General features: G+C 72.0%; 84 protein-coding genes and 1 pseudogene. 52 read left to right on the plus strand and 33 right to left on the minus strand.

The window, feature by feature from the left end; translation table 11 throughout:
- Nucleotides 1-117: 117 nt before the first annotated feature.
- The 3 genes from ACWC5C_RS37020 to ACWC5C_RS37030 all read right to left on the minus strand — a co-directional run bounded on the left by ACWC5C_RS37020 (nucleotide 118) and on the right by ACWC5C_RS37030 (nucleotide 4,464).
- A complete protein-coding gene (locus ACWC5C_RS37020; protein WP_450882884.1) occupies nucleotides 118-3,234 on the minus strand; it encodes a glycoside hydrolase family 2 TIM barrel-domain containing protein in 3,117 nt (1,038 codons plus the stop codon).
- Between the two features lie 188 nt (nucleotides 3,235-3,422).
- Nucleotides 3,423-3,659 carry a hypothetical protein gene (locus ACWC5C_RS37025; protein WP_385441978.1) on the minus strand — a complete coding sequence of 79 codons (237 nt, stop codon included), beginning with the start codon at nucleotides 3,657-3,659 and terminating at the stop codon, nucleotides 3,423-3,425.
- A gap of 175 nt (nucleotides 3,660-3,834) precedes the next feature.
- Complete coding sequence (locus ACWC5C_RS37030; protein ID WP_450882886.1) at nucleotides 3,835-4,464, minus strand: hypothetical protein; 630 nt, start codon at nucleotides 4,462-4,464, stop codon at nucleotides 3,835-3,837.
- Nucleotides 4,465-4,709: 245 nt separating this feature from the next.
- Here ACWC5C_RS37030 and ACWC5C_RS37035 point away from each other — a divergent pair, with 245 nt between their 5' ends.
- Nucleotides 4,710-6,590, plus strand: a complete 1,881-nt coding sequence (locus tag ACWC5C_RS37035) for an APC family permease (RefSeq protein ID WP_385441994.1) — start codon at nucleotides 4,710-4,712, stop codon at nucleotides 6,588-6,590.
- Between the two features lie 9 nt (nucleotides 6,591-6,599).
- Here ACWC5C_RS37035 and ACWC5C_RS37040 read toward each other — a convergent pair whose 3' ends face one another.
- Both ACWC5C_RS37040 and ACWC5C_RS37045 read right to left on the minus strand, forming a co-directional pair.
- Nucleotides 6,600-7,112, minus strand: coding sequence for a GNAT family N-acetyltransferase (locus ACWC5C_RS37040; protein ID WP_450882888.1), 513 nt, complete (start codon nucleotides 7,110-7,112; stop codon nucleotides 6,600-6,602).
- Nucleotides 7,109-8,443, minus strand: a complete 1,335-nt coding sequence (locus ACWC5C_RS37045) for a radical SAM protein (RefSeq protein WP_450882890.1) — start codon at nucleotides 8,441-8,443, stop codon at nucleotides 7,109-7,111. Before ACWC5C_RS37045 ends, ACWC5C_RS37040 begins: the two co-directional genes overlap by 4 nt.
- 127 nt (nucleotides 8,444-8,570) lie before the next feature.
- Here ACWC5C_RS37045 and ACWC5C_RS37050 point away from each other — a divergent pair, with 127 nt between their 5' ends.
- Genes ACWC5C_RS37050 through ACWC5C_RS37065 form a run of 4 tightly spaced genes read left to right on the plus strand, consistent with a single transcriptional unit; the run spans nucleotide 8,571 to nucleotide 13,339 of the window.
- Nucleotides 8,571-9,626: an NAD(+)/NADH kinase gene (locus tag ACWC5C_RS37050; protein WP_450882892.1), complete on the plus strand. Its 1,056-nt coding sequence runs from the start codon at nucleotides 8,571-8,573 to the stop codon at nucleotides 9,624-9,626.
- Nucleotides 9,627-9,663: 37 nt separating this feature from the next.
- The gene (locus ACWC5C_RS37055; RefSeq protein ID WP_450882894.1) at nucleotides 9,664-10,251 is read left to right on the plus strand and encodes a 2Fe-2S iron-sulfur cluster-binding protein; all 588 of its coding nucleotides are present in this window, start codon (nucleotides 9,664-9,666) and stop codon (nucleotides 10,249-10,251) included.
- Entirely contained in the window at nucleotides 10,248-11,243 is a 996-nt protein-coding gene (locus tag ACWC5C_RS37060) for an FAD binding domain-containing protein (RefSeq protein WP_450882896.1), read from the plus strand. The genes ACWC5C_RS37055 and ACWC5C_RS37060 overlap by 4 nt, the downstream gene beginning before the upstream one ends.
- On the plus strand, nucleotides 11,240-13,339 hold the full coding sequence (locus ACWC5C_RS37065) for a xanthine dehydrogenase family protein molybdopterin-binding subunit (RefSeq protein WP_450882898.1): 2,100 nt from the start codon (nucleotides 11,240-11,242) through the stop codon (nucleotides 13,337-13,339). Before ACWC5C_RS37060 ends, ACWC5C_RS37065 begins: the two co-directional genes overlap by 4 nt.
- 141 nt (nucleotides 13,340-13,480) lie before the next feature.
- Here ACWC5C_RS37065 and ACWC5C_RS37070 read toward each other — a convergent pair whose 3' ends face one another.
- Nucleotides 13,481-14,632, minus strand: coding sequence for a S1 family peptidase (locus tag ACWC5C_RS37070; RefSeq protein WP_450882900.1), 1,152 nt, complete (start codon nucleotides 14,630-14,632; stop codon nucleotides 13,481-13,483).
- A 217-nt stretch (nucleotides 14,633-14,849) separates the two neighbouring features.
- On the opposite strand from ACWC5C_RS37070, the gene ACWC5C_RS37075 reads away from it, so the two are divergent.
- Nucleotides 14,850-15,098 carry a hypothetical protein gene (locus ACWC5C_RS37075; RefSeq protein ID WP_450882902.1) on the plus strand — a complete coding sequence of 83 codons (249 nt, stop codon included), beginning with the start codon at nucleotides 14,850-14,852 and terminating at the stop codon, nucleotides 15,096-15,098.
- 39 nt (nucleotides 15,099-15,137) lie between these two features.
- On the opposite strand, the gene ACWC5C_RS37080 is transcribed toward ACWC5C_RS37075, so the two are convergent.
- From ACWC5C_RS37080 to ACWC5C_RS37090, 3 genes are all read right to left on the minus strand, one after another.
- Entirely contained in the window at nucleotides 15,138-16,223 is a 1,086-nt protein-coding gene (locus tag ACWC5C_RS37080) for an acyltransferase family protein (RefSeq protein ID WP_450882904.1), read from the minus strand.
- A gap of 160 nt (nucleotides 16,224-16,383) precedes the next feature.
- Nucleotides 16,384-17,094: a dihydroxyacetone kinase subunit DhaL gene (gene dhaL, locus ACWC5C_RS37085; RefSeq protein ID WP_450882906.1), complete on the minus strand. Its 711-nt coding sequence runs from the start codon at nucleotides 17,092-17,094 to the stop codon at nucleotides 16,384-16,386.
- A gap of 41 nt (nucleotides 17,095-17,135) precedes the next feature.
- Nucleotides 17,136-18,134, minus strand: a complete 999-nt coding sequence (locus ACWC5C_RS37090; RefSeq protein ID WP_450882908.1) for a dihydroxyacetone kinase subunit DhaK — start codon at nucleotides 18,132-18,134, stop codon at nucleotides 17,136-17,138.
- A gap of 196 nt (nucleotides 18,135-18,330) precedes the next feature.
- On the opposite strand from ACWC5C_RS37090, the gene ACWC5C_RS37095 reads away from it, so the two are divergent.
- Both ACWC5C_RS37095 and ACWC5C_RS37100 read left to right on the plus strand, forming a co-directional pair.
- The gene (locus ACWC5C_RS37095) at nucleotides 18,331-19,335 is read left to right on the plus strand and encodes a 1-aminocyclopropane-1-carboxylate deaminase (protein ID WP_450882910.1); all 1,005 of its coding nucleotides are present in this window, start codon (nucleotides 18,331-18,333) and stop codon (nucleotides 19,333-19,335) included.
- A 106-nt stretch (nucleotides 19,336-19,441) separates the two neighbouring features.
- On the plus strand, nucleotides 19,442-19,984 hold the full coding sequence (locus ACWC5C_RS37100; protein ID WP_450882912.1) for an SDR family oxidoreductase: 543 nt from the start codon (nucleotides 19,442-19,444) through the stop codon (nucleotides 19,982-19,984).
- Between the two features lie 32 nt (nucleotides 19,985-20,016).
- Here the strand turns inward: ACWC5C_RS37100 and ACWC5C_RS37105 are convergent, their stop codons facing one another.
- The gene (locus ACWC5C_RS37105; RefSeq protein WP_450882914.1) at nucleotides 20,017-20,340 is read right to left on the minus strand and encodes a plasmid stabilization protein; all 324 of its coding nucleotides are present in this window, start codon (nucleotides 20,338-20,340) and stop codon (nucleotides 20,017-20,019) included.
- 201 nt (nucleotides 20,341-20,541) lie between these two features.
- Between ACWC5C_RS37105 and ACWC5C_RS37110 the strand changes: the two genes are divergently transcribed.
- On the plus strand, nucleotides 20,542-22,557 hold the full coding sequence (locus ACWC5C_RS37110; RefSeq protein WP_450882916.1) for a spermine/spermidine synthase domain-containing protein: 2,016 nt from the start codon (nucleotides 20,542-20,544) through the stop codon (nucleotides 22,555-22,557).
- Between the two features lie 75 nt (nucleotides 22,558-22,632).
- Here ACWC5C_RS37110 and ACWC5C_RS37115 read toward each other — a convergent pair whose 3' ends face one another.
- Both ACWC5C_RS37115 and ACWC5C_RS37120 read right to left on the minus strand, forming a co-directional pair.
- The gene (locus ACWC5C_RS37115; protein WP_450882918.1) at nucleotides 22,633-23,691 is read right to left on the minus strand and encodes a hypothetical protein; all 1,059 of its coding nucleotides are present in this window, start codon (nucleotides 23,689-23,691) and stop codon (nucleotides 22,633-22,635) included.
- A 108-nt stretch (nucleotides 23,692-23,799) separates the two neighbouring features.
- A complete protein-coding gene (locus ACWC5C_RS37120; protein ID WP_450882920.1) occupies nucleotides 23,800-24,765 on the minus strand; it encodes a D-2-hydroxyacid dehydrogenase in 966 nt (321 codons plus the stop codon).
- A 506-nt stretch (nucleotides 24,766-25,271) separates the two neighbouring features.
- Here ACWC5C_RS37120 and ACWC5C_RS37125 point away from each other — a divergent pair.
- From ACWC5C_RS37125 to ACWC5C_RS37140, 4 genes are all read left to right on the plus strand, one after another.
- The gene (locus tag ACWC5C_RS37125) at nucleotides 25,272-26,591 is read left to right on the plus strand and encodes an MFS transporter (protein WP_450882922.1); all 1,320 of its coding nucleotides are present in this window, start codon (nucleotides 25,272-25,274) and stop codon (nucleotides 26,589-26,591) included.
- A 35-nt stretch (nucleotides 26,592-26,626) separates the two neighbouring features.
- Nucleotides 26,627-27,292, plus strand: a complete 666-nt coding sequence (locus ACWC5C_RS37130) for an HAD-IA family hydrolase (RefSeq protein WP_450882924.1) — start codon at nucleotides 26,627-26,629, stop codon at nucleotides 27,290-27,292.
- Between the two features lie 40 nt (nucleotides 27,293-27,332).
- A complete protein-coding gene (locus tag ACWC5C_RS37135) occupies nucleotides 27,333-28,715 on the plus strand; it encodes an NAD(P)/FAD-dependent oxidoreductase (protein ID WP_450882926.1) in 1,383 nt (460 codons plus the stop codon).
- Between the two features lie 97 nt (nucleotides 28,716-28,812).
- Nucleotides 28,813-30,414, plus strand: coding sequence for a PucR family transcriptional regulator (locus tag ACWC5C_RS37140; RefSeq protein WP_450882928.1), 1,602 nt, complete (start codon nucleotides 28,813-28,815; stop codon nucleotides 30,412-30,414).
- Between the two features lie 6 nt (nucleotides 30,415-30,420).
- Here the strand turns inward: ACWC5C_RS37140 and ACWC5C_RS37145 are convergent, their stop codons facing one another.
- Nucleotides 30,421-31,386 (minus strand): D-2-hydroxyacid dehydrogenase family protein, encoded by a 966-nt coding sequence (locus ACWC5C_RS37145; RefSeq protein WP_450882930.1) that lies wholly within the window; start codon nucleotides 31,384-31,386, stop codon nucleotides 30,421-30,423.
- Nucleotides 31,387-31,459: 73 nt separating this feature from the next.
- Between ACWC5C_RS37145 and ACWC5C_RS37150 the strand changes: the two genes are divergently transcribed.
- Together ACWC5C_RS37150 and ACWC5C_RS37155 are read left to right on the plus strand one after the other, a co-directional pair.
- On the plus strand, nucleotides 31,460-32,479 hold the full coding sequence (locus ACWC5C_RS37150) for a ketopantoate reductase family protein (RefSeq protein WP_450882932.1): 1,020 nt from the start codon (nucleotides 31,460-31,462) through the stop codon (nucleotides 32,477-32,479).
- A gap of 269 nt (nucleotides 32,480-32,748) precedes the next feature.
- Complete coding sequence (locus ACWC5C_RS37155; RefSeq protein WP_450882934.1) at nucleotides 32,749-33,588, plus strand: prephenate dehydrogenase; 840 nt, start codon at nucleotides 32,749-32,751, stop codon at nucleotides 33,586-33,588.
- Nucleotides 33,589-33,727: 139 nt separating this feature from the next.
- On the opposite strand, the gene ACWC5C_RS37160 is transcribed toward ACWC5C_RS37155, so the two are convergent.
- Complete coding sequence (locus ACWC5C_RS37160; RefSeq protein WP_450883026.1) at nucleotides 33,728-34,882, minus strand: MGDG synthase family glycosyltransferase; 1,155 nt, start codon at nucleotides 34,880-34,882, stop codon at nucleotides 33,728-33,730.
- 133 nt (nucleotides 34,883-35,015) lie between these two features.
- Between ACWC5C_RS37160 and ACWC5C_RS37165 the strand changes: the two genes are divergently transcribed.
- From ACWC5C_RS37165 to ACWC5C_RS37175, 3 genes are read left to right on the plus strand one after another with little or no spacing between them, the layout of a single operon-like run.
- Nucleotides 35,016-35,849, plus strand: coding sequence for an SDR family NAD(P)-dependent oxidoreductase (locus ACWC5C_RS37165; RefSeq protein ID WP_450882936.1), 834 nt, complete (start codon nucleotides 35,016-35,018; stop codon nucleotides 35,847-35,849).
- A gap of 7 nt (nucleotides 35,850-35,856) precedes the next feature.
- Nucleotides 35,857-36,798 carry a DMT family transporter gene (locus ACWC5C_RS37170; RefSeq protein ID WP_450882938.1) on the plus strand — a complete coding sequence of 314 codons (942 nt, stop codon included), beginning with the start codon at nucleotides 35,857-35,859 and terminating at the stop codon, nucleotides 36,796-36,798.
- Nucleotides 36,795-37,559, plus strand: coding sequence for a polysaccharide deacetylase family protein (locus tag ACWC5C_RS37175; RefSeq protein WP_450882940.1), 765 nt, complete (start codon nucleotides 36,795-36,797; stop codon nucleotides 37,557-37,559). Before ACWC5C_RS37170 ends, ACWC5C_RS37175 begins: the two co-directional genes overlap by 4 nt.
- A gap of 8 nt (nucleotides 37,560-37,567) precedes the next feature.
- Here the strand turns inward: ACWC5C_RS37175 and ACWC5C_RS37180 are convergent, their stop codons facing one another.
- Nucleotides 37,568-38,518, minus strand: a complete 951-nt coding sequence (locus ACWC5C_RS37180) for an anti-sigma factor RsbA family regulatory protein (RefSeq protein ID WP_450882942.1) — start codon at nucleotides 38,516-38,518, stop codon at nucleotides 37,568-37,570.
- A gap of 187 nt (nucleotides 38,519-38,705) precedes the next feature.
- On the opposite strand from ACWC5C_RS37180, the gene ACWC5C_RS37185 reads away from it, so the two are divergent.
- The 3 genes from ACWC5C_RS37185 (at nucleotide 38,706) to ACWC5C_RS37195 (ending at nucleotide 40,934) form a co-directional block, all read left to right on the plus strand.
- On the plus strand, nucleotides 38,706-39,590 hold the full coding sequence (locus ACWC5C_RS37185; protein WP_450882944.1) for an alpha/beta fold hydrolase: 885 nt from the start codon (nucleotides 38,706-38,708) through the stop codon (nucleotides 39,588-39,590).
- A 127-nt stretch (nucleotides 39,591-39,717) separates the two neighbouring features.
- Nucleotides 39,718-40,044, plus strand: coding sequence for a hypothetical protein (locus tag ACWC5C_RS37190; protein ID WP_385441916.1), 327 nt, complete (start codon nucleotides 39,718-39,720; stop codon nucleotides 40,042-40,044).
- 53 nt (nucleotides 40,045-40,097) lie between these two features.
- Nucleotides 40,098-40,934 (plus strand): SAM-dependent methyltransferase, encoded by an 837-nt coding sequence (locus ACWC5C_RS37195; RefSeq protein ID WP_385441914.1) that lies wholly within the window; start codon nucleotides 40,098-40,100, stop codon nucleotides 40,932-40,934.
- 54 nt (nucleotides 40,935-40,988) lie between these two features.
- Here ACWC5C_RS37195 and ACWC5C_RS37200 read toward each other — a convergent pair whose 3' ends face one another.
- The 3 genes from ACWC5C_RS37200 to ACWC5C_RS37210 form a co-directional block, all read right to left on the minus strand.
- Complete coding sequence (locus tag ACWC5C_RS37200; protein WP_450882946.1) at nucleotides 40,989-43,802, minus strand: AfsR/SARP family transcriptional regulator; 2,814 nt, start codon at nucleotides 43,800-43,802, stop codon at nucleotides 40,989-40,991.
- A 146-nt stretch (nucleotides 43,803-43,948) separates the two neighbouring features.
- The gene (locus tag ACWC5C_RS37205) at nucleotides 43,949-44,890 is read right to left on the minus strand and encodes a TauD/TfdA dioxygenase family protein (RefSeq protein WP_450882948.1); all 942 of its coding nucleotides are present in this window, start codon (nucleotides 44,888-44,890) and stop codon (nucleotides 43,949-43,951) included.
- Nucleotides 44,891-45,264: 374 nt separating this feature from the next.
- A complete protein-coding gene (locus tag ACWC5C_RS37210; RefSeq protein ID WP_450882950.1) occupies nucleotides 45,265-46,185 on the minus strand; it encodes a LysR family transcriptional regulator in 921 nt (306 codons plus the stop codon).
- Between the two features lie 126 nt (nucleotides 46,186-46,311).
- Here ACWC5C_RS37210 and ACWC5C_RS37215 point away from each other — a divergent pair, with 126 nt between their 5' ends.
- The 6 genes from ACWC5C_RS37215 (at nucleotide 46,312) to ACWC5C_RS37240 (ending at nucleotide 51,578) form a co-directional block, all read left to right on the plus strand.
- Nucleotides 46,312-46,689 carry a YybH family protein gene (locus tag ACWC5C_RS37215; RefSeq protein ID WP_385441906.1) on the plus strand — a complete coding sequence of 126 codons (378 nt, stop codon included), beginning with the start codon at nucleotides 46,312-46,314 and terminating at the stop codon, nucleotides 46,687-46,689.
- Nucleotides 46,686-47,873, plus strand: a complete 1,188-nt coding sequence (locus tag ACWC5C_RS37220) for a flavin-dependent oxidoreductase (RefSeq protein ID WP_450882952.1) — start codon at nucleotides 46,686-46,688, stop codon at nucleotides 47,871-47,873. Before ACWC5C_RS37215 ends, ACWC5C_RS37220 begins: the two co-directional genes overlap by 4 nt.
- 132 nt (nucleotides 47,874-48,005) lie before the next feature.
- The gene (locus tag ACWC5C_RS37225; protein WP_450882954.1) at nucleotides 48,006-49,148 is read left to right on the plus strand and encodes an anion permease; all 1,143 of its coding nucleotides are present in this window, start codon (nucleotides 48,006-48,008) and stop codon (nucleotides 49,146-49,148) included.
- Between the two features lie 52 nt (nucleotides 49,149-49,200).
- Nucleotides 49,201-49,440, plus strand: a complete 240-nt coding sequence (locus tag ACWC5C_RS37230; protein ID WP_450882956.1) for a hypothetical protein — start codon at nucleotides 49,201-49,203, stop codon at nucleotides 49,438-49,440.
- Nucleotides 49,441-49,527: 87 nt separating this feature from the next.
- Nucleotides 49,528-50,373, plus strand: a complete 846-nt coding sequence (locus tag ACWC5C_RS37235; protein WP_450882958.1) for a pentapeptide repeat-containing protein — start codon at nucleotides 49,528-49,530, stop codon at nucleotides 50,371-50,373.
- Between the two features lie 35 nt (nucleotides 50,374-50,408).
- Nucleotides 50,409-51,578, plus strand: a complete 1,170-nt coding sequence (locus tag ACWC5C_RS37240; RefSeq protein ID WP_450882960.1) for a damage-control phosphatase ARMT1 family protein — start codon at nucleotides 50,409-50,411, stop codon at nucleotides 51,576-51,578.
- 28 nt (nucleotides 51,579-51,606) lie between these two features.
- On the opposite strand, the gene ACWC5C_RS37245 is transcribed toward ACWC5C_RS37240, so the two are convergent.
- The 4 genes from ACWC5C_RS37245 to ACWC5C_RS37260 are packed head-to-tail and all read right to left on the minus strand — an operon-like array spanning nucleotide 51,607 to nucleotide 58,111.
- Entirely contained in the window at nucleotides 51,607-52,875 is a 1,269-nt protein-coding gene (locus ACWC5C_RS37245) for an alpha-L-fucosidase (protein WP_450882962.1), read from the minus strand.
- 4 nt (nucleotides 52,876-52,879) lie between these two features.
- Nucleotides 52,880-55,990, minus strand: a complete 3,111-nt coding sequence (locus tag ACWC5C_RS37250; RefSeq protein WP_450882964.1) for an alpha-mannosidase — start codon at nucleotides 55,988-55,990, stop codon at nucleotides 52,880-52,882.
- Between the two features lie 11 nt (nucleotides 55,991-56,001).
- Nucleotides 56,002-57,348 (minus strand): 6-phospho-beta-glucosidase, encoded by a 1,347-nt coding sequence (locus tag ACWC5C_RS37255; RefSeq protein WP_450882966.1) that lies wholly within the window; start codon nucleotides 57,346-57,348, stop codon nucleotides 56,002-56,004.
- A 13-nt stretch (nucleotides 57,349-57,361) separates the two neighbouring features.
- Nucleotides 57,362-58,111 (minus strand): DeoR/GlpR family DNA-binding transcription regulator, encoded by a 750-nt coding sequence (locus ACWC5C_RS37260; protein ID WP_385441989.1) that lies wholly within the window; start codon nucleotides 58,109-58,111, stop codon nucleotides 57,362-57,364.
- A gap of 127 nt (nucleotides 58,112-58,238) precedes the next feature.
- On the opposite strand from ACWC5C_RS37260, the gene ACWC5C_RS37265 reads away from it, so the two are divergent.
- Genes ACWC5C_RS37265 through ACWC5C_RS37280 form a run of 4 tightly spaced genes read left to right on the plus strand, consistent with a single transcriptional unit; the run spans nucleotide 58,239 to nucleotide 64,351 of the window.
- On the plus strand, nucleotides 58,239-59,522 hold the full coding sequence (locus tag ACWC5C_RS37265) for an ABC transporter substrate-binding protein (RefSeq protein WP_385441880.1): 1,284 nt from the start codon (nucleotides 58,239-58,241) through the stop codon (nucleotides 59,520-59,522).
- A complete protein-coding gene (locus ACWC5C_RS37270) occupies nucleotides 59,519-60,487 on the plus strand; it encodes a carbohydrate ABC transporter permease (RefSeq protein WP_450882968.1) in 969 nt (322 codons plus the stop codon). Before ACWC5C_RS37265 ends, ACWC5C_RS37270 begins: the two co-directional genes overlap by 4 nt.
- Before the next feature lie 46 nt (nucleotides 60,488-60,533).
- Nucleotides 60,534-61,370 carry a carbohydrate ABC transporter permease gene (locus tag ACWC5C_RS37275; RefSeq protein ID WP_450883028.1) on the plus strand — a complete coding sequence of 279 codons (837 nt, stop codon included), beginning with the start codon at nucleotides 60,534-60,536 and terminating at the stop codon, nucleotides 61,368-61,370.
- Nucleotides 61,370-64,351: a glycoside hydrolase family 2 TIM barrel-domain containing protein gene (locus tag ACWC5C_RS37280; protein WP_450882970.1), complete on the plus strand. Its 2,982-nt coding sequence runs from the start codon at nucleotides 61,370-61,372 to the stop codon at nucleotides 64,349-64,351. The genes ACWC5C_RS37275 and ACWC5C_RS37280 overlap by 1 nt, the downstream gene beginning before the upstream one ends.
- 57 nt (nucleotides 64,352-64,408) lie before the next feature.
- Here the strand turns inward: ACWC5C_RS37280 and ACWC5C_RS37285 are convergent, their stop codons facing one another.
- From ACWC5C_RS37285 to ACWC5C_RS37305, 5 genes are all read right to left on the minus strand, one after another.
- The gene (locus ACWC5C_RS37285) at nucleotides 64,409-65,236 is read right to left on the minus strand and encodes a hypothetical protein (RefSeq protein ID WP_450882972.1); all 828 of its coding nucleotides are present in this window, start codon (nucleotides 65,234-65,236) and stop codon (nucleotides 64,409-64,411) included.
- Between the two features lie 289 nt (nucleotides 65,237-65,525).
- The gene (locus tag ACWC5C_RS37290) at nucleotides 65,526-66,353 is read right to left on the minus strand and encodes a carbohydrate ABC transporter permease (RefSeq protein ID WP_450882974.1); all 828 of its coding nucleotides are present in this window, start codon (nucleotides 66,351-66,353) and stop codon (nucleotides 65,526-65,528) included.
- Entirely contained in the window at nucleotides 66,350-67,252 is a 903-nt protein-coding gene (locus ACWC5C_RS37295; protein WP_450882976.1) for a carbohydrate ABC transporter permease, read from the minus strand. Before ACWC5C_RS37295 ends, ACWC5C_RS37290 begins: the two co-directional genes overlap by 4 nt.
- 10 nt (nucleotides 67,253-67,262) lie before the next feature.
- Nucleotides 67,263-68,564, minus strand: coding sequence for an ABC transporter substrate-binding protein (locus tag ACWC5C_RS37300; protein WP_450882978.1), 1,302 nt, complete (start codon nucleotides 68,562-68,564; stop codon nucleotides 67,263-67,265).
- Between the two features lie 41 nt (nucleotides 68,565-68,605).
- Complete coding sequence (locus ACWC5C_RS37305) at nucleotides 68,606-69,658, minus strand: LacI family DNA-binding transcriptional regulator (RefSeq protein WP_450882980.1); 1,053 nt, start codon at nucleotides 69,656-69,658, stop codon at nucleotides 68,606-68,608.
- Between the two features lie 202 nt (nucleotides 69,659-69,860).
- Between ACWC5C_RS37305 and ACWC5C_RS37310 the strand changes: the two genes are divergently transcribed.
- Together ACWC5C_RS37310 and ACWC5C_RS37315 are read left to right on the plus strand one after the other, a co-directional pair.
- Nucleotides 69,861-70,565 (plus strand): pentapeptide repeat-containing protein, encoded by a 705-nt coding sequence (locus ACWC5C_RS37310; RefSeq protein WP_450882982.1) that lies wholly within the window; start codon nucleotides 69,861-69,863, stop codon nucleotides 70,563-70,565.
- Nucleotides 70,562-71,839, plus strand: coding sequence for an MFS transporter (locus ACWC5C_RS37315; protein ID WP_450882984.1), 1,278 nt, complete (start codon nucleotides 70,562-70,564; stop codon nucleotides 71,837-71,839). Before ACWC5C_RS37310 ends, ACWC5C_RS37315 begins: the two co-directional genes overlap by 4 nt.
- Before the next feature lie 21 nt (nucleotides 71,840-71,860).
- Here ACWC5C_RS37315 and ACWC5C_RS37320 read toward each other — a convergent pair whose 3' ends face one another.
- Nucleotides 71,861-72,367, minus strand: coding sequence for a mycothiol transferase (locus tag ACWC5C_RS37320; protein WP_450882986.1), 507 nt, complete (start codon nucleotides 72,365-72,367; stop codon nucleotides 71,861-71,863).
- A 68-nt stretch (nucleotides 72,368-72,435) separates the two neighbouring features.
- Between ACWC5C_RS37320 and ACWC5C_RS37325 the strand changes: the two genes are divergently transcribed.
- The gene (locus ACWC5C_RS37325; RefSeq protein ID WP_385441862.1) at nucleotides 72,436-73,194 is read left to right on the plus strand and encodes a hypothetical protein; all 759 of its coding nucleotides are present in this window, start codon (nucleotides 72,436-72,438) and stop codon (nucleotides 73,192-73,194) included.
- Nucleotides 73,195-73,219: 25 nt separating this feature from the next.
- On the opposite strand, the gene ACWC5C_RS37330 is transcribed toward ACWC5C_RS37325, so the two are convergent.
- Together ACWC5C_RS37330 and ACWC5C_RS37335 are read right to left on the minus strand one after the other, a co-directional pair.
- Nucleotides 73,220-74,020 (minus strand): maleylpyruvate isomerase family mycothiol-dependent enzyme, encoded by an 801-nt coding sequence (locus tag ACWC5C_RS37330; protein WP_450882987.1) that lies wholly within the window; start codon nucleotides 74,018-74,020, stop codon nucleotides 73,220-73,222.
- 18 nt (nucleotides 74,021-74,038) lie between these two features.
- Nucleotides 74,039-74,674: pseudogene (locus tag ACWC5C_RS37335) on the minus strand (alpha/beta fold hydrolase).
- A gap of 128 nt (nucleotides 74,675-74,802) precedes the next feature.
- Here ACWC5C_RS37335 and ACWC5C_RS37340 point away from each other — a divergent pair.
- The gene (locus ACWC5C_RS37340; protein ID WP_450882989.1) at nucleotides 74,803-75,738 is read left to right on the plus strand and encodes a LysR family transcriptional regulator; all 936 of its coding nucleotides are present in this window, start codon (nucleotides 74,803-74,805) and stop codon (nucleotides 75,736-75,738) included.
- A gap of 36 nt (nucleotides 75,739-75,774) precedes the next feature.
- On the opposite strand, the gene ACWC5C_RS37345 is transcribed toward ACWC5C_RS37340, so the two are convergent.
- A complete protein-coding gene (locus ACWC5C_RS37345; RefSeq protein WP_450882991.1) occupies nucleotides 75,775-78,477 on the minus strand; it encodes a carbohydrate-binding protein in 2,703 nt (900 codons plus the stop codon).
- Between the two features lie 206 nt (nucleotides 78,478-78,683).
- The gene (locus tag ACWC5C_RS37350) at nucleotides 78,684-79,427 is read right to left on the minus strand and encodes an IclR family transcriptional regulator (RefSeq protein ID WP_450883030.1); all 744 of its coding nucleotides are present in this window, start codon (nucleotides 79,425-79,427) and stop codon (nucleotides 78,684-78,686) included.
- Between the two features lie 160 nt (nucleotides 79,428-79,587).
- On the opposite strand from ACWC5C_RS37350, the gene solA reads away from it, so the two are divergent.
- Genes solA through ACWC5C_RS37410 form a run of 12 tightly spaced genes read left to right on the plus strand, consistent with a single transcriptional unit; the run spans nucleotide 79,588 to nucleotide 92,676 of the window.
- Nucleotides 79,588-80,721 (plus strand): N-methyl-L-tryptophan oxidase, encoded by a 1,134-nt coding sequence (solA, locus tag ACWC5C_RS37355; RefSeq protein WP_450882993.1) that lies wholly within the window; start codon nucleotides 79,588-79,590, stop codon nucleotides 80,719-80,721.
- A gap of 31 nt (nucleotides 80,722-80,752) precedes the next feature.
- Nucleotides 80,753-81,766, plus strand: a complete 1,014-nt coding sequence (locus ACWC5C_RS37360; RefSeq protein ID WP_450882995.1) for a M14 family metallopeptidase — start codon at nucleotides 80,753-80,755, stop codon at nucleotides 81,764-81,766.
- On the plus strand, nucleotides 81,766-82,860 hold the full coding sequence (locus ACWC5C_RS37365; RefSeq protein ID WP_450882997.1) for an ABC transporter substrate-binding protein: 1,095 nt from the start codon (nucleotides 81,766-81,768) through the stop codon (nucleotides 82,858-82,860). The genes ACWC5C_RS37360 and ACWC5C_RS37365 overlap by 1 nt, the downstream gene beginning before the upstream one ends.
- A 28-nt stretch (nucleotides 82,861-82,888) precedes the next feature.
- Entirely contained in the window at nucleotides 82,889-83,989 is a 1,101-nt protein-coding gene (locus ACWC5C_RS37370; protein ID WP_450883032.1) for an ABC transporter ATP-binding protein, read from the plus strand.
- Between the two features lie 3 nt (nucleotides 83,990-83,992).
- Nucleotides 83,993-84,931, plus strand: a complete 939-nt coding sequence (locus ACWC5C_RS37375; protein ID WP_450882999.1) for an ABC transporter permease — start codon at nucleotides 83,993-83,995, stop codon at nucleotides 84,929-84,931.
- A gap of 22 nt (nucleotides 84,932-84,953) precedes the next feature.
- Nucleotides 84,954-85,817, plus strand: a complete 864-nt coding sequence (locus ACWC5C_RS37380) for an ABC transporter permease (protein WP_385441847.1) — start codon at nucleotides 84,954-84,956, stop codon at nucleotides 85,815-85,817.
- Nucleotides 85,814-87,208 (plus strand): aminotransferase class III-fold pyridoxal phosphate-dependent enzyme, encoded by a 1,395-nt coding sequence (locus tag ACWC5C_RS37385; protein ID WP_450883002.1) that lies wholly within the window; start codon nucleotides 85,814-85,816, stop codon nucleotides 87,206-87,208. Before ACWC5C_RS37380 ends, ACWC5C_RS37385 begins: the two co-directional genes overlap by 4 nt.
- Before the next feature lie 30 nt (nucleotides 87,209-87,238).
- Complete coding sequence (locus tag ACWC5C_RS37390) at nucleotides 87,239-88,213, plus strand: succinylglutamate desuccinylase/aspartoacylase family protein (protein WP_450883004.1); 975 nt, start codon at nucleotides 87,239-87,241, stop codon at nucleotides 88,211-88,213.
- Nucleotides 88,210-89,736, plus strand: a complete 1,527-nt coding sequence (locus ACWC5C_RS37395; protein WP_450883006.1) for an aldehyde dehydrogenase family protein — start codon at nucleotides 88,210-88,212, stop codon at nucleotides 89,734-89,736. Before ACWC5C_RS37390 ends, ACWC5C_RS37395 begins: the two co-directional genes overlap by 4 nt.
- Nucleotides 89,736-90,674: an aldo/keto reductase gene (locus ACWC5C_RS37400; RefSeq protein ID WP_450883008.1), complete on the plus strand. Its 939-nt coding sequence runs from the start codon at nucleotides 89,736-89,738 to the stop codon at nucleotides 90,672-90,674. The genes ACWC5C_RS37395 and ACWC5C_RS37400 overlap by 1 nt, the downstream gene beginning before the upstream one ends.
- A gap of 43 nt (nucleotides 90,675-90,717) precedes the next feature.
- Entirely contained in the window at nucleotides 90,718-91,383 is a 666-nt protein-coding gene (locus ACWC5C_RS37405) for a haloacid dehalogenase type II (RefSeq protein ID WP_450883010.1), read from the plus strand.
- Between the two features lie 9 nt (nucleotides 91,384-91,392).
- A complete protein-coding gene (locus tag ACWC5C_RS37410; protein WP_450883012.1) occupies nucleotides 91,393-92,676 on the plus strand; it encodes an NAD(P)/FAD-dependent oxidoreductase in 1,284 nt (427 codons plus the stop codon).
- A gap of 49 nt (nucleotides 92,677-92,725) precedes the next feature.
- Here the strand turns inward: ACWC5C_RS37410 and ACWC5C_RS37415 are convergent, their stop codons facing one another.
- The gene (locus ACWC5C_RS37415; protein WP_450883014.1) at nucleotides 92,726-93,538 is read right to left on the minus strand and encodes a DeoR/GlpR family DNA-binding transcription regulator; all 813 of its coding nucleotides are present in this window, start codon (nucleotides 93,536-93,538) and stop codon (nucleotides 92,726-92,728) included.
- Between the two features lie 213 nt (nucleotides 93,539-93,751).
- On the opposite strand from ACWC5C_RS37415, the gene ACWC5C_RS37420 reads away from it, so the two are divergent.
- Genes ACWC5C_RS37420 through ACWC5C_RS37440 form a run of 5 tightly spaced genes read left to right on the plus strand, consistent with a single transcriptional unit; the run spans nucleotide 93,752 to nucleotide 99,342 of the window.
- Nucleotides 93,752-95,092 carry an ABC transporter substrate-binding protein gene (locus ACWC5C_RS37420; protein WP_450883016.1) on the plus strand — a complete coding sequence of 447 codons (1,341 nt, stop codon included), beginning with the start codon at nucleotides 93,752-93,754 and terminating at the stop codon, nucleotides 95,090-95,092.
- Nucleotides 95,092-96,120: a carbohydrate ABC transporter permease gene (locus ACWC5C_RS37425; protein WP_450883018.1), complete on the plus strand. Its 1,029-nt coding sequence runs from the start codon at nucleotides 95,092-95,094 to the stop codon at nucleotides 96,118-96,120. Before ACWC5C_RS37420 ends, ACWC5C_RS37425 begins: the two co-directional genes overlap by 1 nt.
- A 3-nt stretch (nucleotides 96,121-96,123) precedes the next feature.
- A complete protein-coding gene (locus ACWC5C_RS37430) occupies nucleotides 96,124-97,005 on the plus strand; it encodes a carbohydrate ABC transporter permease (protein ID WP_450883020.1) in 882 nt (293 codons plus the stop codon).
- A complete protein-coding gene (locus tag ACWC5C_RS37435; RefSeq protein WP_450883022.1) occupies nucleotides 97,002-98,342 on the plus strand; it encodes an ADP-dependent glucokinase/phosphofructokinase in 1,341 nt (446 codons plus the stop codon). Before ACWC5C_RS37430 ends, ACWC5C_RS37435 begins: the two co-directional genes overlap by 4 nt.
- Nucleotides 98,329-99,342: a tagatose 1,6-diphosphate aldolase gene (locus ACWC5C_RS37440; RefSeq protein ID WP_450883024.1), complete on the plus strand. Its 1,014-nt coding sequence runs from the start codon at nucleotides 98,329-98,331 to the stop codon at nucleotides 99,340-99,342. The genes ACWC5C_RS37435 and ACWC5C_RS37440 overlap by 14 nt, the downstream gene beginning before the upstream one ends.
- Nucleotides 99,343-100,049 lie beyond the last annotated feature (707 nt).

Raw genomic sequence — 100,049 nt, forward strand, 5'->3', positions numbered from 1 at the left:
CCGGCGAGGACGCTCCGGCCATCCTGCGGCGCCAGTCGCTGCGGGAGTCGGCCGCCCGCACCTACGCCCGGGCGCTGCCCATCGTCCCGGTGCGCCGCACGGGCGAGGGGCGGTTCGTCAGGCTTCCGGGACGTCGAGCAGGACGATCCGCTGGGCGCCCTTGGCCTCCCCCGGGTACCGGCTGACCAACTCCAGGCGGAGTCGTGAGGTGCGGACGGGGGTGAAGGTGATGACGGTCGGGGTGTCGGATGCCTCGGCCCAGGTGATGTGTGCGTCGCGGACCGGGGTGTAGCGGTGGCCGTCCCAGGCGGAGACGGTGACCGAGGCGGGGAGTGAGTGCGTCGCGTCGAGGGTGAAGGACACTTCGGCGCGGCGCACTCGGCGTTTCTTGGCCCAGGTCACCGAGACCCAGTCGGTCTTCCTGGCCCCGTTGAAGGCGGGCAGCAGCGCGGTGGCGGGCTTGGTGAAGGCGTTGGACCAGCCGGTGGCGGGATCGCCGTCGAGCATGGCGGCGGGCAGTGTGGTGAGCGAGCCCGAGTAGCTGGCGTCGGCCAGTGGATACACCGGCGTGGCCGGGCCGGGGTCCGGGGTGAACGGCTGGGGCGGGGTGACCTTCGCGGATGTTCCGCCGGTGGCGCGGAGGGTGGCGGTGGCTTTACGCAGTCCCGTCGAGCGGGCGGTGATGGTGAGGTGTCCGGGCTTGGTGCCGGAGCGGACGATGGCCAGGGCCTTGCCGTGGAAGGCGGTGCGGGTGCTGGCCTGGTACCGCTCGGCGCTCTCCTGACGGCCGTTGTCGACGCCCGCCAGCGAGCCTCCGGACACGTCGAAGGCGATCAGGTGCTCGGCGTCGGGAACCACCGTGCCGTGTGCGTCGACCACTTCGGCGGTGATGAAGCACAGGGAGCGGCCGTCGGCGGTGATGGTCTTGCGGTCGGGGGTGAGCCGTACGGCGTGGGCGCGTCCGGCGGTGCGGAGCACATCGGTGGCCACCACCCGGCCACCTCGTCGGGCCACGGCCTTCAGCTCGCCGGGTGCGAACGGGACCTTCCAGGTGAGGTGGAGTTTGCCCGCGCTGCCGTTCGGGCTGGTGTAGCTGCCGGGGTAGGCGCCGGTGGTGACGGTCTTGTCGTCGCCGGTGGCCTCGGTGGTCTCCAGGTAGGTGCGGCCGTCGGTGGTCTTCTTGGTGTCGAAGCGGCGTATGCCGAGCGAGTCGCCGTTGAGGTACAGCTCCACGGTGTCCACGTTGGCGTACGCCCAGACCTCGACCGTCTCGCCCGGCCGGTGGCCGGTCCAGTCCATGGGCAGCAGATGGACCATGGGCTCGCTGGTCCACTGGCTCTTGAACAGGTGGTACATGTCCTTGGGGAACCCGGCGGTGTCCACCGCGCCGAAGAACGACGCCTTCACCGGGAACACGTCGTACGGGGTGGGCTCGCCGATGTAGTCGATGCCCGACCAGAGGAACTCACCGGTGAAGAACCTCCGGTCGCGGTCCTTCTTCAGCCCGTACTCACCGCTCATGGTCCACGAGGCGAGGTTGTTGTCATAGGAGGAGGGCTCGCGCTTGCCGGGGGTGTAGTTCTCCCCGGTGTTGAGGTGTTCGGGCTCCTGATAGGCCCCGCGCGAGGACGTTTCGGAGGAGGACTCGGACTCGAACAGGAACAGCTGCGGATAGCGGGCGTGCAGGGCGTCCACCGAGGCGGCGGTGTTGTAGTTGAGGCCCAGCCCGTCCAGCTTGGCGAGCATCAGGTCGGCGGCCGATCCCGGGGACGGCAGCGAGCGGTACTTGTCCGAGCCGATCACGACCGGCCGGGTGTCATCGGCCTTCCTGACGGCGTCGATCAGCCGCTCCGCCATGCCGAGTCCGGCGGTGCTGGTGGAGTCGGGGATCTCGTTGCCGATGGACCACATGATGACCGCGGGGGAGTTGCGGGCGGCCCGCACCATCTCGGTGATGTCCGCCTCGCTGTGCTCGTCGAAGAAGCGCCCGTAGTCGTACGGGTTCTTACCGGTGCGCCAGCAGTCGAACGCCTCCACCAGCATCACGACGCCGAGCCGCTCACAGATCTCGATCAGCTCCGGTGCGGGCGGATTGTGGGAGGTGCGCAGGGCGTTGACGCCCATGCTCTTCATGATGGTCATCTGGCGCAGCGCGGCATCGGCGTTGAACGCGGCGCCGAGCGCTCCGAGGTCGTGGTGGAGGTCGACGCCCCGGATCTTGGTGTACTCGCCGTTGAGGGTGAATCCCCGGTCGGGGTCGATGGCGAAGTGGCGGAAGCCGAAGGGGGTGCGGTAGCGGTCGGTGGTCCGGTCGCCGACCCGCAGCTCGGTCTCCAGGGTGTAGCGCACCGGGGTGTCGAAGGACCACAACTTGGGTCGGTCGACGGTGAGTTCCTGGGTGGCATCACGGGTGGTGTCCGCGCCGACGGTCAGCGTGGACCGGGTATGGGCGACCGTCTTCCCACCCGGATCCTTGAGGGTGGAGACGACGGTGACCGGTCTCTCCCGGTCCGACGCGTTGACCACGCTGGTGCGCACGCGCACGGTGGCGTGGCTTTCGTTCAGGGTGGGTGTGGTGACGTACGTACCCCACCGGGCCACGTGCACGGGGTCGGTGACCACGAGCCGGGCGTGGCGGTAGATGCCACTGCCCGAGTACCAGCGGCTGCTGGGCAGCTGGTTGCGCACTCTGACCGCGAGGACGTTGGGGGTGGTGCCGTCGGTGTGCACCACGTCGGTGAGGTCGAGGGCGAACCCGGTGTAGCCGTAGGGGTGGTTGCCGATGAGCTTGCCGTTGCAGTACACGTACGCGTCCATGTAGACCCCGTCGAACTCGACGGAGATCCGCTGGCCCGCGATCCCGGACGGCAGGGTGAAGGTCTTGCGGTACCAGCCGAGCCCGCCGGGCAGGAAGCCGGTGCCGCCTGTGGTGCCGTGCTCGGTGGTGGGGGTCTGCTCGATGCTCCAGTCGTGCGGCACCGCGACCGTACGCCACGCCGAGTCGTCGTAGCCGGGCTGCCGCGCGTCCTCGTGAGCGCTGTCCGGCTCCGCGTTCCCGTCCGGGGTGACGAGGGTGAACCGCCAGCCGTCGTCGAGCGGGATGCTCCGCCCGCCGGTCGCCCGGGGCGCCGCGGCCGCCGGGGTGGCCGCGTGTGCGGGGATGCCGGTGGCGAGCGTCCCCGCCATGGGCGCGGCGCTGCCGGCGATCAGCAACGATCTACGAGTGACCGCCATGGCGATCCCCTTCTCTTCGATTATGTTGCTTCTTGGGAGTGTCGAACGGCCTCAACTCCCCTTGGCTGAACAGATTCTGACAGTTTCGAACAGGTTGATGTCAAGGCCTCTACAAGAAAGAGAGGTGGCCCCCGCCCATGGCGGGGGCCACCTCGTGTGGCGGGGGGAGTCGGCGTCAGATGTCGGCCTCAGAGGTGCCGATGGTGGTGATGCGCGTCGGGGTCCTCCACCACCGGAGGCGTCGCGGTCGGCGGGACCACCCGGCGGCGCTTGTAGACACTGACGTACGCGGCCATGCCGATGAAGCCCACGACCATGAGGATCAGGCCCACCAAATGCACATTAAATCCACTGCTGTTCCAGTCCGTCGCGAAGGTGAGGATGCCTCCGATCGCGACCATGAGGATGCAACCGCCCAAGCCCATGAGTAACGCCTCCGAACATCAGTTAGCTCTTTTCCGGGCCGGTCCGCTCCCGAGTACCCATCAAAAGCCGGTCCATTCTCATGAGCTGGCGGCCTCGGAGAACGCGGCACGCCCCGGGGAGAACCACTCCCTCGGGGCGTGCCGTCTCGTCCGTCCGGTCGTCGGTCGGCGCGGGTCAGCCGGTGGGCGCGCCACCGGGGCTGGCCGGGACCTTGGGCATCGGGGTGAACACGTCGAGCCCCATCACGGCCGCGATCAGCAGGCCGATGACGCCGAGCGCCACCGCACCCCAGGCCACGGCCGAGACCCAGGTGGCGCGCGTGGTGCCCGAGGCCGACACGGCGGTGCGCTGCCGCAGCAGCACCACGGCGGCGATGACCACGGCCGCGAGGCCGAACAGCCCGTTGAGGAAGGCCGTGGTGTGCCACGGCGTGCCGTAGACCGCCTCGATCTGGTTGGCGGCGGACCCGGACTGGGCCTTGATCTGGCCGGTCAGCTGCGCACGCTCCTGCAGCATGGTGCCCAGCCAGGTGCCGGTGAGCGACGCGAGCCCCAGGCCCGCGGCGGCCACCGCGGCGGCGCCGGAGAACACCCCGGCAGAGGCCGCCGGGGCGGCGGCCGGAACGATCGCGGGCTCGTCGGCACGGTCCTCGGCACGGTCCGCTGCAGGCTCCTCGGCGGGAGCCTCGGTGTGCGATTCCTTGGTGTCGGAAACAGCGTTCGGGACACCCTCCGCCGTTGCTTCTTCGGCTTCTGCGGGCTGCGCTGTGCGGTCGGTCGGTTGATCCGTCTTGGTGGTGTCCATGGGGCGGACCGTAGGTGCCGAAAATGAGAGTCCGCTGAGAATGAGCCCCACACTCCGGCCGGGTGCGGCCGACCGGTGCGCTCGGGCCACTGCGCATACGCTGGCCAGGCAGTCTCACGATGGCTGAAACTCTTCGCCGCCACCGACAGGAGCACATCGTGACCGGCTCTCCTCACGGCCTCTCCGCCCCGCGGGGCGGACCGCGGCACCGGCTGCGCGCGTGGCTGCTGGAGGGCCTGACCGACATGGCCAAGCGGCAGCCAGGACCGCACGCAGAACCGGAGAGCGCGGACCGGGGCCGCCCGTGGTGGCGGGTGATGTGTCTCACCGGTCTCGACTACTTCTCGACCCTCGGCTACCAGCCCGGTATCGCCGCCCTGGCCGCCGGGCTGCTGTCCCCGCTGGCCACGGTCGTGCTGGTGGTGGTGACCCTGGCGGGCGCGCTGCCGGTCTACCGGCGGGTGGCCGCCGAGAGCCCGCACGGCCAGGGCTCGATCGCGATGCTGGAGCGGCTGCTGACGTTCTGGAAGGGCAAGCTCTTCGTCCTCACCCTGCTCGGCTTCGCCGCCACCGACTTCCTGATCACCATCACCCTCTCGGCCGCCGACGCCACCGCCCATGTGGTGGAGAACCCGCACGCCGATCTGCTGCACGGCCACGAGGTGGCCGTCACCCTCGTCCTCATCGGGCTGCTCGGCGCGGTCTTCCTCAAGGGCTTCACCGAGGCCATCGGGCTGGCCGTCGTGCTGGTGGCCGCCTACCTGCTGCTCAACGCCGTCGTGGTGGCGGTGGGGCTGTGGCACGTCTTCACCGCGCCGCAGGTGATCACCGACTGGACCGCCGCGCTCACCGCCCAGCGCGGCAACCCCCTGGTCATGGTGGCCGTGTCCCTGGTGATCTTCCCCAAGCTGGCGCTCGGTCTTTCCGGGTTCGAGACCGGGGTCGCCGTCATGCCGCACATCGAGGGCAAGCCCGGCGACACCGAGGAACGCCCCACCGGCCGTATCCAGGGCACCCGGAAGCTGCTCACCACCGCCGCGCTGATCATGAGCGTCTTCCTGATCACCTCCAGCCTGATCACGACCCTGCTGATCCCGCAGCACGCGTTCGAGCCGGGCGGCGCGGCCAACGGGCGCGCCCTGGCCTATCTCGCCCACGAGTACCTGGGCTCCGCCTTCGGCAGCGTCTACGACGCCGCCACCATCGCCATCCTCTGGTTCGCGGGCGCCTCCGCCATGGCCGGACTGCTCAACCTCATGCCCCGCTACCTCCCGCGCTACGGCATGGCACCCCACTGGGCGCGCGCGGTGCGCCCGATGGTGCTCGTCTTCACCCTCGTCGCGTTCCTGGTGACGTGGCTGTTCAAGGCCGATGTGGACGCCCAGGGCGGGGCGTACGCCACCGGTGTCCTCGTCCTCATCACCTCCGCCGCCATCGCCGTCACCATCGCCGCGCGGCGCGCCGGGCAGCGCGGCTGGACCCTGGGCTTCGGGGCCATCGCGCTCGTCTTCATCTACACCACCGCCGCGAACGTCATCGAGCGGCCCGACGGCGTCAAGATCGGCGCGTGTTTCATCGGCGGCATCATGGCCGTGTCCCTGCTGTCCCGGGCCGCCCGCGCCTTCGAGCTACGGGTCACCAGCGTCACCTTCGACGACATGGCCCAGCGCTTCATCCGCGACACCGCCCACCGCACGATCCGCTTCATCGCCAATAAGCCGCAGGCCTGTGACGTGGCCGAATACCGCGACAAACAGCAGGAGATCCGCGCCGACAACGACATCCCGCCCGAGGACGACGTCATCTTCGTCGAGGTCACCGTCGCCGACCCGTCCGAGTTCGAGAGCGAGCTGCGGGTGTGCGGAAAGGTGATGCACGGCCGCTACCGGGTGCTCACCATGGAGAGCGCCACCGTCGCCAACGCGCTCGCCGCGATGCTGCTGGCGGTGCGCGACGCATCCGGTCAGCGGCCGCACATCCACTTCGAGTGGACCGAGGGCAACCCCCTCGCCCACTTCCTCCGCTTCTTCCTCTTCGGCCAGGGCGAGGTGGCCCCCGTCACCCGCGAAGTGCTCCGCGAGGCCGAACCCGACCGCAACCGCCGCCCCCACATCCACGTCGGCTGAGCGGGCCTCTCACACCACGTCGGCCCGCCACCGGATCTCGCCGTCCTGGCGCTCCCCGGTGGGCGCGAGACCGGCGGCCCTGGCGACGGCCGCCGAGGCCTGGTGGCGGGGGTGGACGTGCGCGACGACCTCGGCCACGGAACGGGCCGTGAGCCACCCCACCAGGCCCCGGGCCGCCTCCGTGGCGTACCCACGCCCCTGCCACGGCGTGCCCACGACCCAGGCCACCTCGGCCGTGCGGGCGGTCGTGGGGCCGCTGAGGGTCGCCTGGACGGTGCCCACCAGACACCGTTCGGCAACGGCGTGGAGCACCCAGTTGCACCAGGCCACCTCGGGGTCGGGCGAGCCCGCGACCAGGCGTTCGTAACGGGTGCGCAGGGCCGTGGCGTCCAGCGGGGCGCCGCCGATGAAGGTGTGCAGGCCGGGGTCGGACAGCACCCCGGCCATCTCCGCCGCGTGCTCGATCCGCAGCGGCCGCAGCTCCAGCCGCGCGGTGGGGATGACCGCGGATAAGCCCGTCATTCCGACGCCGCCGCGACCGGCTCGTCGGCCGACAGGCTGTCCATGAACGAGCTGACCGAGAACACGGCCCGCCCCGGCCCGGCCGGGCCGTACCCCGGGGGCGAGGTCAGGCCGTACTCCTCCAGCGTCGCCCGGTAGGTCTCCAGCAGCCGGATGTGGTACTCCAGCGGCGCGCCCTGCGGGTTGGCCTTGCCGAGCGGCGTGGTCGGCTCCGGGCACCAGGTGGTGAACCGGGGCACGACACCGTTCGACATGAAGAACCGCAGCCCCTCGGCGGTCGAGTCGATGGCCTCGTCCACGCTGGTGAAGCCGAACGGCTCGGCCATCTCCACGCCCGCCACGAAGTTGGGGATCACATTGCGCGCCCCGAACACCTCGGTCGAGTCCAGGATCCGCCGGTGCCACTCGTCCCGGCCGACGTAGCGCTCCTTGCCCGGGCAGTACAGCTCGAACAGCCGCCGGTCCCACACCTCGAAGTTGGGGTGGTAGATGCTGATGCCGTAGTCGTGGAACCGCTGGACGTCGTCGCGCGGCAGCGCCTGCGCCACCACCTTGCCGATCCACCGGCCCGGGAAGCGCTCCTCGATGGCCTTCGCGTAGTGGCCGTAGAAGTCGGCCTCGTCGCGACCGCCGACGTGCGAGGTGATCGAGCCACCGGTGAGGGTGTACGCCTTCGAGGCACCGGCGGTGTCGTGGCGGTCGATGATGTCCAGCGCCTCCAGCACCTCCTCGACCGGCTTGACCCCGGTGTACGGGCGGCCCGCCGCCTTGTGCTGGCGCCAGTTGTGGTTGATGTCGCAGTACCCGCACTCTTCCTTGGCGCCGAAGTACTGGCACACCCGGAACACCGTCAGATAGACCAGATAGCCCCACTGGATGGTCGGGGCGACCTCCATCACCGACTTGCCGTTCGACAGCGTGTGCCGGTAGTAGTCCGGCATCGGCGGCAGCCCGACGTCCGCGATCCGGGTCCCGTCCAGATACAGCCCGAGCGACCCGTCCTCACCGGCCCGCACCACATACGGCGAGTCCGGGTTGACGCGCACCGACACCACCGTGCGCCGCAGCCCGTACGGCCCGCCGGTGAGCACGATCTCCTCCGGCGGCCGGTTGAGCGCGGCCGCCCCCAGCTCGGGCAGGGTGCGGTGGTCGAAGGAGAAGATGAAGTACGACTTCGGCTTGACGTCCCCGTCGTCGCCGCCGCTGAGCGCGGAGTCGTCGAAGGCCATGCCGCCGCGCAGCAGGTCCTCCTTGATCACCGCCTCCGGTGGCACCTGCGGGAAGCGCCCCATCAGCTCCTCGACCAGCGCGGTACGGTTCGGGCTCGTCATCTGCTGCACCCTCCCTGACTCGATCAGACTCGCCGCCACCCTAGAACACCCCCTGGAACAGCCGCGCCACCTGGATCGGCCCGCTGCCGGGCGCCGCGCGCCGGGGCGCTCTACGGTGGGGAGGAGGATGCCTGTCAACCGGCTCGGCCTGGTCGTCCACCAGGCCCGCCCCGCCGCCGTCGCGGCGGCCCGTGAGGCGCACTCCTGGGCCGCGGCGCGGGGCGTGTCCTGCACCGAGATCGACGTATGGCGCGGAGACCATCCGCGGCGCAGCGCGCAGGAGGAGTCCGCGGCGGCCGGGCACCCCGATCTCATCGTCACCTTCGGCGGCGACGGCACGTTCCTGCGCGGGGCCCGGATCGCCGTCACCGACGGTGCCCCCGCGCTGGGGGTGAACGTGGGCCGGGTGGGATTCCTCACCGAGATCACCCCTGGCGACCTGCGGCACGCCCTGGACGCCGTGCAGACGGGCCGCACCACGGTCGAGGAGCGGATGATGCTCACCCTGCGGGCGTCGCGGCCGCTGGACATGCCCGCCGGGATGGACGCGCTGCTGCGGTACGGACGCGGGCCGGTGCTGCCCCCGCCGAAGGTACGGCCCGGCAGCCCCGAGGAGGTCGGCTGGGGCGTGGCGCTGGACGTCACCGCCCTCAACGACGTGGTGTTCGAGAAGCTGGCCCGCGACCGCCAGGCCGGGCTCGCGGTGTATGTGGCGGGGCAGTTGCTCGCCTCGTACTCGGCCGACGCCATCATCGTGGCCACCCCCACCGGCTCCACGGCGTACAGCTTCGCCGCGGGCGGCCCGGTCATCTCCCCGCACATGGACGCGGTCGTCTTCACCCCCGTTGCCCCGCACATCGCCTTCGACCGCACCGTGGTGGCCGCGGTGGACGAGGCCGTGGCCATCCGGGTGCTGCCGCACTCCGGTCGGGTGGCCGTCTCCATCGACGGGCAGCTGCGCGGGGTGCTGGAGCCGGGCGACTGGGTGGCGGCGTACCGCGCCCCGGCCCGGCTGCGGCTGGTACGGCTGCGGCCCACCGAGTTCTACCACCGGCTGCGCGACCGCTTCCGGCTCGCCGACTCGCCCGCCGCCGACCAGGCCCCGCCGTTCTACCGGCCCCGCAGCCCGGTCCCCGGCGACCTCGCCCACCTGCGACTGCCCCCGCCACCGGAGGCGCGCTGAAGATGCGGGGCCCTGAACCCGGTGCCACGCTGATGGCGTGACAGCTCAGAGGTTTCACACCGATCTCACGCTGCGTGTCAACGGCGCCGACCGGCCCCTCACCCTCGACAATCGCGTGACCCTGCTGGACGCCCTGCGCGAACACCTCGCGCTGACCGGCACCAAGAAGGGCTGCGACCACGGCCAGTGCGGCGCCTGCACGGTCCTGGTCGACGGCGAACGGGTGAACAGCTGCCTGGTGTTCGCCGTGACGGCTGCCGGCCACGACATCACCACCATCGAGGGGGTCGCGGACCTCAGTGCCACCGGCGATCTGCACCCGCTCCAGCGGGCGTTCCTGGAACACGACGGCTTCCAGTGCGGCTACTGCACCCCGGGCCAGATCTGTTCGGCCATCGGCGCGCTCGCCGAGGCGTCCCGTGGCTGGCCCAGCCACGCCACCGAGGACGTGGCCGCAGGTGTCCGCGCGCCCGACACCCTGGACGACGACGAGATCCGGGAGCGGATGAGCGGCAACCTGTGCCGCTGCGGCGCCTACCGGGGCATCGTGGACGCCATCCGCGAGGCCGCCGGGTCCGACGGCCAGGGCGTGCCGGGCGCGCCGGTCCGGGGCGGTGTGCGATGAAGCCCTTCGCGTACGAGCGCGCCACCCGCCCCGAGGCCGCCGCCTCCCTCGTCGCGGACTCCACCGAGGCGGTGTACCTGGCCGGGGGCACCAATCTGGTCGACCTGATGAAGCTCGGCGTCACCGAGCCCGCCATGGTGGTCGACATCACCGGACTGCCGTACGACCGTATCGAGCACCGCGCGGACGGCGGGGTGCTCATCGGGGCGCTGGTGCCGGGCAGCGACCTCTCCGGCGACCGTGGCATCCGCGAGCGCTTCCCCGCCCTCGCGCAGGCACTGCTGGCCGGGGCCTCCGGACAGCTGCGGAACCGCGCGACCACCGGTGGCAATCTGCTGCAGCGCACCCGCTGCGTGTACTTCCAGGACGTCACCAAGCCCTGCAACAAGCGCTCCCCGGGCACGGGGTGTTCGGCCATCCAGGGCAGCCACCGCGACCTCGCGGTGATCGGCACCTCCGACTCCTGTGTGGCCACCAACCCCTCCGACATGGCGGTGGCGATGGCCGCGCTCGACGCCGTCGTCCATCTGCGGCGCGCCGACGGCAGCCCGCGCACCGTGCCGCTCGCCGACTTCTATCTGCTGCCCGGCGACACCCCGCACCGGGAGACGGTGCTGCAGGCCGGCGACCTCATCACCGGGGTCGAACTGCCCCCGCCGCCACCCGCCGCCACGCACTACCGCAAGGTGCGCGACCGCTGGTCCTACGCGTTCGCCGTGGTGTCGCTGGCCGCCGTGGCCGCCACCGACGGCGGGGGAGCGCTGCGGGAGATCCGGCTCGCGCTCGGCGGGGTGGCCCCCAAGCCGTGGCGCGCGCACAAGGCCGAACAGCTGCTCACCGGGCAGCGGCCGACCGAGGACGCGCTGCGGACCGCGGCCCTGGCCGAGTTCACCGCGGCCCGCCCGCTGCCGCACAACGCCTTCAAGGTCGGCCTCGCCGTGGACCTCATCACGGCCACCGTGCGCGACCTCGTGGAAGGGGAGGGGCGATGACCACACTGGAGCGGACCGTGGGCGCCGCGGTGACCCGGATCGAGGGGCGCGAGAAGGTCACCGGCACCGCGCTCTACGCGTACGAGTACCCCGTACCGGACGCCCTGTACGGCGTGGCGGTGCAGTCCACCATCGCCCGTGGCCGGGTGCGCTCCGTCGACTCCGGCGCCGCCCTGGCCCTCCCCGGGGTCGTCGCCGTGCTGGACAGCGGCAGTGTGCGGCGGCTGCGCCCGACCGACGACCCGGAGCTGTCCGTCCTGCAGTCCGCCGAGGTGGCCTACCGAGGGCAGATCGTGGCGGCCGTGGTCGCGGACACCTTCGAGACGGCCGCTCAGGCCGCGGCCGCCGTACGGGTCGTCTACGAGGAGGAGCCGCACGACGTCGGGCTGCGCGACGGCGATCCGGACATCTTCGTGCCCGACACGGTGAACGCCGGATACCCGGGCCGCACGGAGTCGGGTGACGTGGACACCGCGCTGGCGGCGGCTCCGGTCACCATCGACGCCACGTACACCACACCGCCCGAGCACACCAGCGCGATGGAGCCGCACGCCACCATCGCGGTCTGGGAGGGTGACACGCTGACCCTCTACAACGGCGACCAGGGGCCCTGGATGACGGCGAACACCCTCGCCGCCCTGTTCGGGCTCCCCGAGGGCGCCGTACGGATCGTGGCGGACCATGTGGGCGGCGGCTTCGGCTCCAAGGCGGTGCCCCGGCCGCCCACCGTGCTCGCCGCGCTGGCCGCGCGCGCCGTCGGCCGCCCGGTGAAGCTGGCCGCGACCCGGCAGCAGATGTTCACCATGGTCTCGTACCGCACCCCCACCCTGCAGCGGGTCCGGCTGGGGGCCGAGCGCGACGGCAAGCTCACCGCGATCTCCCACAACGCGCTCCAGCAGAGCTCCCGGCTCACCCCGTACTGCGAGCAGACGGTCGCCGCCACCCGCATGATGTACGCGGCGCCCCACCGCCGCACCATCCACCGCCTGGCGCAGTTGGATGTGCCCACCCCGTCGTGGATGCGGGCGCCGGGTGAGGCACCGGGGATGTTCGCGCTGGAGAGCGCGATGGACGAGCTGGCGTACGCGCTCGACATGGACCCCATCGAGCTGAGGGTGGTCAACGAGCCGTCCGTGGACCCCGAGACGGGGCACCCCTTCAGCAGCCGCAACCTGGTCGCCTGTCTGCGCGAGGGCGCGGCCCGGTTCGGCTGGGCGGGGCGCGACCCCCGCCCCGGCCGCCGCCGCGAGGGACGGTGGCTGGTGGGCACGGGTGTCGCGGCGGGCAACTACCCCGCCATCACCTGGCCCGCCACCGCGACCGCCCGCGCGGAGCCGGACGGGCGCTTCACCGTGATGATCGCCGCCGTCGACATCGGCACCGGGGCCCGCACCGCGCTGACCCAGGTGGCCGCGGACGAACTCGGCGTGGCCCTGGACCGGGTCACCCTGGACATCGGCCGCAGCTCTTACGGCTCGGCCCCCTTCGCGGGTGGCTCCATGGGCACCAGCTCATGGGGGTGGGCGGTGAGCAAGGTGTGCCGGGCGCTGGCCAAGCGGGTCGACGAGGTGTCGGGCCGGATCCCGCCCGGTGGCCTGGAGGCCCACGCGGACACCACCGACGACATCCGGGCCCGGAAGAACCTCTCGCGCCACGCCTTCGGCGCCCAGTTCGCACAGGTGCGGGTGGACACGGACACCGGGCAGGTACGGGTCGACCAGCTGCTGGGGATGTTCGCCGCCGGGCGCGTCATCAACGCCCGCACGGCCCGCTCGCAGCTGCGCGGCGGCATGTGCATGGGGCTGTCGATGGCGCTGTACGAGAACCTCGAACTCGACCCGAACTACGGCGACTTCGCCAACCACGACCTCGCCAGTTACCACGTGGCGGCACACGCCGATGTGCGTGATGTCGAGGCGCACTGGATCGAGGAGGAGGACGACCAGCTCAGCCCGATCGGCGCCAAGGGAGTCGGGGAGCTGGGCATCGTCGGGACGGCCGCGGCCATCGCCAACGCCGTCCATCATGCGACGGGAGTGCGGGTGCGCGACCTGCCGATCACCCTGGAGCGGGTGCGCACCGACCTGACACGCTGACCTGACGCCCTGACCTGGTGCGCTGACGTGGCACACTGAACGAGGCTTTTCGGTCAACCGTGTTGAAAGGCCCCGCCCGGGTGTCCCGCGGTAACGGCGCGGGACACCCGGGCGTGACGGTCAGCCGTGGGGCGGACCGTCCTACTGGGCGGCACCGCCACCGGCACCGCCGTCGCCGATGGTGGCGCCGACCGCCTCCAGCGCGGTGGTCACCGGCTGGAAGAACGTCTCACCGCCCGAGGTGCAGTCGCCACTGCCGCCCGAGGTCAGGCCGAGCGCGGACTCGCCCGCGAAGAGCGCGCCGCCGCTGTCGCCGGGCTCGGCGCAGACGTCGGTCTGGATGAGCCCGCTGACCGAGCCCTCCGCGTAGTTGACGGTCGCGTTGAGAGCGGTGACCGAGCCGCCGTTCAGCCCGGTGGTGGAACCCATGCGCTGCACCTCCTGGCCCACCGTGGCCTCGGCCGCCTCGGTGATGTTCACCTTGTTGCCGCCACCGGTGTTCACCGTGCTCGGGGCCTCGGTGGCGGGGTCGTCGTAGGTGGCGAGCGCGAAGTCACCGGTGCCCGGGAAGGTGGCGTCCTGGATCGTGGCGACCGGGGCGCCGTCCTGGGTCTCCGACCATGCCTCGGTCGCGACACCGCAGTGTCCGGCGGTCAGGAAGCCGGGGTCGCCGCTGTCGGTGGTGACGTTGAACCCCAGCGAGCAGCGCGAACCGCCACCGAAGATGGCGTCACCGCCCTCGGCGACGGTCTTGAACGTGCCCTTGGAGCGCGTGACGTCGGCCATGCCCGCGCCCAGCGACTTGACGGTCGACTCAACGGTGTCCCACTTCGCGCCCTTGACGGTGCTGTCCGCCGTGACCTGAAGCTTGTTGGTCTTGGGGTTGATGGCCCAGGCGGTGCCCGCCACAGAGGCCTTCTCCTTCAGCGTCGCCTCGGCCGCCTTCAGCGACTTCATGCTGTTCTTGGCTTCCTTGGCGACGGCCCCGGCGCTCTGGATCGCGGCGACCTCGACGTTGTTGTTATCGCCGATGACATTGACTATGACCTGCTGCTGCTCCTTGTCGTACCAGCCACCGCCGAACGCCTCGCCCAGGCTCGACGCGAGCTGCGCGATCACGTCCGAGGCGGACTCGGAGTTGAACGCCTTGGGCTTGGCGTCGATGGCCTCGGACTTCTTGTCCTGAGAGGCATTGGCGTTGGGCAGCACAATGGCGGCACCCACGACGGCGGCGGCCGCGGCAGCCCCAATAATGATCTTTGTCTTGGGGGCGCGCTTGTGACTCCGGCTCAACTTATGACCTCCTGTGGGGCGCACGGGGTCGTACGCAGGGGACGGGTTCGCTACGGCAGTGGGTACGCACGGGCCGCCGGTTGTGTTCAGATCAATTTTCCGGCTCGGCGGTGACAGGTCTCACATCTGGCGATGAGGAGCGGCAATGGCCGCATTGGTGCCCGTGTGCGGGGTACCGGCCGTCCATGTCCCCTTCCCGGCGAGTAAGGAGCGCATCGTGACCGGCGACAAGCGACCGGAAGCCCCCGGAGAGAACGGCCCCGCCATCCCCAGGGACCTGCCCGACCAGCAGGCGCAGGGCGGCCCGGACCCTCTGGACATCAACGGCGGCACACCGCACGCCACCCCGCCCCACCGCCCGCAGGACGTCCCCGACCTGGACGAACCCGGCACCCGCCGGCGCGGAAAGCCGCACAGCGGAGGCGTACACCCCGAACAGCCGGTACCCGACGAGCCCTCCGGGTGATTGCCCCGGAAGACGCCCCCGGAAGCCGGTGGAGCAGCCTTACTTCCCGCTCGTGGCCTTCCCGGTTCCCGCGCGCCGGAACGCCCACTCCATGCGCGGTTCCACCACTCCACGCAGGACCCGCCGCACCGGAGCCGTGCACAGCACCGTGATCATGGCGACGGCCGCGGCGGTCACCGCCACCTCGCCGAGCGGGGTGTGCAGCCACGAGTGCTCGTACCAGCCGCCGAAGCGGGATGCCTTGATGATGAAGCCGTGCAGCAGATAGCCGTACATCGTCCCCGCGCCGAGCGCCGTGAACCAGGTGCGCCGCCCCGGCACCCAGGCCAGGAAGCAGGCCGTCAGCACCAGCGCGCCGACGAAGAGGATGGGGGTGGACAGCAGCCCGGCCCACTCCGGTACGCCGTCCAGGGCCGCCACGCTCTTGCGGTGGTAGAACCACTCCGAGTTGAACCACGGCGCCACCGCGTACGCCGTGACCAGCGCCATGAGCCCGACCGGCAGCGCGATCCACCGCGCCCGCCAGGTGCGCAGCCAGGCGAAGTGCTGCGGGCGGAGGGTGAGCCCGAGCACGAAGAACGGCAGGAACGCCAAGGTGCGCTGGAGCGAGAGGTCGCCACCGGTCTCCGGCGACAGCGAGCCGAGCGCGGCCACGGCCAGCGCGATCGGCACCGGGTAGCGCAGCGCCAGCCACAGCGGGGTGGTGATCCGCCAGATGAACAGCGCGACCAGGAACCACATCACGTACCACGGGTCGAGCAGGCTGAACGGCTCGTCCGGGTTGTCCTGGGCCCAGCGGGAGAAGAGGGTGTACAGCACCTCGAAGACGACGTACGGCACGACCACACCGGTCACCAGGCGCTGCAGCCGCTTGGGGGCCATGTCGAAGCTGCGCGAGAAGTAGCCCGATATCAGCGCGAAGGCGGGCATGTGGAACGCGTACACCAGAAGGTAGATGGCCATGGAGGCCCGGCTGCCGTACGTCAGTGGTTCCCACGCGTGGCCACAGGCCACCAGCACGATGGTGAGGTACTTCGCGTTGTCGAAGTACGCGTCGCGGGGCTTGCCTTGAGCCGGGCCCTCGCCCCGTGCCGGTCGCTCCGCGGTGGACTGCGGCGTTGTCACACGGGTGGGGGTGTCTTGATGCACTACTTCTCCCGGTCGAGCCAGCGAGGTTTCCTGATTCGCCTGCCCGACGCGGCCCCGCTCATGACTGTCCACGCTAGTGGCAAATGACACCCGTCATGCGCGTAACCGCCCGAGTTCGAGGAACCTCACTAAAGGATCAGTATTCGGCACCCCGATGCTCGGGAAGTCTGCTAACAGTGGTGAGTTCGCCGTCGGCCGAGGCGAACAGCAGCGCCACGGCCAGGGCGCCCGGGTCGGGGACGCCGACCGCGTGGTCGCCGGTGTAGCTGGCCCGTCCGCGCCGGGCGCGCAGATAGGCGGTGGCCCGGGCGCCGCGGTGGGCCGCCACCGCCGCGAGCCGCAGCGAGCGGGCCGGTTCGGCGGTCGGCGGGCACTCGGCGAGCGCCTTCGCGGCCGGGATCAGGGCGTCGACCATGGTCTTGTCGCCGACCTCGGCCTCGCCGACCCGCTGGATCGCGGCCGTCCCGGCGGCGATCCCGGCGGCCAGCTCACCGGTGCCGGGCGGGGTGGGGGCGGCCTCGGCGACCGCGTCGGCCATCTCCTGGAAGAGCAGGCCGAACAGCGGGCCGCTGGTGCCGCCGACCTCGTCGAGGAAGACCCGGGCGGCGACGGCCAGCGGCGCCTCCGCGGTGTCCTCGCCGACCGCCGGGGTGGTGGACAGACGTTCCAGGTCGCGGCGCACCCCGTCCATCCCGGTGGCGATGTTGGCGCCGAAGTCACCGTCGCCCGCCTGCTGGTCGAGGGCGGTCAGCTCGGGTTCGACGGCCCGTACGGTGGCGGCGAAGCGCAGCAGCCAGGCGGTGACGGTGGCACGGGTCAGGGAGCGCGGGGCGGGGTTCACGGTCATGGGTGCTGGGCTCCTTGAAGTTTCGGGGACCGGCGGTCGGGTCACAGGGGCCAGGCCGCGGTGCGGGCGGGGGCGTCCCACAGCCGCAGCACCTCGTCGTCGGTGGCGACCAGGGTCAGTGAGAAGCCCCGCATGTCGAGGGCGCTGACGAAGGTGCCGGTCAGGGACCGGTCGAGGGCGGTGCCCCGGGCTTCGAGGGCCTTGGCGAGGACGTGGTGGATCCCGTACAGCTCCAGGGACGTGACCGACCCCAGACCGTTGACCAGCGCGAGCACCCGGGGCCGCGGGCCATGGGGGAGGGCGGCCAGCAGCCGGTCCGTCATCGTCTCGACCAGCTTGCTGAGCGGCGCGTGCGGCACGGTCTTGTCGGCGCGCTCACCATGGATGCCGACGCCGAACTCCAGCACGTCCTCGGGCAGGTAGAAGGCCGGGGAACCGGAGGCGGGGGTGGTGTGCGCGGCGGACGCGACGGCGAGGCTGCGGGAGCGGCGGGTCAGATCGACGCCGAGCGCCACGAGGTCGTCCAGGCCGCGCCCCTCGTCGGCGGCGGCGCCGAGGACCTTCTCCACGACCAGGGTGGCGCCGGTGCCGCGCCGGCCCACGGCGATCTCGTCGGAGTCGGTGGCCAGGTCGTCGTCGATCAGGACCCGCTCGCAGCGGATGCCCTCGTGGTGGAGGCGTTCGGCGGCGATACCGAAGTTGATGCGGTCGCCGGTGTAGTTCTTGACCAGGTGCAGCACGCCGTCGTCCCCGGCGACGGCGCGGCTGGCCTCGAAGATCTGCCGGTTGTGCGGCGAGGCGAAGATCCGGCCGGGGCAGGCGGCGTCCAGCATCCCGGCGCCGACGAATCCGGCGTGCAGCGGTTCATGACCGGACCCGCCGCCGGAGACGAGCGCGACCCGGCGGGCGGGCGAGGTGATACGGGACCGGAAGTACCCGTGACCGGGATGGTGCTCGACGAGGGCGGCGTGGGCGGTGGCGAAACCGGCGTGCGCGTCGGGAACCAGTGATTCCGACGAGTCGGCGAAATAGAGCGGCATGGTCGTGGCTTCCCTGGAGGAGTGGGACGGACAGGGACACTGGCTTCGATGGTCCGCCGCGATCCATGGGCCGGGCGCGCCGACCGACCCCAAACGGCCTACACGCATAGGCCGGTCGTGCGACGGGGTAGGGCTGCTCACCAACCGCGGCGAACACACCGCGGCGCACAAGCACACCGGCCCCAAGGAGCCCGTCATGCACCTCGACGACTTCGACCGCCATCCCCTGCTCTTCGGCCCCAGCCCCGTCCATCCCCTCGACCGGCTCAGCGACCATCTGGGCGGGCCCCGTATCTGGGCCAAGCGCGAGGACTGCAACAGCGGACTTGCCTACGGAGGCAACAAGACCCGCAAGCTCGAATACCTGGTCCCCGACGCGCTGCGGCAGGGCGCCGACACGCTGGTGACCATCGGCGGGGTGCAGTCCAACCACACCCGCCAGGTCGCCGCCGTGGCGGCCCGGCTGGGGCTGAAGGCCGTCCTGGTGCAGGAGAGCTGGGTGGACTGGCCCGACGCGGTCAACGACAAGGTCGGCAACATCCTGCTGTCCCGCGTCATGGGCGCGGACGTACGGCTGGTCGACGCCGGGTTCGGCATCGGGTTCAAGGACAGCTGGACCCATGCCCTGGACGAGGTGCGGGCCGCGGGCGGTACGCCGTACCCGATCCCGGCCGGTGCCTCCGACCACCCGCTGGGCGGCCTGGGCTTCGCCAACTGGGCGTACGAGGTCGAACGGCAGGAACGCGAGCTGGGCGTGTTCTTCGACACCATCGTGGTGTGCAGCGTCACCGGCTCCACCCAGGCGGGGATGATCGCGGGGTTCGCGGGCCAGGACCGCCCCCGCCGGGTGCTGGGCATCGACGGCTCCGCGAAGGCGGCCGAGACCCGGGCTCAGGTGGAGAAGATCGCGCGGAACACCGCCGAGCTGACCGGCCTCGGCCGGGGGCTGCGCGACGAGGAGATCACCGTGCTGGAGGGCTGGGCGGGCGACGCCTACGGCGTCCCGGTGGCCTCCACCCTCGACGCCATCCGGCTCACCGGCGGCCTGGAGGGCGTGATCCTCGACCCGGTCTACGAGGGCAAGTCCATGGCCGGGCTCATCGACCTCGTACGGAACGGCGACATCCCCAAGGACTCCACTGTGCTGTACGCACACCTCGGCGGCCAGCCCGCCCTGAACGCGTACAGCGGCGCCTTCTAGCGACCGCCAAAGGAGGTACGGGAGCGGCGGGCGGGCGATCATCGGCCGCCGAGCGGGTACCCCACCCCTTGGACGACGCGGACCACTCGCGGACCAGGGAGCACAGGTGACGGACCCGAACACCGGTGACGGCGGCGTGCTGGTCGCCCGCCGTACCGACCGGCTGGAGGAGCTGGCCTCCGGCATCCGGGACCTGGGCCGCGCCTGTGTGCCGCTGACCGCCGATCTGCGGGACGCGGCCCAGGCGCGGAGCTGCGTCGACGAGACGGCCGAGCGGTTCGGGCGGCTGGACGTGCTGGTGAACAGCGTGGGGTACGTGGCGGTCGCGGGCGTCGAGGAGGGCGATCCCGAGAACTGGGAGCGCATAGTCGACCTGAACCGCAAGGCCGTCCTGCACACCTCGCAGCAGGCGCTGCCGCATCTGCTGCGCGCGGCGGCGGACGGCCCGCGCGGCGTCGCCGACCTGGTGACCCTCAGCTCGGTGGCGGGCCGGGACAACCCCACGACCGGGACCGTCGCCGCCGGGATGCCACAGGAGGACTGGCTGCACGCCGAGGACATCGCCCGCTGCGTCGGCTTCATGGTGACCCAGCCCGCGCACGCCGCCGTCAACGAGATCCTGGTGCGCCCCACGGCCCAGGAACACTGAAGGGTCGGCGTTCCCGGGCCGGTGTTTTGGGGCTACTTCCCCAGGGCCTTCTTCAGCTGGGACTTGTTCATCTGGGACCGGCCCTCGATGTTCCGGCGCTTGGCCTCGGCGTACAGCTGGTCCCGCGTGGGGCCCTGCGAGCCGGTGTGCGACCGCTTGCCGCCACGCCGCGAAGACGACATGTCCTCGGTGGAGATACGGCTCGCCGTCCTGGCCTCTCCGGAGCGGGCGCGCTCCTTGTTCACCGTCCGGGCGGCCATCTCCTTGGCCCGGCGCTCGCTGGCGCCGCGCTTCTTCGCGCTGTCCTTGATGTGTTCGTACTGTCTCTCTCGCTTCGAGCTCGATCCCCTGGGCATGGTGCGCACCTTTCTCCAGAGACCAGCACAACGGAGACAAGCACCACTATTTTCGCTCCGGACACCCGGCCCGCGACAGCGATTGGGCCCATCAGGTGAGATGTGCTCCGGGGGCGGTCGGACCGCCCTGCTGGTGCTCGACCTGCCCCGCCTCTGATGACAGCGTGGGCCGACATGGAGCACAGCCCTGGACCGCAAAACGTGCGCGCGAGGCTGCTGCTGGCCAGCGCCACCATGCTCTTCGTCGAGCTGGCGCTGATCCGGTGGACCGGCGCCAATATCGTCCATCTGAGCTATTTCTCGAACTTCATCCTCCTGGGCTCGTTCCTCGGAATCGGCCTCGGATTCCTCCTTCCCGCCGGCCGCGGGCAGTGGCTCACCCGCTGGGCGCCCCTCCCGCTGGCCGTCCTCGTCGTCCTGGTCCGGGAGTTTCCCGTCCAGGTGCGGCAGAGCAGCGGCGAGGTCATCTACTTCACCGCCGTGAAGACCACCGGTCTGCCGCAGTGGGTCACCCTGCCCGTGCTGTTCGGGCTGACCGCGCTCATCATGATGGCGATCGGCAAGATGACGGCCGACCAGTTCCGGCGGCTGCCGTCGCTGGAGGCGTACCGCTTCGACCTGCTCGGCTCCCTCACCGGCTCGGTGTCCTTCGCGCTGCTGTCCTGGCTGCGTGCGCCGTCGGTGGTGTGGGGTGTGCTCGCGGCGCTGGCGATGCTGGTGCTGGTCGGGCGGCGCAACCTCATCCGGTCCGCGATTCCGCTGGCCGTGATGGTGGCGGTGCTGGCGCTGGAATCGGCGGCCACCGGTATCTCGTGGTCGCCGTACTACAAGATCGAGGTCAAGAAGTCGTCCTCGTCCGCCCGGGACTACAACATCGCCGCCAACGGTGTTCCGCATCAGTCCATCGCCCCGCTGAAGGCGCTGACGAAGCCCGGTTCACCGTATGAGCAGCCCTACCGCGAGACGCCGCGCAACTCCCACCGCCGGGTGCTGGTCATCGGCGCGGGCAACGGCAACGACGTGGCCCTCGCCCTCGCCCACGGGGCCCGGCGCGTGGACGCCGTGGAGATCGACCCGAGGCTTCAGGAGATCGGCGCCTCCCTGCACCCGGCCCGGCCGTACGACAACCCCCGGGTGCACGTCCACATCAACGACGGACGGGCCTTCCTGGAGCAGACCAAGACCCGCTACGACCTGATCGTCCTCGCGCTGCCGGACTCCCTGACCCTGGTGTCCGGGGCCAGCAACCTGCGCCTGGAGAGCTATCTGTTCACCCGCCAGGCGTTCGAGGCGGCCCATCGCCACCTGGCCCCCGGCGGCGCGTTCGCCATGTACAACTACTACCGGCAGAACTGGCTCATCGACCGCTTCGGCGGGACGCTCACCTCCGTCTTCGGACACGCCCCCTGCATCACCCACTACGGCAACCAGCGGGCCGCGGTCCTCGTCGCGGGCACCACCCCGGCCGCCCAGTCGTGCGGGGCCACGTGGAAGGCGTCCGGCCCGGTGCCGAAGGCCGCGAGCGACGACCACCCGTTCCCGTATCTGCTGCACCGCACCATTCCCACCCTCTACCTCGGGGTGCTGGGCGCGATCCTGCTGGTGACCCTGGCGTCGGTGCGGCTGACCGGCGTACGGCTGCGGCGGACCTTCGGTTACGCCGACATGTTCCTGCTCGGCGCCGCCTTCATGCTGCTCGAAACCAAGAACGTGATCGGCTTCGCGCTGTACTTCGGCACCACCTGGCTGGTCAATGCCATGGTGTTCGCCGGTGTGCTGCTGGCCGTACTGTCCGCGGTCGAGGTACGGCGGCGGATGGGCAAGCTCAACCAGCTGGCCCTGCAGCTCCTGCTCTTCGCCACGCTGGCCGTCTCCTGGCTCATCCCGGCCGATCTGGTGCTCGGACTGCCCTTCGCGGGGCGCCTGGCCGCCGCGATCGCGCTGGCCTTCGCCCCCATCTTCTGCGCCAACCTCATCTTCTCCGACCGGCTGTCCATGGCCTCCGACCCCACGGCGGCCTTCGGCGCCAACCTGCTCGGCTCGCTGGTCGGCGGCACCCTCGAATACCTCGCGCTGGTCACCGGCTACCAGGCCCTGCTGCTCGTGGTGGCGGTGCTGTACGCGGGTGCCTGCGTCCTGATGCGCTTTTCCCGGCCCGGTACGGGCGAGCGCGCCGAACACGAACCGGTCTCCGTGGCCACCGCGCCACGGACCTGACCCGGCGGATCCCATGAAGCCGCCCCCGGTCCCTTGGGCCGGGGGCGGCTTCACACGTGTCATTCGATCCGCGTGTCACTCGAACATGACGTAGTCCGGCCGGGGCCGCAGGGCCAGCACTTCCTTCGGGGTCATCAGCCGACTGACCTCGGCGTCCTCCTCGTAGAAGAGCTTGAAGCCGGTGCGCACGCCCTCCGGCTGGTCCTTCACGAGCTGCCGCCAGGTGTCCCGCTTCATGCCCGGCGAGCCGATGCCGTCCGCGCTCTTGATGACGACGACTCCGGGCTGCGGGCGCAGCGCGGACTGGTCGGGGACCACGGACACCGCCACCTGGTGGAAGACGAGCGGCTTCTCCGGCAGATCGTGTTCCTCGACTATCCCCGAGAGATAGCGCGCCACGTCGGTCAGCTCCTTCCCGCTGGTGCTGCCGTAGGTGTCGCCCGGCACCTCTCCCGGGCCCATGTCCCACTCGGGGTCCAGCGCTATGCCCACATCGGGCTTCACGAGCCAGTCGCGCAGCGCCTTGACCTCGTCCAGCATCGACGCCCGGCCGGGCTGGATGTTGAGCAGCAGCATCGCTTCATGGCGCCGGGCCGCGTCGTGGAAACGCTGGATGGTGTCGTCCGGGACCCGGGTGCGGTAGGTGCCGTCCGGTCCCGCGGAGCTGTTGGTGATGGTCGCGAGCAGTTCGAGGACCGGCAGTGGCTCCCGGTCCGCGGCGTAGTCGCGCGCGGTCTTCTCGATCTCCTTGACCCGCTGGTTCAGGTCACCGGTACCGAGCCGGCCGAGTGCGGCGGCGCCGGGCAGTCCGCAGTACCCCACCAGGCGGTACCGGGACAGATCGCGGCCGCCACGCGGGAGTTCGGGCCGTCGCTTCGTCGGCTTCGGCGACGGGGAGCGGCTGGCCTTGTTGTCGGAGCCCGCGGCGGAGGTCCCGCCGCTCTTGGCGGGCGTGGGGCTCCTGGAGGGACTGGACCAGTCGGTGTTCTGCTCGCCGCATCCGGCGAGCAGACCGAGACCGGCCGCCGCCGTTACCGAGAGCAGCCCCCGCCGGGTCGGCGGGGTGCTCTGCCCTGAGGTGTTCTCCCGGATCCGTTCGGCGCCGGTGCCCTGACCTGGTGTGGTGTGCGCCACGTTCCCCTCCGTCTGCGGGCCGATGTGTTTTTCCCCGTCCTCTGCGGCTTTCCGGCCGGAGGGAGGGTGAAACGGAGTGGTGGCCACCACTTACCTGACGTAACCCGCCTATCTGACGTAACCCAGCGCCTTGTCGACCACATTGCGCAGCGGGCGGCCCTCGGTCCTGCGGAGCAGGTTGTCCAGGAACAGCTCGGCCAGGTCGTCGCGCCAGCGGACCACCTCACCCGCGGTGTGCGGGGACACGATGACCCCCGGCAGCTCCCACAGCGGGGAGGTGGCGGGCAGTGGCTCCCGGGCGAACACGTCCAGCGCGGCACCGGCCAGCCTGCCGCCGGACAGGGCGTCGATCAGGGCCGCCTCGTCCACCAGCTGGCCGCGTCCTACGTTGACCAGCCGGGCGCCGGGCTTCATGGCCGCCAGCACCGAGGCGTCCACCATGCCGTGGGTGGCCGGGGTGAGCGGGGCGGCCAGCACCACGTAATCGGCCTCGCCCAGCCCGGTGTGCAGCGTCGCCGGACCGTGCACGGTGCCGAAGTCGGGGTCGGCGTCGCGCGGGGTGCGGCCCGCGCCGCACACCCGCATGCCGACCGCGCGCAGCAGCCGGGCGACGGCCCGGCCGATGGACCCGGTGCCCCAGACCAGCACGGTGCGGCCGCCGACGCGCTCGCTGTCGCGCGGCCGCCACTGACGGCCGCGCTGGTGGTCCCACATGCCGGGGAAGTCCTTGGCGAGGGACAGGATCAGCCCGAGGACGTATTCGGCGATGGGCTGGTCGTACACCCCGCGCGAGTTGGTGAGCACCACATCCGGGTTGCCGGTCAGCGCGGGAAACAGATACGGGTCCACGCCCGCGGCGGCCACATGCACCCAGCGGGGGGCCTTCGCGGGATCGTCCGGCCACGAGGCGGCGACGGCCGGGCTCAGCGGCCACCAGGCGAGCAGGGTGTCCGCGCCGGGGAGGAGGTCCGGCAGTTCCTCCTCGGTCGCGTACACGGTCCGCGCCAGGGACTCGACGCGCTCCCGGTTGTACGGCAGATGGTCGTTGTAGAGGACGACCAGCCGGTCACCCATGGCCGCCTCCCGGCGGGTCGCTCAGGTCCCCCGGGGGCTCACACCGGAGTGTCATGACGGTTCTCCCGAGGTCAGGAAGGGTGTGGATCGATTCCCACACCCTGACCGCAGCCGCGCTCCGGGGCAACGGGCACAGTGTCCGCCCCGGCGGGCCGTTGTGGACGCTGTGTCCCCGGCGGAACCGTGCCCCGGGACCAAAGTCCTGCGCAGCCCCGGTGCGGACCGGGCGTACAGAGTGTCCACCACCGAGTCGCCGATGGAACAGGATGGCCGTTGACGGTGCCGGACGGCTGAACCATGGTGATGGCCATCCAACCTCCCGTCACCTGCCCGTCCCCGGCAGCACACCCCGCGGCCCCTGCGGCGCCCCGCACGAATGCTTGACGCCCGATGCCCACCCCTTGTGCCGCATCGCCCAGCGCCCCGGCGCCACCTCCTCGTCCCCAGGAGTCTCAAGCATGTCTTTGTCCAGCCCGTCACCTTCGCAAGAAGCCACCACACGAACCGTGAGCCTCGACGAAGCCCCCGTCACCGGCTTTCACCGCAGGATGGTCGCCGTCGCCATGGGCGGTCCGTTCTGCGACGGCTATCTGCTCGGCATCATGGGCGTCGCCCTCACCCTGATCACCCCGGCGCTCAGCCTGAACACCATGTGGGAGGGGCTGATCGCCGCCTCCGTCCTGGTCGGCGTCTTCATCGGCGGCGCGGTCTTCGGTCCGATCACGGACCGGGTCGGCCGCCATCTGATGTATGTGCTCAACCTGCTGACCTTCGTGATCTTCTCGGCCCTCCAGTTCTTCGTCACCGAGGCGTGGCAGCTGCTGGTGCTCAGGCTGCTGATCGGCATCGCGATCGGCGCCGACTACCCGATCGCGTCCGCCCTGACCTCCGAGCTGGTGCCGCGCAAGATCCGTGGCCCGGCCCTGTCCGGCCTGGTCCTCGCCTGGTGGGTCGGCTACGGCGTCAGCTTCTGGGCCGGCTGGCTGCTGATGGGCACCGGCGACGACGCGTGGCGCTGGATGCTGGCCTCCGGCGCGGTGCCCGCCATCATCTTCATGTTCTTCCGGGCCGGAGTGCCCGAGTCGCCCCGCTGGCTGGCCTCCCGCGGCCGGGTGGACGAGGCCAAGGAGGTCGTACGCCGCCACCTCCACCAGGAGGTCAGCACCGAGGAACTGCTCGCCGAGAGCGGCACCCGGCGCGGCGGCTCGGGCCTGGGCAACCTGCTGGAGATCTTCCGCCGCGGCTACGCGATCCCCGTCCTCTTCTGTTCGGTGTTCTGGATCTGTCAGGTGGCGCCCGCCTTCGCCGTACGGTCCTTCCAGCCGCAGATGCTGGAGTCGTTCGGGGTGACCAGCACCTTCGGCGCCAGCGCGCTCATCACCACCATCGCGGTCGCGGGCACGGCGGTCGGGCTGCTCGTGGTCAACCGGATCGGCCGCCGGCCCCTGCTCATCTCCAGCTTCGCCTGCATCAACGTCTGCCTCATCGCCCTGATCGTGCTGCCGCTGCACTACGCGTTCCTGGTGGTCGCCCTCTTCGCCGGGTTCCAGTTCTTCGAGGCCGCGGGCAGTGGACTGCAGTTCGTGTATCCGAGCGAGCTGTTCCCCACCGACCTGCGCGCCACCGGCGTCGGCATCGCCACCGCCATGAGCCGGGTCGGCTCCGCCTCCAGCACCTTCCTGCTGCCCATGCTCACCGCCGACTTCGGCGTCCGCGGCACCCTCGCGATGGGCGCGGGCATCACCATCATCGGCCTCGTGGCCTCCATCATCCTCGCGCCCGAAACCAAGGACCTGGGCCTGGCGGAAGCCAGCCGCCGCGCCTGACCGCGCCCCGCCCCCTCATCCGAAAGGACCCCGCCATGCGCAAGCTCGTCTCCTTCGACTGCTACCGCACCCTCATCAACTTCGACACCCAGAGCGCCACCCACGAGATCGTCAAGGACCGGCTCGCCGAGTACGGCGTCGACCCCAAGCAGTTCCACCACGACGCGTACGTGATGCGGTTCCAGGGCGTCGTGGACCACTACCGCCCGTACCGGGAGACCGTCCGCCGCACCCTGAACAACGTCATGCTGCTGCACGGCCTGCCCTACCGCGACGAGGACGGCGAGGCGCTGATCGAGGCCATCAAGCGGTTCAAGCCGTTCCACGAGGTGCCCGACGCGCTGCGCCGCCTCAAGGGCGAATACGACATCGCCATCCTCTCCAACAGCGAGGACGACCTGATCTCCTACGCCGTCGACGAGCTGGGCGTGGAGTGGGACTACGTCCTCACCGCCGAGCAGGCGGGCGCGTTCAAGCCGCTGCCGCAGGCCTTCGAATACCTCATGAAGGCCACCGGCCGGGGCCCTGCGCACATCATCCACACCGCCCAGGGCTGGGAGTACGACATCATGCCGACCAAGCGGTACGAGGGCATGCGGCGGATCTGGGTCAACCGGTACGGCTTCCCCGGGTCGGCCGCCTACCAGCCGTACGAGGAGATCAAGGACCTGTCCGAGCTGCCCGGTCTGCTCGGCGTCTGATCCGGCTTCCCGGCCACCCCTCACACCGCGAGAGGACCCCATGTCCGCCACCACGGCACCGGTCAACGGGCGCGTCGCCCACTGGTTCGCCGAACTGCCCGCCCCCCGCCCGGCGCTGCCCGGCGACCGCGACGCCGATGTGTGCGTCGTCGGCGCCGGAATGACCGGCCTGTGGACCGCCTACTACCTCAAGCAGGCCGACCCGTCCCTGCGTATCACGGTCCTCGAAGCCGAGTTCGCGGGCTTCGGAGCCTCCGGCCGCAACGGCGGCTGGGCCTCCGGACTGATCCCCGGCGCCCGCGACCGGCTGGCCCGCATGTACGGCCGCGACGCCGTCCTCGACTGGCAGCGGGCCATGAACGAGGCCGTGGACGAGATCATCGCCGTCGCCGCCCGCGAGAACATCGACGCGGACATCGTCAAGGGCGGCACCCTGCGGGTCGCGCGCACCCCCGCCCAGGCCACCCGGCTGCGGCACAAGGTCGAGCAGGACCACGAGTGGGGTGTGGCGGAGTCCGTCCTGCTCACCCCCGCCGAGTCCGACCGGCACATCGCCATCGACGGGGTGACCGCGGGCGCGTACACCCCGCACTGCGCCCGGCTCCAGCCCGCCGCCCTGGTCCGGGGGCTCGCCGAGACAGTGGAACGGCTCGGCGTCACCATCTACGAGAAGTCACCCGTCACCGCCATCGAGCCGGGTCGCGCGCTCACCGCACACGGCACGGTCCGCGCCCCCGTGGTGCTCCGCGCGACCGAGGGGTTCACCTCGTCCCTCAAGGGGCTGCGGCGCGCCTGGCTCCCGATGAACAGCTCGATGATCGTCACCGAGCCGCTGCCCGCGGACGTGTGGAAGGAGATCGGCTGGGAGGGCCGGGAAACCCTCGGCGACACCGCACACGGCCATATGTACGCCCAGCGCACCCCGGACGACCGGATCGCCATCGGCGGGCGCGGTGTGCCGTACCGCTTCGGCTCCCGCACCGACGACTCGGGCCGGGTCAGCGACCGTACGATCGGCCAGCTCACCCAGACCCTCCAGCGCATGCTGCCGCAGACCACCGGCGTCCGGGTCGACCACGCCTGGTGCGGTGTCCTCGCCGTACCCCGCGACTGGTCGGCCACCGTCGGCCTGAACCGGGCCACCGGCACCGGCTGGGCGGGCGGCTACGTCGGCCACGGGGTGACCTCCACCAACCTGGCCGCCCGCACCCTCACCGACCTGGTGCTGAAGCGGGACACCCGGCTGACCCGGCTGCCGTGGACCGGGCACCGCCCGGGCACCTGGGAGCCGGAGCCGTTCCGCTGGCTCGGGGTGCGCGGACTGTACGTCGCCTACCGGCTCGCGGACCGGCACGAGGCGGGCGGCCGCACCCGTACCTCGCCCATCGCCACCGTCGCCGATCTCATTGCCCGGCGACCCTGAGATCCTGGAGTCCCGGCGCCCCGCCTCCCCGCGCGCCGCCGGGACTCCAGAGATCCGCCCGCCACGGCGGGCACCGTGCAGGGAGGAAGCGGGCCGGATGGCATTGCTCACCGTCGCCGACGTACTGCGGCTGCCCGTGATCGCCGCGGGACTGCCCCGGGTCATGGCCGGGGAGGACCGGCTGAACCGTCCCGTCCGCTGGGTCCACGTCACCGAACTGCTGGACCCGGCGTCGTTCCTGGAGGGCGGCGAACTCGTCCTCACCACCGGCATGCCCCAGCCCAACGACCCCACCCGGCTGCGCGGCTACGCCGACCAGCTCGCCGACGTCGGCGCGGCCGGTCTGGTCGTGGAGCTGGGCCGCCGGTACCAGCAGGTGCCGCCGGACCTGGTGGCCGCCTGTCGGGCCCGGGACCTCCCGCTGATCGTGCTCTCCCACGGCATCCGGTTCATCGAGGTCACCCAGACCGTCCACGCGCTGATCCTGGACGCCCAGGGCGAACTGCTGCGCCGCTCCCACCAGGTCCATGAACTCTTCACCGACCTGACGCTGCGCGGCGCCCGCCCGGAGGAGCTGGTCCAAGTCGCGGCCGACCTGATGGGACGGTCGGTGGTGCTGGAGAACCTGGTGCACCACGCCATGATCGTCTGTACGGCGGGCCGCCCCGGCGGCACGATCCTGGAGGCCTGGCAGCGCCGCTCCCGCGCCACGCCGACCCCCGACCACGCGGCGCCCAGCGGGCCGGAAGGCTGGCTGGTGGCCCCCGTCGAACACGACGGACAGCGCTGGGGGCGCCTCGTCGCGCTGCCCGACCAGACCGGCCCGGCCGCTGGCCCCGAGCACACCCTGACCCTGCGGCGCGCCGCGACCGCCCTCACCCTGGCCCGGATGACCGGCCACACCCAGTGGGACCGGCAGGCCCGCGCCTCCGCCCTGCTGGAGCTGCGGCACGGAAGCCATCTCAGCCGCACCGAATCCCGCATCCGGGTCGAGGCCCTCGGGCTGCCGACCGTCGGCCACCTCTTCATCGCCCTGGCCATCGGCCACCGGCCCGACGCCGCCGACCGGGCCGACCTGGACAGCCACCTCGGCGAGGACCTGCGCGGCGCCGGAATCCACGCACTGGTCGGCAGGCTCTCCCCGGACCGCACCGGCGTCCTGCTCACCCTGCCGCTCGCCGCCGCGTGGCAGCCCGTCGTGGAGCGCATCGGCCGGGTCGCCGAGGAAACCCTCGGAACGCTCGGCGAGGAGGCCGTCCTCGCGGTCGGCCCCGGCGTGACCGCCCTCGACCAGGTGGCGCGGTCGTTCACCCAGGCCGAGGAGGTCGCGGACGCCATCGGCCCCGGCACACCCCGGCGGCCGTTCCACATGTCAGCGGACCTCGGGCTGCCGGAACTGCTGTACACCCTGCGGGACGACGTCCGCGTCCAGAACTACGTGGAACGGCAGCTGGGCAGGCTGATGCAGCACGACGAGCGGCACGGCGGCGACCTGCTGGCCATCCTGCGCCAGTACCTCGACGCCGCGGGCAACAAGTCGGTCGCCGCCAAACAGGCCGGACTCTCCCGGCAGGCCTTCTACCAGCGCCTGCACACCATCGAGCGCCTGGTCGGCGGCAATCTGGAGTCCGGCGCCCAGCGGTCGCGGCTCCATGTCGCCGTCATGGCCCTGGACACCCTGGGCCCTGGTTCCGGCTGAGGCGGCTCATGGCGCGGTGAGGACCCGGACCGGCTCGCCCGCGAGATACGCGCGGATGTCCTCCACCGCGTCGCGGAAGTAGCCCTCGTAGTTGCCCCGGGTCACATAGCCCAGATGCGGGGTGCCGAGCAGATTCGGCAGCGTACGGAACGGGTGCTCCGGACCCAGCGGCTCCTCCTCGAACACATCGACCCCCGCGCCCGCGATCCAGCCGCCCCGCAGGGCGTCCGCGAGGGCCGCCTGGTCCACGATGGCCGCGCGGGAGGTGTTCACGAGGTACGCCGTGGGGCGCATCCGCCGCAGCTCCGGCGTGCCCAGCAGCCCCCGGGTGCGGTCACTGAGCACCAGATGCACCGAGACCACATCGCTGGTCTCCAGCAACTCCTCCTTGGCGGAGACGAACCGCACGCCCGCCTCCGCCGCCCGCTCGGGCGTCAGGTGCTGACTCCAGGCGGCCACGTCCATGCCGAACGCCTGGCCGATCCGCGCCACCTTGGCGCCGATCTTGCCGAGGCCCAGCAGCCCGAGCCGCCGGCCGTGCAGATCCATGCCGACCGTGCTCTGCCACGGCCCGCCGTCCCGCAGCGCCGTGCTCTCCGTGACCAGGTGGCGGGCCAGACCGAGGATCAGCGCCCAGGTCAGCTCGACGGGCGGCTCGGAGGAACTGGCCGTGCCGCACACGGTGACCCCGTGCCGGGCGGCCGCCTCCAGATCGACGGACGCGTTGCGCATCCCGGTGGTGACGAGCAGCCGGAGCCGGGGCAGCCGGGCGAACAGCTCCGCGGGGAACGGGGTGCGTTCCCGCATGATGACCACGATCTCGCAGTCCCCGATCGCCTCGACGAGCGCGTCCCGGTCGGTGAAGTGGCGCCGGTGCGACACCACGTCCACCGCGTCGCGGACCCCCGACCAGTCGGCCGAGGACAGGGCCACGTCCTGGAAGTCGTCGAGCACGGCACAGCGCAGTTTCATGGTTCCACCTCGGGCTCTTCCAACAGGTCCGTGCAGGTACGTTGTTTCTACCACTCACGGGGAAGGGGGCCCGGTGCGCTACATCATCATCGGAGCGGGGGCGGTCGGCGGCACGATCGGCGCCCGGCTCCATCTCGCCGGTCACGACGTGGTCCTGGTGGCACGCGGGGCGCACTACGAGGCGCTGCGCGAGCGCGGACTGCGGTTCACCGCACCCGGGACCACCCATGAGGTCCCGGCACCCGCCGTCACGGGACCCGACGGCATCGAACTGGGCCCCGGCGATGTGCTCGTCCTCGCCGTGAAGACCCAGGACAGCGCGGCGGCGCTGGACGCCTGGGCGCCGCGCCCGGTCACCGGCGGCGGCACCGCGGGGGATCGGCTGCCGCTGCTCTGCGCCCAGAACGGCGTGGAGAACGAGCGGTTGGCGCTGCGCCGCTTCCGCCGGGTCTACGGCGTCTGCGTCTGGCTGCCCTCGACGTACCTGGAGCCGGGGGCGGTCGCCGCGCCGTGCGCCCCGTACACCGGCATCCTCAGCCTGGGCCGTTATCCGTCGGGGGAGGACGACACCATCCGGCGGGTGTCCGCGGACCTGGCGGAGTCCGTGTTCCTCGCGCCGGTCGTACCGGACGTGATGCGCTGGAAGTACGCCAAGCTCATCAACAACCTCGCCAACGCCGTCGAGGCGATCTGCGGACCGCTCACCGGGGACGAGGCCCAGGCGCTGGCCGCGCGGGCGAAGGCGGAGGGAGCCGCAGTCCTCGACGCCGCGGGCATCGCCCACGCCGACGCCGCTGAACAGGCCGCGCTCCGCTCCGGAAAGGTGGAGATGAGCCCGGCGGACGGTGTGGAGCGCGGCGGCGGCTCCTCGTGGCAGAGCCTCACCCGGGGGACCGGCACCATCGAGGCGGACTATCTCAACGGGGAGATCGTGCTGCTCGGACGCGAACACGGCATCCCGGCCCCGGTCAACGAGACGCTGGGACGCATCGCGGGCAACTGCGCCCGGGAGCGCCGCGCACCGGGCAGCATGACCCCAGGGCAGCTCACCGCGCTCGTCGACGAGGCGGTTTCTCCCTCAACACCCCGGTGACGAAAGCCCGCTGAGGTGGCATGGGGGCGCGCGGTGTTTTTCGCGCCTGATGTGTCGTCATCATGACGCGCGCCACCACTCCTGAGGATGACACGGATGGTCTGACGAGGGGGTTCGTGTCACGTGACTTCATGGAAAGTTGGCTGCTCCGTAGCCGTCAAGGCGGTCCCGGTTGTTTTGCGTGGTGGCACACAGGGCACCGCACACATCTAACAGCAGGCATAATCGCAGCAACGATGGGCGCAGACGCCCAGAAAGGGGACGAAGTGATGGTGAACGCGCTGAGTGCCGACAACAGTGTGGGCTCGACGATCGAGGCACTGAAGGCAGAGCTTCCGCAACTGGAGAAGCAACAGGAGGCCCTCAAGGGTGATTTGGACGCCGTCACGCAGCGGTTGGAGGTGGTCAGCACCGCTCTGAGCAGCCTTCAGGCCCTGTCGGGAGCCACCTCGCTCCCGCAGTCGGGCAACGGTGACATCGCGCAGGCGAAGCCGGTGTCCAAGGACACCGCCACCGCCAAGGCCACCGCCACCGCCACGGAGGCGGCCGCCGAGGGCGACCCGAAGCTGGCCGCCGAGGCGGCTCCGGCGACCCGGACCCCCGCCGCCACGCGCAAGGCCGCCATCGGCCGTCAGCGCAGCAAGGCCGCCAAGTCCACCACCGGCGGCCGTGCCGCGAAGACCGCCACCAAGGCCGCGGGCAAGAAGACCGCGGCGAAGAAGCCCGCCAAGAAGGCGGCGGCCAAGGACACCGCCACCGCCACCGCCAAGCCCACGGCCAAGCCCGCCGCCAAGGCCACCACCAAGGCGGTCAAGGCCACCGAGAAGAGCGCCCCGGCGAGCGAGAAGGCCACGGCCAAGGCCACCGAGAAGACGGCCAAGGCTGCGGGCACCTCCTCCGAGCGCTCCGCCGGGCTCGCCGAGTCGGTGCTCGGTGCGCTGAAGAAGGCGGGCCGTCCGATGCGCGCGTCCGAGGTCAACGACGCGCTGGGCCGCGACGAGACGCGTACCAACGTGAACTCGGTGCGCAACACGCTGGAGCGGCTGCGCACGACGGACCGCGCCAAGCGCTCCGGGCGTGGCCTGTACGAGGCCGCGGCCACCAGCTGACCGCCGCTCTCCCGTCAGTGCGCCGCCACCTCAGCGGTAGCGGGGGCGGAAGTGGCGTTTGGGGAGGGTGGACCCGGATGTGTCGGCGGCCATGTGCGCGCCGAAACTGCGGTCCACCCACTCCGGTCCGCCTACTTCTTCAGGGGGACTCACATACGGACACGATGTCGGCCAGCCGGGCGGCGACATCGGCGGGGTCGGTGGCGAACAGCCGTCGGCCCGCCGCGATACGGCGTTCGCGCAGCGCGGACGCCGCGGTGAGCGCGTCGAGCAGGCGCAGCAGATCCCATGAGTCCGTCGCGTGGTCCGTCAGTCCGAGGGCGGCCATCCGGCGGACCCCTTCGCGCCCATGGCCCGGGATGGGGCGGTAGCCCACCACCGGGACCCCGGTGGCCAGTGCTTCCAGCGCGGTCTGTCCGGCCGCGTTGTCCACCAGCGCCCGTGTGGCGCCCAGCAGTCCGGGCAGATCCGGTTCCCAGCCGAGAGCCACCACCTGCGGCCACCGGGACAGCCGGTGGCGCAGCCGTTCGTCCCGGCCGCACAGCGCCACCGGCAGATAGCCCGCGGCGGACAGCAGCCGCGCGGTGTCCGCCAGCCGCGTACCGGCCCCCCAGGCCCCGGCGGACAGGACCACCGGCGGCCGCCCGGGGGCGTGCAGCTCGAAGCGGCGCCGCCAGTCCGCCGCCCCGGGCGCCGGGCCGAGGAAACGCCCCGCCACCAGCGGGCCGGTGGCCACCGCGGGGCGGCCGAGGGCCCGCCGCACCCGTTCGGCGGCCTCCTCCGTGACACACAGGTGCAGATCGTTGCCCGGGTGCAGCCACTGGCGGTGCACCGCGAAGTCGGTGACCACCACCGCGCTCGGCACGGTCAGGGCCCCGCGCGCCCGCAGACGGCCGGTGAGCTGGGCGGCGAGGTGGAATACGGGCACCACCGCGTCCGGCCGCAGCCGCCCGGCCAGCGCCAGCAACCGGTCCTCGGCGAGCGCCGCCAGCGGCGCGGTGCCGGGCCGTGGCCCGCCGCCGTGGTCGTGGTCATGGTCGGGGCCGGGGTCTGGGCCGGTCTGGAAGAACGCCCGGTAGATGCCCGCGTAGACCGCCGGGGCCCGGCGGACCGCCGCCCGGTAGAAGACGCGCAGCCCCGGGCCGATCCCGGCGGGCAGCAGCTCCAGCACATCCACCCGGTCCGCCCGGTGCCCCGCGCGCTCCAGTCTGCGCGCCAGCTCCCCGGCCACCGCGTCATGACCGGCTCCCATGCTGGCGCTCACCACGAGAAAACGCTGCGACGGCAGGTGCATCATCACCTCCGATGGTGCGAGGCGCGGCCGCTCATGGCTCACTGGAGGTATCCGCTCCGCGTGCCGTCAAACCGCGCGCTCGACGGCCGGTGGGTGCTCATGCCGCCGGTCGGCAGCGAGACAGGAAGGTGCCATGGCCCGCCCTCTGCCGGACGCACAGCCTCAAGCCGGCGCCGCGCGTGACCCGGCCGGATCCGCCGCCACCGGGGCCGCCCCCGCCGAAACCGGGGTCGCGCTGGTGACCGGCGCGTCCTCGGGTATCGGCGCCGCCGTCGCGCACCGCTTCGCGGCGGGCGGCGGATGGCGGCTGCTGGTCAGCGGCCGCCACCGGGAACGGCTCGACCGGGTGGCCGCGCACACCTCGGCCGTCGCCCTGCCCGCCGATCTGGCCACTCCCGAGGGCGGCCGCGACCTGGTCGAGGCCGCCTTCCGTACCGCCGGGCGGGTGGATCTGCTCGTCGCGGGGGCGGGCATCGGCTGGGCGGGCCCCTTCAGCGCGATGCCACCCGCCGCCATCGACCGGGTGGTGGGCGTCGACCTGCTCGCCACCATGCGGCTCGTACGGCTGGTCCTGCCGCACATGCTGGCCGAGCGGCGTGGCCACATCGTGCTCATCGGATCGGTCGCGGGCAGCCTCGGGGTGCGCGGCGAGGCGGTGTACTCCGCGGCCAAGGCGGCGCTCGGCGTCTTCGCCGACGCCCTGCGCGACGAACTGCGCCGGGGCGGCGTACGCGTCACCCATGTGGTCCCCGGCGTGGTGGACACCCCGTTCTTCGCCCGCCGAGGCGTCCCGTACACCCGCCGGATGCCGCGCCCGCTGCCGCCCGAGCGGGTCGCCGACGCCGTGTGGGACGCCGTCGCGCGCGGCCGGGACGAGGTGTACGTACCGGCCTGGCTGCGGCTGCCCGTGCTGGTGCGCGGCGCGGCCCCGGGGCTGTACCACCGGCTGGCAGCCCGCTTCGGGTGAGGGTGACATGGGCGCCCTGACCGTCCTCCTCGCGCTGCTGTCCGCCCTGGGCAACGGCGCGGCGTCCGTACTGCAGCGGCGCGCCGCGATGGACCAGGAGCGGGAGGTTCCGGCGGCCGGTGGCGGGCCGGGGCAGGCGCTGCGGCATCTGGCGCGGCTGCTGCGGCGCCCGTACTGGCTGGCCGGGGGCGCGGCGATGGTGGTCTCGGCGGTGGCCCAGGTGGGGGCGCTGGCGGTCGGGCGGCTCTCCGTCGTACAGCCGCTGCTGGTCAGCGAGCTGCTGTTCACCCTGGTGGTGGGGAGTCTGGTGTTCCACCGGCGGCCGGGCGGCCGGACCTGGCTCGCGTTCGTGATGCTGGCCGCCGGGCTCGCGCTCTTCCTCGTGGCGGCCGACCCCTCGCACGGCCGGGACACGGCCAGGAACGGGCTCTGGCTGCCCGCCGGGGTGGTGCTGGTGCTCGTCGTGGGCGCCCTCGCTCTGATGGCGCGGGCGCTGCGGGGCGCGGCGCGGGCGGCGGCGCTCGGCTGCGCGACCGCGGTCGGCTTCGCGTGCACGGCCGCCCTCATCAAGGAGTTCACCGGGCGCTTCGGCGGGGGAGTGGCCGCCGTGTTCACGAGCTGGCCGCTGTACGCGGTGTGCCTGGTGGGGCTGGGTAGCTTTCTGCTGCTCCAGAGCACCCTGCGCGCGGGCACCCTGGCCGCCTCCCAGCCCGCGCTGACCCTCGGGGACGCGCTGGTGAGCATCGCGCTGGGCTGGGTGCTGTTCGGCGAACGCGTCGAACTGGGGCTGCGCCTGCTGCCCGAGGCCGTCGGCATCGCCCTGATGGCGGCCGGGATCGTCGGCCTCACCCGGTCGCCCGCCATGGCCGAGGGGTGGGACGCGGACACCTCGGGCGCGGCGGTGGGGCCGACGGTACGGCGCGTCCCGGACGGCGGGAGCCCGTCGTGACCGCCTGGCGCGCGGGGGCGGCGGCCCGGACCGGTGCGCTGGCCCGGAACGCGGCGGTGGTGGCCGCGGCCGCGCATCTGGTCCCGGCGGGCACCTGGCTGCCGGGACCCCGGCGGCTCCTGTTCCCCGCGCTGGCCGGGCGGGGCCGGTCCAACCACATCGCCCTCACCTTCGACGACGGCCCCGACCCCCACTCCACCCCGCGCTTCCTGGACGCCCTGGACGAGCTGGCGGTGAGCGCCACGTTCTTCGTCCTGGGCGAGAGCGTGCTGCGCTACCCGCGCACCACCCGCGAGATCGCGCTCCGCGGCCATGAACTCGCCGTCCACGGCTGGACCCACAGTCGCCCCTGGCTGCCGAGGCCGGTCCGGGACATCACGGAGGTCGCGTCCGCCGCCCGGGCGGTACGGCTGGCCACCGGAGCCGAACCGCTGTGGTACCGGCCCCCGTACGGCGTCCTGACCGGTGGCCGCTGGCTCGCGGCCGTACGCGCCGGGCTGCGGCCCATCCTGTGGTCGGCCTGGGGGCGGGACTGGTCACCGAACGCCACCCCGGCCTCGGTGCTCGCCACCCTGCGCGGCGGCCTCCAGGGCGGCGCCACGGTCCTGCTGCACGACACCGACCGGGCGGGCTCCCTCGGCTGCTGGCGCGTCACCCTGGCCGCCCTGCCGCACCTGGTCACCGCGTGCCGTGCGGCAGGCCTCGAGGTGGGCCCGCTGGCCGACCACGGAGTGCCGGAACTCCCGGCATCAGGAAGGTGAATCGCTGGTCACAGCCCGGTGCGCAGCCTGATCAGGGTGCCGTCCGCGTCCGCCTGCATCTGGACGACGTCGCACAGCATCCGCACGCCCCACAGCCCGAACCCGGTCTCCGACCCCTCCGGCGGGGTGAAACCCCACAGGGCGTCCGGGTACCAGTGGCCGGGCCCGGCGATCTCGCAGACCAGATCGCCGTCCTCGGTCCACACCCGCAGCTCCGCAGGGGCGCTGCCGTGGCGCAGGGCGGTGTTTCCCACCTCGGCGACGGCGGCGACCATGTTGCGCAGGGCCTCCAGGCCCATGCCGTGGCGGCCGCCCCGCTCGGCGATGAAGATCCGTACGGCGTCCAGGTCGGCCCCCTCGACCGGCAGCCGGTCGGCCGTCCGAGGGGTGGGAGGCAGCGCACGGCGGTCGCAGGTGGCGCTGAACGGGCCGGGGGCCAGGTAGTCCAGGCTCTCCTCGGGCCCCTGACCGTCGATGATCTCGGGGTGGGTCCGGCGCGCGTACGTCAGGATCTCGGGGTGCAGCACACGGCGGTCGTAACAGCAGATGGCGCGGGCACCGGAGTGGGCGAACGCCGCGTTCACGATCGACTCGTAGCGCGCCCACTCCACCACCTCCAGCGGAGTGCGCCCCTGCCACACCGGCTCGGCTATCACCCGGACCCGGCGCGGTGACTCGGCCTTCACGAACGAGTCGTACGCGGCGATGGTCTTCACCGGGTGCTGGTACCAGCTGAGCGCGTCCTCGAACTGCACCGCCGGGGCGTCCTGTCCGAGGGCGTCCCGCAGCGCCGCGATGTTCGACTTGGCCGCGACCACCGCCACCGCGTCGTCGGCCTCCAGGCCCGCGCGCAGGAAGGGCACGCAGACATCGATCACTTCCCCCTCGTCGCGGTAGAGGAACCCGCGGTGCTCCATGGCCTCATGGTGGTCCGCGACGGGGCTGCTCGGGCTGATCATGGGGGCCTCCCTCGGGCCGGGCGGGCGGTCAGGCGGAGGTGCCCGACCCCGGTCGGGTGGATCCGGACGGCACAGCGCGCAGTCTGCCACCCTCCCGGCCACCGCGCAGCCGGATCATCGGGTGGTGCGGAATTCCCCTGTTGGCGCGCGTGGACGTGTTCCTGACGGTGAATTAGCATCGCTGAGCGTGACAGAGGTCAAGAGCATTACCGCGAATGGACTTGAGTTCGGCTATCTCGAAGCGGGCCCGGCGGACGCCCCGCTGGCGCTCTGCCTGCATGGCTTCCCCGACACCGCGCACTCCTGGCGCCACCTGCTGCCCGCCCTGGCGGACGCGGGCTACCACGCCGTCGCCCCCTTCCTGCGGGGGTACGCGCCCACCGGCATACCCGACGACGGCGCCTACCAGGCGGGCGCCATCGCCTCCGACGCCAACGCCCTGCACGAGGCCTTCGGCGCCGACGGCGACGCGGTGCTCATCGGCCACGACTGGGGTGCCATCGCCGCCTACGGCGCCACCGCCCACGCCCCAGAGCGCTGGCGGCGCGCCGTGACGATGTCCGTGCCCCCGCTGGGCGGCGTACTGGCCGACTTCTTCGGCTACGACTACGGCCAGTTCAAGCGCTCCTTCTACATCTTCCTGTTCCAGACCCCGCTGGCCGAAGCGGCCGCCGCGGCCCATGACATGGCGCTCATCGACGGTCTGTGGCGCGACTGGTCGCCCGGTTACGACGACTCCGCGCAGGACATCGCGCACGTCAAGGAGAGCCTGAAGGACCCGGCCCACCTCGCCGCCGCGATCGGCTACTACAAGGCCCTGTTCGACCCGACCCGCCACGTGCCGGCCTACGCGGCGGAGCAGGCGGCGATCACCGCCACCGGTGAGCGGCCGATCCTCTTCCTGCACGGCAGCGACGACGGCTGCATCGGCTCCGATGTGATCCACAGCGCCAAGGACCACCTCCCGGCGGGCTCCCGGATCGAACTCGTCGACGGCGCTGGCCACTTCCTGCACCTGGAGCAGCCCGAGCGGATCAACCGCGAGGTGCTGTCCTGGCTCGCGCAGCAGTGACCGGCCGCCGTTGGGTATAGCGCGGTCGCATCCCGGTCTACCGCCGCTATACCGCCGGTAATCCGCCCTCTCCGATGCTGGACGCATCGCCAAGCCCCGCCGGTAGAGACGCGTCTGGAGAGGGCCCGTGAACGTCGACCAGCAGCAGCAACCGCACCGCACCGAGGACGAAGCCCTCTACGCCTGGAGCACCTATCAGGTGTCCGGCGGGGTGGAGGGCTCCGGCCCGAGCGGCACCTGCCGCGCGGAGCGGACCGCGCGCGCCTGCCTCGAAGCGGCGCTGCAGGCCGCGGTGGTCCACTCCCACGCGTACTCCTGGGGACAGCTCAGCCGGGTGTCCGCCGACGTCGACCTGCCGTTCCACCTCTGGTCCCGGGCCCCGGTCGCCTGGGCCGAACCGGGACCCAGCGACACGGTCACCTGGCGTCCCGGCCCGGCACCGCATCCGCGGTGACGGACCCGGCGAGCGGGAGAGGCGACGCAGCTTTGAGGTCAGGGGATTCTCGGATGAACAGCAGCGGGCCCGGCATCGGGCTCACCACGGTGGACTGGCGGTCGGCCGACCACGGCCGCCATCCCGGCCACCGGGCGAACCCGGCCCGGGTGTACAACTACCTCGTCGGCGGCAAGGACAACTACCTCGCCGACTACGAACAGGCCCAGCGGTTCCTGCGGATCGCGCCGGAGATCCGGGACACCGCCCTGTCCAACCGCCGCTTCGTGCAGCGGGCGATGGCCGTACTGGCCGACGCCGGGATCAGCCAGTTCCTGGACATCGGATCGGGACTGCCCACCACCCCGAACGTGCATGAGATCGCCCAGGCGGCCAATCCCCGGTCCCGCGTGGTCTACGTCGACAACGACCCGATCGTGGCCAGCCACGGCCAGGCCCGGCTGACGGTCCCCGGCACCACGATGATCAGTGGCGATCTGTGCGAGCCCGAGAAGATCCTGGCCCATGACGAGGTGCGCCGACTGCTCGACCCGGGGCAGCCGGTGGGCATCGTGCTCACCTTCATCCTCGACTACCTCGACGACAAGGACGATCCGTACGGCATCGTCGCCCGGCTCATGGACTGGGCCGCCCCCGGCAGCTGTCTGATCCTGTCCCATGTCACCGGCGACTTCACCGACGAGACCCCCGACGACCGGGACTGGGCGCCGCTCAGCGTCAGCCCGGTGACCGCGGCCCCGCGCGACTACGCCGGAATCATGGGCTTCTTCCACGGCCTTGAGCTGCTCGACCCCGGGCTGGTGCAGGTGGCCGCCTGGCGCCCGGGCATCGGCGCCGAACACGACCCGAGCCGGGTGTGGGCGTACGGCGGAGTGGCGCGCAAGCCGTAGCGCCGCAGCGCCGCAGCCCTCCAGCGCCGCGGTGACGAAGCCCCCGCCCTGCCCTCAGTGCGGGCCGGGGCCCATCTGCAGCGTCATACAGGCGGGGAAGAGCCCGCTCCAGGTGTGCCCGCGCCAGCTCTCGTACGTACCCGGCCGCTGCCACACCGGCAGCGCCTCGTCCAGATGTGCCCGGCCCTCGGGGAACTTGCCCTGCTCCATGTACGTGATGCCGATCTCGTACATCGCGAAGCCCTGGTGATGGACGTCGCCGGTCCGCCGGGCGTGCTCCAGGCTCTCCTTGAAACACGTCAGGGCGTCCTCGGAGTGGCCGAGGCCGCGGTAGGCGCGGCCCAGGTTGCCCAGGCCGATGACCTCGGCCGCGAGGTCCCCGGTGTCCCGGGCCAGCGCGAGCTGACGCCGCTGCACCGCGATGGCCTCCTCGAACAGCCCCAGTTCGGACAGCGCGTCCGCCAGGTTGCACAGCGACCGCTGCTCGCCCCTCGGATGGCCGATGGCGCGCCAGATCTCCAGCGCCGATTCCAGGGTGGCCCGCATCTCGTCGTAGCTGTGCTGCAGCCAGTGCGCGCCCGAGAGGTGATCCAGCGCCCACGCCTGGCTCTCCAGATCGCCCAGCCGCCGGGCGGCCCCGATCGCCAGCTCGTTGACCGTCTGCAGATCCTGGGCGTGCGCCCGTGGATACAGGAACCACTGCAGCGCCTGCGCCAGCCGGATCCCGAGCCGGGCGAGCGCGTCGGACTGGGTGACGGCGTGGGCGGCGGCGGCCACCAGATTGCCCGCCTCGGTCTTCAGCCACGCCTCCGCGTCCGTGGCGTCCCGCAGCGGGATCACGGTGCCCTCGACCGGATGGCGGGGCCAGGGGCGGCGCGGGTCCAGCAGGGCGACCGCCCGCTGGGTGGTGGCCACGTACGCCGACATCGCCCGCTCCAGCGCCGCGGCGGGCTCGGCCTCGGGCTCCTCCTGCTCGGCCCGCTCCGAGGCGAACAGCCGGAGCAGATCGTGCATGTGGTACCGGACCGAGTCCGGGCTCTCCAGCAGCTGCGCGTCGACCAGCCGCTCCAGCGCGTTCTCGGTACGGTCGGCCGACTGGTCCAGCAGCGCGGCCGCCACCGGCACGCTCACGTCCTGCCCGGGCACCACGCTCAGCAGCCGGAAGGCGCGTACCGCGTCCGCGTCGTCGGAGCGCCCGCCGAGCCGGAAGGCGTCGTAGCTCACCTCGAAGCTGGTCCGCACGGCCAGGTCGCCGAAGCGCAGCTCGTCCAGCCTGCCTCGGGCGTCGGTCAGTTTGGCCACCAGGGTGCGCAGCGGCCACGCCGGGCGGGCGGCCAGCCGGGCGCCCGCGATCCGCAGCGCCAGCGGCAGACGGCCGCACAGCCGGGTGATCTCCTCGGCCTCCGCGCGCTCGGCCCGCACCCGCTCCACCCCGACGATCCGCTCCAGCAGTGCCACGGCCTGGTCGTGGGGGAGGACGTCCAGATGCAGATGGGTGGCGCCTTCCAGGGTGGTCAGCATCTCGCGGCTGGTGACCAGCGCGGCGCAGTCGGGCCCGGCGGGCAGCAGCGGGCGGACCTGGTCCACGGAGGCGGCGTTGTCGAGGATGACCAGCAGCCGCCGCCCCGCCACCAGCGAGCGGAACTGGGCCGACGCCTCGTCCGTATCGCCCGGCACGCTCGACCCGTCCACGCCCAGGGCGCGCAGGAACCGGCCCAGCACTTCGGCCGGTTCGAGGGGCGAGAGCCCGGCGGTGGTGCCGTGCAGATCGACGTAGAGCTGGCCGTCCGGGAACCGCTCGGCGAGCTGGTGCGCGGCGTGGATGGCCAGCGTGGACTTGCCGACGCCGCCGGTGCCGTCGATGGCCGCGATCACCACGGACCCGCTCTGATCGCCTGGGTTTCCCCGGCCCTCGTGGTCTCCTCGGCCGCCTTCGTCGTCTTGATCGCCTTGATTCAGGAGCGCCTGGATCACCGCCACCTCGCCATGGCGGCCGGTGAACGCCTGGCTGGCGGGCGGCAGTTGGCGAGGGCCCCGGGCGGCCGCGCGCCTGGCCGGGGTGGCGGGCTTCTCCTCCTTGCGGGGGGCCGGGGGCGCCAGCAGGGAAGCGTCGGCGGTGAGGATCTGTTGCTGGAGCCGCTGCACCGGCGGAATCGGCTCCACCCCGAGGTCCTCGGCCAGCAGCCGGTGCAGATCGCGGTAGGCGGCCAGCGCGTCGGCCTGCCGCCCGGAGCGGTAGAGGGCCAGCATCAGACGGCCGCGCAGCCCCTCGCGGTACGGATGCTCGGCGGTCAGCGCCTCCAGCTCGCCCAGCACGTCGGTGTGCCGCCCGCAGCGCAGATCGGCGTCGATGCGGGCGTCCACGGCCTGCAGCCGGAGTTCCCCGAGCCGGGTGGTCTCCGCCTCCACGGACGGGGTGGCGGGCACGTCCGCGTACGGCGTGCCCCGCCACATCACCAGCGCCTCGCGCAGCCGCTCGGCCGCGTCCTCGGGGGACTCGGCGTCCCGGTCCAGCCCGCGCCGCCCCTCCTCGACCAGCTGCTCGAACCGGTGCGCGTCGAAGTCGGCCGCCTCGACGGCCAGTCGGTAGCCGTGTGCCTTGTAGCCCTGCTTGTCGGTGATCAGGGCCTGACCGGAGGCGTCACCGAGGCTCTGCCGGAGCCGCGAGACATACGTCTGCAGCAACTTGGCCGCGCTCTGCGGCGCCTGGCCCTCGCCCCACAGTTCGTCGAGGAGCCGTTCGGCCGGGACGGTCCGGTTGGCGTGGCACAGCAGCACCGCGAGCAGCATCCGCCACTTCGCCGGGCCGAGGGTCGTCCATCGGTCCCCGTCCCGCAGCTCAAGTGCCCCAAGGACCCGGTATCGCACCCATAACCTCCGAGGCCCCCTGCCACAGCCCGGCCTCTGTCTCGTCGGCCCGCGCGGACCGTTCGGCCCGTGCGGACGTCAACTCGTTGCCTCGGTAACGGTATACCTCACCCTTGGCCATGGCTGCGGCGATATCCCGGCATCCGTCAGAAGGGGCGGTCCCCCTCGATGGCCACCCGCTCGGCCACGCGCGGGTGCGGCGCGTAGTCGTTGACCGCGTAGTGCTGGGTGGCGCGGTTGTCCCAGAACGCCACGTCACCGGGCTGCCACCGGAAGCGCACCTGGTACTCCGGGACCTGCGCCTGACGGCACAGATAGGCCAGCAGCCGGTCGCTCTCCTCCCGGTCCAGGCCGGTGATCCGGGTGGTGAAGGAGGTGTTCACGAAGAGCATCCGCCGCCCGGTCTCCGGGTGGACGCGCACCACCGGGTGCTCGACGGGCGGGAACACGTCCTGGAACGGGGCGAGCCGCTCGGGGCCGAAGAAGCGGGAGAAGCCGGGGATGAAGTCGTGTACGGCCGTGGCGCCGTCGATCCGGTCCCGCACCTCCTGGGGCAGGTTGTCGTACGCGGCGGCCATGTCCGCCCACATGGTGTCCCCGCCGACGGGCGGGACCTCGCGCAGCTGGAGCACGGCGCCGAGCGCGGGCCGCTCCCGGAACGTGACATCGGCGTGCCACACGTTCTCGAAGGTGACGGGCGCGCCCTCGCTCTTGTCGAAGCGGACCACGTCCTCGCTCGAACCGCTGACCAGCAGGGGGTTGGTCTCCAGCGCACCCCAGTGCCGGGCGAAGTCGCGCTGCTGCGCGGAGGTGAGGTGGGCGCCGCGGAAGAAGAGCACCTTCCACTCCAGCAGGGCGCGGTTCAGCTCCTCGCGCAGCCCCGGATCCAGCGGCCGGGAGAGGTCCGCCCCGCGGATCTCGGCCCCGATGACGCGCCCCTGGGGCACCAGCTCGAAGCGCTCGTACGGGCGCTCCTGCCACCCCTCGGGCACCCGGCGCAGCGTGCGCGGTCCCTCGTACAGGCCGCCCGAGGGGATGCGCGCGTCGCGCAGCACCGGCGGGTTCGGCGGGGTGTCGATGACGGTCATGGTGTTCTCCTCATGCGTGACACGGCGGCGGTGGAGCCGCGGGGACGGATGGCAGAGAAGCCCTCGCGCCGCGCACGGGGGAGCCCCGGCGGGATGCGGTACGGATCATCGTGGACGTGCGCTCGACGGCGTCAGCGGGTCCGGGAGTGTCAGGAAGCAGTCCGGGCGCGGGCCTGGCGGCACGTGGCGGCTCTCACGAGGGCCGGGGAAGGCCGACTAGAGGCCCGAGCGCTCACAGCCGGTCCGATCCGGGGCGCGAAGGTGTCCCGTCGTCTCGAACCAGTTCCTGATCATGGGCCAATGATGGGATTCACCGTTCACCGCTGTCAATGCCGTCTCACACCAGGAGACGGCCCGGGAGGGCGGGCGACCGCCTACGAGGGCGGGGCCTGGTCGTCCAGTACGTGGCGGGCGCGCTCGGCCAGTGCGGGGCGGGCGCGGGCGACCAGGGCGCGCCCGGCCGGACCGCTCGGGCCGCCCTCCCGCCACGCGAACACCAGCCGCCCGCGCATCGACGGCCGCGTGATGCGGACCGTCCGCAGCCGGTCCGCCCGCGCCTCGGCGAACGAACCGGGCAGGATCGCCGCGCCAAGACCCCGCTCGGCGAGCTGGGCGAGCACCTCCGGATCGCTCGCCTCGAAGGCGATGTGCGGCGCGAACCCGGCGGCCGCGCACGCCTCGTCGAGCCGGGTGCGCAGCCCCGTACCGGGCGGCAGGCTGATCAAGGGCCGCCCGCGCAGGGTGTCCAGCGAGATGGCGGAGTGCACGGCCAGCTCATGGCCGTGTCCGACCGCCGCGACGATCGGCTGGTCGGTGAGCACCTGCATCTCGATCCCGGGCGGCGTGTGTCTGCCGACGCTGACGATCGCCGCGTCGAGCCGCCCCGTCCGCAGGCCCTCCAGGAGCTGGTCCGAGTTGGCCTCGGACAAGGTGATCTCGACCGCCGGATGGGCGTCGTGGAACTCGGCCAGCAGGTCCGGCAGATCGGCGGTGTGCGACGTCACCGTGCCCACGGCCACCTGCCCCCGCAGCAGACCGGTCAGCTCGTCCACGGCCTGCCGCGCGCCCGCCACCGCCGCCAGCGCCGCCCGCGCGTACGGCAGGACGGCCTCGCCCGCCTCGGTCAGCCGCACCGAGCGGCCCGAGCGGTCCAGCAGCTCCTGACCCAGCTCCCGCTCCAGCCGCCGGATCTGGGCACTCACCCCGGGCTGGGCCACATGCTCCCGCTCGGCGGCCCGGGTGAAGTTCCGCTCCTCGGCCACGGCCACGAAGTACGCGAGCTGACGCAGTTCCATAAGCGCTGATTCTAGCAACCAGATCCACCATCTCTTGGACTTCTGATCCCGGCGGCCGGACAGTGGAAGCAGGACACAGCGGAGCAGGACACAGCAGGACTACAGAAGGACACCGGAGGGCCCGACATGACAGGGACGACACGCGAACGCGCCACCATCCCCGAGGACTTGACCCGGCTGTTCGTCGAGCGCGCCAACGCCGGTGACGCCGAGGGCATGGCCGAGCTGTACGCACCCGACGCGGTGCTCGCGTACCCGCCGGGGTCCGTGACCGTCGGCCGGGAGGGCATCCGCGCCGTGTGCCAGGCCCTGCTCGACCACACGACGGAACCCTTCCGGCTGGAGGAGCCGCTGCCCACCGTCCACTACGGCGACCTCGCCCTCACCTCGACCCCGTCCGGCGACAACACCGGTGGCCGGGTGCAGGTCGTCCGCCGCGAGCCGGACGGCAGCTGGCTGCGCGTCATCGACCGCCCGGAGATCCGCCCCGTGGCCGGGCGATGAGCGTCCTCATCGCCGGAGCGGGCATCGGCGGGCTGACCGCCGCGCTCAGCCTCCACGCCGCGGGCATCGAGGCCACCGTCGTGGAGAGCGCCCGGGAGATCCGCCCGCTCGGCGTCGGCATCAACCTGCTGCCCCACGCCGTACGGGAGCTGACCGAACTCGGCCTCGGCGACGCGCTCGCCGACCTCGGCGTGGCCACCGCCGAGAACGTGTACGCCGACCGGCACGGCCACCGGATCTTCAGCGAGCCGCGCGGCGTGGCCCAGGGCTACCGCTGGCCGCAGTACTCGATCCACCGGGGGGAGCTGCAACTCATGCTCCTCGCGGCGGTCCGGGACCGGCTGGGCCCCGGCGCGATCCGCACCGGAGCGCGCGTGACGGGCTTCGAACACGGCCCGGGGGAGACCGTCCGGGTGCGGGTGCTCGACCGCGCCACCGGCACGGCCGGGGAACAGGACGCGGAGGCGCTCATCGGTGCCGACGGGCTGCACTCGGCGGTGCGCGCCGAACTCCACCCGGACGGCGGGCCGTTGCTGTGGTCGGGCGTGCGGATGTGGCGGGGCACGACGAAGGCCGCGCCGTTCCTCACCGGCCGCTCGGCGGCCATCGTGAGCGACGGGAACGCCGAGCTGATCGCGTACCCGATCGGCCGCGACCGGATCAACTGGGTGTGCCTGGTGAGGTTCGCCGAACCGGGCCCGCTCCCCGGGGACGCGGCCTGGAACCGCGCCGGGAGGGTGGCCGATGTGCTGCCGTACTACGCGCACTGGACACTCGGCTGGCTCGATGTGCCCGCCCTGATCGCCGACTGCGGCGAGATCCTGGAATACCCGATGGCCGACCGGGACCCGCTGCCGTCCTGGGGGAGCGGCCGGGTCACCCTCCTGGGCGACGCCGCGCACCCGATGTACCCGGTGGGTGCCAACGGCGGGTCCCAGGCCATCGTCGACGCCCGGGTCCTGGCGTACGAACTCTCCGGGCCGGACGGGATACGCACCGGGCTGGCCCGCTACGAGGCCGCCCGCCGCGACGCGACGGCCGCCGTCGTGCGGGCGAACCGGGCGATGCACCGCGACGGCGGCAGCGGCCCACGCGAGCTGGCCCGGATCACCGACACGTACCGGCGCGCCACCGGAAGCGAGGTGGAGACGCTGAACACCCGCCCGTCCCTGAGCCGCGGCTGAGCCCCGTAGCCGAACCCCGCCGCGCGGGGGTGCGCTGGCGGGCCGGTGAACTCGCCCTTAGCTTGGGAGAGGCAGCGAATTCGCGGACGGTTCGGTGCGGCGGCGCGCGGAACCCCGGCGCGGGAGGTCCGGATGGGGTCCGTTTCCTTCCTGCTCATCGTAGTGATCATCACGGCGCTGGCCTTCGACTTCACCAACGGATTCCATGACACGGCCAACTCCATGGCCACCTCCATCGCCACCGGGGCGCTGTCCCCCCGGATCGCCGTCACCGTCGCCGGAGTGCTGAACCTGGCCGGTGCGTTCCTGTCCACCGAAGTGGCCAAGACGATCTCCAACGGCATCGTGGACGATGGCCGGGTCTCCTTGGCGATGATCTTCGCGGGGCTGGTGGGGGCGATCCTGTGGAATCTGATCACCTGGCTCGTCGGGCTGCCCTCCAGCTCCTCCCACGCCCTCTTCGGCGGCCTGATCGGGGCGGTGTGGGTGGGGGCGGGGGGATCCGCGGTGCGGTTCGCCGAGATCCTCGAAAAGATCGTGATCCCGGCGATCGCCTCCCCGCTGGTGGCCTGCGTGGTGGCCACGCTCGCCACCTATCTGGCCTACGTGATCACCCGCCGCGCCGCGCGCGGGTCGGTCCGCAAGGGCTTCCGCGCGGGCCAGGTCGGATCGGCGTCCCTGGTGGCCCTGGCCCACGGCACCAATGACGCGCAGAAGACCATGGGTGTCATCACCCTGTCCCTCATCTCCGCCGGGGTGCTGAGCCATGGCAGCGGGCCGCCGTGGTGGGTGGTGCTGACCGCGGGGCTCGCGATCTCCCTGGGCACGTACGCCGGGGGGTGGCGGATCATCCGGACCATGGGCCGGGGGCTGACCGACATCCAGACCCCGCAGGGGTTCGCGGCCGAGACCAGCGCCACCGCGGTCATCCTGTCCTCGTCCCATATGGGCTTCGCGCTGTCCACCACCCAGGTGTGCACGGGCAGCATCCTGGGCGCCGGGCTCGGCCGCAAGCTGGCCCAGGTGCGCTGGGGGATCGCCGGGCGGATCGCGGTGTCCTGGCTGCTCACCCTGCCCGCGGCGGCGGCCGTGGGAGGCGTCGCGGCCTGGGTCGCCGACCGGGGCGACGCGGGCGTGGCCCTGGTGGCGAGTATCGCGGTGGTGGCGGCCGCGGCCTTCTACGCGCTCTCCCGCCGCCGCCCGGTCAACTCGGACAATGTCAACGAGCTGCCCGCCGCCGAACGCCAGGAGCACCCGGTGCGCCCGGCGGCGTGACTCACGGCAACGTACGCGGGCCACGGACGGCGCGACGAAGGAGGCGGGCGCGATGGACGTCGAGTGGGGCATCCTCGGAGGGGTCTTCGGAGTCAGCCTGGGGATCACGGTCGTGGTGGTCGTGATGTTCTCGCTCGGCATCGCCGCCTGGGCCCGCGCCTCGGGCGAGACCCCCGGCGGCCGGGCTCCGGTCCGGGGCCGGGGGAAGGGGGCCGCGGCCGTCGCGGTGGTGTGCTTCGCCGCCTGCCTGGCGGTCGCCGGGTACGGCATCGACCTGATCGTCCCGGGCTGATCGGACCGCCGCGTCTGGGACCATGGGAACCCGCAACAGCGCCGCCGGGACCAGGGCGGTGCGCGTCCCCCCTTGGGAGTACACACAGTGTCAGCCGGAGCCGAAGCCCCGATATCCGACGCGGTCCGCCCCGATCTGCGGGCCGACTGCGCCAGCTGTTTCGGGCTGTGCTGTGTGGCCCTGCCCTTCGCGGCCTCGGCCGACTTCGCCGTCGACAAGGCGGCCGGGCGGCCCTGTCACAACCTGCGGACCGACTTCCGCTGCGGTATCCACTCCCAGCTGCGTGAGAAGGGCTTCGCGGGCTGCACCGTCTTCGACTGCTTCGGCGCCGGACAGAAGGTCTCGCAGACCACGTTCGAGGGCCGCGACTGGCGGGCGCACCCCGGGACCGCGTCCTCCATGTTCGCCGTCCTCCCCGTGATGCGGCAGCTCCATGAACTCCTCTGGTACCTCACCGAAGCCCTCACCCTCCCCTCGGCCCGCCCGCTCCACGGCGAGCTGCGCGAGGCGCTCCGTACCACCGAGCAGCTGACCGAGGGCGGCGCCGACGACATCCTCGCCGTGGACGTGGCCGTCCACCGGGACGGTGTCAACGCGCTGCTGCTGCGGACGAGCGAACTGGCGCGGGCCGGGGTACGGACCGGGCGCCGGGGCAAGCCGAAGAACCACCGGGGAGCCGATCTCATCGGGGCCCGGCTCCGGGGCGCCGATCTGCGCGGCGCGAGCCTGCGCGGGGCCCTGCTCATCGCGGCCGACCTGACCGGCGCCGACCTGAGCGCCGCCGATCTGATCGGGGCAGACCTCCGCGACGCCGCCCTCGGCGGGGCCGATCTGACCGGCGCCCTCTTCCTCACCCAGGCCCAGCTGAACGCCGCCCGGGGCGACGCCGCCACCCGCCTGCCGTCCGCCCTCACCCGCCCCGCGCACTGGTAGCGGATCCCCCGCCCCGGTGTGAAACCCTGGCTGCCATGTCCGAACCCGCCGACGCGCCCGTGATCCTCGGTGACGAACCCGGATCGTTCGCCCGGAGTGTGCTGACCGAGCGGCATCCGGCGCTCATCGAGAAGGTACGGGACGCCTTCCCGTACGGCCCCGACCAGCACCGCGCGCTCGACGCCCTGCGCCACGAGCACGCCGAGGGCGTCATCACCCCGCTCGACCCGGGCGCGCACGACCACGACCGGTGGCAGAGCTGGGGGCGGGAGTACTTCGGCCGCTCGTGGTTCGACGTCCCCTTCCTCTGGATCGAGAGCTACTTCTACCGCCGACTCCTGGGCGCCGTCGGCTACTTCGCCGACGGCCCCTGGCAGGGCGTCGACCCGTTCCGGCCCTTCAAACAGGCCGAGCTGGATACCCCCGAGACCGCCCGGGAACTGACCGCGCTCGACCAGATCCTGGACCGCCCCGCCGACGAGGCGGGGGACGCGCTGCTGCACGGCGCGCTCTGGGGCAACCGCGCCGACCTCGGCTTCCACATCACCTCCGGCGGCGCCGCGTCGTCCGAGACGGAACCGCTGGTGGCCGACGAGTCGGCGGCGCTGTGGCGGCTGCTGCCCGCCGGGGCCCCGGCCACGGTGTGCCTGGTCGCCGACAACGCGGGCCGCGAACTCCTCCCCGACCTGGTCCTCATCGACCATCTGCTCCGCCACGGGCGCGCCGAGCGGGTCGTCCTGCAGGTGAAGCCGTACCCGTACTACGTGTCCGACGCCACCACCGCCGACGTCGTCGACTGTCTGCGCCAGCTGGCGCGCGCGGAGGGCGCCGCGGGTGAGGCCGGGGCGCGGCTGTGGGCGGCCATGGCGGACGGGCGGCTCACCGTCCGGGCGCACGACTTCTTCTGCGCGCCGCTGCCGTACGCCGCGATGCCGGACGATCTGCGGCGTGAGTTCGCGGAGGCCACCGTCACCGTGCTGAAGGGCGACCTGAACTACCGCCGCCTCGTCGGCGACCAGCTGTGGTCCCCGACCACCCCCTTCGCCGACCGCACCGCGTACTTCCCCGGTCCGGTGGCCGCCCTGCGCACCCTGAAGTCGGACGTCATCACCGGGCTCGACGCGGATACCGAGGCCGCGCTGGACGCGCGGGAGCGCCACTGGCGTACCAGTGGCACCCATGCGCTGATCCAGGTACGGAGCTGACTCCTCCCGCTGACCACCCCCGGGGGCCTCAGCTGCGCCCGGAACCCCGGTACAGCTCCAGCTCGCCGTCGAGTTCCACGGCGAGCACGGTCGCGTGGCCGTCCAGATCGGCGGCCGTGGGCGGGTCGATCCACAGCACCCCCGGCACCTCGTGGAGACCGCCGATGACCTGGTGCTCCAGCGGGGTGCCGGTGCCGAGCACCCGGACCCGGCGGACCGGGGTGCGCAGGCCCCGCACACCGATGGGGCCGCGCGGGATGTCGAAGACCGTCAGATAGAGGGTGCGGCGGTCGGCGGCGAGGGTGCTCGGGCCGTAGTGGTGTCCGGCGGGCAGCCCCGCCACCGTGCCGTACACGGCCTCCGCGTGGCGGGCGATCCAGTCGCCCATGCCCTCCAGCCGCTCGACCTGCTCGGCCGGGATCGTGCCGTCCTCCTGCGGGCCCACCGACAGCAGTAGATTGCCACCGGCGCCGATGGTCTCGGCGAAGTAGCGGATCAGCTGTCCGGTCGACTTGTAGTTGTGGTCGTGGTGCTGGAAACCCCAGGAGTCGTTGAAGGTCAGACACAGCTCCCAGGGCCCGGTGGGCGGTTCGATCGGCACGCCCTGCTCCGGCGTCGCGTAGTCGCCCTCGCTGAGCATGCGCGCGTTCAGCACACAGTCCGGCACCTCCGCGCGGATCAGCGCGGCCAGCTCCCGGATCCCCCACTGCTCCTCGGCGCGCTCCCACTCGCCGTCGAACCAGAGCAGATCGGGGCGGAAACGGCTGGTCAGCTCGTGCACCTGGGCGTCGCGGTAGGCGAGGTAGCGCGCCCAGGCCACCAGGTCCGCCTCTTCCTCGGGGACCTCGGCGTACGGATTGTTCTCCTGCTCCGGGGGCCTGCCCGTGTAGCGGGTGGTGGCGTAGTCGGGGTGGTTCCAGTCGCTGTGCGAGTAGTACAGCCCGACCTTCAGCCCCTCGGCGCGCAGCGCGGCCACGTACGGGGCGACCAGGTCGCGCCGCGCCGGGGTGTGCCGTACGACGTTCAGGTCGCCCTCGGCGGTGTCCCACAGGGCGACGCCGTCGTGGTGGCGGCTGGTGAGCACCGCGTAGCGGGCCCCCGCGCGGGCGAACAGCCGGGCCCACGCGGCGGGGTCGTAAGCGGAGGCGGTGAACCCGTCGAGCTGCGCCATGTACTGGTCGTGCGGGACGTCGCCCTCGAAGAACGACCACGACTCCTGCACACCGTCGACGGCGTAGACGCCCCAGTGGATGAAGATGCCGAACTTGGCGTCGGCGAACCAGGGTTGCATGGCCATGCGGTCAGCTCCTGGTGAACCGGAGGGTGAGGATCTGGAAGGGCCGCAAGGACACGGTGACGCTGCCGTCCTCGTGCGCGGTGACGGGCTCGGCGTCCGCGACCGGCCGCTCCAGGAGGTCCGTCACCACGGCACCGGTGTGCGCGAAGCCCGGGCGGAGGGTGGTGCGGGTGCGGCCGCCGAGCGATTCGTAGAGCCGCACGACGACATCCCCGGAGCGGTCGTCGGCCTGTTTGACGGCCTCGATGGCGGCGGCCGGACCGTCCGTGGTGACCAGCGGGGCGGCGGCGGCCCGCGCTTCGGACACCCGCAGCGGGAGGTTGAGCGCGTACCCCTCGGCGATGGCGTCCTGGACGGTGGCGCCGGGGAGCAGGGCGTACGTGAAGCGGTGCCTGCCCTGGTCCGCCTCGGGGTCGGGGACGCGCGGGGCGCGCACCAGGCTGAGCCGTACCGTGGTCGTCGTACCGCCGTCCTCGCGGGTGGTGCGGGACACATCGTGGCCGTACGTGGCGTCGTTGAGCACCGCGACCCCGTAGCCGGGCTCGCCCACATGCACCCACCGGTGGCCGTACACCTCGAACCGGGCCGCCTCCCAGCTGGTGTTGGTGTGCGTCGGGCGGTGGACGTGGCCGAACTGGATCTCGGCGGTGGAGCGGTCGGCGTGGATGTCGACGGGGAAGGCCGCCTTGAGGAGCTTCTCGGACTCGTGCCAGTCGATGTCGGTGGCGATGTCGATACGGCGGCTGCCCGCCCGGACCGTGATCGTCTGGATGATCCGCGAGCCCTTGCCGAAGGCGCGCTCGACGCGCAGCGCGCCGAGCAGCGGGCCCTTCTCGGCGACGGTGACCGACTCGGCGTCGAGCAGGTCGGTGTAGCGCTGCTGGTAGTGCTTGTCCACGTCCCAGGCGTCCCAGCAGTTGGGGAGGTCGGTGTGGAGCCGCAGCAGATTGCCGGGGGCGCCCGGGGCGAAGACCTCGCGGTCGGCGGTGAGGTCGCGCAGCGAGGCGATGGTGCCGTCCTCGGCCAGTTCGAGGCGGACCAGGCCGTTGTCGAGCACCCGGTCGCCGACGACGACATGACCAGGCTCCGCACCGGTGGCCAGCGGAGCGCTGCCGGACGCGGGGACCTCGGTGTAGACGGCGACCCGGCCGTCGGAGAGCGGCTGCCCCTCGGCGGCGCCCGAGGGCACGGCGATGACCTCGGCGCGGGGGCGCGGACTGGTGTTGTACACATGCGGGCGGAGGTCCCCGCCACCTTGCTCCGCACCCAGCGCGTCCAGGGCCGTGGAGGTGATCTCCGTCAGCTCCGCCGCCACCCGCGCGTACTCCGCCTCGGCCTCCCGGTGTACCCAGGCGATGGACGAGCCCGGCAGGATGTCGTGGAACTGGTGCAGCAGCACCGTCTTCCACAGCCGGTCCAGCCGCTCGTACGGATACGGGTGGCCGGAAGCCCGCAGCGCGGCCGCCGTCGCCCACAGCTCCGCCTCCCGCAGCAGATGCTCGCTGCGCCGGTTGCCCTGCTTGGTGCGGGCCTGGGAGGTGTACGTGGCGCGGTGCAGCTCCAGATACAGCTCGCCCGACCATACGGGGGCGTCCTCGTACTCGGCGCGCGCGGCGGCGAAGAAGTCGTCCGGGTGCTCGATGACGACCTTCGCCGAGCCCTCCAGATCGGCCAGCCTGCGCGCCCGCTCCAGCATCTCGCGGGTGGGGCCGCCACCGCCGTCGCCGTGTCCGAACGGCGCCAGCGAGCGCGTACCGCGCCCCTTGTCGGCGTAGTTGCGGACCGCGTGCGCCATCTCCTGGCCGGAGAACTCGGCGTTGTAGGTGTCCACCGGCGGGAAGTGGGTGAAGATCCGGGAGCCGTCCAGGCCCTCCCACCAGAAGGTGTGGTGGGGGAGCTTGTTGGTCTGGTTCCAGGAGAGCTTCTGGGTCAGGAACCACTCGTTTCCGGCGAGCCGCGCCAGCTGCGGGAAGCAGGCGTTGTAGCCGAACGAGTCCGGCAGCCACACCCCGTTGGTCTCGATGCCGAACTCGTCCAGGAAGAAGCGCTTGCCGTGCACCAGCTGGCGGGCCATGGCCTCGCCACCGGGCAGATTGCCGTCCGCCTCGACCCACATGCCGCCGACCGGCGCCCACTGCCCGGCCCGTACCGCCTCGTGGATCCGCTCCCAGACCTTCGGGTACTCCTCCTTCACCCACGCGTACTGCTGCGCCTGCGAGCAGGCGAAGATGAACTCGGGGTACTCGGCGGCCAGCGCCGTGACATTGGAGAAGGTGCGCGAGGTCTTGCGCTTGGTCTCGCGGATCGGCCACAGCCACGCCGAGTCGATATGGGCGTGGCCGACGGCCGACATGGTGTGGGCGGAGGCGTGCGCGGGGCGCTCCAGGACACCGCGCAGCCCGTCGCGCACGGCGGCGGCGGTGCCGGAGATGTCCTCCAGGTCGAGACGGCCCAGCGCGCGGTCGATGGCGTGGGCGATCTCGTGGCGGCGCGGCTGGTGTTCGTCCAGCTCCAGCATCAGTTCGCGCAAGACCGCGAGGTCCAGGGCGAGATGCCACACGTCCTCGTCGAGCACCGCGAGGTCGGCGCGGGCGAAGGTGTAGAGCGGGGCCCGGCCCGCGGTGAGCTTGTCGCCCAGCGGGGTGGGGGCGGCGAAGTCGTTGGCGAGGATGTCAGGGTTGGAAGCGGCCTCGATGAGGTACGCGATCTGCTCGCCGCCCTCGGCCGGGTTCGCCACCGCCACGTACTGGTTCTGCGGGTTGACGGCCTTCAGCGGGCTGCCGTCCAGGGTGTGGACCAGTGCCTCGGCCTGGTTGCCCGGCCAGTCGCCGACGAAGCCCAGGTCGAAGACGGCCTCGACCCGCCGCCCCGCCCAGGCGGCCGGGACCTCGCCCCGGACCCGGAACCAGGTGGTGCCCCACGGCGGCCCCCAGGGAGTGCCGAGGGCGAACGGCTCGTACGGGGCGGCCGCGGCCTCGGCGAACGGCACCGGCTCGTCCGGCACCTGCCACGCCTCGATGGTCAGGGGCACCGACGCCGCGTGCACGGCGGGCTGGATGCGCTGCTTCAGGACGCGCTCGACGCGCTCCTCAATACGGCGGCGTTCATCGTGCATGACGGGGGTTCCTACTTCCGGTTCAGATACGCGAGGCCGGGGTGCCCGCCCGCGTAGTCGTCGACGAGACGGCGGGCGACGGTGACCGAGTCCACGAGCGGGTGGAGGGCGAACGCCTTGGCGGCGGTGGCGCGCGAACCGCTCTCGGCGGCGGCCATGACCTCGCGTTCAACGGCCTTGACGGCACACACCAGGCCGGTGGCGTGGTGGGGGAGGGGAGCGACGGAGACGGGGCGGGCGCCGTTCGCGTCCACCAGGCAGGGCACCTCGATGACCGCGTCCTCGTCCAGGACGCCCAGGGTGGCGCCGCCCCGCACGTTCAGGATCAGCGTGGCGCGCTCGTCGCGGGAGATGGCCCGCATCAGGGCGAGCGCCACCTGCTCGTAGCCGCCGGACTCCAGATCGTCGCTGTCGCGCTCCCCGGCGCCCGCCGCCTCGCGGTTCTCGGCCATGTAGGTGGCCTCGCGCTCGGCGCGGGTGCGGTCCCAGGTGGCCAGCGGCGGGGCGGCGGGGTCCCGCATCGCGTCGTAGAACACCGCCTGCTGGTCGCGGAGGAACGCGCCGCGGGTCTGCTTGGCCTCCTGGAAGGCGTGCACCGCCTCGCGGTTGAAGTAGTAGTAGTGCAGATATTCGTTGGGGATCGCGCCGAGGGCGCGCAGCCACTCGCGGCCGAACAGCCTGCCCTCTTCGAACGCGTCGAGGGCGGTGTCGTCGGCGAGCAGCCGTGGCAGCTCGTCGCGCCCGTCGATCCGCAGGCCCCGCAGCCAGCCGAGGTGGTTGAGCCCGACGTAGTCGATCCACACCCGGTCCGGGTCGGCGCCCAGGACGCGGGCGACCCGCCGCCCGAGCCCCACCGGGGTGTCGCAGATGCCCATGACCCGGTCGCCGAGGTGGCGGGACATGGCCTCGGTGACGAGCCCGGCCGGGTTGGTGAAGTTGATGACCCAGGCGTCGGGCGCGAGCCGGGCGACGCGGCGCGCGATGTCCACGGCGACGGGTACGGTGCGCAGCCCGTACGCGATACCACCGGCGCCGACCGTCTCCTGGCCGAGAACGCCCTGGTCGAGGGCGATCCGCTCATCGGCGGCCCGGCCCTCCAGACCGCCGACCCGGATCGCGGAGAAGACGAAGTCGGCGCCGCGCAGCGCCTCGTCCAGATCCGTGGTGACGGCCACGGTGGGGGCGTCCGGTATGCCGTCGGCCTGCTCGCCGAGCACCCGGGCGATGGCCGTGAGCCGGGCGGGGTCCAGATCGTGCAGGGTGACCTCGGTGACGCGGCCCTCCCCGTGATCGCCGAGCAGGGCCCCGTACACGAGCGGCACCCGGAATCCGCCGCCGCCGAGGATCGTGAGTTTCATATCCGCACCCGATTCATATCCGCACCACTTCCACTCCGGCCTCCTCGAACGCGGCGCAGGCCGGCAGGGTCGAGGGGGCATTGGTCACCACGGCGTCGAGATCGCCGGGGTCGCACACCTTGGCCACCCCGGTGCCGGGGAACTTGGCCGCGTCGGCGAGGAGGACCACCCGGTCACAGGCCGCGATCATGGCCCGCTTGACCGGGACCTCGACGACCGTGGTGTCCATGACCTGGCCGCCGGGACGGACGCCGCTGGTGCCCAGGAACAGCCAGTCGGCGTGCAGCTGGCGCAGGTTGTCCTCGGTGAGGAAGCCGACCAGCGAGCGGTACTCGCGCCGGAGCACCCCGCCGAGCAGCACCAGCTCGATGGCGTCGTCGTCGGCCAGCTCCTCGTAGACCACCAGATTGCTGGTGATCACGGTCAGTCTGCGGCCGTGCAGCTGCCGGGCGAGGCGATAGGCGGTGGTGCCGATGTCCAGCAGCACGGTCTGCCCGTCCTCGACCAGCTCGGCGGCGCGGACCGCTATGGCGTCCTTCTCCGTCACCCGCACCTCCGCGACCTCGGCGAAGGGCTGATCGCCGCCCTCGACGACCGCGCCGCCGTGGACTCGGGTGAGCAGCCCCTCCTCCTCCAGCTTCAGCAGATCGCGGCGGATTGTCGCGGCGCTCACGTTCAGCTGGGCGGACAGGTCCGCCACAGCGGCCGGTCCACCGGAACGCAGCGCCCGCAAGATCATCTGATGTCGTCGCTCAGCCAGCACGAGGTGCACAGTACTCGTCATTCTCAATCATTTCTATGCTTGCTTCTGCTCAACTATTGCTCTTTCTGATCGGGAGGCGCACGATCCTGTGCCATACCTTGCACACTTTTGAAGGGCGGTGGGAGCGGTGCACCTCTCCCGGAGAGGGCTGCTGCGCGCGGGGCTGGCCACTACGGCGGTCGCGACGCTCGGCGGCACCACGGCGGGCTGCTCGGTACCGAGCGGTTCCACGGGCCGCGACATGACCCTCTGGTACTGGACCGGCGGGCTCAGCGACAAGGTCGTCGCCGACGCGAAGACGCGCTTCACGGGCGTCTCGCTGAAGCCGGCCCAGATCGGCGGCTACTTCAAGTCCAAGCTGCTGACCACGATGGCCGGACGGTCCTACGTCCCCGACATCACCGGCCTCAAGGGCGAGGACATGGCCTCGTACCTCCCGAACGCCGGACAGTTCGTCGATCTGCGCACGCTGGGCGCGGAGAAGCTCAAGAGCCAGTACCTGCCCTGGAAGTGGGCGGAGGGCTGCACCCCCGAGGGCCGTATGGTCGGCTTCCCCATCGACACCGGCCCGGTCGCCCACTACTACATGCCCGCCGTCTTCGACCGGGCCGGACTGCCCACGGACCCCGCCGACGTCGCCCGGGAGATGAACACCTGGGACGCGTACCTCGCGGCGGGTGAGCGGCTGAAGCGGAAGGTCCGGGGCGCCTATCTGCTCATCGACGCGCTCACGGTCTACCAGTACATGGTCGCGCAGAGCACCAAGCGGTACGTCGACAAGGACCGGCACTTCATCGGCGACGGCGAGCACATACGCCGCGCCTGGGACACCGCCATCGAGGCGTACCGGCGCGGGCTGTGCTCGAAGTACCAGTCCGGTACGCCGGACTCCAACGCGGCGATGGAGAAGGGCCTGCTGCCCAGCCAGCTCGGCGCCTCCTGGGCGGCCGGGGACCTCAAGCTGACCGTGCCGAAGACCAGCGGCAAGTGGCGGGTGGCGGCCATGCCCGGCGGCGCCGCCAACAACGGCGGCTCCTTCCTCGCCATCACCAAGTACTGCCGGGAACCCGAGCAGGCCTTTGAGATCATCACCTGGCTGCTGAACCCCGCCAACCAGGCCCGTGGCTTCACGGACGCCACCCTCTTCCCGTCCACCCCCGCCTCGTACCGGCTAAAGGCGATGCGCGCGCCGGACCCGTTCTTCGGCGGCCAGCGGACCATCGATGTGTTCGGCCCGGCGGCCAGGGACATCCCGGTCGCCTACCACAGCCCCTATGACTACACCCTGGACCAGATCGTCTCCGACCAGCTGCGCGCGGTGAACGCGCTCGACAAGAACCCCGCCCGGGCCTGGAAGGATGCCATGAGCAAATGCCGACGCGTTGCGGAGCACATGGGGGTGGGGATATGACCGCCGTGCCCGGGCTCGGTGCCCCGCCCGCCGCCCGTGGCGCCACCAAGGCCACCGCCGCGCGCCACAAGCCCCGCTCCATCCTCGGATACTGGCGGCTCTACCTCGCGATCTCCCCGTTCTATCTGCTCTTCCTCTGCTTCGGCCTGATCCCGGTGGGGTACTCCCTCTATCTCTCGTTCCACCGCTGGGACGGGCTGGGGACGATGGAGTACGCCGGGCTGGCCCAGTACCGCTATCTGCTCGGCGACGCCCAGTTCTGGCACTCCCTCACCAACACCCTGATCATCTGGGCCATGGCCACCCTGCCGATGCTCTTCATCGCGCTGGTGACCGCCGTGATGCTCAACTCCGCGGTGCGCTTCAAGAACTTCTACCGCTTCGCCTACTTCCTGCCGAACGTCACGTCCGTCGTGGCCGTCGCGATCATCTTCTCCTCGGTCTTCTCCACCAACTTCGGCCTCGCCAACGCCGTGCTGCAGGGGCTCGGACTCGACCAGGTGGCCTGGCTGAACTCCGCCTGGGGCATCAAGGTCGCCATCGCCGTGCTGATGACGTGGCAGTGGACCGGCTACAACGCGCTGATCTTCCTCGCCGGGCTGCAGACCATCCCGACCGAGCTGTACGAGGCCGCCCGCGTGGACGGCGCGGGACCCGTGCAGACCTTCTTCCGGATCACCGTGCCGATGATGCGGCCGATCATCCTCTTCGCCCTCATCGTCTCGACCGTCACCGGCCTGCAGAGCTTCACCGAACCCCAGGTGCTGCTCTCCAACACCAACAACACCTCGACCTTCGCGGGCGGCCCGGGCAACTCCGGCCAGACGATGGTCCTCTACTTCTTCCAGCAGAGCTTCGACAACAACGACTTCGGCTACGGCGCCGCGATCGCCTGGGGCATCTTCCTCGTCGTCGCGCTCTTCTCGATCATCAACTGGCGCCTGGTGCAGCGCAAGGACGCGTAGGGAGACCGTCATGCAGGGCATAAAAAGCGTGAAGGGCGTGAGGGGTATGAAGGGCGTGAAGGGCACACGCGCCCGTGGGCTGAGCCTCCATATCTCGCTCATCGCCGGGGTGCTGCTCTCGCTCTTCCCCTTCTACTGGACGATCGTCATGTCGACCCGCACGTCGACCGAGATCTTCCAGTTCCCGCCGAAGCTGCTGCCGGGCACCCACTTCCTGGAGAACGTCCGCCATCTCTTCCAGAACATCGACTTCTTCGGCTCGATGGCCAACACCCTGATCGTCGCGGTCTCCGTGACCTTCCTGGTGCTCTTCTTCGACTCGCTCGCGGCCTTCGTGTTCGCCAAGTACGAATTCCCCGGCCGACGGCTGCTGTTCGTCGTGATGATGGGCATCTTCATGGTGCCCGCCCAGCTCCAGGCCATCCCGCAGTTCGTCATCATGGCGAAGCTCGGCTGGATCGGCTCCCTCACCTCCCTGGTGGTACCGGCCGCGGCCAACGCCTTCGGCATCTTCTGGATGCGCCAGTACATGAGGGGCGCCATCCACGACGAGCTGATGGACTCCTCCCGGCTCGACGGCTGCGGCTTCCTGCGGCAGTACTGGCACGTGGCGCTGCCCGTGGTCCGGCCGGGCCTCGCCTTCCTCGGCATCTTCACCTTCATGGGCCAGTGGAACGACTACGCCTGGCCGCTGATCGCGCTGATCAACCCGGACCATGTGACGCTCCAGGTCGCGCTGTCCCAGCTCAACAGCGTCCACGGCACCACCGACTACGGCATGGTGATGGCCGGGGCGCTGCTCGCCCTGCTCCCGCTGCTCGTGGTGTTCTTCATCGGCGCCCGGCAGATCATGGCGGACCTCGGCAAGGGGGCCATCCGCTGATGTCCGTACCCCCTTCCCGGTGGGGCGAGCCTTCCCTGTGGGGCGAGCTGCGGCCGTGGGAATCCCCCGAGCTGACCTCCTGGCGGCGGCTGCCCATGCACGCGGTCGACCGCAGGCCCGGCAGCCTCTCCCTGGACGGCCCGTGGCGCTTCCAGCTGCTGCCCGGCCCCGAAGCTCCGCTTGGTGACACCTGGACGAGGCTTGAGGTCCCGGGGCCCTGGACCACCCAGGACACCGGCGACATCCCGCGCTACACCAACTGGCAAATGCCATGGCCCGACTACCCGCCGCACACCCCCGCAGACAATCCCACCGGAGTGCATGAGCGGGAGTTCCACATCCCGGCCGCATGGGCGGGCCGCCGCATCGTCCTCCAGGTCGGCGCCGCGGAGAGCGTGCTGCTCGCCGAGGTGGGCGGCCGCCCGGTGGGCATCGGCAAGGACTCCCACCTCGCGAGCGAGTTCGACATCAGCCACGTGGTACACCCCGGGGCGGCCGACACTCTGCGGCTGACGGTGGTGAAGTGGTCCGACGCCTCACACATCGAGGACCAGGACCAGTGGTGGCACGGCGGCCTCACCCGGCCGGTCCTCGTCTACGCCACCGATCCGCTGCACCTGGCCGATGTGCGGATCACCGCCCCGGCGGACGGACGGCTGCGCGTCGACGTCCAGGTGCGCTCGGCGGACGGCGCGCTGCCCGCCGGGTGGCGGGTCTCGGCCCACCTCGACGGGGTCGGCGAGCTGGCCGTGGACGAGGAGTACGCCGCGTGGTGCGCCGAGGAGGCGCGGGTCTCGGACTTCCTCGGCGAGGCCCGGCTGCGGTCGTCCGTGCCCGGAGTCCGTACCTGGTCCGCCGAGACGCCCGAGCTGTACGGGCTCACCGTGACGCTGCACCGCCCCGACGGGTCGACCGCCGACACCTCGCACCACCGCGTGGGCTTCCGCACCGTCGCAGTCGAGGGCCGGGACCTGCTGGTCAATGGCCAGCGGGTGTTCATCCGGGGCGTCAACCGGCATGACTTCCACCCGCTCACCGGGCGCACCGTCACCCCCGCCGAGATGCGCGCCGACCTGGAGACCATCAAGCGCTTCGGCTTCAACGCGGTGCGCACCTCGCACTACCCCAACGATCCCGCGCTCCTCGACCTCGCCGATGAACTCGGCCTCTACCTGGTCGACGAGGCGGACATCGAAAGCCACGACCACGCCCATGAGATCGCCGACGATCCGCGCTACCTGGCCGCCTTCACCGACCGGGTCGCGCGCATGGCGCTCCGGGACAAGAACCACCCGAGCGTCATCATCTGGTCGCTGGGCAACGAGAGCGACTACGGCGCCAACCACGACGCGGCCGCCGGGTGGCTGCGCCGCTACGACCCGACCCGCCCGCTCCAGTACGAGGGCGCGGCCAAGACCGGCTGGGCCTCGCCGGACGTCGCGAGCGACATCGTCTGCCCGATGTACGCCTCGCTGGACGAGATCGTGGCCCACGCCACCTCCGGCGAGCAGATCAAGCCGCTCATCCTGTGCGAGTACTCGCACGCCATGGGCAACAGCAACGGCACCCTCGCCGACCACTGGGCCGCCATCGAGACCACCCCTGGCCTCCAGGGCGGTTTCATCTGGGAGTTCTGGGACCACGGACTGCTCCAGCGCACCACCGGCCGGGCCACGGGCCGCCCGGCGGGCCGAGGTGGCGAGGGCGCGTACGCCCACGGGGTGGCCGCCGAAGGCTACCGCTGGGCGTACGGCGGCGACTTCGGCGACACCCCGAACGACGGCGCGTTCTGCGCGGACGGGCTGGTCTTCCCCGACCGCACCCCGAAACCCGCCCTGTACGAACACCGCGAACTCGCCGCTCCCGTAAGGCTGTCGCGCGAGCCGGACGGCTCGGTGCGCGTCACCAACGCGCAGCACTTCCGCGATCTGTCCTGGCTGACCGCCGAGTGGCGGCTGTCCCTGGAGGACGCGGGCACCCGCACCGCCCCGGCCGCGCTGCCCGCCGCGCTCCCGCCCGGGGCGTCGGCGCGCCTCGCCCCGCCACCCGAACTGGTGGACCGGCTGCCCTCGGACGGTGGCGAGGCCTGGCTCACCCTGCGGGTCACCACCCGGCGCGACGAGCCCTGGGCGCGGCGCGGCACCGAGGTGTGCACTCCGCAGATCCGGCTGCGTGAACGGCCCGCGCCCCTTTCTGCTGTCGCCTCCGGCCCGGCCGTTTCCCTCGACGCGGACGGGCTGTTGCGCCATCCGCTGCTGACCTCCCCGCCCGTGCTCAGCCTGTGGCGCGCGCCCACCGACAACGATCTGCTGGGCGGCGCCGCCGACCACTGGCGCTCGCTGGGCCTGGACCGGCTGGAACGCGAACCCCGCTCGGTCGACCACGACGGCGCCCGGACCCTGGTGCGCGGCGCGTATCCGACCGCCGTGGGCACCGTCGAACACCTCCAGGTCTTCACCCCGCTGCCCGATGGCGGCCTGCTGGTGGAGGAGACGGCCACTCTCCCCGAGGCGCTGACCGACGCCGCCCGCGTGGGCACGGTCTTCGAGACGGTGTGCGGACTCGACCACCTGGAGTGGTACGGCCAGGGCCCCTGGGAGACGTACCCGGACCGCTGCGCGGGCGGACCGGTCGGCCACCACAGCGTCCGCGTGGACCGGCTGTTCACCCCGTACCTCAGGCCGCAGGAGAGCGGCGGACGGCACGGGGTGCGCCACTTCTCGCTGCTGTCGTCGGACGCGGGCGGCGGGCTGGCCGTACGGCTGGACGAGCCTCGGCAGGTGTCGGTCACCCGCCACCGGGCGGCCGACCTGGCCGCCGCCACCCACCACGACGAACTGGCGCCCCGGCCCCGGTGCGTGGTGCACCTCGACGCCGCCCACCGGGGCCTGGGCACCGCGTCCTGCGGCCCGGACACCCTGCCCCGCTACCGGCTGGGCGCGGGGACGTACCGCTGGTCCTGGAGCCTCCGCCGGCGGTGACACAGGGTCCCGCCGGTGGAGACCCCGGGCGGGCCCCGCCGGGCCCGCCCGGGCCGGTCAGCCGATCCGGATGCCCAGCGAGTACGCCGTGATCGTGGCCGGGTCGGCCGCCCGGTGGTCCTTGGCGGCCGCGCTGAAGCTCGGCGTCCGGCCGGTCGCCGGTTCCAGCTTCCACAGCAGGTTGCCCGCGCCCCGCCAGTGCACATCGGCGCCGCCGCCCGTCAGCGCGAACCCGGGCTCGACCGATGCCACGGCGGCCGGGTGCGAGGACTGACCCGAGTCGGCCCGCATGAAGCTGTTCGACACGGTCCCGACCCGCAGATTGCGGCGCAGCGCGATCGCGAACACCCGGATATTGGCCGGATCGGACGCCAGATGGTCCTTCGACCGCGCCTTCCAGGAGGTCTCCGTCGACGGGAAGGACGCGGTGGCGAGATTTCCGGCACCGTGCCAGTCCACCCGGAAACCGCCGCCGACCAGTACGTAGTCGGTGGACGACGGAACCCCGGCCTCGGCCTCCGGATGCGGGGCCACCCCGCTGTCCGCGCGCGAGATGTACACCGAGCGCAGCAGCTCGTCCCGGCTCATCCCGGCGATCTTCAGACCGATGACATAGGACGTCAGCTCATGGGCCTGGGCGTCGACATGGTCCTTCGAGCCGACGGTCCAGCCCGAGAGGTCGTCGGTGGGGTACGAGGCGGTCAGCAGCGCCCCGTTCGGATACTCGGCCGCCGTGGCCCCGCCGCCGATGGCGATCATGTCGCCGTCGCCGACCAGCACGGTCTCATCGATCCAGTGCTGCTGGGGCGGGTTCCCCCGGTGGGAGAACACCGACACGGTCACCAGCCCGGAGGCGTCCTGGAAGGTGTTCAGCCGGGTCCCCACGGAACTGGAGATCCGTCTCGTACTCTTCGCCGCCCCTCTCCCTTGGTCCACGGCGGCCGCCGTGCCGCTGCCCATCGCTCCCACCGCTGCGGCGCCCGCCACGGCCCCGGCCGTCCTCAGTATGTCCCTACGGCTTCGCATATCGCTCAACCCGCCTTCCGACGACAAATCTTGACGTTGCGTCAGGACAAGCGGAAAGCTAGCCCGGAAACCGGATGATCGCGGGCAACTGCCCGCAGATCGTCCGGTTCGGGGCGCTGAGCATATGCCGGTCGGCCAATAAATGGCGTCAGGACTTGACACTTCCGGCGGTGAGCCCGCCCACGATGAACCGCTGGAGCATCGCGAAGACACACACCACCGGCACGCTGACGATCGTGGCGGCCGCCATCAGCGGCCCCCAGGCGGTGCCGGTCTGGCCGACGAACGTGTTGAGCAGCACGGTGACCGGCTGGACCCCGGGGTCGCTGTTCACGGTGATGCCGAACACGAACTCGCCCCAGCCGAGCAGGAAGGAGAAGGCGCCGACCGCGATCAGCCCCGGCCGCATCACCGGCAGCACGATCCGCCACAGCACCCCCGGCAGTCCGCAGCCGTCCACCAGCGCCGCCTCCTCGATCTCGGCGGGCATGGCGCGCACCAGCGGCCGCAGCACGATCACCGCGAAGGGCAGGGTGAGGGTGGTGTCCGCGATCACCAGACCCAGCAGCGTGTTGTTGAGCCCCGCGTCCCGGAGGACGATGAACAGCGGGGCCGCCAGCACGATGCTCGGCAGCAGCTGCGCCACCAGCAGCGACAGCACCATGGCCGCCGAGCCGCGCATCCGGATGCGCGCCACGGCGTAGGTGAGCGGCACCGCGAGCAGCAGGGTCAGCGCCACCACGCCCAGCGAGATGGCGACGCTGTTGAACAGCGCCTGCCCGAGCATCGGCTTGTCCAGCGCCTGCGCGTAGCTCTCGCCGCTCAGCGGGGACGGAAACCACTGCGCCGGAGAGCTGAGCACCTCGTCGGGGCGTTTCAGCGAGGTGGCGATCATCCAGTACAGCGGCAGCAGGAAGAAGGCGGTGATGACGCCCGCGACCAGGGTCAGCAGCCAGGGGCGGCGGGGTCGGGTCATGCGGCGGCTCCTTCCTTGCGCAGCCTGCGTACGTACGCCACGGCCACCACCAGCGGTACGAGCAGCAGCAGCGTGCCCGCCGCCGCGCCCCGGCCGAGCTGGAAGAGCTTGAACGCCGACTCGTAGACATAGAGGGGGAGAACGGTCGTGGAATCGACGGGCCCGCCGCCGGTCAGCACGAAGACCAGGTCGAAGACCTTGAAGGTGTAGACGAGGCCGAGCAACAGCACCGCCGCCGCCACCGGCCGCATCAGCGGCAGGGTGACGTGGCGCAGCCGCTGCCAGGGACCGGCGCCGTCGATGGCGGCCGCCTCGTAGAGGGTGGGGTCGATGGACTGGAGCCCGACCAGGAGCAGCAGCATGTTGAAGGGCACGCCCACCCACACATTGGCGGCGATGACACCGGGCAGCGCGGTGTCCGGGTCGGTCAGCCAGTTGTGCGCCAGCGCGTCCAGCCCGATGGTGTGCAGCAGTTCGTTGTACGCGCCCGAGTCGGCGTCCAGCATCCAGCGGAACAGGGTGCCGCTGACGATGGGCGGCAGCAGCCACGCCACCAGCATCAGCCCCCGGAACAGCCCGGCCAGCGGGAACCGCCGTACGAACAGCAGCGCCAGCGCGAAGCCGATGGTGAACTGGAAGACGAGCGAACCGGCCGTGAACAGCAGCGAGATCCGGGCGGCGTGCCAGAAGGCGCCCTCGGACACCACCGCGTCGTAGTTGTCGGCGCCGTTGAACGCCCAGTCGCCGGTGACCAGATCGCCGATCTCGACCTGATGGACCGAGGTCCAGAGGTTGTAGACCAGCGGGAAGAGCATGGTCGCGCCGAGGAAGAGCAGCGCGGGCGCCGACATCCCGTAACCGGCCCGGGTGCGGCGGGTCCGCAGGCTCTGCGTGGTCATCGCGGCCCCGCTACTTCGACAGCTTGGGCGTGATGGCGTCCGCCGCCTTCTTCGCGGCGGCCCCGGGGGAGGAGCTGCCGGTCAGGGTGGCCTGCAGCGCCACGGCCATGGCCTTCGACATCTGCGGATAGTGCTCGCCGTACGCGCGCGGCCGGGCGTTGGCGAACTCCCGCACGAACACCTTCAGAGTGGGGTCGGTGGCCCAGTCGCCGCTGTCCGCCATGTCACTGCGCGCGGGCAGCAGCCCCACCGACCCCAGATAGGCGGCCAGTGGCTTCTTCCGCTGGCTGTGCTCGATGGCCCGCCACGCCTGGCCCGCCTGGCCGCTGGTCTTGAGGATCACCCAGTTCTCCCCGCCGAGGCAGCTCGCGGGCTCCTTGTCCACCGGAAGGGGCACCACACCCCACTTCACCGTGGACTGCTGCTTGAGGCCGGGCAGTTGCCACGGCCCGTTGATCTGCATGGCCGCGCGGCCGGAGGTGAATTGGGTGTTGACGTCCTGCTGGGTCCAGCCCACGCACTGCTGGGAGAGCGCGCCCGCCCGTACCAGCTCCCCCAGATAGCCGAGCGCGGTGGCACCGCCGGTGGCGAAGGTGTCCAGATCGGCGCCCGCCGACCACAGGAAGGGCAGCAGCTGGAAGACCCCCTCCTCGGTCTTGATGGCGCTCATCGCCAGCCCGAAGGTGCTGCCCTTGGTGAGCTTGCGGGCCGCCGCGGACAGCTCGTCCCAGGTCTTCGGCGGCTCGACGCCCGCCTTCTCCAGCAGCTCGGTGTTGTAGTAAAGGGCCAGGCAGTTGGCGTTGTTGGGGACCGAGTAGGTCTTGCCGTCGATGACCCCGCTGCTCCACGGGCCCTTGTAGTACGCGTCGGCCTGCCCCCACTTCTTCACCCGGTCGGTGAGGTCGGTGAGCAGCCCTTGCGGGGCGAGCGAGTTCATCGAGGTGTTGTCCACGATGGCCAGGTCCGGCAGATCGCCGGAGGCGGCGCCCTTGATGATGGCGGGCTCCAGCTCGGCGTACGGGAAGGTCCGGCGGGTGATCTTCAGCCCGGGGACGCTCTTCTCGATGTCGGCGATCAGGGCCTTGATGCCCGGCTGACGGGCGTCCTCGACGAGGTAGTCCCACCAGACGAGGTTCTTGCCCGACGATCCGCCGTCCCCGCCGCCACCGCAGGCGGTGAGGGGCCCTGCCAGCCCCGCGGCGAGCAGCCCGGAGCCCGATATCCGCAGGAAGGAGCGGCGGGGGAGGGGGCTCCCGGCGGCAGCCGGGGGCTTGTCGGCTCGGTTGGCCATGTGCGGCTCCGAGTTGGCCATGTGCGTCTCCGAGGGGTGAGTCGGTCCGAGGGGTGAGTCGGTCAGTTGCGGTGCGGTGCCGGACCCGTGCTGGCGCGCGGGGTGAGCGAAGGGGTGAGCAGATGCTGCCGGGGCGCCGAGGCCGGGGCCTCCAGCCGCTCCAGCAGCAGTTCCACGGCGAGCCGTCCCATCAGGTCGGAGGGCACGTCGGCGCCGGTCATCATCGGGGTGACGGCCTCCGCCCAGCGGGCCGCCGCCACCCCGGTCACCGAGAAGTCGCCGGGTACGGAACGCCCCGCGAGGCCGAGACCCCGGTACAGGCCCACCAGCGCCGCCTCGTTGAGGGTCACGACCGCGGTGGTGCGCGGGTCCCGGTCCAGCAGCCGCGCCACCACCGCCTGGCCCGAGTCCGCGTCGTCGCCGCAGTGGTGGACCTCGCCGGTGAGCCCGAGTTCCGAGGTGGCTCGCAGAAAGCCGGTCCGCCCCTGGAGTGCGGGCACGTATCCGGCGTCGAACAGCTCCCGGGGCCTGCCCACCAGGGCGAGATGGCGATGGCCGAGCCGCCCGAGATGGCGCACACAGGCGGCGGTCAGCTCCGCGAAGTCCAGATCGACCCAGGACAGCGCGGCCGTGTCCTCGGTGTGCCCCATGGAAACGAATGGGAAGCCGGAGCGGACCAGCGGCTCCACCCGCGAATCCGGCGCCCGGATCTCCATCAGCAGCGCGCCGTCGACCCGCCGTTCGCCGACCAGACGGCGGAAGGAGTCGTCGCCGTCGCCGTCGCTGCGCGAGAGCAGGATGTCGTGGTCGTGCGCGGCGGCGGCGTCGACCACGCTGTTGATGAAGTCCAGCTGCATATCGGTGTAGCGGCGGCTGACGGTCGGAAACACCAGCCCGAGGGTGCGGGTGCGGCCATGGGCCAGCGCGCGGGCGCTGGCGTTCGGCTGGAAGCCCCGGTCCTCGATGACCTGCTGGATGCGCTGCCGGGTGCGGTCGGAGATCGGCCGCTTGCCGCTGAGCGCGTACGAGACCGTGCTGCGCGACACCCCGGCGAGACGGGCGATCTCGCCGATGTTGACGGGCGGGGGCTGCTGGTCGAACCGGTTCGACACCACTGACGCGTACCTCTCGGGAGATCCGTGCGTTCGAAATATCGAAGGATCGCCGGAGACCCGAACCGGCTTGCCCGAAGGTAGGAGTGGCTTACACCACATGTCAACGGTCGGGACCGCGGAAGTTGAATGGCACTATCGATCCACCACCGATCTCGCACACCGCGCACCCGGGCCGGTGGCGCCCCGGAAATGAGGTTTCGCCATGTCATCCCCGCGTCAGCTCGCCGACCTGCCGTACGCGGGCCATCTGCGCCCGTTCGACGGCTCCTTGACCGTGGACGGGGACTACGACACCGTCCACTTCGACGGCGGCGAGTTCGAGGGGGCCGACGCCGGACAGGCCCGCTTCCTCGAATCCGCCTTCTCCGCCGTGTCGTTCACCGGAGGCCGCTACCGTGGCGCCCGCTTCAACGACGTCTGGCTGGACGGCGTGCGCTGGGTCGGCTCCGACCTCGCGGACGGCGACTGGCTGGACGCCGAGCTGATCGGCTGTGTGCTCGCCGGACTGGAGATGTTCGGCACGTCGCTGCACCGCGTGACCTTCCACCGATGCAAGTTCGAATCGGTCAACCTGCGCACCGCCGACCTGCGGGAGGTCACCTTCGCGGACTGCGTCCTGCGGGACACCGACCTCGGCGGGGCGAAGCTGACGGACGTCGCCTTCCCGGGGTCGACGCTGGAGGGAGTGCGGTGCGGCAACGCGCGCATGACCCGCGTCGATCTGCGCGACGCCGCCCGGCTGGACATCACCGAAGGGATCGACGCGCTGCGCGGCGCCACCATCACCGGCACTCAACTCCTGGAACTGGCACCGCAGTTCGCCCAGGCCCTCGGTGTCTCGGTGCGGGAGAGCGGGGACGCCCTCGCCGCGCCCCGCACCGCCCGGCGGAAGCGGCAGGGGCGGTGAGGGCGGTCAGGGCCGGGACGGCCGCGGGGCGGCAGCCGTTATGGGCCAACCGTGATTTCACCGTCTTCTGGTGCGGGCAGACCTTCTCCGAACTGGGCAACGCCTTCGCCCTGGTGGCGCTGCCGCTGCTGGTGCTCAAGGCCACCGGGTCGGTCGTCCAGATGGGACTGCTGACGGCCGTCGCGGGCGTCGCGTCGATCGGCACCGGGCTGTTCGCGGGCATCCTGGTCGACCGGCTGCCCCGGCGGCAGCTGATGATCGTGTGCGATGGGGTCCGGGTGGTCCTCTTCGCCCTCATCCCCGCCAGCTGGGCCCTGGCCGGTCCCCAGGTCTGGCTGCTCTATGTGGTGATGGCGCTGGGCGCGGTCTTCGACATGGTCTTCAAGGTGACGTATGTCGCCGCCGTACCCAATCTGGTGGACACTGAGCGGATCATCGAGGCCAACGGGCGGCTGACCACGACGAACGCCATCGCCTTCATCGCCGGGCCGATGCTCGCGGGCGGACTGTCCGGGCTGCTCGGGCCCACGGCGGCGATCGCGGTGAACGCGGCGAGCTTCGCCGCCTCGGCCCTCGCGCTCTCGCTGATCCGCTTCCGGAAGGCGGCCGCCGAGGACGCCACGCCACCCGCCGGGGCCGCCGGGGTCACCGGATGGCGCAGGGCGAAGCAGGAGTTCCTGGCCGGGTTCGTCTTCCTGTGGCAGGCGCCGGTGCTGCGCTGGCTCACCGTGCTGCTCACCGGCGTCTCGCTGCTCAGCCTGGGCATGACCGACGTCTTCATCTACCAGATACGGGAGGGGCTGGACGGGAGCGACCGCACGGTCGGCGTCGTGATGGGCGTGGCGGGGGCCGGGACCGTTCTGGCCGCCGTGCTCATCCCGGTGTTGCGGCGGTCCCTGGGGTTCGGTGTGTGCTGGCTGGGCTCGAACACGCTGTGCGCGCTGGCGCTGGGCCTGCTGTCCCGGTCCACCACCGTGCTGGGGACGACGGTGACGGTGCTGTGCTACCAGTTCGGCATGGCGCTCGCGGGCATCTCCTCGATGTCCCTGCGCCAGGCGGTGACCCCGGACCATCTGCTCGGCCGGGTCACCTCGGCCTTCTGGACGCTGCACAACTCGCTCGCCCCGCTGGGCGCCGCCGGGCTCACCGCGCTGGTGGCGCGGTTCGGGGTGCGCGGCCCGCTGCTCGGGTCCGCCGCCCTGTTCCTGCTCATCGTGGCGGTGGGGGTGTGCACCCCGATCCGCCAGCGCGCCCCGGGGGTGGCCACCGGGTGACCGCCACCCCGAGGGCGGCGGTCAGCGCCTGCCGAGCGCGCCGCGGATGAACGCCGCCTGCCCCACGTGCCGCATGTCGTCCTCGATGACGCTGATCAGCCGCACCCCGAGGGTCACCGGCGGGGTCCACGCCTCGTCCACGACGCGGTCCAGATCGGCGTTGCGCAGCCCGCGTACGTACGCCACCGTCCCCTCGTACACGGCGTCGTGGTACCCGAGGAGCAGATCGCCCGCCGCCCGGACCCTGGCCACGTCCCGGCGGCGGTGGCCGTAGCCGGTGGCCGCCGGGGAGAACGGCAGCCCGAACCGCTCGTACCAGCCGTCGGTGGTCCAGGTCTGTTCGGTCCCGGCGGCGTCGGCGATGTGGTCGTCCTGGACGCGGGTCAGATGCCACACCAGCCAGGCGACGGAATTCGCGCCGCTGTCCAGGCGCACGGCCAGGTCGTCCGGGGTGAGCCCCTCGACCGCCTCGTGCACGGCGTCCCGCACCCGGCCGAAGGCGTCGGCCAGCAGATCCGCGCTCTTCATGCGTGGCTCCCTCGCTCGTCGTCCCCGTCCGTTCATCGTGGCATCCGCACACCTTTTATGCTCGGTGCGTGACATCAACAGGGAACCAGGCACTCGCCGACATACTCGACCGACAGGCCGCCAGGACCGAAGGGGAACAACTGCTCAACGCCATCGTGGACTTCGGGGTGTATCTGCCCGTGGACGCGAACGGCTCGGTGATGTTCGTCGGCATGGAGGGAAGCGGCCCTAGCCTGCCCGGATACACCAGCGAAGAGTGCTGCCGGGAGCGGCTTCCGCAGGCCGCCGGGGCGGTGCACTGCGATGCGGCGCGGCTGCTGGACATCGAGCAGCAGACCAAGGTGGCGACCCTGTCGGTGTTTTCCCCCGGGGGCTACGCCGGGGTTCCCATGGACCTGCTGCACCAGATCCTCCAGCAGCGCGGCCAGCGGCTCGCCGAGGACCGCACGCTCACCCTCAGGTGGTCCACCCACCCGCGCGCGGTGGCCCTGCGCGACGCCCTGCGCGACCGGCTGCTGGACTTCCCCGGTGTGCACGCGGTGTGGATCGGGCACGCCCGGTGGAACGAGACCGGTGTGGAGCAGCTGATGGTGCACATGGCCGTCGGCGCGGAGGCGCCCGAGGGCAGCTCCGACCGGCTGATGAAGTCGCTGCTCAAGGATCTGCCCGCGGACGGCGACGACCTGGCCATCGCCCTGCGGGTGCTGGATCCGGTGGCGGAGGCGGACGCGATCAGCCAGCTCGACGCCATGGGGCTCGACACCGTACGCGTCGACCAGAGCACCCGGCGCGTCGAGGTCATCTCCCAGGAGTACGACCGGGACTAACCGGGGGTGGGGGACGCCCGCGTGGTCACACCGGCGGGACGAGGGTGAAGTAGCGGTCGGCCATCGCCGGGTCGCCCCGCACCCCGTCCAGCCGGTCGGCGGGGATCCGCCGCCACAGGAAGAGCATCAAGTCCGAGGCGGTTCCGGTCAGTTCGAGGTCGCACGGCCCGGCGGTGTCCCCGTCGAGGCGTACCTCAGCGCCCTCGAACGACACCGTCCACCCGCCCGGCCCGTCCGTCTGCCGCAGCCGGAACCGCTCGCCCGCGCCCGGTGGCGCCTCCTTCCAGGCGCGCCGCGCCGGGGCCATGACCTCGAACGTCTGGGCGACGGCGTCCGCCGCGAGGGCGGTCTCGACGGGCACGGGCACCCCGAGCGCGCTCTCGGCGTCCCAGCGGTGCAGCGCCGCCTCGATGGTCTGCATCCGCCACCAGAACCCGGCGGTCCGCTCCCGCGACCAGGTCCACACCCGCTGCCCCGGATCGCCGTCACGGACGTGCGCCTCCAGTGCCCGGGCCCCTTCGGCGAACCACGTGACGAGGCCCGGCGGGACCGGTCCGGCGTGTGGTCCGCCGTCCGGCGTGGGCCAGTTCGCGCGGTCCTCGGGGAGGCCGAAGAGCGTCACGTCCGTGACGTCCGGCGGCTCCGTCAGCCCGTCCTCCACGATCCGGGCGACGAAGCGGTGCACACCACCCAGATGCAGCACCAGATCGGCCATCGACCAGCCGGGGCACGACGGTACGAGCGGCGACGCGCCCCCGTCCGCGGCCCGGCGGGCGGCGGCTTCGAACGCCAGGGTCTCGCGGCGGAAGGCGGTGGCGAAGTCCATGCGGTCACTGTGCCAGCGTCAGCCCCGCCCCGCCAGGAAGGGCAGCACCACGGCGGCCATTTCGTCCGGCACCTCCTCGGCGAGGTCGTGTCCGGCGTCGAAGACATGGCCCGTGACATCGCGGGCCATGAGCCGCATCTGGGCCTCGTTCCGGTCGCCGATGAACGCCGAGCCGCCGAGCGCCAGCACCGGGATGTCCAGCGGCTTCCGCGCCGCCCGCCGGTTCTGTTCGGCGTCCACGAGCATGGCGCGGTAGATCGCGAGCATGGCGCGGATGCCGCCGGGCATGGAGTAACAGCGCACCCGCTGGAGACGTTCTCCTCGGTGAGCGCGGTGTGATCCTCGAAGCCGAACCCGGGGAACAACGCCTCGGCGAACACGAGGGCGCCCACGCGGTCGCGGTGGCGGGCGGCGAGCTGGTAGCCGATCACCGCTCCCCAGTCCTCGCCCATCACGCTCTAGGACTCGTGTCCGAGGTGGGTCATGAGCGCGGCGATGTCGTCGGCCATCGTCGCGGAGTCGTAGCCGCCCGGGGGACGGGCGGAGTCGCCGAGCCCCCGCAGGACCGGACCCGCCCGTCCGATAGTGCAGGCTCGTCCCATTGACGGTGGCACGGTTCGTGCGGACGGAGTCTCCGTGATGGTCGAAAATCATCGCTGAACACCCTCTCTGGCCGGGAGTGGCCGATCGCTCATGGCGACAGTCCACCCCGGTGCCCGGGCGTCATCCACCGCCATATCTCACGACCGGCCCGCCGATAGCTCCTCGATATCATCGCCCGTGTGGAAGCACGACACCTGCGGTACGCCCTGGCTCTGGCCGATCACCGGCACTTCGGTCGGGCGGCCGCTTCCCTCGGCATCGCCCAGCCCCCGCTGTCCCAGCAAATCGCCGCACTGGAACGGGAGTTGGGCGCCCGGCTCTTCGACCGTACGGCGCGCGGCGTGTTCCCGACGGCCGCGGGGGAGGCGTTCCTGGCCAGGGCGCGCCGGGCGCTGGCCGAGATGTCGGGCGCCGTGTCCGACGCGGGCCGGGCCGCCCGGGGCGAGACCGGCAGGCTGCGGCTCGGCTTCATCGGCTCGGCGCTGCTGGAGCTGCTGCCGTCCCTGCTCGGCCGGTTCATCCGGGAGCGCCCCGAGGTGCGCTTGGGACTGCACGAGATGTCGACCTGCCAGTCCGCGACGGCCCTGCTCGGCGGTGAGCTGGACATCAGCATCGGGCGTGGCGCGCCCCGGGGCGCCGGGGCCGAGGAGCTGGTGTCGCTCACGGTCGGCCGGGACCAGCTGGTCGCGGTCGTCGGGGCCGCTCACCCCTTCGCGGGGCAGCCTAGGGTGACCGTCGAACAGCTCAGGGGGCAGCATCTGATCGTGGCGCCCGAGGACGAGGAACCGGTGGTCGCCGGGTGGCTCGACGCGCTGCTGGGCGACGGAACCGGGGCGGCCGCGCCGGGCGGCGGGGTCACCGACGCCCGCGATGTGCACACCATCATCGGGCTGGCCTCGTGCGGCGTCGGGGTAGGCCTCGGCCCGGCGTGTCTGCGGGCGGCGCCGCGTCCTGGCACCTGGGTGTGCGAGGTGAGTCCGCGCGTGGAACTGCCCGATCTGGTGATGTCCTTCCGCGCCCAGGACCGCTCCCCGGTCCTCGCGGCCTTCCTGGACACGGCCCGGGAGCTGTGCCCTGACGTGAACGAGGGGCTGGACCGCCTCGGCCGCCCTTGACGGACCGGGGCGCTCCAGCCGCGCTCATCGGATGGGTCAGCCGCGCAGCGTCAGCCAGTCGACCGAGGCCACCTTCCGCGCGCCCGTCGCGACGAGGTACACGTCATGGGTGCCCGTCACCCCGCGCGCGAGCCGCACCGACTTCTCCTGCCACTGGTCCGCGCCACCCGTGTCCCGCACCGGCAGCGTCGCCACCACCCGGCCCTCGGGACCGTCCAGCCGCAGTCGCAGCGCACAGGGCTTGCCGCAGCCCGCCGACGCCATCCGCACCGTCAGTCGCTCCGCCGCGTCCGCCCCGAACGCGACCTGACGGAAGCCGACCAGGCCACCGGAGCCCAGCACACCCGTCGCCGCGTCGCCGCGCTCGCCGCCGCGCAGCACCTCAGCCCGCTCGGCCTGCAGCGTGCTGGCCGCGTCCGGCCCGTCCGCGTACAGCCGGATCTCGTTCACCGCCCACGGCACATCACCGGCCGCGGTCAGCTCGATCCGTACGTACCGCGCCGTGCGCTGCTCGAAAACCGCGTCCTGGGTGAAGGAGCGGCCCGCGACGCGGGCGACGGGGGCGCCCCAGTCCTTGCCGTCGCGGCTGACGGACACCGTGAAGCCGTAGGGGTGGCCCGTGGCGTCCAGACCGGCGTCGACCGCCAGCCGGGAGAAGGACTTCGCCGCGCCCAGGTCGAGGGTCAGCGCCTGCCCGGCGGCCTGGGCGGCGCCCGCCTTCCACTGGGTGGTCTGCACACCGTCGACGGCGGCCGAGGCGTCACCGCCCCCGGAGCCGCCCCCGGAGAAGGTGGCCTTCCACCCGTCGTTGCGCACCCGCGACTCACACCCGGCCAGATCGCACCCGGCCGACCAGATCGGCGCCCCGTACTCGTACGCGCCCTGGTCGGGCCCGGCGCCGCGTACCCCGGTGGTCACCCCGTCGACCGTCTCGCCCGCGTCGATGGCCGGGGATCCGGCCCGGGGCCACAGCTCGCCGTTGCGGGCGTCGGTGTACCGGGGGTCGGCCGGCGGCAGCAGGTTGTTGCGCACCACGGGGGCCGGATCGCCAGGACCGGAGATCTCCATCGGGGCGAGCGCCACGTCGTTGCTGACGTACGTACCGGTGGCGTCCGTCGCGCCGCTCAGCCGCACGGCGGTGGAAACGCCCGCCCCGTACGTCGAGTTGTGGTCGCGGTTGCCGAGGCTGACCCCGCTGTGGCCGTTGAAGAACGTGCCGCGGGTGCCGGTGTTGTACGCCACGTTGTGGTGCAGCAGGAACTGGCTGGAGGAGTTGTCGATGTAGTAGCCGACCTGGCCGTCCGCGTCATGGACGGTGTTGTGGTCGACGCTCGTCCCCGTCGCGTCCAGGTTGCAGCAGACGTAGAAGGGGCTGCCGTCGCGGGAGGTGCGCATCGCCTCGGACAGGTCGTTGTAGGCGATGCGGTTGTCCTTGAAGGGCACACCGTTGAGCTGCCAGGCGGTGTCGATGCTCGCCCGGCCGGTGCGCCGGACGGTGTTGTGGGTGACGGTCTGCCCGCTGCCGTTGATCTCGATGCCGGGGGTGTAGCTGCCCATCCAGCCCACGTCGTGGATGTAGTTGTTGGTGATGGTGTTGCCACTGCCGCGCAGCAGCACACCGGTCCCCGCGGAGAAGCCGATGTCGCTGTCCCGCAGGGTGTTGCCGGTGCCGAGGATCTGGACGCCGGAGTCGAGCACCCGGGAGGCGACGATGTGGCCCTCGCCCGGCGGGATGGCCAGCTCGTCGTCGCGTGGCATGGGCAGCGTGGAGAACTCGGAGAGATAGCGGGCCCGCAGCCCCTCCACCAGCACACCGGTGCTCTTCTCCCCGGTGCGCAGCGAGGTGCCCCACACGCCGAGCCCGCGGACGGTGACATGGGAACTGTTGGAAAGGTCGAGGCCCCACTTCTCGTATTTCGCGGTCACCGTGTGGCCCGCCATGCCGCCCTTCGGCGGGACCAGGAAGAGCCGCTTCTCGCCCGTGTCGTAATACCACTCGCCGGGCTGGTCGAGAGTGGCTTTCGCGCCCACCAGGTAATAGTTGCGGTAGGTCTGGTCGCCCATGCACAGCGGGGTGCAGCGGTAATTGCCGCCCTTGAAATCGAGGGCACCCTTCGCGGTGGCGGTCACGGTGCCGGTCTGCTGGCTCCACGGGTTGGACCCGGCCCACAGATGGACGGTGGCGCCGGTGAGGTCACCGGTCGGCAGATCGGGGTCGTCGATGTGCTGATCGGTGGAGCTGCGCTCGGCGACCGCCCAGGACGGATTGAGCGGATCGGGGCCGGAGTTGGGCCAGCGGCCCTCCATGGCGCGGCCGCCGTCGAGGAACAGCGCGTTCTCGTCGCGGGCCAGCGGCAGGCTCACATCGGCGGCCACCAGACCGCCGCCCGCGTCCTTCCAGCCGGTCACGGTCCGCGTTCCGTCGACGGTGACCGGCCCGTCCCCGTACGCCGCGAGGGTGATCGGGGCGCCCGCGCGGCCCGAGGGCGGGGCGACCCGCTCGCGGTAGGTCCCCCGGTGGATCAGGCAGGTGTCCCCGGGCCGGACCAGCTCGGTGCAGCGGCCGATGGTGCGCAGAGGGTGGCTCCGGTTGCCGCTGTCCCGGTCGGAGCCCGAGGTGGCGACGTAGTACGTACGCCCCTGCCGTTCCTCGGCCGCCGAGGTGCCCGGCAGCGCCCCGGTCAGGACGGCCAGCGCCGCCACGGCGGTCACGGAAATGCGCCTGAGCGTGGATCTCATCTACCGCCTCCAGTGTTCAGGGTCGACCGCAACCTAGGAGAAACATCGGATGAGGTCAACGGATGGAGGCGAATTCGAGGGCATGCTTGCGGCAATTCCGCTCGACAGGTCCGATGTCTCCCTCGCGAAAGCGACTTATTGACAAAGAGGTATTCGCTCGCCGAGCATGGCCCGGATATCTGCTGACATCACAGACATCAGTGACATCATTCGAAACGACGGGCGCTGATCTCCGCCGCCGTGTCGGCCACCAGCCGCCCCCACCGGTCCACCGCGTGCGGGTCGTAGCGGGAGTCGGGCATGGAGATGGCGACGGTGGCCACCGGGGTTCCGCTCCCCGCGAGGATCGGCGCGGCGATGGCGCAGACGTCGGGCAGGTACTGGTTGCGATTGACGGCGTAGCCGTCCCGCCGGACCCGCTCCAGCTCCGCGCGCAGCTCCTGCGGATCGGTGATGGTGGCGTCGCCGTAGCGGTCCAGGCCGTCCGTGATGACCTCGTCGACCTCGTCGGCGGGGAGGAGGGCGAGGACCGCGTGGCCGGTGGCCGTGGCGTGCATCGGCGAGGTGTCGCCGACCTGGTGATAGGTGCGCACCGCCTGGGTGCAGTCGACCCGGTCGACCATGACCATGCAGCGCAGCCCGTCCGGCACGGACAGGTGGATGGTCTCGTTGACCGCGTCGCGAAGTCGGCACATCGGCTCGCGCGCCGCCGCGAACAGGCTCGACCCCTGGTGTGCCGCCGGGCGGACCGCGAGCACCCGGGCGCCGACCTCCCAGCGCGTGGTGTCGCCCCGGCTGGCGCGCAGCCAGCCCGCCTCGTTGAGCGTCACGAGGGTGCGCTGCACGGTCGACTTGGGCAATCCGAAGATCTTCGTCAGCTCGCCGACGGTCACCGGCTGGTGCTGGGCGACCGCTTCGAGGATGCGAAGGCTGCGGATCACGCTCTTCATTTCCATCTGGTTTCCGCCATTAACTTCTGGAGTTTTCGTTGCACGGTCCCTTGACCGGTCCCTGGAGCGCTGCGACATTGATGCTGCAATCTAGCACGGCATGCCACATTGTGGAACAGGCCGTCTGGGAAACCTCGCCACTCCACCCCAGGAGGCATCCGTGGCAACGAGGAAGCGCGTAGCGGTGATCGGCACCGGGACCATGGGCAGCCAGGCCATGTGGCGGCTGGCCTCCCGGGGTGCGGAGGTGACCGGCTACGACCGGTACGCACCCGGCCACGACCGGAGCGCGGCGGGCGGCGAGACCCGGATCTTCCGCAGCGCCCACTTCGAGGACTCCCGCTACGTACCGCTGCTGCGCCACGCCGACGCGCTGTGGAACGAGCTCCAGCGGGAGACCGGCCGCGAGCTGCGGCGGCTCACCGGATGTCTGCTCATGGGCCCCACCGAGCACCACCAGATGAGCACCGTTCTGGAGTCCATCGCCGAACACGGCCTCGACCACGAGGTGCTGGACGCGGACGCGCTGGCGAAACGTTTCCCCCAGTTCCGTGTCGAGGACGGCGACGCCGCCGTACTGGACCGCAACGCCGGATTTCTGCGGCCCGAGCTGAGCGTGCACACCGCGGCCGCCCGCGCCGAGCGGCTGGGCGCCCGGCTGCACCGCTACACACCGGTGCGGGAGGTGGCCCCCGCGGGCGGTGGCGTGGCCGTCCGTACGGACCAGGGCACCGAGACGTACGACGCCGCCGTGGTCACCGTCGGCCCCTGGGTCAACGAACTGCTGCCCGACCTGGAGTGGGAGGTGGACATCCGGCGGCTGGTCAACGCCTGGTTCCTGCCCACCGCCCATGACTGGCACGGCGCCGAGGCGCCCGCCTTCATCCGCACCGCGCCCACCCACTGCTACGGACTGCCCTCACCCGACGGCATCTCGGTCAAGCTCGGCCTCTCCCGTGCCCTGCACCGCGCGGTGGCCGACCCGGAGCGGCTGGACCGCACCGTGGCACCGGAGGAACTGGCCGTCTTCACCGAGCTGACCCGCCGCTTCATGCCGGATCTGCACCCCGACCCGGTGCGGCTCTCGGTCTTCATGGAGGGCTACACCGAGAGCAGCCGCCCGCTGGTCGGCCCGCTGCCCGGCTGCGAGGACATCGTGCTGCTGGCCGGATTCTCCGGGCACGGCTTCAAGCTCTCGCCCGCCATGGGCGACATCGCGGCCGACCTCGCGCTGGACGGCGACACGCTCCAGCCCATCGACTTCCTGTCCACGCGCGACCGCGCCACGGCCTGAGCCCTCGGGCACCCCTCACGGAAGGTACGAGATGACATTGACCGTCGGTCCGCTGACCGCCGACACCGGCCGCAAGACCCGGGGCACCCTCCCCGTGGACCTCGGCCCGGTCACCGTCGACCTCCCGGTCACGCTCGTCAACGGTGTCCGCCCCGGCCCCCGCGTCGTGCTCACCGGCGGAGTGCACGGCGGCGAGTTCGCCGGTGTCGACGCCGCCACGCGGCTGGCCGCCCTGCTGACCCCCGAGGAGGTGTGCGGACAGGTCGTCCTCTGTCCGGTCGCCAACCCTCCGGCCGTCTACCAGGGCCGCCTGGGCGTATCCCCGCTGGATGGCGTCAACATCAACCGGGTCTTCCCCGGCGACCCGGACGGCGGGCCCACCGAGCGGCTGGCCGACTGGCTCTTCACCCAGCTGCTGCCCGGCGCGGACGCCTACGCCGACCTGCACAGCGGTGGCATCGACGAGACCCTGACCGACTTCGTCGGCTACCGCCTCACCGGCGATGCCGCGCTGGACGCCGCCGCCCGTGGCATGGCCCGCGCCGTCGGCTACCCGGACGTCATCCTCGGCACCGACGCCACCGGCGGCAACAGTCACGCCGCCGCCGCCCGCCGGGGCATACCGGCCATCCTCATCGAGACCGGCCAGCTCGGGGACCGCGACCCCGACACCGTACGCACCCTGCTCGACGGCCTCTTCCGGCTGCTGCGCCACCTCGGCACCCTCGACCCGCTGCCGGATGACACCACATCGCCCGCCACCCGGGAGTGGGTGTGGGCCGCGTCCGTGACCTCCCCGGCCACCGGCCTGTGGTACCCGGAGACCGGCCGGGGCGGGGACGTGGCCGAAGGCCAGATCCTCGGCCGCCTCGTCGACCCCGCCGACGGCCGGGAACACAAGGTCACCGCGCCCGCCACCGGCCGCCTCTTCTACGGGATGCACGGCCTCACCGTCGCCACCGGCGCCGAACTCGCCGCCCTCGCGACCCCGTATACCGCCACCCCGCTCGACCCGCCCGACCCGCACAACCCGGAGGTGCAGTGATGAGAGATCCCCTGATCGGCCGCAGAGCGCTGCTGCGCGGGGCCGGTGGCCTCGCCGCCGTCGCCGCCCTGCCGTCGCTGGCCGCCTGCGGCACCGGCACCAGCCGCGCCGACAGCGGCGGCGGCAAGAAGACCCTGACCGTCCGCAACAGCGGTGGCACCTACGGGGACGCCAACCAGAAGGCGCTGTACGACGCCTTCACCAAGGAGACCGGCATCTCCATCCGGGTCGTCAACATCCAGTACGCCCAGATGCTCGCCCAGATCAAGCAGGGCAGGCCGCAGTTCGACGTCATCGACGACTCGATGGCCGACTTCATGAAGCTCGGCGCGAAGGGCGCCCTGCAGAAGCTCGACCACGACCGGCTGAAGAACTTCAAGAAGGCCCGGATCGCGAGCAAGCTCGTCACCGACTACGCGGTCGGCAAGAACTACTGGGCCAGCGTCATGGCCTACCGCACCGACACCTTCGGCGACCGCGAGCCCGAGTCCTGGGCGGACTTCTGGGACACGAAGAAGTTCCCCGGCAGCCGCTCCCTGCAGACCCAGGACGCCGACCTGCCCGAGCTGGAATTCGCCCTGCTCGCCGACGGCGTGTCCATGGACAAGCTCTACCCGCTCGACGTGGACCGCGCGTTCAAGTCCATGGACCGGATCAAGGGCTCGGTCAAGAAGTACTGGGACACCGGCGCGCTCCCCGGAGTGCTGCTCGGCCGCAAGGAAGTCGTGATGACCAGCGTCTGGCAGGGGCGGCTGGACGCGCTGATCAAGGGCGGCAGCCCGATGGCGTACCAGTGGAACGGCGCCCGCAGGCAGTCCAACGGCTGGGGCATCCCGAAGGGCACCGACAAGACCGACGCCGCCTACCAGCTCATCGACTTCTCCCTGCGGCCCGACGTCCAGGCCGCGTTCGCCAAGATCTATCCGATGGGCCCGGTCGTCCCGTCCGCCTACGACCAGCTCTCCGACGACATCAAGGCCAATCTGCCCAGCTCGCCCGCCCACCTGGAATCCGGCTTCGACCTGGACGTCGCCTGGTGGATCAAGAACGAAGACACCATCGCCAAGCGCTGGTTGGAGTGGTCCCGTGCCTGACCTCCACATCGCCGACCCCGAACCCGCCATGACCACCGCGTCCCCGCAGACATCGCCCACCGGCAAGGCCCTGTCCATCGTGGGGCTCCACAAGACCTACGGCAGCGCCGTGGCCGTGGACTCCGCCTCGATGGAGATAGCGGCGGGGGAGTTCGTCACCTTCCTCGGCCCCTCCGGCTCCGGCAAGACCACCACCCTGATGATGGTCGCCGGATTCGTCGAACCCGACTCCGGCACCGTCACCGTCGGCGGCCGCGACGTCACCCGGCTCGCCCCGCAGAAGCGCGGCTTCGGCTTCGTCTTCCAGCAGTACCTGCTCTTCCCGCACATGACCGTCTTCGAGAACCTCGCCTTCCCGCTGCAACTGCGCGGCGTGGCCAAGTCCGAGATCCGGCGGCGGGTGCACGAGGCCCTGGAGATGGCGGGCATGGCCGGTTTCGCCGGACGCCGCCCGCGCGAGCTGTCCGGCGGACAGCAGCAGCGCGTCGCCCTGTGCCGGGCGCTGATCTACCGCCCGCCGGTGATCCTCATGGACGAACCGCTCGGCGCGCTCGACAAGAAACTCCGCGACCAGCTCCAGATCGAGATCAAGGCCATTCAGCGCGAACTCGGCCTCACCGTCATCTATGTGACGCACGATCAGGAAGAGGCGCTGGTCCTCTCCGACCGCATCGCGGTGATGCGGGACGGCGGCATCGACCAGTTCGACACCCCGCGCGAACTCTTCGAGCGGCCCCGGACCCCGTTCGTCGCCGACTTCCTCGGCGCCGCCAACTTCCTCCCCGGCCGGGTGATGAAGGGCGACGACAACGTCACCCTGGTCCGCCTCGACCACGGCGGACTGCTCACCGCGCGCCCCCATCCCCTCCGCCCCGGCCAGCCGGTGCAGGCCGCCGTCCAGCCCGGCCGGCTCCGCGTCTGCGCCCCCGAGCAGGGGTTCTGTACCGGCACCGTGGAAACCGTCACCTATGTGGGCACCCTCGTCCGCAGCGATGTACGGATCGCCGAGGACACTCCGCCGCTCCGTCTCGAAGTGCCCGCCGGGCGCGCCCCCGTCACCGGCGAGCGGGTCGGACTCACCGCCGACGCCGAGGACATCAACGTCTTCCCGGCAGAGCGGGACGGCTGAGCCATGGCCGGATCCCTGGTGCGCCCCGCCACGCCCGTACGCCCCCACAGCGCCCCCAAGCCGAGCCGCCCGCGCGGGCTGCGCCACCGGCTGGTGGGCACCCGCAGGGCCCGGATCGGCCTGCTCAACGCCTCGCCGATCGTCCTCTACCTGCTCGTCCTCTTCGTCTTCCCCATCCTCGGCACCCTGCTGCTCAGCCTGAAGAGCACCGACGGATCGCTCACCCTGCACTGGTACGCGCAGGCGCTGAGCGGCGCCAATCTCTCGGTCCTCTTCACCACTCTGCGGATCTCCGCGGAAACGTCCTTGCTGAGCCTCGCCGTCGGCTTCGTCCTGGCCAACGCGCTCTCCCGGCTGCGGCCGATCTGGGCCGGGCTCGTCATGCTGATCGTCGTCGTACCGCACTTCATCAGCGCCCTGGTGCGCACCTACGGCTGGATCATCCTGCTCGGCGACCAGGGCCTGGCCAACGAGTCCCTCACCGGCCTCAAGATCCCCGGCGCCCCGTTCCGGATGCTCTACAACGAGACCGGCGTCGTCATCGGCACCACCGCCGTGATGCTCCCGTACACCGTCCTGCTGCTGTACGGGGTGATGCGCGGCGTCGACCGGCGGCTGCTCGCCGCCGCGGCCAGCATGGGCGCCGGACGCGTGCGCATCTTCGTCCGTATCTATCTGCCGCTCGTCGCCCCCGGCCTGGCCAGCGCCGGACTGCTCAGCTTCATCCTGTGCCTCGGCTACTACATCACCCCCGCCCTGATGGGCGGCACCAAGCAGACCATGGTGGCCTCCCTCATCAACGACCAGGTGATGAAGCAGGACCAGTGGAACGGGGCGGCCGCCCAGGGCGTCGTCCTGCTGCTCATCACCTTCGCCGGACTGCTGCTGCTCAAGACCGCCCGGTCCATCGGCGCGGGCGCGAAGAAGAGGAGTACGTCATGAACGCGAAGAAGAGGAGTACGTCATGACCGGACTGCGCGGCACCTGGACGGGGCGGATCGCGCTCACCGCCGCCGCCACCCTCATCCTGCTCTTCCTGGCCATGCCGATCATCGTCATCGTCGTGACCTCCTTCGGCGGCGACGCCTTCGGCTCGTTCCCGCCCAGCACCTGGACCCTCGGCTGGTACCGGTCGCTGTTCGCCGACGGAAGCAAATGGCCCGCCGCGCTGTCGCTCAGCGTGCTGGTGGCCGCCATCACCACCGTGTTCTCGGTGATCCTCGGCATCACCGCGGCCACCGCGCTCACCCGCAGCGAACTGCCGCTGCGCTCCGCGGTGTACGCCCTCGTCCTCGGCCCGCTGCTGATCCCGCAGGTCGTCACCGCGCTCGGGCTGTTCCTGCTCTTCGAACCCGCCGCGATGCTCGGCAGCCCCATCGCCATCGCCCTCGGCCACACCGTCCTCGCGTCGCCCATCGCGGTGATGATCCTGGTGGCCACTCTGCGCGGCATCGACGAACGGCTGGAGGACGCCGCCGCCAGCATGGGCGCGGGCCGTCTCACCGTGGCCCGCCGCATCACCTTCCCGATGGCCGCGCCCGGCATCGTCGCGGCCGCCATCTTCTCCTTCATCACCAGCTTCGACGAGTTCTTCATCTCCCAGTTCCTGTCCTCCGCGAACACCGTGACCCTGCCCGTGCAGGTGTTCAACGCCCTCTCCTACGACGTCGACCCGAGCGTGACCGCGGTCAGTGCCGTGCTCATCGCCTTCGCGGTGCTCGCGCTCGTCCTGGTGGGCCTGGTGCGCTGGATCGGCTCGGGACGCCAGCACTCCCTGCTGTCGGTGGAGAACGCCGCCGGACTCGCCCCCGGAGGCGACGCCGTATGACCAGCACCGAAGCCCTTCCCACCACCGGCCACCGCACCGCCGAGCGGCATCTGCTGCTCAACATGACCGCCAACGGATCCATCGGCGCCCCGGGCCGCGACCTGTTCGTCGTCACCCGGGGCGAGGGCCCGTACGTCCACGACGCCGACGGCCGCCGCTACATCGACGGACTGTCCGGCCTGTACTGCGCCCAGCTCGGCTACGGCTACGCCGCCGAGTTCGCCGACGCGGCCCGCCACCAGCTCGGCGAGCTGTGCTACAGCCCGCTGTGGTCCAGCTCCGCGCACCCCACCGCGCTCGCCCTCGCCGACCGGCTCGCCGAGCTGGCCCCCGACGGCATCACCCACACCTTCTTCAGCGGCGGCGGCTCCGAGGCCGTCGAGACCGCCTGGAAGGTCGCCCGCAAATACCACGCGCTGCGCGGCGAACCGGGCCGCACCAAGGCCATCGCCCGCCACGGCGCCTACCACGGGCTCACCCTCGGCGCGCTGTCCTTCACCGACGACCCCGGCCTCACCCAGCCGTACGGGCCCTCGGCCGTCACCACCCGGTTCATCGCCGACACCAACCGCGCCAGGCTGCCCGAACCGCTCGACGACGCCGCCTTCACCGAACTCCTCCTCGCCGACGCGGAAGCCGCGATCCTGGACGAGGGCCCGGAGACCATCGCCATGCTCATCGCCGAGCCCGTGCAGAACCGCGGTGGCTGCATCCCGCCGCCCGCCGGGTACTGGCAGGGGCTCAGACGCCTCGCCGACCGGTACGGCTTCCTGCTCGCCGCCGACGAGGTCATCACCGCCTTCGGACGGCTCGGCGAATGGTTCGGCGGCGACCGCTACGGCGCCCGCCCCGACCTCATCACCCTCGCCAAGGGGCTGACCGCGGGCTACGCCCCGATGGGCGCCACCATGATCAGCACCCGGGTCGCCGACGTCCTCAACCGCCCCGGCGAAGTCCTCAACCACGGCTACACCTTCGGCGGCCACCCGCTGTGCGCGGCCATCGCCCTGCGCAGCATCGACATCATCGAACGCGACGGCATCCTGGCGGGCGTCCGCGACGGCCAGGACCACCTGGCCAAACGGCTGGCCGAGCTGAGCACGCTGCCGATCGTCGCCGACGTGCGCGGCGAGGGCTACTTCTACGCCGTCGAACTCGCCGGGGACGGCGAACACGGCGCCTTCGGCGAACCCCTGCGCGCCGCACTCGTACGCGACCTCATCCCACGGCGGCTGCGCGAGGCCGGACTGCTCGCCCGCGTCTACGACCGCGCCGCCCCGCTGGTGCAGATAGCGCCGCCGCTCATCAGCGACCGCGCGCTGCTGGACCGGATCGTCGACATCATCGGCGCCACCCTCGGCGAGGCCGCCACCCACCTCCCCACCGCCTGACCCGCACTCACACACACGAGGTTCTCACCCATGACAGTCACCGACGTCGCCTCCTACACCATCGGCCCCGTGACCTGCGCCCCCGGCGAGCGCGCCCAGGGCCTGGTCCCGGTCGGCGCCCACTCCTACGGCGTCCAGCTCGGCATCCCGCTGCTCATCGTCAACGGCACCGCCCCCGGCCCGGTGCTGTGCGTGGACGGCGGTGTGCACGGCGACGAGTACGAGGGCATGGAGGCCGTCCGCCGCGCCGTCGCCACCACCGACCCCACCACCCTGCGCGGCACCCTCGTCGGCATCCCCTGCGTGAACACCCCGGCCTTCGAAGCCGGAGCCCGCACCAGCGGCCTCGACCACGCCAACCTCAACCGCATCTTCCCCGGCGACGCGGACGGCTCGTACTCGCTGCGGCTCGCCGCCACCTTCGTCGACCAGGTCATCCCCGCCATCGATGCCCTGGTGGACCTGCACACCGGCGGCACCTTCGGGGAGATCGCCCCGCTGACCATCGTCCAGGGCGGCTACGAGGAACTGGCCACCCCCATCGGTCTCGCCGCCGGACACGAGCTGATCTGGAAGGGCGGCTCCTGGGGCGGTACGGCCCGGCTGTCCACCCTCCAGGCGGGCAAGCCCGCCATCACCATCGAGGCGGGCGGCGGCACGTACCGCGAGGAGACCGTGGACCTCCACCTCGGCTCGGTCCGCAACATCATGCGCCAACTGGGCATGATCGAGGGCGAGTCCGAACGGCGCACCAGCTACACGGCGGTGAGCGGCACGTTCGCCCGCTCGGCCGACGGCGGCTTCTTCCTCGGCCACGCGGCGCCCGGCGAGCAGTGCAAGGAGGGCGATCTGATCGGCACCGTCATCGACCACTACGGCGCCGTGCTGGAGGAGGTGCGCGCCCCCAGGGACGGCATCGTGCTGTGGGTGCGCCGGCTCCGTACCGTGCGCCCCGGCGACGAGGTGGTCATCTTCGGCGGTGTCGAGGGGGAGATCCGGCCATGACGGCGGAGCCCGGGACGCGCTTCGCCACCGATGAGCCCATCACCGATGAGCCCATCACCGGTGAGTCCGTCACCGAACTGCTCATCGACGGCAAGCCCGTCCCCGCCACGGACGGCGCCACCTTCACCGTCCTCGACCCCGCCCACGGCACCCCGATCGCCCAGGTGGCGAAGGCGGGTCCGGCCGATGTGGACCGGGCGGTGGCGGCCGCCCGCAGCGCACTGGAAGCCGCCGACTGGGCGCGGCTGCGCCCCGCCGACCGGGGCAGGCTGCTGTTCCGTATCGCCTCCGAGATCCGCCTCCGGGCCACCGCACTGGCCCGGCTGGAATCGCTGGACGTGGGCAAGCCGCTGAGCCAGGCGCGGGCCGATGTGGAGGCCGCCGCCCGCTACTTCGAGTTCTACGCGGGCGTCGCCGACAAGCTGGGTGGTACGACCGTGCCGCTCGGCCCTGGGCTCCTCGACTACACCGTGCGGGAGCCGATCGGGGTCTCCGGGCAGATCATCCCGTTCAACTACCCGCTCCAGAACACCGCCCGGGGCAGCGCCCCCGCCCTCGCGGCGGGCTGCACGGTCGTCCTCAAGCCGTCCCCGGAGGCGCCCCTGACACCGCTGGAGATCGGCCGCATCGCCCTGGAGTGCGGGCTGCCGCCCGGGGTGCTCAACGTGGTGCCGGGGGACGGCGAGACGGGCGCGGCCCTCGCCGGACACCCCGGAATCGACCAGATCACCTTCACCGGCTCGGTGGCCACCGGGATCTCGGTGGCCCGCAGCGCGGCCGCCAATGTGGTGCCCTCGGTGGTCGAGCTGGGCGGCAAGTCCCCGAGCGTGGTGTTCGCCGACGCGGACGTGGACCTGGCGCTGGGCGCGGTGGCGGGTTCGGTGTTCGGCAACGCCGGGCAGACCTGTTCGGCCGGTACCCGGCTGCTGCTGCAGCGCGGCGACGGATTCGCCGAGGAGTTCACCGCCCGGCTCGTCGCCCACGCCGAAGCGCTGCGGCTGGGCCCTGGACCGGCCGATCCGGACCTGGGCCCGCTGGTCTCGGCCCGGCAGCGCGACCGGGTCGAGGGCTATCTGCGGCTGGCCCGCGAGGAGGGCGCCGTGGTCCGTACCGGTGGCGGCCGCCCGGCCGATCCGGCGCTCGCCGACGGGTACTTCATCGAGCCCACCGTGCTCACCGGGCTCACCAACGACACCCGCACCGCCCAGGAGGAGATCTTCGGCCCGGTCATCACGGTCATCGAATTCGACGACGCGGCGGACGCGCTCGCCCTCGCCAACGACACCCCGTACGGCCTGTCCTCGTACGTTTGGACCCGCGACATGAACACCGCGCTGAGCCTCGCCGACGGCATCCGGGCCGGGCAGGTCAACGTCAACGCGGTGGGCGTGGGCACCGGAGTGGAGCTGCCCTTCGGCGGCTACAAACACAGCGGCTGGGGACGCGAGAAGGGCCTGGCCGCCCTGGACAGCTACACCCAGCTGAAGAACGTGTGCATCGGCTTCGGGGCGGGGGAGCGGTGATGCGCTACCGGCAGCTCGGCGACACCGGGCCACGCGTCTCGGTGGTGGGCCTCGGCGGCAACAACTTCGGCTCACGGCTGGACGAGGACGCCACCCGGGCCGTGGTCGACGCCGCGCTGGAGGCGGGCATCACCCTCTTCGACACCGCCGACACCTACGGCGGATACGGCGGGGGCGGCGGCCAGGCGGGCGACAGCGAACGGCTGCTCGGCGCGGCCCTCAAGGGTCGTCGCGAGCGCGTGGTGCTGGCCACCAAGTTCGGCATGGCCATGGGGCCGGAGTACGACCGCTTCGGCCCGCGCGGCTCGCGTCCGTACATCCGGCACGCCGTGGAGAGGTCGCTGCGTCGGCTCGGCACCGACTACATCGACCTGTACCAGTACCACGAGCCGGACGGTGTCACCCCGGTCGCCGAGACCGCCGCCGCGCTGGAGGAGCTGGTGGCCGAGGGCGTGGTGCGCCACTACGGCTGTTCCAATATGGCGGGCGAGCGGCTCGTGGCCGGGTTCGTCTCCACCCAGGTCCGCTACCACCTGCTGGACCGCACCCCCGAAACCACGCTCACCCCCGCCGCCACCCGGCTGGGCACCGCGCTGCTGCCGTACTATCCGCTGGCCAACGGCCTGCTCAGCGGCAAGTACCGGCGTGGCGAACCGCCGCCGCCGGGCAGCAGGCTGTCCTGGCGGGAAGGGTGGCTGACCGACGCGGCCCTCGACCGGGTCGAGGCGCTGACGGCCTACGGCGCCGAGCGCGGCCAGCCGCTGCTGCGGGTGGCGGTCGGCGGGCTCGCCGCACTCCCCGGGGTGGGCTCCGTGATCTGCGGAGCGATGACCCCGGACCAGGCCACCGCCAACGCGGCGGCCGCCGAATGGATACCGGACGCGGCCGATCTGGCCGCCCTCGACACCATCGTGGCCCCCGGCGAGCGGGTGGTCTGACCCCCATGACAACCAATGAGTGACAACCAGTGAGGTGGAGAACATGCGCCAGGTAGTGACCTTCGATGCCTATGGCACCCTCGTCGATTTCGAACTCGTCCCGGCGACGCTGAAGACGCTGCGGGACCGGCTCGATCTGGACGGGCTCGACGTGGACAAGTTCCTCGACAACTTCCGGGTGATGCGCTTCCAGGCAGTCCTAGAGGCGTACCGCCCGTACGACGAGGTGCTGCACTCCAGCCTGGAGAAGGCGATGCGGCTGCACGGGCTGGAGTTCCGCACCTCCGACGGCGACGCCCTGGTGGAGGCGGTGGCCGGGTTCGGGCCCTTCCCCGAGGTGCCGGAGGCGCTGCGGGCCCTGAAGTCCCGCTATGAGATCGCCATCATCTCCAACACCAACGACGATCTGATCGCCCAGAACGTCAAGCGCGTCGGCGTGGAGTTCGACCATGTGATCACGGCCCAGCAGGCCGGGGCGTACAAGCCGTCCCGGCAGACCTTCGAGTACGCGTACAAGACCATCGGCGTCGACCCGTCGCAGGTCATCCACACCGCCCAGGGCTGGGAGTACGACCTGATCCCCACCCGGGACCTGGGGCTTGCCCGGCGGGTGTGGATCAACCGGTTCGGCCGCCGGGGCAGCACCGCCTACCAGCCCTACGACGAGCTGTCCGACCTGTCCGGCCTCCCCGCCCTGCTCGGCTGCTAGGAGCACCGCATGAAGCAGATCCCGTACTGGCTCGACACCGCCCCGCCGTTCCCGGACCGCTCGGGCAAGGAACTGCCGGACGCGGTGGACGTGGTGGTGATCGGCGGCGGTCTCACCGGTCTGTCCACCGCCCTGCACACCGCCCGCAAGGGCGCCGAGGTCCTGCTCGTGGAGAAGGACAAGATCGGCTCCGGTGCCTCGGGGCGCAACGGCAGCATGTGCACCCAGGGCATCACCATCTCCACCGGCGAGGCGCGCAAGCGCTACGGCCAGCCGCGCGCCCGCGAGCTGTACGACGCCTTCCGCGAGGCGGTCGACGTCGTCGAGGAGCTGACGGAGAAGGAGGGCATCGACTGCGACTTCACCCGGTGCGGCCGCCTCGGGGTGGCGTACAAGCCCGAACACTTCGAAGCGAAGAAGGCCCAGCAGCGAGATCTGGCCGAGAACTTCGGCCATGACACGGTGCTGCTGAGCCCGCGCGAGCTGCGCGCCGAACTCGGCTCGGACTACTACCACGGCGCGCTGCTGGACCCGCTCAGCGCGGGACTGCACGTCGGCAAGTACGTGCACGGCCTCGCGGACGCCGCCGAACGGGCCGGGGCGCGCCTCCACGAGCGCAACGCCGCCACCGCCGTGACCCGCGCCCCGGACGGGTCCTTCCTGGTGGAGACGGTGCACGGTACCGTGCGCGCCAAGCAGGTGATGGCCGCCACCGACGCGTACACCGACCGCTCGCTGCCGTGGTTCCGCAAGCGGCTGGTGTCGGTTGGCAGCTTCGTCATCGTCACCGAACCGCTGGGCGAGGAGCTGGCCCGGGAGGTCATCCCGAAGGCCCGTCTGGTGGTCGACTCCAAGAACATCGGCCACTACATCCGGCTCACCCCCGACCACCGCCTCGCCTTCGGCGGCCGGGCCCGCTTCGCCCCCTCCGACCCGGCCTCGGACCGCCGCAGCGGGGCGGTATTGAAGCGGGAGATGGCCGAGATATTCCCGCAGTTGAGCAACGTGCGCATCGACTATGTGTGGGGCGGGAGCGTCGGTTTCTCGTACGACCGCATCCCGCACGCGGGCCAGGCCGGGGGCGTGTACTACTCCATGGGCTACTGCGGCCACGGCGTCCAGATGGCCACGTACATGGGCCGCGCCATGGCCGAGGTGATGGACGGCCACCCGGAGGCCAATCCGCTGCGCGGCATCGGCTTCCCGAAGATCCCGGTGCCCTTCTACAACGGGACGGCGTGGTTTCTGCCCTTCGCCGGGGCGTACTACAAGGCCAAGGACCGGCTCACGTAAGACACGCCATACCCGCGCGCACCCCGCCGGAGCCACGCGCCCGGCGGGGTCAGCCGTCGTCCTCGGGGAGGTACGGCCCGGCGAGGGTGACCTCGGCCCGCTCCAGGGCGAGGGCCAGCTCACCGCTCGGCGGCTGCTCGCTGACCAGCACGTCGACGCGGCTGAGCGGGCAGATCCGGGCCAGCGCCCGGCGCTCGAACTTGGCGGTGTCCGCCAGCACCACGACCCGGGACGCGGAGTCCATCATCTCCTGGATCATCTGGGCCTCCGGGATGTTGGACACCGACAGCCCGGACGCGCTGACCCCGCCCACCGCGATGAGGGCGGTGTCCGCGCTCACCCCGGCGGTGTCGGGGAAGCGGATCGGGCCGATGGTGACCAGCGCGGTGGTCCGGCACGCGCCGCCGAGGACGAACAGATCGCGCAGGGCCTGCGCCGGGACCATCCCCGGAACCCGCAGATTGTTGGTGACGATCGTCAGCCCCCGGTGGCCGCCGAGCGCGGCCACCGCCGAGAGCACCGTGGTGCCGCCGTTGACGAGCAGGGTCTCGTTGTCCCGCACCAGCCGGGCGGCGGCGGTCCCGATGGCGTCCTTGGCCTCCCGGCGCTCGTTCATCCGGTCCGCCACCGGGCTGTCCGCCGTGGCCAGTTCGCCGCCCGGCACCGCACCGCCGTGGGTGCGCGCCACCAGGCCGCGCGCCGCGAGATGGTCCAGATCGCGCCGTACGGTGTCCACCGAGACGGCGAATTCCTTCGCCAGCTCCCCGATGGTGGCCTGGCCGCGCTGCTGGATGAAGGCGGTGAGGTCGGCCCGGCGGCGCGCGGGCAGATTCGCCGCCCGGGTGCCCTCTGCTGACGTCATCGTGTGGTCCCCCTTCATCGGTGGTGCCCTTCGTGATGCTGCGCAACACCGCAGATTCTCGCACCTTACCGCAAGAAGCTGCAGCACGACCCTTGACCGGTGGGGGCCGCCGCCGTAGCTTGCAGCAAAGAGCCGCATAAACCAGCGCTTCTTTGTACGTCTTTCTGCGTACCCCTTTCTTGCACAGCTTTGTGTCGCGTCAATGGAGTCGCCGTGGAGCCGCACCCACCACCCACCCGCCCCGAGCCACCGTGGACCCGCCGCCGGGCGCTCTCCACCGGCGCCGCAGCCCTCGGCGCGCTCGCCGCCACGCCCCTGGTCACCGCGTGCGGCGGCGGTGAGGCGGCCCGGCGGGTGGGCGGCGGTGGCGGACGGCGCACCGAACTCACCTTCGCCTGCGCGGCGTTCACCGGAGGCGCGGCCGGAATGCAGTCGTTCGCCGACCGCTACAACACCGCCCAGAGCCGCTACCGGGTGACCGTCCGCAACCTGCCGCCGCCCAGCTCCAGCACGGAATGCCATCAGCAGCTCACCCAGCTGCTGGCCCGCAAGGACGGCACGGTCGACGTCTTCGCGCAGGACGTGGTGTGGATCGCCGAACTGGCCGACGCGGGCTGGGTGCACCCCCTGGACCGGGACGTCTCCGCGGCCCTGCGCCGCTCCTTCTTCCCCGGTGTGGTCGACGCGTGCACGTACCAGGGCCGACTCGTCGCGCTGCCCTGGTACGTGGACGCGGGCGGCCTCTACTACCGCACCGACCTGATGCGCGCGCTCGGCCGCAAGCCCCCGACCGAATGGCACGAACTGGCCGACATCGCGGCCGAGATGCAGCGCGGCCGGGTGCCCATGGGCTATCTGTGGCAGGCCAAGCAGGCCGAGATCCTGCTGTGCGACCTGGTCGAGTTCATCGCCTCCAACGGGGGACACGTCATCGACCCCTCGGGAGCGGTCCGCGTGGACAGCCCCGCGTGCGTCGAGGCCGTCCAGTTCATGCGCGACCTCGTCCACCGCTACAAGGTCAGCCCCTCCGAGGTGTTCTCGTGGGACGAGGAGCCCAGCCGCCGCCCGTTCACGGCGGGCCGGGTCGGGATGATGCGGCACTGGAGCTATGTCTACGGCGTCTCCCAGAACCCGGACCAGTCCAAGGTCGTCGGCAAGGTCGACGTCGCCCCGCTGCCCCGCTTCCCCGGTGGCACGTCCTCCTCCTGCCTCGGCGGCTACCAGCTCGGCGTCGCGGCGGGATCCCGCAACAAGGAAGGTGCCATGGACTTCCTGCACTGGCTCGCCGGCACCGAGGCACAGCTCGCCTTCGCCCTCGACTTCGGCAACGCCCCCTCCCGCGTCTCGGTCTACGACGAGAAGAAGCTCGCCACGGGCCAGCCCGCGATGGTCAAGCTGAAGGAGGCGTTCGGCAACGGGGTGCCCCGCCCGGTCACCCCGCACTACTCCCGGGTCAGCCTCGCCCTCCAGTCCGCGGTCTCCCGCGCCCTGGTCTACGGCGATGTGCGCGGCACCCTCCGCTCCGCCCGGCGCGACCTGGAGGCGATCGTCTGATGGGCCACCTCGCCTTCTTCCACCGAACGCCCGGACAGACCCCGCTGCGCGGCAAGCACCGCGCCCCCTCCCTGGAGCAGCCGCGGCTCACGCCCGGCCCCGAGGACCCCGGAGGCCCGCGCCGCCGCTTCTCGCCACGTGAGTCCTCGTCCCCGGGCCCGCGCCTGGTGGGCATCGTCCTGCTGGCGCCCGCGCTCGCCGCCGTCCTCGCCGTCTCCCTCTACCCGGTGCTGCGCACCCTGTGGCTGTCCCTGCACGACGCCGGGTTCTCCAGCGGATCGCGCTTCACCGGCACCGCCAACCTGTCCCGGCTGCTCGGGGACGATCTGTTCTGGAACGCCTGGTGGCGCACGGTGGCCTTCGCCTTCGGCACCACTCTGGTCGAGACCGCGCTCGGCATCGGCTTCGCCCTCGTACTGCACCAGTCCTTCCGGGGCCGTGGCTGGGCCCGCGCCGCCGTCCTCATCCCGTGGGCCATCCCCACCGTCGTCACCTCGCGGATGTTCGGCTGGATCTTCGACGGGCAGTCCGGTGTCGCCAACTACCTGCTGACCCGCCTCCATCTGACCGACGGCTACGTCAACTTCCTCGGCGATCCGCACACCGCCCTGGCCACCATCGGGCTCGCCGACGTGTGGAAGACCACCCCGTTCATGGCGCTGCTGGTGCTCGCCGCGCTGCAGACCGTGCCGAAGGAACTGGGCGAGTCCGCGAAGATCGACGGCGCCTCGCCCTGGTGCACCTTCCGCTCCGTCACCCTGCCGGTGATCGCGCCCGCCCTGCTGATCGCCGCCCTCATCCGGATCCTCGACGCCTTCCGGGTCTTCGACCTGCCGTACGTCCTCACCGGTGGCGGACCGGCCGACTCCACCGAGACGCTGTCCACCTTCGGCTACAAAACCCTCTTCTCCGGCCTCGAACTGGGCTACGGCTCGATGATCGCCACCGCCGCCTTCCTCACCGAAGTGCTCATCGCCGCGGGCTTCGCCTACTACCTGAGCCGGCGCTACCGCGCCCTGGAGGGCTGAGCCATGACCGCCATCCCCGCGCCCGTCCCCGCCGCGCCCGCCGCCCTCCGGGCCCGCCGCCGGGCGCTCACCCGCCGGATGCTGTTCCGGCTGGCCGTCACCGCCGTGGTCGTCTGGTCGCTGGCGCCGTTCCTGTGGCAGCTCAGCACCTCGTTCCAGCGGGACCGCGACCTGTCCTCGGTCACCCCGCACTGGCTGCCCGTCCCGGGCACGCTGGAGCACTACCGGGCCGTCTTCACCGACTACGAGTTCGGCAAGTACCTGCTCAACAGCGTCATCGTCACGGTGACCGCGACCGCCATCGGGCTGCTGCTGGCGGCCCTGGCCACCTACGCGCTCGCCCGGCTGCCGGTGCCCGGCAAGGGCGTGGTGCTGGCCGTGGTCCTCGGGCTGTCGATGTTCCCGCAGATCTCGATCGTCGTCCCGCTCTACCTGGTGCTCAACGCGCTCGGGCTGCTCGACACGTACACGGGTCTCTCCGGTTCGTACGTGGGGCTCGCCCTGCCGCTGATGATCTTCGTCCTGTACGCGCACTTCCGGTCCCTGCCCACCCAGCTGGACGAGGCCGCGGCCATCGACGGCGCCGGGCTGCTGCGCACCCTGCGCAGCGTGATCCTGCCGCTCGCGCTGCCCGGGATCGCGGCCGCCGGAATGCTCGGCTTCATCACCAACTGGAACGAGTTCATGCTCGCGCTGGCCTTCACCTCCTCGCCCGAGCACCAGACCGTGCCGGTCGGCATCGCGGGCTTCCAGTCCCAGTACTTCGTCCCCTGGGGCGACATGGCCGCCGCGTCCGTCGTGGTCACCCTGCCGCTGGTGCTGATCGTCATGGCCTTCCAGCGCCGCATCGTCGCGGGCATCACCTCCGGGGCGGTGAAGGAGTGACCGCCCGCACCGGCCTCTCCATCCCGCGCGTCGTCGCCCGCGACGAGCTGTGGGCCGAGCGGTACCGCGCGCTGGCCGACCGGGTCCGCGCCCGGGCCCGGCAGGCCGCACCCGTGCTGGCCGGGTTCAGCGCCTGCGTCGACCACGTCCGCCGGATGGATCCGGACCGGATCGCCGCCCTCGCCGCCCAGGCCACCGCGCCCGGACCCGCCGGTGAGGTCGCCGCCGAGGTCATCGGCCGCATCCGCGACGGCCGGGGCGGCGAGATCGCCCTGCCGTGGCCCGGCGGCACCGACTGGGTGGGCGCCCTGCTCGGCCCGCCCGACCGGGTGCAGCTCGGCGGCACCGGACCGCAGGCCTCCTGGGCGCTCGCCGTGCTCGGCGCGCCCAGCGTCGTCCCGCTGGCCGACCGCAGCGCCGAGCAGCTCGCGGTGCTCCACCCCGACGTGACGCTGTGCACGGCCGAGGGCACCGCCCCGGCCGGGCGGCTGACCGGCGCGGAGGCGCCCCTGCCGGGCAGGGTGAAACAGCCGCACAGCGTCCTGGAGTTCGCCGAGGGCACCCCCGCCCCCGGACTGCCCGGCGGGCTGCCCCGCTCGTCCCGGATCATCCTGCGCTTCGTGGACGACGGGATCGAGCGCGACGAGTGGTTCGCCGCCCGCTCCGGCGAACTGGCCCGCACCGCCGAGGCCGGGCTGCTGTCCGGCATGAACGGGCTGCCCGAGGACGGCACCGGGCCCGCCGACCGGGCCTGGCTCACCGAGGTCGTACGCACGTGGCGGGACGGCGGACTGCCGCTGCTCCACCTCGAACTCGCCGAGTTCACCAGCGTCCGCGCCCTGCGCGCGGGATGCGAGGAGTACGCCCCGCTGGCCGACTCCGTCGGCATGAGCCTGTCCGAACTCGCCGCGCTCGCCGGTCCCTCGGCCCGCACCTCACCCGCCACCGTGGCGGCACACTTCGCCACCGCGTACCGCCTGGACCGGGTGTGCGTCCACGCGGACGGCTGGGTGCTCGCCGTCCACCGAGGCGACCCCACCGAACAGCGGACCGCGCTGATGACGGGCAGCCTGCTCGCCGCCGCGCGGGCCGCGCGCGGCGCCCCAGCCGCCGACCTGGCGCCGCCACCGGCGGCCGACTACACCGAGGACCGCCCGGCCGACGGGCCGGTGGGGGAGGGGCTGCGCGCGGACTGCGTCCCCGCCCCTCACCTCAGCCGCCCCGCCGCCACCATCGGCCTCGGTGACACGTTCGTGGGCGGGCTGCTGCTCGCCCGCTCGCTCCACTCCGGCTGTGCCCCGACCCGTACCCGAAAGGACCCCGATGACCACGCCTGACCTGACCACCGACCCGGGCAAGCTGCGCGGACTGACCCGTGTGACCAGCGAGGACGGCTTCTTCCTGATCTGCGCCCTCGACCATCTCTCGGACTTCGCCGAACTGCTCGCCCCGGACCCCTCCACGGTGGGCTTCGCGGACGTGGTCCGGGCGAAGGACGCCGTCATCCGCGCGGTCGCGCCCAGCGTGACCGCCGTACTCCTCGACGCCCACTACGGCGTCGGCCACCTCACCGCGAGCGGCGCCCTGCCGCGCGACGTCGGCCTGATGGCCAGCATCGAGGACGAGGACTACCGCATCCCCGAGGGCCCGCGCCGCACCCGGCACCGCGACGGCTGGTCCACCCGGCAGATCAAGCTGGCCGGGACCGATGTGGCCAAGCTGCTGTGGTGGTACCGCCCGGACGGCGACCCGGCCACCGCAGAACACCAGCGTCAGGTGGTACGCGACCTGGTGGCCGAGTGCGCGGAGCTGAGCCTGCCGCTGGTCGTCGAGCCCATCTGGTACCCGCTGCCCGGCGAGGACCCGTCGTCGGCGGAGTGGAAGGAGCGCCGGGTCGCGGGCATCATCCAGTCGGCCGTGGACGCCGACCGGCTCGGGGTCGACATGCTCAAGGTCGAGTTCCCCGGCTACGTAGACACCGAGCAGGGCCGCGCGGCGGCCGCCACGGCGTGCAAGGAGCTGGACTCCTCGGTGCGCGTCCCGTGGGTGATCCTTTCGGCGGGCGTCGGCTACGAGGACTTCCGCACCCAGGTACGGATCTCCGCCCAGGCCGGGGCGTGCGGCTACCTGGCGGGCCGGTCCATCTGGCGCGACGCCGTCTCCACCCACGACCCGGCCGAGCGTGCCCGGGGCATCGAGCAGGCCCGCGGGCGGCTGGACGAGCTGAACGCGGTCATCCGCGAACACGGCCGCCCGTTCCTGCCGGGCCGCTCCCTGGACCAGGCCCTGGCCCACCTGCCCGAGGGCTGGTTCCACACCTGGCACCCGACCGTCTGACGCCCCGCTGACGCCCCCGTGGGCTCCAGGGGCCGCCTTCCGCCCCCGCCGGACCCGCTGCCCGGCGCCCCGGAAGGCGCCCCCGCCCCGGCTGCGTCGCCGGACTCGATGCGGGGCCGCCCCGACCACCGCTGGTACGTGACCCCGCTAGCCGCGTTGCCGGACTCGTCCGGCCCGCCTCCGGACTCGGCCCGGGAGGTGCGCCCGCGACGGCGTCCCGGGCGCGCGCTGCCCCGGCTTCGGCTGGGCCGTGTACCCGGCCGCTGCGTTGCCGAACCCGTCCGACCCGTCCCGGACTTGGGCCGGGAGGGCGACTCGATCGCACGCTGCGTCGGGAGGCGGCTCCGCTCGCCGCGCTGCCGGACTCGTCCGGCCCGTTCTTGGGCTCCGTGCGGGAGGTGTCTTCGTGGGGGCGTCCTGGTCGCGTGCTGGCCCGGCTTCGGCTGGGCCGTGCCCCGCTGCGTTGCCGGACTCGTCCGGCCCGTTCTTGGGCTCCGTGCGGGAGGTGTCTTCGCGAGGGTGTCCCGGTCGCGTGCTGGCCTGGCTTCGGCTGGGCCGTGTCCCGCTTGCTGCGTTGCCGGGCTCGTCCGACGAGGCCCGTCCCCGGACTCGGCGCGGGAGGTGCGTCCGCGAGGACGTCCCGATCGCACGCCGCGTTGCCGGGCTCGTCCCGCCCGTCTCCGGGCTCCGTGCGGGGCACCCCGCAC

Source organism: Streptomyces sp. NPDC001700 (assembly GCF_053596435.1).

Coding starts and splice junctions, on each gene's coding strand:
- ACWC5C_RS37020 (WP_450882884.1), bottom strand. CDS start 3,234: ATGGCGGTCACTCGTAGATCGTTGCTGATCGCCGGCAGCGCCGCGCCC.
- ACWC5C_RS37025 (WP_385441978.1), bottom strand. CDS start 3,659: ATGGGCTTGGGCGGTTGCATCCTCATGGTCGCGATCGGAGGCATCCTC.
- ACWC5C_RS37030 (WP_450882886.1), bottom strand. CDS start 4,464: ATGGACACCACCAAGACGGATCAACCGACCGACCGCACAGCGCAGCCC.
- ACWC5C_RS37035 (WP_385441994.1), top strand. CDS start 4,710: ATGGCCAAGCGGCAGCCAGGACCGCACGCAGAACCGGAGAGCGCGGAC.
- ACWC5C_RS37040 (WP_450882888.1), bottom strand. CDS start 7,112: ATGACGGGCTTATCCGCGGTCATCCCCACCGCGCGGCTGGAGCTGCGG.
- ACWC5C_RS37045 (WP_450882890.1), bottom strand. CDS start 8,443: ATGACGAGCCCGAACCGTACCGCGCTGGTCGAGGAGCTGATGGGGCGC.
- ACWC5C_RS37050 (WP_450882892.1), top strand. CDS start 8,571: ATGCCTGTCAACCGGCTCGGCCTGGTCGTCCACCAGGCCCGCCCCGCC.
- ACWC5C_RS37060 (WP_450882896.1), top strand. CDS start 10,248: ATGAAGCCCTTCGCGTACGAGCGCGCCACCCGCCCCGAGGCCGCCGCC.
- ACWC5C_RS37065 (WP_450882898.1), top strand. CDS start 11,240: ATGACCACACTGGAGCGGACCGTGGGCGCCGCGGTGACCCGGATCGAG.
- dhaL (WP_450882906.1), bottom strand. CDS start 17,094: ATGACCGTGAACCCCGCCCCGCGCTCCCTGACCCGTGCCACCGTCACC.
- ACWC5C_RS37090 (WP_450882908.1), bottom strand. CDS start 18,134: ATGCCGCTCTATTTCGCCGACTCGTCGGAATCACTGGTTCCCGACGCG.
- ACWC5C_RS37095 (WP_450882910.1), top strand. CDS start 18,331: ATGCACCTCGACGACTTCGACCGCCATCCCCTGCTCTTCGGCCCCAGC.
- ACWC5C_RS37105 (WP_450882914.1), bottom strand. CDS start 20,340: ATGCCCAGGGGATCGAGCTCGAAGCGAGAGAGACAGTACGAACACATC.
- ACWC5C_RS37120 (WP_450882920.1), bottom strand. CDS start 24,765: ATGGGTGACCGGCTGGTCGTCCTCTACAACGACCATCTGCCGTACAAC.
- ACWC5C_RS37130 (WP_450882924.1), top strand. CDS start 26,627: ATGCGCAAGCTCGTCTCCTTCGACTGCTACCGCACCCTCATCAACTTC.
- ACWC5C_RS37135 (WP_450882926.1), top strand. CDS start 27,333: ATGTCCGCCACCACGGCACCGGTCAACGGGCGCGTCGCCCACTGGTTC.
- ACWC5C_RS37140 (WP_450882928.1), top strand. CDS start 28,813: ATGGCATTGCTCACCGTCGCCGACGTACTGCGGCTGCCCGTGATCGCC.
- ACWC5C_RS37145 (WP_450882930.1), bottom strand. CDS start 31,386: ATGAAACTGCGCTGTGCCGTGCTCGACGACTTCCAGGACGTGGCCCTG.
- ACWC5C_RS37155 (WP_450882934.1), top strand. CDS start 32,749: ATGGTGAACGCGCTGAGTGCCGACAACAGTGTGGGCTCGACGATCGAG.
- ACWC5C_RS37160 (WP_450883026.1), bottom strand. CDS start 34,882: ATGCACCTGCCGTCGCAGCGTTTTCTCGTGGTGAGCGCCAGCATGGGA.
- ACWC5C_RS37165 (WP_450882936.1), top strand. CDS start 35,016: ATGGCCCGCCCTCTGCCGGACGCACAGCCTCAAGCCGGCGCCGCGCGT.
- ACWC5C_RS37170 (WP_450882938.1), top strand. CDS start 35,857: ATGGGCGCCCTGACCGTCCTCCTCGCGCTGCTGTCCGCCCTGGGCAAC.
- ACWC5C_RS37180 (WP_450882942.1), bottom strand. CDS start 38,518: ATGATCAGCCCGAGCAGCCCCGTCGCGGACCACCATGAGGCCATGGAG.
- ACWC5C_RS37195 (WP_385441914.1), top strand. CDS start 40,098: ATGAACAGCAGCGGGCCCGGCATCGGGCTCACCACGGTGGACTGGCGG.
- ACWC5C_RS37205 (WP_450882948.1), bottom strand. CDS start 44,890: ATGACCGTCATCGACACCCCGCCGAACCCGCCGGTGCTGCGCGACGCG.
- ACWC5C_RS37210 (WP_450882950.1), bottom strand. CDS start 46,185: ATGGAACTGCGTCAGCTCGCGTACTTCGTGGCCGTGGCCGAGGAGCGG.
- ACWC5C_RS37215 (WP_385441906.1), top strand. CDS start 46,312: ATGACAGGGACGACACGCGAACGCGCCACCATCCCCGAGGACTTGACC.
- ACWC5C_RS37220 (WP_450882952.1), top strand. CDS start 46,686: ATGAGCGTCCTCATCGCCGGAGCGGGCATCGGCGGGCTGACCGCCGCG.
- ACWC5C_RS37225 (WP_450882954.1), top strand. CDS start 48,006: ATGGGGTCCGTTTCCTTCCTGCTCATCGTAGTGATCATCACGGCGCTG.
- ACWC5C_RS37230 (WP_450882956.1), top strand. CDS start 49,201: ATGGACGTCGAGTGGGGCATCCTCGGAGGGGTCTTCGGAGTCAGCCTG.
- ACWC5C_RS37240 (WP_450882960.1), top strand. CDS start 50,409: ATGTCCGAACCCGCCGACGCGCCCGTGATCCTCGGTGACGAACCCGGA.
- ACWC5C_RS37245 (WP_450882962.1), bottom strand. CDS start 52,875: ATGGCCATGCAACCCTGGTTCGCCGACGCCAAGTTCGGCATCTTCATC.
- ACWC5C_RS37250 (WP_450882964.1), bottom strand. CDS start 55,990: ATGCACGATGAACGCCGCCGTATTGAGGAGCGCGTCGAGCGCGTCCTG.
- ACWC5C_RS37255 (WP_450882966.1), bottom strand. CDS start 57,348: ATGAAACTCACGATCCTCGGCGGCGGCGGATTCCGGGTGCCGCTCGTG.
- ACWC5C_RS37270 (WP_450882968.1), top strand. CDS start 59,519: ATGACCGCCGTGCCCGGGCTCGGTGCCCCGCCCGCCGCCCGTGGCGCC.
- ACWC5C_RS37275 (WP_450883028.1), top strand. CDS start 60,534: ATGAAGGGCGTGAAGGGCACACGCGCCCGTGGGCTGAGCCTCCATATC.
- ACWC5C_RS37280 (WP_450882970.1), top strand. CDS start 61,370: ATGTCCGTACCCCCTTCCCGGTGGGGCGAGCCTTCCCTGTGGGGCGAG.
- ACWC5C_RS37290 (WP_450882974.1), bottom strand. CDS start 66,353: ATGACCCGACCCCGCCGCCCCTGGCTGCTGACCCTGGTCGCGGGCGTC.
- ACWC5C_RS37295 (WP_450882976.1), bottom strand. CDS start 67,252: ATGACCACGCAGAGCCTGCGGACCCGCCGCACCCGGGCCGGTTACGGG.
- ACWC5C_RS37300 (WP_450882978.1), bottom strand. CDS start 68,564: ATGGCCAACTCGGAGCCGCACATGGCCAACCGAGCCGACAAGCCCCCG.
- ACWC5C_RS37310 (WP_450882982.1), top strand. CDS start 69,861: ATGTCATCCCCGCGTCAGCTCGCCGACCTGCCGTACGCGGGCCATCTG.
- ACWC5C_RS37320 (WP_450882986.1), bottom strand. CDS start 72,367: ATGAAGAGCGCGGATCTGCTGGCCGACGCCTTCGGCCGGGTGCGGGAC.
- ACWC5C_RS37330 (WP_450882987.1), bottom strand. CDS start 74,020: ATGGACTTCGCCACCGCCTTCCGCCGCGAGACCCTGGCGTTCGAAGCC.
- ACWC5C_RS37345 (WP_450882991.1), bottom strand. CDS start 78,477: ATGAGATCCACGCTCAGGCGCATTTCCGTGACCGCCGTGGCGGCGCTG.
- ACWC5C_RS37350 (WP_450883030.1), bottom strand. CDS start 79,427: ATGAAGAGCGTGATCCGCAGCCTTCGCATCCTCGAAGCGGTCGCCCAG.
- ACWC5C_RS37360 (WP_450882995.1), top strand. CDS start 80,753: ATGACATTGACCGTCGGTCCGCTGACCGCCGACACCGGCCGCAAGACC.
- ACWC5C_RS37365 (WP_450882997.1), top strand. CDS start 81,766: ATGAGAGATCCCCTGATCGGCCGCAGAGCGCTGCTGCGCGGGGCCGGT.
- ACWC5C_RS37370 (WP_450883032.1), top strand. CDS start 82,889: ATGACCACCGCGTCCCCGCAGACATCGCCCACCGGCAAGGCCCTGTCC.
- ACWC5C_RS37375 (WP_450882999.1), top strand. CDS start 83,993: ATGGCCGGATCCCTGGTGCGCCCCGCCACGCCCGTACGCCCCCACAGC.
- ACWC5C_RS37380 (WP_385441847.1), top strand. CDS start 84,954: ATGACCGGACTGCGCGGCACCTGGACGGGGCGGATCGCGCTCACCGCC.
- ACWC5C_RS37385 (WP_450883002.1), top strand. CDS start 85,814: ATGACCAGCACCGAAGCCCTTCCCACCACCGGCCACCGCACCGCCGAG.
- ACWC5C_RS37390 (WP_450883004.1), top strand. CDS start 87,239: ATGACAGTCACCGACGTCGCCTCCTACACCATCGGCCCCGTGACCTGC.
- ACWC5C_RS37395 (WP_450883006.1), top strand. CDS start 88,210: ATGACGGCGGAGCCCGGGACGCGCTTCGCCACCGATGAGCCCATCACC.
- ACWC5C_RS37400 (WP_450883008.1), top strand. CDS start 89,736: ATGCGCTACCGGCAGCTCGGCGACACCGGGCCACGCGTCTCGGTGGTG.
- ACWC5C_RS37405 (WP_450883010.1), top strand. CDS start 90,718: ATGCGCCAGGTAGTGACCTTCGATGCCTATGGCACCCTCGTCGATTTC.
- ACWC5C_RS37410 (WP_450883012.1), top strand. CDS start 91,393: ATGAAGCAGATCCCGTACTGGCTCGACACCGCCCCGCCGTTCCCGGAC.
- ACWC5C_RS37415 (WP_450883014.1), bottom strand. CDS start 93,538: ATGACGTCAGCAGAGGGCACCCGGGCGGCGAATCTGCCCGCGCGCCGC.
- ACWC5C_RS37425 (WP_450883018.1), top strand. CDS start 95,092: ATGGGCCACCTCGCCTTCTTCCACCGAACGCCCGGACAGACCCCGCTG.
- ACWC5C_RS37430 (WP_450883020.1), top strand. CDS start 96,124: ATGACCGCCATCCCCGCGCCCGTCCCCGCCGCGCCCGCCGCCCTCCGG.
- ACWC5C_RS37440 (WP_450883024.1), top strand. CDS start 98,329: ATGACCACGCCTGACCTGACCACCGACCCGGGCAAGCTGCGCGGACTG.